This is a genomic window from Nocardioides hankookensis (assembly GCF_042658885.1).
GTDB lineage: Bacteria > Actinomycetota > Actinomycetes > Propionibacteriales > Nocardioidaceae > Nocardioides > Nocardioides hankookensis.
The window spans coordinates 283924-393334 of record NZ_JBHSRJ010000004.1; the positions used below are offsets into that span (position 1 = coordinate 283924).

114 protein-coding genes (1 of these 114 cut by a window edge) are annotated in these 109411 nt (G+C 71.9%); 76 read left to right on the forward strand and 38 right to left on the reverse strand.

What is annotated here, in order from left to right; all coding sequences use genetic code 11:
• The 8 genes from ACFPYL_RS07730 to ACFPYL_RS07760 form a co-directional block, all read left to right on the forward strand.
• Window positions 1-417, forward strand: partial view of a methyl-accepting chemotaxis protein gene (locus ACFPYL_RS07730; RefSeq protein WP_379152619.1) — the final stretch only. 1302 nt of this gene lie to the left of the window's left edge; 417 of the gene's 1719 nt are visible here — the last part of the coding sequence; its start codon lies beyond the left edge, outside the window; its stop codon occupies window positions 415-417.
• Window position 418: 1 nt separating this feature from the next.
• Window positions 419-1897: a chemotaxis protein CheW gene (locus ACFPYL_RS07735; RefSeq protein ID WP_379152623.1), complete on the forward strand. Its 1479-nt coding sequence runs from the start codon at window positions 419-421 to the stop codon at window positions 1895-1897.
• Window positions 1898-1923: 26 nt separating this feature from the next.
• Entirely contained in the window at window positions 1924-2805 is an 882-nt protein-coding gene (locus ACFPYL_RS07740) for a GAF domain-containing protein (RefSeq protein WP_379152625.1), read from the forward strand.
• Between the two features lie 32 nt (window positions 2806-2837).
• The gene (locus tag ACFPYL_RS07745) at window positions 2838-4022 is read left to right on the forward strand and encodes an acyl-CoA dehydrogenase family protein (RefSeq protein WP_379152627.1); all 1185 of its coding nucleotides are present in this window, start codon (window positions 2838-2840) and stop codon (window positions 4020-4022) included.
• 66 nt (window positions 4023-4088) lie between these two features.
• On the forward strand, window positions 4089-5486 hold the full coding sequence (locus ACFPYL_RS07750) for an OFA family MFS transporter (protein WP_379152631.1): 1398 nt from the start codon (window positions 4089-4091) through the stop codon (window positions 5484-5486).
• Entirely contained in the window at window positions 5483-5584 is a 102-nt protein-coding gene (locus ACFPYL_RS24310) for an MFS transporter small subunit (protein WP_414813207.1), read from the forward strand. Before ACFPYL_RS07750 ends, ACFPYL_RS24310 begins: the two co-directional genes overlap by 4 nt.
• Window positions 5585-5632: 48 nt before the next feature.
• A complete protein-coding gene (locus tag ACFPYL_RS07755; protein ID WP_379152633.1) occupies window positions 5633-6301 on the forward strand; it encodes an NADPH-dependent F420 reductase in 669 nt (222 codons plus the stop codon).
• A gap of 26 nt (window positions 6302-6327) precedes the next feature.
• Window positions 6328-6918, forward strand: coding sequence for a GtrA family protein (locus ACFPYL_RS07760; RefSeq protein ID WP_379152635.1), 591 nt, complete (start codon window positions 6328-6330; stop codon window positions 6916-6918).
• Here ACFPYL_RS07760 and ACFPYL_RS07765 read toward each other — a convergent pair.
• Both ACFPYL_RS07765 and ACFPYL_RS07770 read right to left on the reverse strand, forming a co-directional pair.
• A complete protein-coding gene (locus ACFPYL_RS07765; RefSeq protein WP_379152637.1) occupies window positions 6854-7462 on the reverse strand; it encodes a Maf family protein in 609 nt (202 codons plus the stop codon). The genes ACFPYL_RS07760 and ACFPYL_RS07765 overlap by 65 nt on opposite strands.
• The gene (locus ACFPYL_RS07770; RefSeq protein ID WP_379152639.1) at window positions 7459-8028 is read right to left on the reverse strand and encodes a TetR/AcrR family transcriptional regulator; all 570 of its coding nucleotides are present in this window, start codon (window positions 8026-8028) and stop codon (window positions 7459-7461) included. Before ACFPYL_RS07770 ends, ACFPYL_RS07765 begins: the two co-directional genes overlap by 4 nt.
• Before the next feature lie 113 nt (window positions 8029-8141).
• On the opposite strand from ACFPYL_RS07770, the gene ACFPYL_RS07775 reads away from it, so the two are divergent.
• From ACFPYL_RS07775 to ACFPYL_RS07785, 3 genes are read left to right on the forward strand one after another with little or no spacing between them, the layout of a single operon-like run.
• Window positions 8142-9560, forward strand: a complete 1419-nt coding sequence (locus tag ACFPYL_RS07775) for an MFS transporter (protein ID WP_379152641.1) — start codon at window positions 8142-8144, stop codon at window positions 9558-9560.
• 50 nt (window positions 9561-9610) lie between these two features.
• Complete coding sequence (locus tag ACFPYL_RS07780; RefSeq protein WP_379152643.1) at window positions 9611-10630, forward strand: glycoside hydrolase family 6 protein; 1020 nt, start codon at window positions 9611-9613, stop codon at window positions 10628-10630.
• A 49-nt stretch (window positions 10631-10679) separates the two neighbouring features.
• Complete coding sequence (locus ACFPYL_RS07785) at window positions 10680-11735, forward strand: response regulator transcription factor (RefSeq protein WP_379152644.1); 1056 nt, start codon at window positions 10680-10682, stop codon at window positions 11733-11735.
• A gap of 190 nt (window positions 11736-11925) precedes the next feature.
• On the opposite strand, the gene ACFPYL_RS07790 is transcribed toward ACFPYL_RS07785, so the two are convergent.
• From ACFPYL_RS07790 to ACFPYL_RS07805, 4 genes are all read right to left on the reverse strand, one after another.
• On the reverse strand, window positions 11926-12660 hold the full coding sequence (locus ACFPYL_RS07790) for a hypothetical protein (RefSeq protein ID WP_379152646.1): 735 nt from the start codon (window positions 12658-12660) through the stop codon (window positions 11926-11928).
• A complete protein-coding gene (locus tag ACFPYL_RS07795; RefSeq protein WP_379152648.1) occupies window positions 12657-14111 on the reverse strand; it encodes a glycosyltransferase family 2 protein in 1455 nt (484 codons plus the stop codon). Before ACFPYL_RS07795 ends, ACFPYL_RS07790 begins: the two co-directional genes overlap by 4 nt.
• A 160-nt stretch (window positions 14112-14271) precedes the next feature.
• Window positions 14272-14532, reverse strand: a complete 261-nt coding sequence (locus tag ACFPYL_RS07800; protein WP_379152650.1) for an acyl-CoA carboxylase epsilon subunit — start codon at window positions 14530-14532, stop codon at window positions 14272-14274.
• Window positions 14533-14644: 112 nt separating this feature from the next.
• Complete coding sequence (locus ACFPYL_RS07805) at window positions 14645-16264, reverse strand: acyl-CoA carboxylase subunit beta (RefSeq protein ID WP_379152652.1); 1620 nt, start codon at window positions 16262-16264, stop codon at window positions 14645-14647.
• A 69-nt stretch (window positions 16265-16333) separates the two neighbouring features.
• Between ACFPYL_RS07805 and ACFPYL_RS07810 the strand changes: the two genes are divergently transcribed.
• The 6 genes from ACFPYL_RS07810 to purE all read left to right on the forward strand — a co-directional run bounded on the left by ACFPYL_RS07810 (window position 16334) and on the right by purE (window position 20700).
• The gene (locus ACFPYL_RS07810; RefSeq protein WP_379152654.1) at window positions 16334-17125 is read left to right on the forward strand and encodes a biotin--[acetyl-CoA-carboxylase] ligase; all 792 of its coding nucleotides are present in this window, start codon (window positions 16334-16336) and stop codon (window positions 17123-17125) included.
• A 12-nt stretch (window positions 17126-17137) separates the two neighbouring features.
• Complete coding sequence (locus tag ACFPYL_RS07815; RefSeq protein ID WP_056158362.1) at window positions 17138-17644, forward strand: PH domain-containing protein; 507 nt, start codon at window positions 17138-17140, stop codon at window positions 17642-17644.
• Window positions 17628-18614: an adenylate/guanylate cyclase domain-containing protein gene (locus tag ACFPYL_RS07820; RefSeq protein ID WP_379152656.1), complete on the forward strand. Its 987-nt coding sequence runs from the start codon at window positions 17628-17630 to the stop codon at window positions 18612-18614. The genes ACFPYL_RS07815 and ACFPYL_RS07820 overlap by 17 nt, the downstream gene beginning before the upstream one ends.
• Before the next feature lie 62 nt (window positions 18615-18676).
• Window positions 18677-18994, forward strand: coding sequence for a winged helix-turn-helix domain-containing protein (locus ACFPYL_RS07825; RefSeq protein WP_379152658.1), 318 nt, complete (start codon window positions 18677-18679; stop codon window positions 18992-18994).
• A gap of 22 nt (window positions 18995-19016) precedes the next feature.
• Window positions 19017-20189 (forward strand): 5-(carboxyamino)imidazole ribonucleotide synthase, encoded by a 1173-nt coding sequence (locus ACFPYL_RS07830; protein ID WP_379152660.1) that lies wholly within the window; start codon window positions 19017-19019, stop codon window positions 20187-20189.
• Between the two features lies 1 nt (window position 20190).
• On the forward strand, window positions 20191-20700 hold the full coding sequence (gene purE / locus ACFPYL_RS07835) for a 5-(carboxyamino)imidazole ribonucleotide mutase (protein ID WP_379152662.1): 510 nt from the start codon (window positions 20191-20193) through the stop codon (window positions 20698-20700).
• 108 nt (window positions 20701-20808) lie between these two features.
• Here the strand turns inward: purE and ACFPYL_RS07840 are convergent, their stop codons facing one another.
• The gene (locus ACFPYL_RS07840) at window positions 20809-22053 is read right to left on the reverse strand and encodes an HNH endonuclease signature motif containing protein (protein ID WP_379152664.1); all 1245 of its coding nucleotides are present in this window, start codon (window positions 22051-22053) and stop codon (window positions 20809-20811) included.
• 405 nt (window positions 22054-22458) lie between these two features.
• Here ACFPYL_RS07840 and ACFPYL_RS07845 point away from each other — a divergent pair, with 405 nt between their 5' ends.
• On the forward strand, window positions 22459-23094 hold the full coding sequence (locus ACFPYL_RS07845; RefSeq protein ID WP_379152666.1) for a DUF6758 family protein: 636 nt from the start codon (window positions 22459-22461) through the stop codon (window positions 23092-23094).
• Window positions 23095-23101: 7 nt separating this feature from the next.
• Here the strand turns inward: ACFPYL_RS07845 and ACFPYL_RS07850 are convergent, their stop codons facing one another.
• Entirely contained in the window at window positions 23102-23731 is a 630-nt protein-coding gene (locus ACFPYL_RS07850) for a DUF6226 family protein (RefSeq protein WP_379152668.1), read from the reverse strand.
• Window positions 23732-23794: 63 nt separating this feature from the next.
• Between ACFPYL_RS07850 and ACFPYL_RS07855 the strand changes: the two genes are divergently transcribed.
• Complete coding sequence (locus ACFPYL_RS07855; protein ID WP_379152670.1) at window positions 23795-24691, forward strand: PHP domain-containing protein; 897 nt, start codon at window positions 23795-23797, stop codon at window positions 24689-24691.
• Here the strand turns inward: ACFPYL_RS07855 and ACFPYL_RS07860 are convergent.
• Window positions 24660-25421: an SDR family NAD(P)-dependent oxidoreductase gene (locus tag ACFPYL_RS07860; protein WP_379152672.1), complete on the reverse strand. Its 762-nt coding sequence runs from the start codon at window positions 25419-25421 to the stop codon at window positions 24660-24662. The two genes, ACFPYL_RS07855 and ACFPYL_RS07860, sit on opposite strands and share 32 nt — an antisense overlap.
• 149 nt (window positions 25422-25570) lie before the next feature.
• Between ACFPYL_RS07860 and ACFPYL_RS07865 the strand changes: the two genes are divergently transcribed.
• Together ACFPYL_RS07865 and ACFPYL_RS07870 are read left to right on the forward strand one after the other, a co-directional pair.
• Window positions 25571-26380, forward strand: a complete 810-nt coding sequence (locus tag ACFPYL_RS07865; protein ID WP_379152674.1) for a ParA family protein — start codon at window positions 25571-25573, stop codon at window positions 26378-26380.
• Complete coding sequence (locus ACFPYL_RS07870) at window positions 26377-27105, forward strand: L,D-transpeptidase (protein ID WP_379152676.1); 729 nt, start codon at window positions 26377-26379, stop codon at window positions 27103-27105. The genes ACFPYL_RS07865 and ACFPYL_RS07870 overlap by 4 nt, the downstream gene beginning before the upstream one ends.
• 15 nt (window positions 27106-27120) lie before the next feature.
• On the opposite strand, the gene ACFPYL_RS07875 is transcribed toward ACFPYL_RS07870, so the two are convergent.
• A complete protein-coding gene (locus ACFPYL_RS07875) occupies window positions 27121-28494 on the reverse strand; it encodes a DEAD/DEAH box helicase (RefSeq protein WP_379155398.1) in 1374 nt (457 codons plus the stop codon).
• Between the two features lie 255 nt (window positions 28495-28749).
• On the opposite strand from ACFPYL_RS07875, the gene ACFPYL_RS07880 reads away from it, so the two are divergent.
• Window positions 28750-29451, forward strand: coding sequence for a ferritin-like fold-containing protein (locus tag ACFPYL_RS07880; protein WP_379152678.1), 702 nt, complete (start codon window positions 28750-28752; stop codon window positions 29449-29451).
• Window positions 29452-29461: 10 nt separating this feature from the next.
• Here the strand turns inward: ACFPYL_RS07880 and ACFPYL_RS07885 are convergent, their stop codons facing one another.
• From ACFPYL_RS07885 to ACFPYL_RS07895, 3 genes are read right to left on the reverse strand one after another with little or no spacing between them, the layout of a single operon-like run.
• A complete protein-coding gene (locus tag ACFPYL_RS07885) occupies window positions 29462-29731 on the reverse strand; it encodes a hypothetical protein (RefSeq protein WP_379152680.1) in 270 nt (89 codons plus the stop codon).
• A gap of 24 nt (window positions 29732-29755) precedes the next feature.
• Window positions 29756-29977, reverse strand: coding sequence for a DUF3107 domain-containing protein (locus tag ACFPYL_RS07890; RefSeq protein WP_056158629.1), 222 nt, complete (start codon window positions 29975-29977; stop codon window positions 29756-29758).
• A 57-nt stretch (window positions 29978-30034) separates the two neighbouring features.
• Window positions 30035-30622, reverse strand: coding sequence for a TetR/AcrR family transcriptional regulator (locus ACFPYL_RS07895; RefSeq protein ID WP_379155401.1), 588 nt, complete (start codon window positions 30620-30622; stop codon window positions 30035-30037).
• Between the two features lie 178 nt (window positions 30623-30800).
• On the opposite strand from ACFPYL_RS07895, the gene moeZ reads away from it, so the two are divergent.
• The 8 genes from moeZ to ACFPYL_RS07935 are packed head-to-tail and all read left to right on the forward strand — an operon-like array spanning window position 30801 to window position 37281.
• Window positions 30801-32000, forward strand: a complete 1200-nt coding sequence (gene moeZ, locus ACFPYL_RS07900; protein ID WP_379152682.1) for an adenylyltransferase/sulfurtransferase MoeZ — start codon at window positions 30801-30803, stop codon at window positions 31998-32000.
• A 35-nt stretch (window positions 32001-32035) separates the two neighbouring features.
• Window positions 32036-32914, forward strand: coding sequence for a hypothetical protein (locus tag ACFPYL_RS07905; RefSeq protein WP_379152683.1), 879 nt, complete (start codon window positions 32036-32038; stop codon window positions 32912-32914).
• A 19-nt stretch (window positions 32915-32933) separates the two neighbouring features.
• Window positions 32934-33668: a DUF4129 domain-containing protein gene (locus ACFPYL_RS07910; protein ID WP_379152685.1), complete on the forward strand. Its 735-nt coding sequence runs from the start codon at window positions 32934-32936 to the stop codon at window positions 33666-33668.
• Window positions 33665-34135: a hypothetical protein gene (locus tag ACFPYL_RS07915; protein WP_379152686.1), complete on the forward strand. Its 471-nt coding sequence runs from the start codon at window positions 33665-33667 to the stop codon at window positions 34133-34135. The genes ACFPYL_RS07910 and ACFPYL_RS07915 overlap by 4 nt, the downstream gene beginning before the upstream one ends.
• Before the next feature lie 2 nt (window positions 34136-34137).
• Entirely contained in the window at window positions 34138-35121 is a 984-nt protein-coding gene (locus ACFPYL_RS07920) for an AAA family ATPase (RefSeq protein ID WP_379152688.1), read from the forward strand.
• Window positions 35118-36416, forward strand: coding sequence for a DUF58 domain-containing protein (locus tag ACFPYL_RS07925; protein ID WP_379152690.1), 1299 nt, complete (start codon window positions 35118-35120; stop codon window positions 36414-36416). Before ACFPYL_RS07920 ends, ACFPYL_RS07925 begins: the two co-directional genes overlap by 4 nt.
• Complete coding sequence (locus tag ACFPYL_RS07930) at window positions 36413-36955, forward strand: hypothetical protein (protein WP_379152692.1); 543 nt, start codon at window positions 36413-36415, stop codon at window positions 36953-36955. The genes ACFPYL_RS07925 and ACFPYL_RS07930 overlap by 4 nt, the downstream gene beginning before the upstream one ends.
• Window positions 36952-37281, forward strand: a complete 330-nt coding sequence (locus tag ACFPYL_RS07935; RefSeq protein ID WP_379152694.1) for an MGMT family protein — start codon at window positions 36952-36954, stop codon at window positions 37279-37281. Before ACFPYL_RS07930 ends, ACFPYL_RS07935 begins: the two co-directional genes overlap by 4 nt.
• 6 nt (window positions 37282-37287) lie before the next feature.
• On the opposite strand, the gene ACFPYL_RS07940 is transcribed toward ACFPYL_RS07935, so the two are convergent.
• Entirely contained in the window at window positions 37288-38118 is an 831-nt protein-coding gene (locus ACFPYL_RS07940) for a hypothetical protein (protein ID WP_379152696.1), read from the reverse strand.
• Between the two features lie 139 nt (window positions 38119-38257).
• Here ACFPYL_RS07940 and ACFPYL_RS07945 point away from each other — a divergent pair, with 139 nt between their 5' ends.
• Both ACFPYL_RS07945 and ACFPYL_RS07950 read left to right on the forward strand, forming a co-directional pair.
• Window positions 38258-38845, forward strand: coding sequence for a hypothetical protein (locus ACFPYL_RS07945; protein ID WP_379152698.1), 588 nt, complete (start codon window positions 38258-38260; stop codon window positions 38843-38845).
• Window positions 38846-38922: 77 nt separating this feature from the next.
• Window positions 38923-39549 (forward strand): hypothetical protein, encoded by a 627-nt coding sequence (locus ACFPYL_RS07950; RefSeq protein WP_379152700.1) that lies wholly within the window; start codon window positions 38923-38925, stop codon window positions 39547-39549.
• Here ACFPYL_RS07950 and ACFPYL_RS07955 read toward each other — a convergent pair.
• The 3 genes from ACFPYL_RS07955 to ACFPYL_RS07965 are packed head-to-tail and all read right to left on the reverse strand — an operon-like array spanning window position 39543 to window position 42978.
• Window positions 39543-40937: a YlbE family protein gene (locus tag ACFPYL_RS07955; protein WP_379152701.1), complete on the reverse strand. Its 1395-nt coding sequence runs from the start codon at window positions 40935-40937 to the stop codon at window positions 39543-39545. The genes ACFPYL_RS07950 and ACFPYL_RS07955 overlap by 7 nt on opposite strands.
• Window positions 40934-42331: an FdrA family protein gene (locus ACFPYL_RS07960; RefSeq protein ID WP_379152703.1), complete on the reverse strand. Its 1398-nt coding sequence runs from the start codon at window positions 42329-42331 to the stop codon at window positions 40934-40936. The genes ACFPYL_RS07955 and ACFPYL_RS07960 overlap by 4 nt, the downstream gene beginning before the upstream one ends.
• The gene (locus ACFPYL_RS07965) at window positions 42328-42978 is read right to left on the reverse strand and encodes a DUF2877 domain-containing protein (protein ID WP_379152705.1); all 651 of its coding nucleotides are present in this window, start codon (window positions 42976-42978) and stop codon (window positions 42328-42330) included. Before ACFPYL_RS07965 ends, ACFPYL_RS07960 begins: the two co-directional genes overlap by 4 nt.
• A gap of 75 nt (window positions 42979-43053) precedes the next feature.
• Here ACFPYL_RS07965 and ACFPYL_RS07970 point away from each other — a divergent pair, with 75 nt between their 5' ends.
• The 7 genes from ACFPYL_RS07970 (at window position 43054) to ACFPYL_RS08000 (ending at window position 51603) form a co-directional block, all read left to right on the forward strand.
• A complete protein-coding gene (locus ACFPYL_RS07970) occupies window positions 43054-44328 on the forward strand; it encodes a PucR family transcriptional regulator (protein WP_379152707.1) in 1275 nt (424 codons plus the stop codon).
• A 161-nt stretch (window positions 44329-44489) separates the two neighbouring features.
• Window positions 44490-45896 carry a uracil-xanthine permease family protein gene (locus ACFPYL_RS07975; protein ID WP_379152709.1) on the forward strand — a complete coding sequence of 469 codons (1407 nt, stop codon included), beginning with the start codon at window positions 44490-44492 and terminating at the stop codon, window positions 45894-45896.
• Window positions 45893-46705: an FAD binding domain-containing protein gene (locus ACFPYL_RS07980; protein ID WP_379152711.1), complete on the forward strand. Its 813-nt coding sequence runs from the start codon at window positions 45893-45895 to the stop codon at window positions 46703-46705. The genes ACFPYL_RS07975 and ACFPYL_RS07980 overlap by 4 nt, the downstream gene beginning before the upstream one ends.
• A complete protein-coding gene (locus tag ACFPYL_RS07985; protein ID WP_379152713.1) occupies window positions 46702-47202 on the forward strand; it encodes a (2Fe-2S)-binding protein in 501 nt (166 codons plus the stop codon). Before ACFPYL_RS07980 ends, ACFPYL_RS07985 begins: the two co-directional genes overlap by 4 nt.
• Window positions 47199-49589, forward strand: a complete 2391-nt coding sequence (gene cutA / locus ACFPYL_RS07990; protein ID WP_379152715.1) for an aerobic carbon-monoxide dehydrogenase large subunit — start codon at window positions 47199-47201, stop codon at window positions 49587-49589. Before ACFPYL_RS07985 ends, cutA begins: the two co-directional genes overlap by 4 nt.
• Window positions 49586-50233, forward strand: a complete 648-nt coding sequence (locus ACFPYL_RS07995; protein ID WP_379152717.1) for an SRPBCC family protein — start codon at window positions 49586-49588, stop codon at window positions 50231-50233. The genes cutA and ACFPYL_RS07995 overlap by 4 nt, the downstream gene beginning before the upstream one ends.
• On the forward strand, window positions 50230-51603 hold the full coding sequence (locus ACFPYL_RS08000; RefSeq protein WP_379152719.1) for an amidase: 1374 nt from the start codon (window positions 50230-50232) through the stop codon (window positions 51601-51603). Before ACFPYL_RS07995 ends, ACFPYL_RS08000 begins: the two co-directional genes overlap by 4 nt.
• Here ACFPYL_RS08000 and ACFPYL_RS08005 read toward each other — a convergent pair.
• Window positions 51600-51857 carry a hypothetical protein gene (locus ACFPYL_RS08005; protein WP_379152721.1) on the reverse strand — a complete coding sequence of 86 codons (258 nt, stop codon included), beginning with the start codon at window positions 51855-51857 and terminating at the stop codon, window positions 51600-51602. The genes ACFPYL_RS08000 and ACFPYL_RS08005 overlap by 4 nt on opposite strands.
• Before the next feature lie 955 nt (window positions 51858-52812).
• Between ACFPYL_RS08005 and ACFPYL_RS08010 the strand changes: the two genes are divergently transcribed.
• Entirely contained in the window at window positions 52813-53724 is a 912-nt protein-coding gene (locus ACFPYL_RS08010; RefSeq protein ID WP_379152723.1) for a peptidoglycan-binding domain-containing protein, read from the forward strand.
• 66 nt (window positions 53725-53790) lie between these two features.
• On the forward strand, window positions 53791-54456 hold the full coding sequence (locus ACFPYL_RS08015) for a lysophospholipid acyltransferase family protein (RefSeq protein WP_379155403.1): 666 nt from the start codon (window positions 53791-53793) through the stop codon (window positions 54454-54456).
• Here the strand turns inward: ACFPYL_RS08015 and ACFPYL_RS08020 are convergent.
• Window positions 54429-54845: a DUF5990 family protein gene (locus tag ACFPYL_RS08020; RefSeq protein ID WP_379152725.1), complete on the reverse strand. Its 417-nt coding sequence runs from the start codon at window positions 54843-54845 to the stop codon at window positions 54429-54431. The two genes, ACFPYL_RS08015 and ACFPYL_RS08020, sit on opposite strands and share 28 nt — an antisense overlap.
• A 32-nt stretch (window positions 54846-54877) precedes the next feature.
• Here ACFPYL_RS08020 and ACFPYL_RS08025 point away from each other — a divergent pair, with 32 nt between their 5' ends.
• From ACFPYL_RS08025 to ACFPYL_RS08060, 8 genes are all read left to right on the forward strand, one after another.
• Window positions 54878-55555 (forward strand): hypothetical protein, encoded by a 678-nt coding sequence (locus ACFPYL_RS08025; RefSeq protein WP_379152727.1) that lies wholly within the window; start codon window positions 54878-54880, stop codon window positions 55553-55555.
• Window positions 55556-55641: 86 nt separating this feature from the next.
• Window positions 55642-56883: an amidohydrolase family protein gene (locus ACFPYL_RS08030; RefSeq protein WP_379152729.1), complete on the forward strand. Its 1242-nt coding sequence runs from the start codon at window positions 55642-55644 to the stop codon at window positions 56881-56883.
• Window positions 56880-58967: a hydantoinase/oxoprolinase family protein gene (locus tag ACFPYL_RS08035; RefSeq protein ID WP_379152731.1), complete on the forward strand. Its 2088-nt coding sequence runs from the start codon at window positions 56880-56882 to the stop codon at window positions 58965-58967. The genes ACFPYL_RS08030 and ACFPYL_RS08035 overlap by 4 nt, the downstream gene beginning before the upstream one ends.
• Window positions 58964-60922, forward strand: a complete 1959-nt coding sequence (locus tag ACFPYL_RS08040; RefSeq protein ID WP_379152733.1) for a hydantoinase B/oxoprolinase family protein — start codon at window positions 58964-58966, stop codon at window positions 60920-60922. The genes ACFPYL_RS08035 and ACFPYL_RS08040 overlap by 4 nt, the downstream gene beginning before the upstream one ends.
• A 14-nt stretch (window positions 60923-60936) precedes the next feature.
• A complete protein-coding gene (locus ACFPYL_RS08045) occupies window positions 60937-61227 on the forward strand; it encodes a hypothetical protein (RefSeq protein ID WP_379152734.1) in 291 nt (96 codons plus the stop codon).
• A gap of 36 nt (window positions 61228-61263) precedes the next feature.
• Window positions 61264-61608 (forward strand): hypothetical protein, encoded by a 345-nt coding sequence (locus ACFPYL_RS08050; protein ID WP_379152736.1) that lies wholly within the window; start codon window positions 61264-61266, stop codon window positions 61606-61608.
• A gap of 18 nt (window positions 61609-61626) precedes the next feature.
• On the forward strand, window positions 61627-62331 hold the full coding sequence (locus ACFPYL_RS08055; protein WP_379152738.1) for a class I SAM-dependent methyltransferase: 705 nt from the start codon (window positions 61627-61629) through the stop codon (window positions 62329-62331).
• Window positions 62332-62333: 2 nt separating this feature from the next.
• Complete coding sequence (locus ACFPYL_RS08060; RefSeq protein WP_379152740.1) at window positions 62334-62999, forward strand: SDR family oxidoreductase; 666 nt, start codon at window positions 62334-62336, stop codon at window positions 62997-62999.
• Here ACFPYL_RS08060 and ACFPYL_RS08065 read toward each other — a convergent pair.
• Window positions 62996-63673 carry a TIGR00266 family protein gene (locus tag ACFPYL_RS08065; RefSeq protein WP_379152742.1) on the reverse strand — a complete coding sequence of 226 codons (678 nt, stop codon included), beginning with the start codon at window positions 63671-63673 and terminating at the stop codon, window positions 62996-62998. The two genes, ACFPYL_RS08060 and ACFPYL_RS08065, sit on opposite strands and share 4 nt — an antisense overlap.
• 39 nt (window positions 63674-63712) lie before the next feature.
• Window positions 63713-64411 (reverse strand): SDR family oxidoreductase, encoded by a 699-nt coding sequence (locus tag ACFPYL_RS08070; RefSeq protein ID WP_379152744.1) that lies wholly within the window; start codon window positions 64409-64411, stop codon window positions 63713-63715.
• 97 nt (window positions 64412-64508) lie between these two features.
• On the opposite strand from ACFPYL_RS08070, the gene ACFPYL_RS08075 reads away from it, so the two are divergent.
• Both ACFPYL_RS08075 and ACFPYL_RS08080 read left to right on the forward strand, forming a co-directional pair.
• Window positions 64509-65078 (forward strand): TetR/AcrR family transcriptional regulator, encoded by a 570-nt coding sequence (locus ACFPYL_RS08075; protein WP_379152746.1) that lies wholly within the window; start codon window positions 64509-64511, stop codon window positions 65076-65078.
• A 25-nt stretch (window positions 65079-65103) separates the two neighbouring features.
• Window positions 65104-66693, forward strand: coding sequence for an arylsulfatase (locus tag ACFPYL_RS08080; RefSeq protein WP_379152748.1), 1590 nt, complete (start codon window positions 65104-65106; stop codon window positions 66691-66693).
• A 49-nt stretch (window positions 66694-66742) separates the two neighbouring features.
• Here the strand turns inward: ACFPYL_RS08080 and ACFPYL_RS08085 are convergent, their stop codons facing one another.
• Entirely contained in the window at window positions 66743-67123 is a 381-nt protein-coding gene (locus tag ACFPYL_RS08085; protein WP_379152750.1) for a VOC family protein, read from the reverse strand.
• A gap of 54 nt (window positions 67124-67177) precedes the next feature.
• Here ACFPYL_RS08085 and ACFPYL_RS08090 point away from each other — a divergent pair, with 54 nt between their 5' ends.
• Genes ACFPYL_RS08090 through ACFPYL_RS08100 form a run of 3 tightly spaced genes read left to right on the forward strand, consistent with a single transcriptional unit; the run spans window position 67178 to window position 68672 of the window.
• Window positions 67178-67492, forward strand: a complete 315-nt coding sequence (locus ACFPYL_RS08090; RefSeq protein ID WP_379152752.1) for a hypothetical protein — start codon at window positions 67178-67180, stop codon at window positions 67490-67492.
• A gap of 53 nt (window positions 67493-67545) precedes the next feature.
• A complete protein-coding gene (locus ACFPYL_RS08095; protein ID WP_379152754.1) occupies window positions 67546-67947 on the forward strand; it encodes a cupin domain-containing protein in 402 nt (133 codons plus the stop codon).
• On the forward strand, window positions 67944-68672 hold the full coding sequence (locus tag ACFPYL_RS08100; RefSeq protein ID WP_379152756.1) for an SDR family oxidoreductase: 729 nt from the start codon (window positions 67944-67946) through the stop codon (window positions 68670-68672). Before ACFPYL_RS08095 ends, ACFPYL_RS08100 begins: the two co-directional genes overlap by 4 nt.
• On the opposite strand, the gene ACFPYL_RS08105 is transcribed toward ACFPYL_RS08100, so the two are convergent.
• Entirely contained in the window at window positions 68669-69034 is a 366-nt protein-coding gene (locus ACFPYL_RS08105; RefSeq protein WP_379152758.1) for a DUF805 domain-containing protein, read from the reverse strand. The genes ACFPYL_RS08100 and ACFPYL_RS08105 overlap by 4 nt on opposite strands.
• 127 nt (window positions 69035-69161) lie before the next feature.
• Between ACFPYL_RS08105 and ACFPYL_RS08110 the strand changes: the two genes are divergently transcribed.
• The 3 genes from ACFPYL_RS08110 to ACFPYL_RS08120 all read left to right on the forward strand — a co-directional run bounded on the left by ACFPYL_RS08110 (window position 69162) and on the right by ACFPYL_RS08120 (window position 72725).
• Entirely contained in the window at window positions 69162-70097 is a 936-nt protein-coding gene (locus tag ACFPYL_RS08110) for a carbamate kinase (RefSeq protein ID WP_379152760.1), read from the forward strand.
• A 12-nt stretch (window positions 70098-70109) separates the two neighbouring features.
• A complete protein-coding gene (locus tag ACFPYL_RS08115; RefSeq protein WP_379152762.1) occupies window positions 70110-71204 on the forward strand; it encodes a barbiturase in 1095 nt (364 codons plus the stop codon).
• A gap of 63 nt (window positions 71205-71267) precedes the next feature.
• Window positions 71268-72725: a benzaldehyde dehydrogenase gene (locus ACFPYL_RS08120; RefSeq protein WP_379152764.1), complete on the forward strand. Its 1458-nt coding sequence runs from the start codon at window positions 71268-71270 to the stop codon at window positions 72723-72725.
• 4 nt (window positions 72726-72729) lie between these two features.
• Here the strand turns inward: ACFPYL_RS08120 and ACFPYL_RS08125 are convergent, their stop codons facing one another.
• The 3 genes from ACFPYL_RS08125 to ACFPYL_RS08135 form a co-directional block, all read right to left on the reverse strand.
• Window positions 72730-73362: a class I SAM-dependent methyltransferase gene (locus ACFPYL_RS08125; protein ID WP_379152766.1), complete on the reverse strand. Its 633-nt coding sequence runs from the start codon at window positions 73360-73362 to the stop codon at window positions 72730-72732.
• 7 nt (window positions 73363-73369) lie between these two features.
• The gene (locus tag ACFPYL_RS08130; protein WP_379152768.1) at window positions 73370-74527 is read right to left on the reverse strand and encodes a CaiB/BaiF CoA transferase family protein; all 1158 of its coding nucleotides are present in this window, start codon (window positions 74525-74527) and stop codon (window positions 73370-73372) included.
• Window positions 74528-75274: 747 nt separating this feature from the next.
• A complete protein-coding gene (locus ACFPYL_RS08135; protein WP_379152770.1) occupies window positions 75275-75865 on the reverse strand; it encodes a DJ-1/PfpI family protein in 591 nt (196 codons plus the stop codon).
• A gap of 46 nt (window positions 75866-75911) precedes the next feature.
• Here ACFPYL_RS08135 and ACFPYL_RS08140 point away from each other — a divergent pair, with 46 nt between their 5' ends.
• The 3 genes from ACFPYL_RS08140 to ACFPYL_RS08150 are packed head-to-tail and all read left to right on the forward strand — an operon-like array spanning window position 75912 to window position 84257.
• Entirely contained in the window at window positions 75912-79151 is a 3240-nt protein-coding gene (locus tag ACFPYL_RS08140; RefSeq protein WP_379152772.1) for an ATP-dependent helicase, read from the forward strand.
• The gene (locus ACFPYL_RS08145) at window positions 79148-82321 is read left to right on the forward strand and encodes a UvrD-helicase domain-containing protein (RefSeq protein WP_379152774.1); all 3174 of its coding nucleotides are present in this window, start codon (window positions 79148-79150) and stop codon (window positions 82319-82321) included. The genes ACFPYL_RS08140 and ACFPYL_RS08145 overlap by 4 nt, the downstream gene beginning before the upstream one ends.
• Window positions 82322-82373: 52 nt before the next feature.
• Complete coding sequence (locus ACFPYL_RS08150; protein ID WP_379152775.1) at window positions 82374-84257, forward strand: hypothetical protein; 1884 nt, start codon at window positions 82374-82376, stop codon at window positions 84255-84257.
• Here ACFPYL_RS08150 and ACFPYL_RS08155 read toward each other — a convergent pair.
• The gene (locus ACFPYL_RS08155) at window positions 84232-85296 is read right to left on the reverse strand and encodes an FAD-dependent oxidoreductase (RefSeq protein ID WP_379152777.1); all 1065 of its coding nucleotides are present in this window, start codon (window positions 85294-85296) and stop codon (window positions 84232-84234) included. The two genes, ACFPYL_RS08150 and ACFPYL_RS08155, sit on opposite strands and share 26 nt — an antisense overlap.
• Before the next feature lie 44 nt (window positions 85297-85340).
• Here ACFPYL_RS08155 and ACFPYL_RS08160 point away from each other — a divergent pair, with 44 nt between their 5' ends.
• Window positions 85341-85925: a hypothetical protein gene (locus ACFPYL_RS08160; protein WP_379152779.1), complete on the forward strand. Its 585-nt coding sequence runs from the start codon at window positions 85341-85343 to the stop codon at window positions 85923-85925.
• Here the strand turns inward: ACFPYL_RS08160 and deoD are convergent.
• Window positions 85916-86638, reverse strand: a complete 723-nt coding sequence (deoD, locus tag ACFPYL_RS08165; protein ID WP_379152781.1) for a purine-nucleoside phosphorylase — start codon at window positions 86636-86638, stop codon at window positions 85916-85918. The genes ACFPYL_RS08160 and deoD overlap by 10 nt on opposite strands.
• A gap of 30 nt (window positions 86639-86668) precedes the next feature.
• Here deoD and nudC point away from each other — a divergent pair, with 30 nt between their 5' ends.
• Window positions 86669-87574: an NAD(+) diphosphatase gene (gene nudC / locus ACFPYL_RS08170; RefSeq protein WP_379152783.1), complete on the forward strand. Its 906-nt coding sequence runs from the start codon at window positions 86669-86671 to the stop codon at window positions 87572-87574.
• An 18-nt stretch (window positions 87575-87592) separates the two neighbouring features.
• On the opposite strand, the gene ACFPYL_RS08175 is transcribed toward nudC, so the two are convergent.
• On the reverse strand, window positions 87593-87847 hold the full coding sequence (locus ACFPYL_RS08175; protein WP_379152785.1) for a mycoredoxin: 255 nt from the start codon (window positions 87845-87847) through the stop codon (window positions 87593-87595).
• A gap of 80 nt (window positions 87848-87927) precedes the next feature.
• Here ACFPYL_RS08175 and ACFPYL_RS08180 point away from each other — a divergent pair, with 80 nt between their 5' ends.
• The 6 genes from ACFPYL_RS08180 to ACFPYL_RS08205 all read left to right on the forward strand — a co-directional run bounded on the left by ACFPYL_RS08180 (window position 87928) and on the right by ACFPYL_RS08205 (window position 91503).
• The gene (locus ACFPYL_RS08180; RefSeq protein ID WP_379152787.1) at window positions 87928-89964 is read left to right on the forward strand and encodes an ATP-dependent DNA helicase UvrD2; all 2037 of its coding nucleotides are present in this window, start codon (window positions 87928-87930) and stop codon (window positions 89962-89964) included.
• 156 nt (window positions 89965-90120) lie between these two features.
• The gene (locus ACFPYL_RS08185; RefSeq protein WP_379152789.1) at window positions 90121-90324 is read left to right on the forward strand and encodes a hypothetical protein; all 204 of its coding nucleotides are present in this window, start codon (window positions 90121-90123) and stop codon (window positions 90322-90324) included.
• Window positions 90325-90449: 125 nt separating this feature from the next.
• The gene (locus ACFPYL_RS08190) at window positions 90450-90788 is read left to right on the forward strand and encodes a WhiB family transcriptional regulator (protein ID WP_379152791.1); all 339 of its coding nucleotides are present in this window, start codon (window positions 90450-90452) and stop codon (window positions 90786-90788) included.
• A 60-nt stretch (window positions 90789-90848) separates the two neighbouring features.
• On the forward strand, window positions 90849-91013 hold the full coding sequence (locus ACFPYL_RS08195; protein WP_379152793.1) for a hypothetical protein: 165 nt from the start codon (window positions 90849-90851) through the stop codon (window positions 91011-91013).
• 26 nt (window positions 91014-91039) lie between these two features.
• A complete protein-coding gene (locus tag ACFPYL_RS08200) occupies window positions 91040-91255 on the forward strand; it encodes a hypothetical protein (RefSeq protein WP_379152795.1) in 216 nt (71 codons plus the stop codon).
• A gap of 86 nt (window positions 91256-91341) precedes the next feature.
• Window positions 91342-91503, forward strand: a complete 162-nt coding sequence (locus ACFPYL_RS08205) for a hypothetical protein (RefSeq protein WP_379152797.1) — start codon at window positions 91342-91344, stop codon at window positions 91501-91503.
• A gap of 3 nt (window positions 91504-91506) precedes the next feature.
• On the opposite strand, the gene ACFPYL_RS08210 is transcribed toward ACFPYL_RS08205, so the two are convergent.
• The 7 genes from ACFPYL_RS08210 to ACFPYL_RS08240 form a co-directional block, all read right to left on the reverse strand.
• Window positions 91507-93942, reverse strand: coding sequence for a beta-glucosidase family protein (locus ACFPYL_RS08210; RefSeq protein ID WP_379152799.1), 2436 nt, complete (start codon window positions 93940-93942; stop codon window positions 91507-91509).
• A gap of 44 nt (window positions 93943-93986) precedes the next feature.
• Window positions 93987-94853 carry a carbohydrate ABC transporter permease gene (locus ACFPYL_RS08215; RefSeq protein ID WP_379152801.1) on the reverse strand — a complete coding sequence of 289 codons (867 nt, stop codon included), beginning with the start codon at window positions 94851-94853 and terminating at the stop codon, window positions 93987-93989.
• Window positions 94850-95779, reverse strand: coding sequence for a carbohydrate ABC transporter permease (locus ACFPYL_RS08220; protein ID WP_379152803.1), 930 nt, complete (start codon window positions 95777-95779; stop codon window positions 94850-94852). Before ACFPYL_RS08220 ends, ACFPYL_RS08215 begins: the two co-directional genes overlap by 4 nt.
• Window positions 95780-95879: 100 nt before the next feature.
• Window positions 95880-97229 carry an ABC transporter substrate-binding protein gene (locus ACFPYL_RS08225; RefSeq protein ID WP_379152805.1) on the reverse strand — a complete coding sequence of 450 codons (1350 nt, stop codon included), beginning with the start codon at window positions 97227-97229 and terminating at the stop codon, window positions 95880-95882.
• Between the two features lie 190 nt (window positions 97230-97419).
• On the reverse strand, window positions 97420-98064 hold the full coding sequence (locus ACFPYL_RS08230) for a TetR/AcrR family transcriptional regulator (protein ID WP_379152807.1): 645 nt from the start codon (window positions 98062-98064) through the stop codon (window positions 97420-97422).
• Window positions 98065-98074: 10 nt separating this feature from the next.
• The gene (locus ACFPYL_RS08235) at window positions 98075-98857 is read right to left on the reverse strand and encodes a hypothetical protein (protein ID WP_379152809.1); all 783 of its coding nucleotides are present in this window, start codon (window positions 98855-98857) and stop codon (window positions 98075-98077) included.
• A 133-nt stretch (window positions 98858-98990) separates the two neighbouring features.
• Window positions 98991-99149, reverse strand: a complete 159-nt coding sequence (locus tag ACFPYL_RS08240; protein ID WP_165356914.1) for a DUF5679 domain-containing protein — start codon at window positions 99147-99149, stop codon at window positions 98991-98993.
• Window positions 99150-99351: 202 nt separating this feature from the next.
• On the opposite strand from ACFPYL_RS08240, the gene ACFPYL_RS08245 reads away from it, so the two are divergent.
• From ACFPYL_RS08245 to ACFPYL_RS08255, 3 genes are all read left to right on the forward strand, one after another.
• Complete coding sequence (locus ACFPYL_RS08245; protein WP_379152811.1) at window positions 99352-100158, forward strand: enoyl-CoA hydratase/isomerase family protein; 807 nt, start codon at window positions 99352-99354, stop codon at window positions 100156-100158.
• A 340-nt stretch (window positions 100159-100498) separates the two neighbouring features.
• A complete protein-coding gene (locus tag ACFPYL_RS08250; protein ID WP_379152813.1) occupies window positions 100499-101539 on the forward strand; it encodes a PHP domain-containing protein in 1041 nt (346 codons plus the stop codon).
• Window positions 101540-101548: 9 nt separating this feature from the next.
• Window positions 101549-102097, forward strand: a complete 549-nt coding sequence (locus ACFPYL_RS08255) for a M48 metallopeptidase family protein (protein ID WP_379152815.1) — start codon at window positions 101549-101551, stop codon at window positions 102095-102097.
• Here ACFPYL_RS08255 and ACFPYL_RS08260 read toward each other — a convergent pair.
• Window positions 102044-102598, reverse strand: a complete 555-nt coding sequence (locus tag ACFPYL_RS08260) for an NUDIX hydrolase (protein ID WP_379152817.1) — start codon at window positions 102596-102598, stop codon at window positions 102044-102046. The two genes, ACFPYL_RS08255 and ACFPYL_RS08260, sit on opposite strands and share 54 nt — an antisense overlap.
• A complete protein-coding gene (locus ACFPYL_RS08265; RefSeq protein ID WP_379152819.1) occupies window positions 102595-103899 on the reverse strand; it encodes a zinc-dependent metalloprotease in 1305 nt (434 codons plus the stop codon). The genes ACFPYL_RS08260 and ACFPYL_RS08265 overlap by 4 nt, the downstream gene beginning before the upstream one ends.
• Before the next feature lie 31 nt (window positions 103900-103930).
• Between ACFPYL_RS08265 and ACFPYL_RS08270 the strand changes: the two genes are divergently transcribed.
• Genes ACFPYL_RS08270 through ACFPYL_RS08290 form a run of 5 tightly spaced genes read left to right on the forward strand, consistent with a single transcriptional unit; the run spans window position 103931 to window position 109364 of the window.
• Window positions 103931-104353, forward strand: a complete 423-nt coding sequence (locus ACFPYL_RS08270) for a molybdenum cofactor biosynthesis protein MoaE (RefSeq protein WP_379152821.1) — start codon at window positions 103931-103933, stop codon at window positions 104351-104353.
• A 47-nt stretch (window positions 104354-104400) separates the two neighbouring features.
• Window positions 104401-104646 carry a hypothetical protein gene (locus ACFPYL_RS08275; protein WP_379152823.1) on the forward strand — a complete coding sequence of 82 codons (246 nt, stop codon included), beginning with the start codon at window positions 104401-104403 and terminating at the stop codon, window positions 104644-104646.
• A 42-nt stretch (window positions 104647-104688) separates the two neighbouring features.
• Complete coding sequence (locus tag ACFPYL_RS08280) at window positions 104689-105744, forward strand: YlbL family protein (RefSeq protein ID WP_379152825.1); 1056 nt, start codon at window positions 104689-104691, stop codon at window positions 105742-105744.
• Window positions 105741-106307, forward strand: coding sequence for a PPA1309 family protein (locus ACFPYL_RS08285; RefSeq protein WP_379152826.1), 567 nt, complete (start codon window positions 105741-105743; stop codon window positions 106305-106307). Before ACFPYL_RS08280 ends, ACFPYL_RS08285 begins: the two co-directional genes overlap by 4 nt.
• Before the next feature lie 24 nt (window positions 106308-106331).
• Window positions 106332-109364: a UPF0182 family membrane protein gene (locus ACFPYL_RS08290; protein ID WP_379152828.1), complete on the forward strand. Its 3033-nt coding sequence runs from the start codon at window positions 106332-106334 to the stop codon at window positions 109362-109364.
• The last annotated feature ends 47 nt before the right edge of the window (window positions 109365-109411 follow it).

A 109411-nucleotide genomic window follows, 5' to 3' on the forward strand; every position in this document is an offset into this window, starting at 1 on the left:
GCGATCTCGCTGATCCAGAAGTCCTCGACGGCCATCAGCGACATCGTCAAGGTGATCGGTGAGATCGCCGGGCAGACCAACCTGCTCGCGTTCAACGCCTCCATCGAGGCGGCCCGCGCCGGTGAGCACGGGGTCGGCTTCTCGATCGTCGCCGGCGAGGTCCGCAAGCTCGCCGAGCGCTCCTTCGAGGCGGCCCAGCAGATCGGGCGGCTCATCGAGGAGTCGGCCGACCGGGTCAACCAGGGCTCCGCGGTGTCGCAGCGGGCGGAGGTCGCCTTCGAGCGGATCGTGACCAGCGTGACCCGCACCAACGAGGCGATCCGCACGATCTCCGCCTCGACCCGGGTTCAGCAGGAGGCCTCGGAGCAGGTCAACAGCCTGATCGACCAGCTCGCCTCGGTGACGCAGGACGCCTGACATGACCGTCGACCCGGTCTACGGGCTCCTGCAGCTCGGCGACCTCGACCTGGCGCTCCCGCTGTCGGCGCTGCGGGAGGTCGTGGCGCGCCCCGCCACCCTCGCGGCACTGCCGGCGGCCGCCCCGGGCCTGGTCGGCGCGATGAGCCTGCGGACGACCGTGCTTCCCGTCGTCGACCTCCGCCCGCTCCTCGGGCGGGTGGACGACGCACCCGCCGACCAGGTCGTGGTGGTCGTGGCGCACGAGCACCGGGTCGTCGGCCTCGTCGTCGACCGCGTGTGCGGCGTGACCAGGGTGGCCGAGGGCGACCTGCTGCCGCTCACGACGTCGTCGGGGGTGCTGCTGGTCTCGCACGCCTTCCAGCACGACGCGGAGGCCCGGCCCGTCAGCGTGCTCGACGCGGCCCAGCTGCTCGCCCTGCCGGGCGTGCCGAGCGTGGCCGAGCAGCTCGTCGGCGAGACCACCACGACGGTCGACTCGGCGCCGGGCGAGAGCCTGACGCTCGTCCGCTGCGGCCCACAGCTGCTCGCGGTCGAGGTCGACGCCATCCACACCACCATCCCGCTCAGCGAGGTCCGGGTCGGCCTGCTCGCCGGGGGCGACTGCCGCGGCGTCACGACGTACGCCGGCCGCGAGGTCCCGGTCGTCGACCCGCTCACCCTGGTCGGCCTGCCCCCGATGGGCGACGAGGACGTCCGCGCCGGTGTGGTGCTCGACCTCGGGCGCGGCCTGGTGGTGCTCGCCGTGACGGACCTGGTGGCCCTCCGCAGCCGGGAGTCCGGTGTGCTGCGGGTGCCCACCTTCGCGAACGCGCGTCCGGAGCTGGTGCGCGGCGTCCTCGAGCTCGACGACGGCGCGTGCCTGGTGCTCGACGGCACCGGCCTGCGCCGCGACCCGGGTCTGAGCGCGCTCGCGACCGTCAACGTCGACGTCGCGGGCGCCGCGACGGACGGCGCCGAGCTGGCCGACGTGCTCGCGGGCGGCAGCACCGGCGGCCCGGCGTACGTCACCTACACCTCGGGGGCCACCTCGGGCAGCGGCTCGGGCGGCACCCTCGCGACCCCGCTGGACCAGGTGGTCGAGATCCTCCCGCTCCCACTCACCGTGACGCCGTCACCGGTCGACCTGGTCGACGGGCTCGTCGTGCACCGCGGCCGGGCCGTCCCGGTCGTGTCCCTGGCCCGCCTGCTCGGGCGCGAGCCCGCGGAGCGTCGTCCCTCGTCCTGCCTGCTCCTCGTCGAGCACGACGACGAGCAGCTGGCGTTCGCGGTCGACGGGCTGGGCGGCATCGAGGCGCTGGTGTGGATCGACCCCGACCATCGCGAGCGACCTCTCGACGACCCCGCGCGGGCCGTCCACGACGCGCCGCTGGTGCGTCTCGGAGACGACGACCGCCTCCTCCCCGCACTCGACCTGCGGGGTCTCGCGGCCTCGCTCGGGCCGACCCACGCACCTGTCGCCGCGCCTGCGGCGGCATGACCACCACGGAAGCAGGCAGGCACCCCATGACCGTCAGTTACTCGGAGCTGACCGCCGGAGCACCCGGCAGGCTGCGCAGCCACGGACTGCGGGCCCCCACCGGCGACGACCTCCGCCAGGCCCTCTGGGTCGGCACGACCGAGCCGGTCGGGCAGACCTGGGACGCGGCCCGGGAGCGGGCCGGACTCCCCGACCCGCTCGACGACCCGTCGCTCGACGAGCTCGAGCAGCTGACCGCCGCCCTGCGCTCCCTCGGTGGGCCGGCCGGGCTGGTCGGCCGGGCGATGGGCGTCCGGATCGCGACGTACCGCTCGATCGCCGCCCGCGGCACCGACGCGCACCCGCCCGCGTGGGACTGGGCGCGGGCCGCGATGGACACGCTGCTCCAGACCCGCGCGCCGAGCCGGGCCTTCATCGAGGAGGTCCTGTCGCTGGACCCGTTCGCGGACGTGGTGCGGGTCGAGCTCGACCAGGCCGCCGCCCGCGTCGCCCAGCGGCTGGGCACCGCCCTCGGCGGCGTCAGCGTCGTGCTCGGTGGCGCCCAGTGCCTCGTCGGCGCGTACGGCGGCCGCGGCAGCTGGGTCACCGAGGCACGCGGCAACCCGCTGGAGTGGTCGTTCTGCGCGACCAGCGTCCGCACCCGCGAGCCGTACGTCGTCCCGGACGTGCAGGCCGACGTGATCCACCGCTACAACCCGACCGCCGTCCACGACGGGGTCCGCAGCTACGCCGGCGCCCCGCTCCTGACCTCGCGGGGCGAGGTGCTCGGCAACTGCTGCGTCATCGACGTCGTGCCGCGCGCGTTCACCGCCGAGGACGTCGCCGTGCTCGAGGAGGAGGCGAGCGCGATCGTCGCCGAGCTCGAGCGTCGGCGGGACGCGCGGGACGGATCGGGCTCCGCAGGTTAACAACCGCTAACCAAACGGCTAGGGTGCGGCACATGAGCACTCAGTCGCCCTACGAGCTGTCCCGCGAGCACGAGGAGTTCCGCCGTACGGTGCGTGCCTTCGCCGAGGCGGAGATCGCCCCGCACGCCGCGCAGTGGGACCGCGAGCACCACTTCCCGGTCGACGTCGTGCAGAAGATGGGCGCGCTGGGTCTCTTCGGCCTCACCGCCCCGGAGGAGTACGGCGGCGCGGGGGAGGACGGCGACTTCACCAGCCTGTGCGTCGCGATCGAGGAGATCGGCCGGGTCGACCAGTCGATGGGCATCACCCTCGAGGCCGCGGTCGGGCTCGGCATCAACCCGATCCTCACCTACGGCACCGACGAGCAGAAGCAGACCTGGCTGCCCGACCTGGTCGCCGGCGAGCGGCTCGCGGGCTTCGGCCTGACCGAGCCCGGCGCGGGCTCCGACGCGGGCGCCACGCGGACCAAGGCCGTCGTCGAGAACGGCGAGTGGGTCGTCAACGGCGCCAAGCAGTTCATCACCAACTCCGGCTCCGACATCACCAGCCTGGTGACCGTCACCGCCCGCACCGGCGAGCGCGAGGGCGGCCGACCCGAGATCAGCACGATCATGGTGCCGAGCGACACGCCCGGCTTCACCGCCGAGAAGGCCTACGACAAGCTCGGCTGGCACGCCTCCGACACGCACCCGTTGACGTTCGTCGACGCCCGGGTGCCCGAGGCCAACCTGCTCGGCGAGCGCGGTCGCGGCTACGCCCAGTTCCTCGCCACCCTCGACGACGGCCGGGTGGCGATCGCCGCCCTCGCGGTCGGCTGCATCCAGGCCTGCCTCGACATGAGCCTGGAGTACGCCGGCGAGCGGCAGACCTTCGGCGGGCCGATCGGGCGCAAGCAGGGCGTCGCCTTCCAGGTCGCCGACCTCGAGGTGATGCTGCACGCGAGCCGGCTGCTGACCTACAAGGCCGCGGCGATGAAGGACGGCGGCGCTCCGATGAAGGAGTTCAAGCAGGCAGCCGCCGTCGCGAAGCTCTACGCCACGGAGTCCGCGGTGACCGCGACCCGGATCGCGACCCAGGTGTTCGGCGGCTACGGCTTCATGGAGGAGTACCCGGTCGCGCGCTTCTACCGCGACGCCAAGGTGCTCGAGATCGGCGAGGGCACCTCGGAGGTGCAGCGGATGCTGATCGGGCGGGGTCTCGGCCTGCCCGTCGAGTAGTTGAACGTGTGACGGCTGTCACTTCTGGGTACGGGTGCGTCGACCCCTACTCGGAGGAGTTGTCCCGTGGTTCCGTCGTTCCTCGCCCGCGACCGCATCGTCGCCGGGCCCGGCTACAGCCGGTGGCTGGTCCCGCCCGCGGCGCTCGCCGTGCACCTGTGCATCGGGCAGGTCTACGCGACCAGCGTCTACAAGACCGCGCTCGTCCAGCACTTCGACTCCAGCCTGACCCGCATCGGGCTGATCTTCTCCATCGCGATCGTGATGCTCGGCCTCTCGGCCGCCGTCTGCGGCACCTGGGTGGACCGCAACGGCCCGCGCGCCGCGATGTTCACGGCCGCCTGCTTCTGGGCCACCGGGTTCATGGTCGCGGCGCTCGGCATCGGAACCGACCAGCTCTGGCTCGTCTACCTCGGGTACGGCGTGATCGGCGGCATCGGTCTCGGCATCGGCTACATCTCTCCGGTCTCGACGCTGATCAAGTGGTTCCCCGACCGGCCGGGTCTCGCGACCGGACTGGCGATCATGGGCTTCGGCGGCGGCGCGCTGATCGCGAGCCCGCTGAGCGCGCGCCTGCTGGCGCTCTACGACAGCGGGTACGACGCCACCGACCCGGCGTCGGTCGCCAGCGGCCACGCCGTGATGCTGCTCTTCGTCACGCTCGGTGTCGTCTATCTCGCCTTCATGATGTTCGGCGCCCTCACCATCCGGGTGCCCGCCGACGACTGGCGGCCCGACGGCTGGGACCCGTCCCAGGTGGCGGAGAAGAAGCTGGTGACCACGGCGAGTGTGTCGGCGGCGACCTCGATCAGGACGCCGCAGTTCTGGCTGCTGTGGCTGGTCCTCTTCTGCAACGTGACGGCGGGCATCGGCATCCTCGAGCAGGCCGCGCCGATGATCCAGGACTTCTTCCGCGACGACAGCGGCACGTCCTCCGTCACCGCGACGGCGGCCGCGGGCTTCGTCGGGCTGCTCTCGCTCGCCAACATGGCCGGGCGGTTCGTCTGGTCCTCGACCTCCGACGTGGTCGGGCGCAAGCCGATCTACTTCCTCTACCTCGGCGGCGGCATGGTGCTCTACCTGTTGCTCGCCACCGTCGGCGACAGCACGGTCGCGTTGTTCGTGCTGCTCGCTGCCATCATCCTGTCCTTCTACGGCGGCGGGTTCGCGACCGTCCCGGCGTACCTCCGCGACCTCTTCGGCACCTTCCAGGTCGGCGCGATCCACGGCCGGCTGCTGACCGCGTGGTCGGCAGCGGGCGTGGCGGGGCCGCTGATCGTCAACGGCTTCCTGGACGCCGAGGGGACCCCCGGCGAGCTGACGGCCTCGGCGTACCAGCCGGCGCTGCTGACCATGGTCGGCGTGCTGGCCGTCGGCTTCGTGGCCAACTTCCTGATCCGACCGGTCGACCCCCGTCACCACGAACCCGACCGGTCCCCGGAGCTCGAGAGGAGTGCAGCATGACCGCCCGGATCGTCCTCGCCTGGACCCTCGTCGGCGTCCCGCTGGCCTATGGCCTCGTCGAGACGCTGCGCAAGGCGTCCGACCTGTTCACCGGCTGACCCGTCGCCCTTGACCTCATGCGCGCTTGAGGTCCTAGCGTCGGGGACATGAAGATCTCCGTGCTCGGCACCGGGGCGGTCGGTCGCGCCGTCGCCGGCCGCCTCGACGACCTGGGCCACGACGTCACGATGGCCACCCGCGACCCGGCGGCCACGGCCGGCCGCGCCGACCATGTGGCCTGGTCGGCGGCGCACCCCGGCGTACGCCTGGTCGCGTTCGGGGAGGCGGGGACCGACGCGGACCTCGTCGTCAACGCGCTCGGCGGCGACGTCGCGCTGGGCGTGCTCGCCGAGGTCGGCGACGACCTCGGCGGCCGGGTGCTCCTCGACCTCTCGAACCCGCTCGACCACAGCCACGGGTTCCCGCCCCGGCTGTTCGTCAAGGACGACGACTCGCTGGCCGAGCAGGTGCAGCGCGCCCACCCGGGTGCGCGGGTGGTCAAGACGCTCAACACGATGAACAACGCGGTGATGGTCGACCCCGCACGGCTGGGGGAGGGCACGACGGTCTTCGTGTCGGGCGACGACGCCCACGCCAAGGCGATCGTGACCGCGCTGCTGCGCGAGCTCGGGCACACCGACGTGATCGACCTGGGCGCCCTCGATACGGCGCGCGGGCCGGAGATGTTCCTGGCGCTCTGGGTGCGCACGGCGATGGCGCTCGGTGGCTCCGACTTCAACATCAAGGTGGTGCGGGGACCGTCGCTGCAGGCCTGAGCGGGACCAGCGGTTAGCCTTTCGGTATGGGAAGCCGCTGGCATCGGATCTTCACCGAGGCCTACCGCTTCCTGGCGGTGGGCGGTCTGGCGACCATCGTCGCCGTCCTGATCTTCAACTTCCTGGTCCACGGCTTCCACACGGGCTGGGACGCCCCGCTCTCCGGGCAGCCCTACCTGGCGTTCGTGATCGCCAACCTGGTCGGCATGGCGGTGAGCTACCGCGGCAGCCGCACCTGGGTGTTCAAGGACCGCCCGCCGCGCACCGCCGACGGCGGCCGGCTGCTCTTCGTCGTCATCAACCTCGCGACGATGCTGATCCCGATCGGGTGCCTGTGGATCAGCCGCAACGTCCTGGACCTGGACGACCCGTACTCCGACAACGTGGCCGCCAACGTGATCGGCCTGTTCCTGGGCATGGCGGCCCGGTTCTACCTCTTCCGCACGCTGGTCTTCCAGAAGCCGGTCAACCTGACCGACCTGCGGCAGCACCCGATGCAGGTCTTCGAGCTGGCCGAGCTCGACATCGAGCCGCTGGACCAGCCGGAGGACCTCAATGCGGACGGGGAGCCCACAGCTCCGTCCACGAGTGACCCAGCTCGGCGACCAGCTCCCTGAGCAGCGGCAGGCTCACGCCGACCACGTTGTGGTGGTCGCCCTCGATCCCGGTGACGAACGCGCCGCCGAGACCGTCGACGGTGAACGCACCCGCGACGTACAACGGCTCGCCGGTGGCGACGTACGCCGCGATCTCCTCGTCGCTCACGTCCGCGAAGTGCACGGTCGTCGACGCCGTGGCTGCGGCCACCTGACCGGTCGCCGTGTCGTGCAGGCAGTGTCCGGTGCGCAGCACGCCGGAGCGCCCGCGCATCGCACGCCAGCGCTGCTCGGCGTCGGCGGCGTCGTCGGGCTTGCCGAGCGCCGCGCCGTCGAGCTCGAGCACGGAGTCGCAGCCGAGCACGAGCGCACCGGCCGGTACGCCGTCGCGGGCCACCACGGCCGCGCACTTCAGCTCGGCCAGCTGGAGCGCGAGCTCGGCCGGAGGGAGGCCGTCGAGCTGCGACTCGTCGACGCCGGAGACGATCACCACCGGCTCGACCCCGGCGCTGCGCAGCGTGGCCAGGCGGGCGGGGGACTGGGACGCCAGCACGAGTTCGGTCACGCCGAGGATTCAAGCACCTCGAGCGTGTCGCCGAAGGCGCAGGCGGTGAGCGGGGCGAGCGGGTCGTCGGGCTCGAGGTGCTCCAGCGCGCGCATCGAGATCATCACGTTGAGCAGCATCCCGTAGGCGATGAAGTCGCGGACCTCCTCGTCGGTCCATCCGGTCCGACGGATCGTCGCGAAGACCTCGCCCATGCAGCGGCGCGCGGCGGCCGCGATCTCCTCGACGCCGCCCGCGGAGAAGCCGTGCATCATCACCTGGAGGAAGTCGTGGTCCTGGAGCAGCTCGGTGTAGGCGAGCCCCATCCGCTCCCGGCCGTCCTCGCTCGTGGGGTCGAACGCGTCGTCGTCGACGACCGCCGCGAAGGCGTCGCGGATCCGGCCGACCGAGCGTGCGAAGACCTCGAGGAAGAGGTCGAGCTTGGTGCCGAACATGCGGACGACGTACGGCTGCGAGACGCCGGCCTCCTTGGCCACCGCGTCGGTGCTGGTGCCGTGGTACCCGCCGTGCGCGAAAGCCCTGGTGGCGGCCTCCAGCACCAGCTCCCGCCGGTCCTCTGCGGACATCCTCGTCACTTTCTCGGCATTCATGCTTGACAGGTTATCAGTCGATTACTTAACGTTCCAACCGTAAGTAATCATTCAATGCATTCTTCGCTCACCCTCGGATGGAGACTCCGATGTCCACCACTCTCGACACCCCGCTGGTCGGCCCCGACCAGCCGACGGTCGCCCGCCGGCGCGTGCCGGTGTGGCTGGCGATCGTCGCCGCCTCGCTGCCGATGTTCATGGCCACCCTCGACAACCTGGTGATGACCAGCGCGCTGCCGGTGATCCACCTCGACCTGGACTCCTCGGTCAGCCAGCTGTCCTGGTTCATGAACGCCTACACGCTGACCTTCGCGACCTTCATGCTCCCGGCGGCCACCCTCGGCGACCGGCTCGGCCGGCGCCGGATGATGTTCGTCGGGCTGACGGTCTTCACCCTGGCCTCGATCGCGTCCGCCCTGAGCATCACCTCCGAAGCGCTGATCGCGGCGCGCGCCGTGCAGGGGCTCGGCGCCGCGGCGATCATGCCGCTCTCGCTCACGCTGCTCGCGTCGTCCGTCCCGGCGGCCCTGCGGCCGCTCGCGATCGGCATCTGGGGCGGCGTCAGCGGCCTCGGCGTCGCGCTCGGGCCGGTCATCGGCGGCGCGGTCGTCGAGGGCGTCAGCTGGCAGGCCATCTTCTGGCTGAACGTCCCGGTCGCGCTCGTGGCCGTGCCCCTCCTGCTGGTCGCGATCCCGGAGTCGAAGGGCATCTGGCAGCGCCTGGACCCGGTCGGCGTGCTGCTGCTCGGCGGTGCGGTCTTCCTGGGGATCTGGGGCATCGTGCACGGCAACGACGACGGCTGGACCGACCCGCTGGTGCTCGGCCCGCTCGTCCTCGCGGCGGTCCTGCTGCCGACGTACGCCCTCTGGGCACGCGGCCGGTCGTACGCCGTGCTTCCGCTGCGGCTCTTCGGCGTCGGCAAGTTCCGGGTCGCGAACATCGTCTACCTCTTCTTCACGCTCGGCATGTTCGGCGCGGTCTTCCTGCTGGCGCAGTACCTCCAGGTCGTCCAGGGCTACAGCCCGCTCGAGGCCGGCATCCGGACGCTCCCGTGGACCGCGGCGCCGATGGTGGCCGCGCCGATCGCCGGTGCGCTGGTGCCACGGCTCGGCTACCGGACGCTGCTCTTCACCGGTCTCGTCCTGCAGACCACCGCACTGGTGTGGTTCGCCGTGATCACCGAGAACGGCTCGGGCTACTCGTCCTTCATCGTGCCGCTGCTGATGGCGGGCATCGGGATGGGCCTGACGTTCGCCCCGGCGGCGACGATGGTGCTCGACGGGCTCCCGGACAGCGACTTCGCGGTCGCCAGCTCGGCGAACTCGACGATCCGTGAGTTCGGCGTCGCGCTCGGCATCGCCGTCCTGGTCGCGGTGTTCCTCGGCAACGGCGGACAGCTCACCCCGACGGGGTACGACGGCGCCGTCGGGCCGGCCCTGCTGACCGGTGCCGCAGCGGTGGCGGTCGCCGCCGTGGCGAGCCTCTTCGCACCCGGTCGGAAGGCCTGATCCCAGCAGGGATCCCCGGGAGGGGCACACCGCCTTGGCATGATGGCGGTGTGCCCCTCCCTCGTTCGTCGCGCGCCCTGGCCGCCGCTGCGGTCGTCGTCCTCGCCGCCCTGACCGGGTGCTCCGGCGGCTCCGCCGGCTCGGACGGCTCCGGGTCGGCCGCCCCCGAGCCGACCCGGGACGCCCGGACGGTGAACCCCTACGACGGCCACGACCAGTACGCCGACCCGGGCTCGAAGGTCGCGCAGGCGGCCGCCCAGGCCACGACCGACGGCGACACCGAGCAGGAGGACGTGTTCACCCGGCTCGCCGGGGTGCCGCAGGGCATCTGGCTGACCCCGGAGCAGTACCCGGCGGGCTCGGTCGGCCCGTTCGTCACCAAGATCGTCACCGCGGCCGACGACGCCGGTGAGGTGCCGACGTTCGTGATCTACGGGATCCCCGATCGCGACTGCACCGGCCAGCACTCCGCCGGCGGCCTGCCCGCCGACCAGTACGGTCCCTGGGTCGGCGAGATCGCGGCCGCAGCCGGCAACGGTGCCGACGTGGCGGCGGTCGTGGAGCCCGACGGGCTGGCCTCGCTCCTGGAGTGCGGCGACCGCGACCAACGGGTCGGGCTGATCGCCGACGCTGCGCAGCAGCTCTCGGACGCCGGCGTGACGACGTACCTCGACGGAGGTCACTCGCACTGGATCGAGCCCGGCAAGATCGCACCGCTGCTCGAGGACGCGGGGATCGCGGACGTCCGCGGCTTCTCGACCAACGTCTCGAACTTCCAGACCGACGACGACGAGAAGTCGTACGGCGAGGAGCTCAGCGCGCTGGTCGGGGGAACGCACTTCATCATCGACAGCGGTCGCAACGGGTTCGGCGCGACGAAGGACTGGTGCAACCCGCCCGGGCGCGCCTTCGGGACCGACCCGGGTGCCGTCACCGACGGCGGCAACCTCGACGCGTACGTGTGGGTCAAGCCGCCCGGCGAGAGCGACGGCGAGTGCAACGGCGGACCGGTCGCCGGGCAGTTCTGGCCCGAGCGGACGATGGAGCTCGCCTCAGCATCTGGATGGTGACCACCTGGACAGTGACGGCGACACCGGTGCCGTTGTTAGGCTGCGCGTCATGGAGCCGGGTAATCAGTGGGTCGCCGTCATCATCGAGGACGACCCCGACGTGCGCGATCTCATCGACATCGTCCTGACCCAGTCTGGTTTCACGACGGTCGTCACCGAGAACGGCACCGACGGCGTCGAGGCCGTGCGCAAGCACAACCCGCTGATCACGACCCTCGACGTGAACATGCCCGGCATGGACGGCTTCGCGGTCGCCAAGCGGCTGCGTGAGTTCAGCAGCACCTACCTGATCATGATCACCGCCCTCGCCGACGAGATCGACGTGGTGCAGGGCTTCGAGGCGGGGGCGGACGACTACCTGGTCAAGCCGTTCCGCCCGCGTGAGCTGCGCGCCCGTGCCGACTCGATGCTGCGCCGCCCGCGCGCTCGCATGGACAAGGCGCAGGGCTGGGCCGACGACGAGCCGGAGGCTCCCGCGGCGCCCGCCGCCGCGGCACCGTCGCAGTCCTGGGCCGCCGCCGCTGCTCGCGAGTTCGCCGAGTCCGAGCAGGCGGCACCCCCGCAGGCCCCACCGGCGCCGTCCGCCCCGCAGCCCCAGCCGGTCCAGCAGCCTCAGCCGGTCCAGCAGCCTCAGCCGGTCCAGCAGCCGGCTCCGCAGCAGCCCGCCTTCCAGCCCGCGGCGCCGCCGACGGTGCAGCCTCCGGCACCCGCGCCGGCCCCCCAGGCGCCCCAGCCGGTCGCCGCCCAGCACGGCGCCGTCACCGCCGAGGCCGGCACCGGGTGGATGCGCTTCAACGGGCTCGCGCTCAACAACGAGACCCGGATCGTCACCGTCAATGGCGGCTCGGTCGACCTGACCCGCACCGAGTTCGACCTGCTCGCCTCGCTGATGAGCACCGGTCGCCGGGTGCGCAGCAAGGCCGACCTGGTGCTGACCATGCGCGGCCAGCAGTACGTCACGTCGTACTTCGTCAACGAGGCCGACAAGCGCTCCGTCGAGGTCCACATCGCCAACCTGCGACGCAAGCTCGGCGACGACGCGGCCACGCCGCGCTACGTCGAGACGGTCCGCGGCGTCGGCTACCGCCTCGCCGAGGCCGGCTGACGCCAAGCTCGTCGGTCGAGTAGCGAGCGCGTCCTCGTTGGTCGAGTAGCGAGCGCCAGCGAGCGTATCGAGACCCCTCGTCTCACCCCTGTCTCGATACGCCGGTCGCGAGCTCCTACGTCGCTCGCGCGGCTACTCGACATGGCGCCTGATCTCGCCGCGAGCGACTTCGTCGCACCCGGCGAGGCGCTCAGTTCGCGTCGACGGGGATGTCCTGGGCCTCGGTGGCCTGGTCGGACGGGAAGATCGCGATCGGGACCCGCTGCTTGATGGTCTTGCGCTCGAACGTCCCGGAGCCGGCGCGACGCTCGGTGTAGACCGTCGCGGTGAACGTCAGGTCGATGCCGATGGTGTCCTCGGCGGTCGGCTTGATCGTCTGGTTGCGGAGCTCGAAGGCGCCCTTCGGCGACGTGATCAGCATGCCGCGCTTGGTGGAGAGCGGCTCGGGGTCGAAGGTGATCTCCTTGGCGATGGCGTTCAGCTCGTAGGGGCGCTCGTCGTTGGTGCCGGTGGACGTCTTGACCGTCGAGGTGACCTTGATCCGGTCGAGGTAGACCTCGCGCTTGGTCTTGAACGGGTCCCGGATGTCGCGGTCGAGGTCGTAGGCCTGGAACGTGAACGTGAAGTACTTGTTGCCCTTGGGGAACCACTCGTTCGTGCGCGGCGTCGCCTTGGTCGGGTAGAGCGTGTAGACGTAGTCCACCCCGTCGATCTCGATGTGCGACTGGAACGTGCCGTCGCGGGTGAACTCCGACTCGTACGGCGTCTCGCTCGCCGAGGGCGAGGCGGAGGGCGTCTCCGACGGGTCGTCGTTGCTCGTCAGGCCGTCGACCACGGAGCAGCCGCTCAGCGCGGTCAGGACGGCGACGGCGCTCAGGAGAGCGGCCGCGCCGCGCAGACGGCGTGGCTGGATACGTGCGGTCATGCCTTGAACCCCCGGTAGCGCTTCATGGCCTTGAGACACATCCAAGCAGTCTGCAGCACGGTGATGACACCGAGGATCGGCCAGCTCACCGCGAGGATGTCGGAGCGCAGCCCGATCGGCAGCTGCAGCCAGATCGCCGCGGAGACCGCGAAGATGAAGAAGAAGGCCAGGAACGGGTAGGTCCAGGCGACCCCCTTGCCGCGCTCGGCCTTCGCCTGCGCCGCCCAGTTGTCGGTCTGCTGGCGGCTGAAGAACTTCAGCCAGGCCCGGATGAAGTGGCCCATCCGGATGATCATGTAGCTCTCGGCCGGCACGATCAGCAGCGCGAACAGGTAGTCGCGCCTGTTCGCGAACTCCATCGAGCGCGCCACCCGGAAGTTCAGCCAGATCGAGGCGAACGGCGGGATCAGCCACCACGGGCTGAACACGAACGCGTGGATGTTGAGCGAGCCGGCCAGCAGCAGCACGAAGAGCACGCGGGTCGTGATGTTGATGACCATCGAGAGGTGCTCGAACCACCGCAGCCGCAGGTTGGGGTGGAACGGTTGGCCGCGGGTGTCGCCACGCTGACCCGGCCACATCAGGTCGATGGCGCCGAAGTTCCACTTGACCTGCTGGGCGTCCAGCGAGCGCAGCGTGTCCATGCCGCCGACGTGCGCGCGGGCCCGGGCGCTGATCTTGGTGAGGTAGCCGGCGCTCTTGATCTGGAGCGAGAGGAGCGAGTCCTCGACCTCGCTGTCGCTGACCCACGGGGTGCGCTGGTGGCTGTCGCGCAGGACGTCGCGCAGGGCCTGCGTCGAGAAGATCGAGAACTGGCCGCCGAGGACCGCCATGTTGCGGCCCTTGAGGAGGTTCTGCATGTTGAACGCCGAGAACTGCGCGCGCTGGCCGGCGATCAGGAACTTCGCCATCCAGCCGTCGAGGGCGCTGTCGTCGATCGAGTAGATCGCGGAGATGCCGCCGATCCGGTCGTCGCTCGAGATCTCGTCGACGAGGTGCTGGATCGCGTCCGGCTCCGGGGTGGTGTCGCCGTCGACGCCGAGCAGGAAGTCCATGTGCTCGACGAGCGAGTAGCCGTAGTTGAGCGCACCGACCTTCTTGTCGGGGTTCTTGCCGATGTCGTGGACGTAGATGATCGTGCTCTGCTCGCCGGTGGGCGTCATCCGCGTGTGCGGGCCGGCGTAGTGGCTGGCGATCTCGACGGAGTCGTCGGAGGTGTTGTTGACGATCAGGTGGATGACGTCGGGCAGGCGGGTCTGCTGGAGCAGCGAGTCGAGCACGCCGGCGATCGTCTCGGCCTCGTTGTACGCCGGGATGATGCAGCCGACGGTCGGCCGGTAGGTGGGGAGGTCGTCGACCTCGTCCTGGTACTGGTTCTCGTACGCCACCAGGTCCGGGTCGGCCACCCGCAGGTACGGGTCAGCGGGGGCTGAACCGTACTGGGTCCCCATGTCGTTGACGTCCACCGTCGTCCTCGCCTCCGTGCTGAGGGTTCCGCCCGATGCGGCTGCCCCGTGTGACTCCAGTCTGGAGACCGCGTCTCAAGCCCCCACACCGAAAACCCCAAAGATCTCCCTAAGTATGGGTCAGGAGGGTGGTCCAGGTCACGGGTCAGCGGGGCAGCGCGCTCGAGCGCCAGCCGCCCGGGCCGTGCGGCAGCGTGCGACGGACGAGCCGGTGCGGTGCGGCCCACTCCGGCGTACGACGGGGCTCCGGCGCCGCTTCGCCCTGGAGCGCGGCGAAGACGGCCACGATCGCCGCGACCTCCTCGGGGGTCGCGTCCGCGTTGACGATGCGCAGGGTGGGGGGAGCAGCCTCTGTGGTCGAGCCTGCCTCGTGGCTCTCGGTGGTCTCTGGCATCTCTTCGCTCACCCGCTCCTCTCGTCCCACTGTCTGCTTCACGCCGAGCCGGCGCCAGTTTTCATTCCCCCGCTGCGCTCCTCCTGAAAACTGGCGCCGGCTCGGCTGCCTCTGTGAGCTTCGCTCACAGAGGGATGTTCCCGTGCTTCTTGGCCGGCAGCGTCTCCCGCTTGGAGCGGAGCAGGCGCAGCGCCCGGACGACCTCGACCCGGGTCTCGTGGGGCGAGATGACCGCGTCGACGTAGCCGCGCTCGGCGGCGATGTAGGGGTTGGCGAGCGTGGTCTCGTACTCGTCGATGAGCTCGGCGCGCTTGGCCTCGACGTCGCCGCCGTCCTCCTCGACCTTCTTCAGCGTCTTGCGGTGCACGATGTTCGCGGCGCCCTGGGCGCCCATCACGGCGATCTGGGCGGTCGGCCAGGCGAGGTTGATGTCGGCGCCGAGGTGCTTGGAGCCCATCACGTCGTAGGCCCCGCCGTACGCCTTGCGGGTGATGATCGTGACCAGCGGGACCGTCGCCTCGGCGTACGCGTAGATGAGCTTGGCGCCGCGGCGGATGATGCCGTTCCACTCCTGGTCGGTGCCGGGCAGGAAGCCGGGCACGTCGACGAAGGTCAGCACCGGGATGTTGAAGGCGTCGCAGAACCGCACGAAGCGCGCGGCCTTCTCGGAGGCGTCGATGTCGAGGGTGCCGGCGAACTGCATCGGCTGGTTGGCGACGACGCCGACCGGGTGGCCCTCGACCCGGCCGAAGCCGATGACGATGTTGGGCGCGAAGAGCTCCTGGACCTCGAGGAAGTCCTCGTCGTCGACGACGGTGGTGATCACGTCGCGCATGTCGTAGGGCTGGTTCGGCGAGTCCGGGATGATGGTGTCGAGCGCCCGGTCGAGGTCCGAGATGTCCGTGTCCGCGACGTCGCCGTACGTCGGTGCCTCGTCGAGGTTGTTCTGCGGCAGGTAGGACAGCAGCGCCTTGACGTACTCGATCGCGTCGTCCTCGTCGGAGCCCATGTAGTGGGCGTTGCCGGACTTGGTGTTGTGGGTGCGCGCGCCGCCGAGGTCCTCCATCGAGACGTCCTCGCCGGTGACCGTCTTGATGACGTCGGGGCCGGTGATGAACATGTTGGACGTGCCGTCGACCATGATCGTGAAGTCGGTGACCGCGGGGGAGTAGACGTGCCCGCCGGCGCAGGAGCCCATGATCATCGAGATCTGCGGGATGACGCCCGAGGCGTGCACGTTGCGGCGGAAGATCTCGCCGTACAGGCCGAGCGAGACGACGCCCTCCTGGATGCGGGCGCCGGCGCCCTCGTTGATGCCGATGATCGGGCAGCCGGTCTTGATGGCGAGGTCCATGACCTTGGTGATCTTCTCGCCGTAGACCTCGCCGAGCGAGCCGCCGAAGATCGTGAAGTCCTGGGAGAACACGCAGACCTGGCGGCCGTCGATCGTGCCGTAGCCGGTGATCACGCCGTCGCCGTACGGGCGGTTCTTCTCGAGCCCGAACGCCGTCGAGCGGTGCCGGGCGAGCTCGTCGAGCTCCACGAACGAGCCCTCGTCGAAGAGCAGCTCGATCCGCTCGCGGGCCGTCTTGCGGCCCTTGGCGTGCTGCTTCTCGACGGCCTTCGCGGACCCGGCGTGGACGGCCTCGTCGAGGCGTCGGTCGAGGTCGGCCAGCTTGCCGGCGGTCGTGTGGAGGTCGATGTCCTCGGGAACGTCGGTTCCCTCGCCGGGCTGGGCGCTCATCGTCATTGGCTCCTCGTTGGCGTGCGGTTGGGACCGTGGGTCAATCTAGTGCCCGTGACCGCAGACGCCATGAGACGCCCATCACTCGACGCCCGGCGACTGGCGTCGCTCGCCCCCGCACTGGACGTCGAGGTGCTGGAGGAGGCGACCTCCACGAACGCCGTCGCCGCCGACCGTGCGCGGTCGGGCGCCGCCGAGGGCCTCGTCGTCGTCGCCGAGAGCCAGAGTGCCGGTCGTGGCCGCCTGGACCGCACCTGGCACACGCCGCCGCGGGCCGCCCTGCTCTTCTCCGTGGTCCTGCGCCCGACCGTGCCCGCCGCCGACTGGCCGTGGCTGCCGCTGCTCACCGGCCTCTCCGTCTCGCGGGCGCTCCAGGGCCTGGGGTACGACGCGGGCGTGAAGTGGCCCAACGACGTGCTCATCGCCGACCGCAAGCTGGTCGGCATCCTGGTCGAGCGGGTCGAGACGCCGGACGGGCCGGCAGCGGTGGTCGGCGTCGGCATCAACGTCTCGCTGACGGCCGAGGAGCTGCCGGTCCCGACCGCGACGTCCCTGGCGATCGAGGGCGGCGCCGAGCCCGACCGCACCGCGGTGCTGGGGGCGGTCCTGAGCACGCTCGTCGAGGCGTACGACGCGTGGCAGGCGGGTGGCGCGGAGGCGCACCGCCGGCTCGCCACGTCGTACGCCGCAGCGTGCGTGACCGTGGGCCGCGACGTACGGGTGGAGATGCCGTCGGGGCAGCCGCTGCTCGGTCGGGCGACCGAGGTGGACTCCGGCGGCCGCCTCGTGGTGTCTGGACCGGACGGCGAGACGGCGGTCGGTGCGGGTGACGTAGTCCACGTGCGCGCCGTCGATCGGTGACATGATCGCCCCGTGGCCATCTCACCGAAGCTCCTGAACGAGGGCGAGAAAGTCGTCGTCGACACGCGCACGCACGTCAAGGCACTGATCTTCCCGATCTTCATGCTGGTCCTCTTCCTGGCGATCGGGACGTTCGTCCAGGTCAAGGTCGACCAGGGCATCCTGACGAACGGCGTGTGGATCCTGGTCGCCGTCGGTGTCATCTGGTTCGTGCTCCGGCCGCTGATCATCTGGGCGACCGCGACGTACACGTTCACCGACCGCCGGCTGATCACCCGCACCGGCGTGATCGTGCGGCGCGGGCACGACATGCCGCTGGCCCGGATCAGCGACATCGCCTACGAGTTCGGCCCGATCGACCGGCTGCTCGGCTGCGGCACGCTGCTGATCTCCGACGCGAGCACGCACGGCACGATCAAGCTGCACGACATCCCGCGGGTCGAGGAGACCCAGCGCCAGCTCAACCAGATGCTCCAGCGGATCCACGACCCCGCGGCAGGACATGACGACGGAGCCTGACCAGCCCGGCCCCGACGACCTCGAGCGCGCGATCCTCGGGGAGACGCCGGAGCTCAACGCCCAGGAGGTCGCCGAGGCCACCGGCGTGACCCTCGAGGAGGCCCGCCGGCTCTGGCGTGCCCTGGGCTTCCCCGAGCACGGCCTCGAGAACGCCTACACCGACGCGGACACCGAGGCGCTGTCCACGATGATCAGCGCCGTCCGCGGCGGCCTGATCGACTTCGACCTCGCGGTCAACCTGACCCGCGCCGTCGGCCAGACCATGGCCCGGCTGGCGGACTGGGAGGTCTCGACGCTGGTGTCGCGGGTCGACGAGCTCGCCGCCGACCCGGGGACCGACGAGGGGCGCACCGGTTCTGCGCTGCGCCTGATCGAGCAGATCAAGGACCCCTTCGAGGAGTTGCTCGTCTACGTCTGGCGCCGCCACCTCGCCGCCGCTGTCGCCCGGGTCGAGGCCCTGCGGGCCAACGAGGAGGACCTCAACACGGTCCAGCTCACGGTGGGCTTCGCCGACATCGTCAGCTTCACCGCCCTCTCCAACCGGCTCACCGAGGAGCGGATCGGCGACCTGGTCGAGATCTTCGAGTCCCGGTGCGCCGACGTCGTCACCACCCAGGGTGGTCGGGTCATCAAGAGCATCGGGGACTCGGTGCTGTTCGTGAGCGACGACCCTGTCCGGGCCTACGACATCGCCGAGGGCATCATCAACGTCGTCGGCCGTGACGCCCGGATGCCCGACATCCGCCTCGGCCTGGCCAGCGGGGCGGTCGTGATGCGGCTCGGTGACGTCTTCGGACCGCCGGTCAACCTGGCGGCCCGGCTGACCGCGGTCGCCCGGCGCAACCGCATCATCATCGACGCGACCACCGCCGACCTGCTGCCGGAGGACGAGTTCGAGACCCGGCGGCTGCCGGCCCGGCCGGTCCGCGGCTTCGGCATCGTCGAACCGTTGACCGTCCGTCGCGCCTAGGCAACCCCAGGAAATTCCGCCATTTGCCCACGTGACACGTGTCACCTTCTTACGGTGGGCGGATGATCGAGGTCCAGGAGATCAAGCTCGATCCCGAGGCACGCCGTACGTGGCGCGGGAGCGAGGAGATCGTGCTGTCGCGCAAGGAGTTCGACCTCGTGCACGCCCTGATGACCCGGGCCGGTGACATCGTCAGCCGCGAGGACCTGATGCGCGAGGTCTGGCACACGACGTTCTGGACGTCCTCGAAGACGATCGACGTGCACCTGGGGTGGGTACGCCGCAAGCTCGGTGACGACAGCCGCCAGCCGCACCTGATCACCACGATCCGCGGCCGCGGGCTCCGGTTCGAGACCGAGGACCTGCGCAACGGGTCCTGACGCCGACCTCTAGGCTGGGCGCGTGCCTGCGCCGGACCCCACCCACGCGCCCACGCTCGCCGTGATCGGTGGCGGCCAGCTGGCCCGGATGATGGCGGAGCCCGCGGCCGCGCTCGGCCTGCCGCTGCGGCTGCTCGCCGAGGCCGAGGGCGTCTCCGCCGCGCAGGTGATCCCGGACCACCGGGTCGGCGACTACCACGACCTCGCGACGCTGCGGGAGGTCACCAGCGGCTGCCCGGTCGTGACCTTCGACCACGAGCACGTCCCGACCGAGCACCTGCACGCGCTCGAGGCCGACGGCGTCGCCGTACGACCCGGGCCGGAGGCGCTCGTGCACGCCCAGGACAAGGGCGTGATGCGCGAGCGGCTCGCCGAGCTCGGCGTGCCGTGCCCGCGCAACGCGATCGTGGCTGACGTCGCGGACGTGGAGTCGTTCGGCTTCCCGTGCGTGCTCAAGACGACGCGGGGCGGGTACGACGGCAAGGGCGTGTGGTTCGTCCGCTCGGCCGACGACTGTGCCGACGCGTTCGCCGCGGCCGAGGCCGCCGGCGTGCGGATCCTCGCCGAGGAGCTGGTCGACTTCCGGCGCGAGCTGTCGGCGCTGGTCGCCCGCTCGCCGAGCGGCCAGGCGGCGTCGTACCCCGTCGTCGCCTCGACCCAGCTCGACGGCATCTGCCACGAGGTGGTCGCGCCCGCGCCCGACCTCGACCCGGAGCTGGCCGGGCAGGCGCAGGAGGTCGCGCTGCGGATCGCCGGCGCGCTCGGCGTCACGGGCGTCCTGGCCGTCGAGCTGTTCGAGACCAACGACGGCCGGATCCTCGTCAACGAGCTCGCGATGCGCCCGCACAACACCGGGCACTGGACCCAGGACGGCGCGGTGACCTCGCAGTTCGAGAACCACCTGCGCGCCGTGCTCGACCTGCCGCTCGGCTCCCCGGCCCCGCGGGCGCGGTGGACGGTGATGGTCAACATCCTCGGTGGTCCTGATGCGTCGGTCGGGCGCCTCTACGACGGCTACCCGCACGCGCTCGCGCGCGACCCGCACCTGCGGGTGCACCTCTACGGCAAGGACCTCCGTCCGGGACGCAAGGTCGGGCACGTCAACGCCTACGGCGACGACCTCGACGAGTGTCTCGAGCGGGCCCGGCACGCGGCCGCGTGGTTCCGGGGCGACCTGGGAAACGAGAGTGAATGAGATGGCATCCGTCGGCATCGTGATGGGCTCCGACTCCGACTGGCCGGTGATGCGGCTGGCCGGCGAGGCGCTGGCCGAGTTCGACATCGCCTACGAGGCCGACGTCGTCTCCGCACACCGGATGCCGGAGGAGATGCTGTCCTACGGTCGTGACGCGGCCTCGCGCGGGCTCTCGGTGATCATCGCCGGCGCCGGGGGAGCGGCCCACCTGCCGGGCATGCTCGCCGCGGTCACGCCGCTGCCCGTGATCGGCGTACCGGTCCCACTGAAGTACCTCGACGGCATGGACTCGCTGCTCTCGATCGTGCAGATGCCCGCTGGCGTCCCTGTCGCCACCGTCGCCGTCGGCGGCGCCCGCAACGCCGGCCTGCTCGCCGTGCGCATCCTCGCCGCCACCTCACCGGAGCTGCAGGAGAAGATGTCGGCCTTCCAGGCCGAGCTGAAGAAGTCCGCCCAGGAGAAGGGCGCGGTCGTCCGCAACGACTCCGGGCCTCGACGGGTGGGTTTCTAGCTCGGCACCCTCGATGGTTGAGGTGCGAGCGCAGCGAGCCTCGAAACCACCCACCGGCCGCAGTGGGCGTGGGAGTGGCCCCACCGGCGGTGGCCGGTGGGGTGGTGGTCAGCGGGTTCGTCGCCGTCGGTGGTCGTCGAAGTCGACGGGGTGGGTGCGGCCCTTCGGGGTGGTCCACAGGAAGCCGGTGCGGGAGGTGCGGTGGTAGGTCCAGCCGCCGAACGTCTTGACCCGGTGGTGGTAGCGGCACAGTGGCGCCAGGTTCGAGCTGGTGGTCTTCCCGCCCTGGTTGTAGGGCTGGATGTGGTCGAGGTCGCAACCCCGGGCTTCCTTGTTGCAGTGCGGGAACACGCACGTCGGCGTGATCAGGATGGCCTGCTCCCGCTGTCGGTCCGAGGGGGTGTACCGGTCGACGGTGATCTCCTCGGACAGATCCAACACCGGTCGGATGCTGACCCGGGTGCCTTGCTGGGTGCACCACTCAGACAGCTGCTCGATGGTCGCGTAGGGCAGGTGGGCGCCCTCAACACTCACGATGCCGTGGGCCTCGTCGGGCTGGTGGTGGGCGTAGATCACCACCTCACGCGGCACAGCAGCATCGCCACCGAGCTGGCCGGCGGCCATCGCGCGGCGGATGTCGAGGTCGAGCTCGGGGTGGTCGGCGAGGAGGGCGTGGGCGCCGGCCTTGATCTGGGCCTCCAACGCGAGGGCGTCGGTGTAGTCCAGAAGCCCGGACACGGGGACGAGGCCGTCGTTGAGGTGGGTGACGGTGAGACCGATGTCGAGGTGCTGGTCGCGGGACCTATCCAGCCGGATGCCTTCGGCGTGCTCGGGGTCTGCTTCGGCAGCGGCGGTCTCGACGGCGTTCTCGACCTTGACCCACGAGCACGAGCCCAGCAAGGGTGCGAGGTCACCGTCCACGCTGGCGGCGGCGATGGGGTCGAGACGGCGGGTGCGGTCGGTGACCCGGCGGACCTTCCACACCGCGACCTCCCCGGTCATCGCGCGCGCCCAGATCTGCGGGAGCCGGTACTTCGCTTCCAGGGCTGCACCGAGGTACGCCCGACCTTGGTGAGCGGTCATCCCGACTGCGGCGGCGAACTCCGCGACCGCGAACTCACTCATCCCCGGTGCACCCTCGCCGGCGAGGGCGATCGGCTGGTCGCCGAACATCACCAGCTCACCCAGCTCGTCGACCACCGCGTCCTCGACGGGTGCCGGGTGCGCTTCGGCCCACCGGGCCGCGAGCTCGAACTTCTTCGCGGCGGCGAGTCGTTCGGCGAGGTCGGCCTCGGTCGCGCACGCCAACAGGTCCCGCAGCTGCGGGACCTGGGTCCGGGTGCGTCGAGCCATGCTCGATCCTACCACGATTCGAACAGATGTGCGAATGAGGTTGTGAAGAAGTTTCGACGAGATCTACCAGTAGCGGGGTGGTGGTTTCGAGGCTCGCTGCGCTCGCACCTCAACCACCGTGTGCCGGGAGGCGGCCCCGGCCACGAGCCCGCCGTGCCCGTGTAGGAAGCCTGTCGGCGCGCGGGGGCGGTGGTGTCGAGGCTCGCTGCGCTCGCACCTCAACCACCGCGCACCACCCTGCTATGCCCGGGCCACGACGGTCGACCCGCGCGGACCCGCAGGCCGACAAGTGGCCGGAAGTCGCCCGCGCAACCACAGCGAGCGGCGACCATCACGAACCGCGGCGCTGCCGGCAGCTCCGCAGGCACCCTTGACGGCCGCGGCGCCGATCCGCACCGTTGTCCCATGCTGACGGCGAGCTGCGTGCGCTGCCCGGCTCCCGTGGCGGAGACGACGGACGGCGGCTGGTCGTGCCCGGACCACGGAGTGACGAGTCCGCTGTGGCGCGCGGAGGAGGCGTCGTACGACGGGTTCGCGGAGCACCTGCGCACGGCGGACGGCTTCCCGACGTACGTGCCGTGGCCGCTGAGCCCGGGGTGGACGCTGACGGACTTCGCCGCCGTCGCGCCGGCACCGGGGCGGGCGACGGCGGCGCTGACCTGTGCGTCCGGGACCAGCGAGCTCGACGGTCCGGTCGACGTGCTCGTCGTGGCCGAGGAGGCCGGCACCGGGCTGGGGGCGCGGTGCGCGGGGACGCGCTACACCGACCCGGGATCGGAGATCGGCGAGCGGCCGCCGTCGGCGCGGGTGCGGATCGGCAGCCAGTCGGTCAACCTGTGGGACATCTCGACGAGCAGCGCGGACGGCGAGTGGGACCGGTCCGTGCTGGCGGGCGAGGCGGCGGGCCGCTGGCTGTGGATCGTGATGCGGCCGGCGTCGGCGCTGCTGCTCTTCCGCGACGACTGGATCCTGCGCGACGTGTCGGGCGCCGGGCCGCAGCTGGTCGAGCTGCCCTTCGGGGGACACCGCCCCGGCTGGTGAGGTCGGGTCAGAGCCAGGGCCGGCCGGCCCAGCGGCGTACGTCGTCGGGAGGTGGCCGGGCGCCGTCGAGCCAGCGCTCGTCGATCTGGCCGGTGCCCTGCCACCCGTCCAGCATCCGGGTCACCGACCCGCCCGGGCCCTGCGCGTGGACGACGCCGCCACGCGCGACGGTGAGCACCCAGCCGTCGAGGACCTCCAGGAGGTCCGCCGAGCCGGAGTCGCAGGCGTCGCAGCCGCAGTCGGGCAGGAGGTCGATCCGCGCCGCGCCTCCGGCTCCGTCGGGCAGGCCCAGGTCCAGGCCGTACGGCGCGCCGTCGACCTCCGTCGTGAGGGCGACCAGTGTCAGCGCGCCCGGTCGCGTCGGGACCAACGAGCGGCGCAGGCCCTCCCGCTCCTCAGCCGCCACGTCGCGCTCGTCGAGCACCCGTGCCCAGGCGTCGAGCCGGGTGCCGAGGATGCGGTACTTGCCCGGGTCCAGGACCCGGGAGTACTCCTCCTCGAGGGGGTGCCGGTCCGGGTGCGGGTCGGGCCAGCCCGGCGTCGTCGCCCCGGTCTCCACGAAGGCGCGCCCCACCTCAGCGAGCAGGTCGTCCGCCCAGGGCGGGCGCGGCGGCGGCGGCGGTGTGAAGTCGTGCACCCGGCGAGTGTGGGAGCCGGTGCCGACCGTCGCAACCGAGTTCCCACCGCCTAGGGTTGGCCCGTGCGCATCGACCTGCACACGCACTCCCGCGCCAGCGACGGGACCGACACCCCGGCCGAGCTGGTGCGCGCAGCGGCGCGGGCCGGGCTCGACGTCGTGGCGATCACCGACCACGACACGGCCGACGGCTGGGTGGAGGCGTCGGCGGCCGCCGACGAGGTCGGCATCACCCTGGTCCCGGGCATGGAGATCAGCACCGGCCACCACGGTCGCAGCGTGCACCTGCTCGCATACCTCCCCGACCCCACGAGCCCCGCGCTGGCCGACGAGCTGGCCCGCGTGCTGACCGGTCGCGAGTCCCGGGTGCCCGACATGGTGCAGCGGCTGCGCGGCCTCGGCATCGAGATCACCGTCGACGACGTACGCGCGGCCGCGCACGGTGCCGCAGCCACCGGACGACCGCACATCGCCGACGCGCTCGTCACCCTGGGCGTCGTCGGTGACCGCACCGAGGCGTTCGACCGCTACCTCGGCGCCGGCAAGGTCGCGTTCGTGAACCGGTACGCCGCTCCGCTGGAAGCGACGATCCGCGCGGTGACCGAGGCCGGCGGGGTGTCCGTGATCGCGCACCCGTGGGGGAGGGGCGGCCTGGGTCGGCCCGACGAGGCCACGCTGGCGCGGCTGCGCGCCGGCGGGCTCGCGGGGATCGAGGTCGACCACCAGGACCACGACGCTGCCACCCGCGAGCGGCTACGGGCGATGGCGCGCGACCTGGGCCTGGTCGCCACGGGGTCGAGCGACTACCACGGCGTCGGCAAGATCGACCACGACCTGGGCTGCAACACCACGGCCCCGGAGGAGTACGAGCGGCTGATGGCGATGGCCGCCGAGGCGGCCGCCCGCAGCGATCGGGCGACGCCGGTCATCACTTCCGGCCGAGGCCCTGGAACCGCTTGAGCAACGGCGTCGGGACCATCCGGGCCGCGCGCGTGATCACCTTGTACTGAGCGCCGGGGATCGAGAAGACCTTGCCCTTGGCGTGGTCCGCGAGAGCATCGGCGACCAGCTCGTCGGCGTCGAGCCACATGAACTCGGGCGCCGAGCCGCGCGAGACGTCCATCCGCTCGTGGAACTCGGTCTTGGTGAAGCCCGGGCACAGGCAGGTGATCGTGACGCCCTGGTCGCGGTACTCGTACGCCGCCCACTCCGAGAAGGAGTTCACCCACGCCTTCGCGGCGCTGTAGCTGCCGCGGGGCAGGAAGGACGCGACGCTCGAGACGTTGATGATGCCGCCACTGCCACGCTCGGTCATCGGTCCGAGGGCGGCGTGGCTGAGCCGCATCACGGCGGTGACCAGCACCTCGAGCATCGCCTGCTCGGCGTCGACGGAGTTGTCGAGGAAGCGCCGCTTCAGCCCGAAGCCCGCGTTGTTGACCAGCAGGTCGACCGGGCGGTCCCGGTCGGCGAGCCGCGCCTCGACCGCGGCGAGCTCCTCGCGGTCGACGAGGTCGGCCGGCAGCACCTCGACGGCGACGGCGTACGACGCGGTCAGCTCGGCCGCCTCGGCCTCCAGCCGGGCTCGGTCGCGGGCGACCAGGACCAGGTCGTAGCCCTGGGCGGCGAGCTGGTGGGCGAAGGACCGACCGATACCTGCGGTGGGTCCGGTCACGAGCGCAGTCTTCGACATGTGCCCGAGTAAATCAGGCGTCAGCTCAAGCAGGTGCCTGCGGGATCTGTGCGCACCGGTCCGGCATGATGGGCAGCGATGAGCACCCCACGACGTTCTCCGCTTCCTCCGCTGCGCTCCCCCAGCGGACAACGCCGCAGGGACCCCGCATGACCACCACGCTCGCGATCGCCAACCAAAAGGGCGGCGTCGCCAAGACCACGACCGTCGCCTCGGTCGGCGCCGCTCTGGCGGAGCTCGGGCACTCCGTGCTGCTGGTCGACCTCGACGCGCAGGCGTGCCTGACCTTCTCGCTGGGCATCGACCCCGAGGACCTCGAGCTCTCCGTGCACCACGTGCTCACCAAGGGCGTCGACCCGAGCGAGGTCATCATCGCGACCGACGACGGCGTCGACCTGCTGCCGGCCACGATCGAGCTGGCGCGCGCGGAGGCCGAGCTGCTGACCCGCACCGGCCGCGAGCACGTCGTGAAGACGATGGTCGAGACGCTCGCCGAGGAGGGCACCGAGTACGACTGGGTGCTCCTCGACTGCCCGCCCTCGCTCGGCGTGATGACGGTCGCGGCGCTCACCGCCGCCGACGGGGTGCTGATCCCGCTCCAGTGCGAGACGCTCTCGCACCGCGGCGTCGGCCAGCTGCTCGACACCGTCCACGACGTACGCCGCTTCACCAACCGCAAGCTCGAGGTCTGGGGCGTGCTGCCGACGCTGTACGACGGGCGCACCAACCACGCGCGCACCGTGCTCGAGACGATCTCGGACACCTACGACCTCGACGTGATCGAGCCGCCGATCCCGAAGACGATCAAGTTCGCCGAGGCGCCCGCCGCCGGGCGGTCGATCCTCGCCACCAGCCGCAGCAGCAAGGGTGCCCGCGCCTACCGCGAGGCGACGGAGAACCTCGTCGCCCGGTCGAAGCGACCGAAGGCCAAGAAGAAGAAGGCGGGACGGGCGTCATGACCGAGTCCCGCGGCGCCCACCGGGCAGCGCCGGTCCGGCCCCGCTACGGCCGGCTCAGCGCTCTGGGGGTCTCGCTCGCGGTGACGGCGATCGCGGTGCTCGGCTCGTTCGGCGCGCTGCCGTTCTCGGACGGCGACGGCGCCGAGGCGCAGCAGCAACCAGCCAACCAGTCCGGCCAGGCCAGCCCGGCCGCCGCCGACATCGGGGCGGCGGTGCAGTCGTCGGACGACACCACGCCGTCCGGCACCGCGCCCGACGAGTCGACGTCGACCACGTCGGCGGACAGCACCGAGTCGGCCACCGACCCCGCTCGCGACACCGCACTTCCGGCCGACTCCGGCACCGGCAAGCGGGTCGTCTTCAGCCAGAGCCGGCAGCGGGTCTGGCTGGTCGACGCGGACACGGGCGTCCGGCGTACCTACCTGGTGTCCGGCAGCACCCTCGACAACCTCGAGCCCGGCACCTACGACGTCTACAGCAAGTCGCGCTGGGCGGTCGGCATCGACGACTCCGGGGTGATGGAGTACTTCGTGCGCTTCGCCCAGGGTCCGAGCGGCGCCGCGATCGGCTTCCACACGATCCCCACCAAGGACGGCGTGCCGCTGCAGACCAAGGCGCAGCTCGGCACCCCGCAGTCGCACGGCTGCATCCGGCAGAAGACCCCCGACGCGGTCGCGCTGTGGAACTTCGCGCCGGTCGGGGGCACCGTCGTCGTCACCGCCTAGCGGCGGACGCCGAGGTCACTCGGCAGCGGGAGCCTTGTCGCCGCCCGAGCCGCCGGAGCGGCGCCGACGGTTGCGGTTGCGGTTGCGGCTCGCACCGGCGGGGGCGTCGCCGCCACCCTCGGTGCTCGCGGCCGGCGCGCCGGTCGTGGCGGCCTCGCCGGAGCGGGTGCGGGTCCGGTTGCGGTTCCGGTTGCGCGCCGGGCGGTCGCCGCCACGCTCACCGGAGCGCTCGCCCCGGTCCTCGCGCGGCTTGCGCTCCACCGGCGCCGGGTCGACGATGCGGCCCTTGGTGCCGGGGGCGATGCCCTGGTCGTGGAAGAGGTGCTCGGACGTCGAGTAGGTCTCCTGCGGCTCGTCGAACGGCAGGTCCAGCGTCTTGTTGATCATCTTCCAGCGGTGCAGGTCCGCCCAGTCGACGAAGGTGATCGCGATGCCGGAGGCACCTGCGCGGCCGGTGCGGCCGATCCGGTGGACGTAGGTCTTGTCGTCCTCGGGGCAGGTGTAGTTGATGACGTGCGAGACGCCGCGGACGTCGATGCCGCGGGCGGCGACGTCGGTCGCGACCAGGACCTGGATCTTGTCCTCGCGGAACTTCGTGAGCGCCTTCTCGCGCGCCACCTGCGCCATGTCGCCGTGCAGGGGGCTGGCCTTGAAGCCGCGCTCGGTCAGGTCGTCGGCGACGCGCTGCGCCTGCCGCTTGGTGCGGGTGAAGACGATGATCTTCTCGACGTCCTCGGCCTGCAGGATGCGGCCGATGATCTCGGGCTTGTCCAGGTCGTGGGCCTGGTAGATGAACTGCGCGGTGGCGGGCACCGTCGCGTTCTCGTACGACGACTCGGCGCGGATGTTCATCGGGTGCCGCATGTGCATCCGGGCCAGCGACACGATCGCCGAGGGCATGGTCGCGGAGAAGAGCATCGTCTGCCGGGTCTCCGGGGTCATCCGGAGCAGCTTCTCGACGTCGGGCAGGAAGCCCAGGTCGAGCATCTCGTCGGCCTCGTCGAGCACGAGCGCGTGCACGTGCGAGAGGTCGAGGGCGCGGCGGTTGGCCAGGTCGATGAGGCGGCCCGGGGTGCCGACGACGACGTCGACGCCGGACTCGAGCGCGTCGACCTGGGTGTCGTAGCCGACCCCGCCGTACACGGTCAGGACCCGGAGGCCGAGGTCGGCGCTGGCCAGCGCGAGGTCGCTGGAGACCTGGAGCGCGAGCTCACGGGTCGGGGCGACGATCAGCGCCTGCGGCTTGCCCTGCGGCATGTCGGCGTACGCCGGGTCGGTCGGCGTGACGCTGCGCTGCAGCACCGGGATGCCGAACGCGAGGGTCTTGCCGGTGCCGGTGCGGGCCTGGCCGATCAGGTCGGTGCCCAGCAGCGCGACGGAGAGGGTCATCTCCTGGATGGCGAAGGGGGTGGTGATGTTGGCGCGCTCGAGCGCGTCGCAAATCTCGGGGAGCACCCCGAGCTCTCGGAACGTGGTCAGTGTCTTCTGCTTTCGTGAGTCAGCCGGGTGTCAACCGAGTGAATGTCGGATGCGGCGGACTCCGTCACAGACAACGGGCAGGTCTGCCGCGCACATGCGGGAGGTCGCTGCCGACGAACAGCTGGGCGACCTCGGTCACGTCCACTGTATCTGTAGGGTGCGCACGTGCCCCCATCGACGCCGGACGACACCCCGGTCGCGTTCCAGGACCCGCAGTACCGCGAGGCCGTGATCGACCTGCTCGCCGCGATCGCGTACGGCGAGATCTCGGCCTTCGAGCGCCTCGCCGAGGACGCCAAGCTGGCGCCGTCGCTGGAGGACAAGGTCGCGATCGCCTCGATGGCGTCGGCGGAGCTCGGCCACGTCGCTTCGCTGCGCGCACGGCTCGCCGAGCTGGGGGCCGACCCGTTCGCGGCGATGGCGCCCTTCCGCCGCCCGATCGACAAGTTCCACGAGCACACGGCGCCCGCCGACTGGTACGAGGGCCTGATCAAGGCCTATGTCGGCGACGGCATGGCCAACGACTTCTACCGCGAGATCGCGGCCTACCTCGACCCCGACACCCGCGACCTGATCGTGGCCTCGCTCGAGGACACCGGGCACTCGGAGTTCGTCGTCGGACGCGTGCGCGCGGCGATCGCCGCGGACCCGCGGCTCGGGGGCCGGCTGGCGCTGTGGGGCCGCCGGCTGATGGGCGAGGCGCTCACCCAGGCGCAGCGGGTGGCCGCCGACCGGGACGCGCTCACCGCGCTGCTCGCCGGCGGCATCGACCGGCCCGGGCTCGACCTGGCCGCGCTCGGCCGGATGTTCGCCCGGATCACCGAGCGGCACGCCGAGCGGATGGCCGAGCTCGGCCTGGACTCCTAGAGCCGGACAGCTAGACGCGTCGGCGGCCGGTCAGCGTCGCCGCGATGGTGACGAGCACGGCCGCGACGACGACCTGCCAGCCGTGGCGCCACCAGTCGACGCCGAACGTCTGCGGGTCGAAGAACAGGCCGTAGAGGTAGTCACCGACGAGGCAGCCGCCGATCCCGCAGAGGATCGTCAGCCACAGCGGCACGTCGTCGCTGTCGCCGGGCGCGACCAGCTTGCCGAGCAGGCCGATCACGGTGCCACCGATCACGGCCCAGAGGAGGGCGGAGATCATCCCCGGATCATGCTCCTAGAACCGTCAGCTGCGGAAGCCGACCTGGCCGGCGACGCCGTGACCGAGCTCGACGTACGCCAGCTTCGCGACGGGGACGATCAGGCGACGGCCCTTGGCGTCCTTGAGGTTGAGCACGCCGTCGCCGGACACGGCGTCGGCGACGAGCTTCTCGACGGCCTCGGCGGTCTCGTCGACCTCGATCGTCAGCTCACGGGCGGCGTTCTGGACGCCGATCTTGACCTCCACGAGGTCCTCCTTCATCGGTGCTGTTCGGGGGGTGTTGCAGGGTGGTGCGGGGGGTGGTCAGTGGTCGTCGGTGAGCGGGTAGCCGCGGATGCCGCGCCAGGCCAGCCCCGCGACCAGCGCGGCGGCGTCCGGGCGGGGGATGTCACCGTGCTCCGCGAGCCAGAACCGCGCGCTCACCTGGGCCATTCCCACCAGGGAGACGGCCAGCAGACGGGAGGCGTCGTCGGGCAGGCCCGTGTCGTCGTGGATGACGTGCGCGATCATCGCCGCGCACTCGGTGGTGACCCGGTCGACGTGCTCGCGCACGGCGGGCTCGTTGGTCAGGTCGGACTCGAAGACGAGGCGGAACGCCCCGGTCTCGCTGGAGACGTACTCGAAGAACACGTCCATCGTCGCCGCGACCCGCTGCTTGTTGTCGTGCGTCGAGGCGAGCGCGTGGCGCGTGTTGTCGATGATCGTGTCGCAGGAGCGGTCCAGCAGTGCGAGGTAGAGGTCGAGCTTGCCGGGGAAGTGCTGGTAGAGCACGGGCTTGGAGACGCCCGCGCGCTCGGCGATGTCGTCCATCGCGGCTGCGTGGTAGCCCTGGGCCACGAACACCTCGAGGGCGGACTCCATCAGCTGGGCGCGTCGCTCCCGCCGGGGCATCCGGCCGCCGCGGGGTCGCGCCGGTGCGTCGTACTGCTCTGCCGTCACGCGCCGAACACTACCGGGCAGTCATCAGCGTCCGGATGACGGGACGCGGCGATCCGGGCTGCTTCTCGGCGGGGAACATGGCAGGACCGGAAGTTGTCGGCCCGGCAACCGATCGAACTAGGAGTACGCCGTGTCCTTTCCCGCGCTCGTGGAGCCCGCGGACGAGCTGACCATCGACGAGGTGCGTCGCTACAGCCGCCACCTGATCATCCCCGACGTCGGGATGACCGGTCAGAAGCGCCTCAAGAACGCCAAGGTGCTGGTCATCGGCGCCGGCGGTCTGGGCAGCCCGGCCCTGCTCTACCTCGCGGCGGCCGGCGTGCACACGCTCGGCATCGCGGAGTTCGACGAGGTCGACGAGTCCAACCTGCAGCGCCAGATCATCCACGGCCAGTCGGACATCGGGAAGTCGAAGGCGGTCTCGGCCAAGGAGTCGATCGCCGAGACCAACCCCTACGTCAACGTGATCGTGCACGAGACGCGTCTCGACAACGACAACGTCATGGAGATCTTCCGGGGCTACGACCTCATCGTCGACGGCACCGACAACTTCGCGACGCGCTACATGGTCAACGACGCGGCGTACTTCCTCGGCATCCCGTACGTCTGGGGCTCGATCTACCGCTTCGACGGCCAGGCCTCGGTCTTCGCGCCGACGCTCTCCGACGACGCGCCCTGCTACCGCTGCCTCTACCCGGAGCCCCCGCCGCCGGGCATGGTCCCGAGCTGCGCGGAGGGTGGCGTGCTCGGCGTGCTCTGCGCGTCGATCGGCTCGATCCAGGTCAACGAGGCCATCAAGCTGCTGACCGGCATCGGCGAGCCGCTGGTCGGCAAGCTGATGATCTACGACGCCCTCGAGATGGAGTACCGCAAGCTGAAGGTCCGCAAGGACCCGAACTGCGCGCTCTGCGGCGAGAACCCGACCGTCACCGGCCTCATCGACTACGACGCCTTCTGCGGTGCGATCTCCGACGACGCCGCCGAGGCGGCCGCCGGCTCGACGATCTCGGTCACCACGCTCGAGCACATGCTCAAGGAGCGCGCCGAGGGCACCCGCGACTTCGTCCTCGTCGACGTGCGCGAGCCGAACGAGTACGAGATCAACAAGATCCCCGGCTCCGTGCTGATCCCGAAGGGCGACTTCCTCAACGGCTCGGCCCTCGAGAAGCTGCCGGCCGACAAGCAGATCGTCATGCACTGCAAGTCGGGCGTCCGCTCGGCCGAGACGCTCGCCATCGTGAAGGGCGCCGGGTACGCCGACGCCGTGCACGTCGGCGGCGGTGTGGTCGCCTGGGTCAACCAGATCGACCCCTCGCAGCCCAGCTACTGACGTAACCGCGCTCACACCCGCTCGTTGGAGTGGGCATGAGCCTCTCCCGTTCCCAGCTGGCCGCCGTGTTCGCGGCCGTGACGATCACGATCCTGACCGCCGCGCTGCTGACGCTCACCCCGTCGCGCGCCGACAGCGCCCCGACGTGGGCGCCTGCCGACACGGCCGAGATCCACCCCGGCACGATGATGTACACGGCGGGTGCCCAGTGCACCGCCAACTTCGTCTACACCGACGGCGCCGGCAACGTGTACGTCGGCTACGCCGCCCACTGCGCCGGCCAGGGTGAGGCCACCGACACCAACGGCTGCAACGTCGAGTCGCTGCCGCTCGGCACGCCGGTCACCTTCAACGAGGGCGGCAGCGTGGTCGACGAGGGCACCCAGGTCGGCTCGGGCACGCTCGTCTACTCCTCGTGGCTGACCGAGAAGCAGCTCGGCACCACGGACCCCAACACCTGCGCCTACAACGACCTCGCCCTGGTGAAGGTCAGCGCCGCGGACATCGGCAAGGTCAACCCGTCGATCCCGTTCTGGGGCGGCCCGACCGGCATCGACACCGACGGCACCGCCGCGGGCGACCGGGTCTACACCTACGGCAACTCCAGCCTGCGCGCCGGCCTCGCCCCGCTCTCGCCGCACACCGGCATCAGCCTCGGCGACGACGCGGCGGACGGCGGTTGGTCACACCCGCTCTACACGGTCGGCCCCGGCATCCCCGGTGACTCCGGCTCGGCGTTCGTCTCGGCCGACGGCAAGGCGATCGGCGTCCTCTCGACGCTCGGCCTGGCCCCGCTGCCGCTGTCGAACAACATCGGCGACCTGGCCAAGGAGCTCGCGTTCGCCCAGCAGCACTCCGGCATCTCCGGTCTGCAGCTGGTCAACGGCACGGAGCCGTTCTCGCCCATCCTCTGATCCGGGTAGGTTGCCGGGCATGACCGCCCGGCGACCCGCTTCTCGGTGGGGAGCCCTGGCCGCGGCACTCGTCGCGGCCGGGGTTCTCCTCGTCGTCCTGCTGGTCACCTGGGCGGCGTCGATCGGCCCCAGTGGCGTGCTGCGCGGCGACGGACCCGGCGCCGCGCAACCCACCACGGCCCAGACCCGCGCCACGCCCACCGCTGCGCCGAAGCCGAAGCCGAAGCCGGCCGAGGACGAGCAGGACGGCGGCGGGGTGCTGTGGATCTTCGCGCTCCTCATCAACGTCGCGACCGCCGTGCTCGCGCTCGCGCTGCTCGTCTGGCTGGCCCGCTGGCTCACCGGCGTCCGTCGCGCACGTCGTGCCCGCCGTCGCCGCGAGGCCGCCGTGGACGCCGCGGACATCGACGTGCTGTCGCCGGGCGCGGCCGTCGCCCGCGGGCTCCTGGCCGACGTCGACGCCCAGCGGGCCGCGCTCTCGGGCGGTGCGCCGCGCAACGGCATCGTCGAGTGCTGGCACCGGTTCGAGGTCTCCGCGGCCGCGGCCGGGATCGAACGACGTGCGTGGGAGACGTCGTCGGAGCACACGCTCCGCGTCCTCGACCTCGTCGACGCCGACCCGACGGCCGTCTCCCGCCTCGCCGCGCTCTACCGCGAGGCGCGCTTCTCCGAGCACGAGCTCACCGAGGACGACCGGGCCGCTGCGGTCGCGGCGCTCGACCGGATCCACCACACGATCGGGGCTCCGGCGTGAAGGGGCGGTGGTGGCCCCGGGTCGCGGGCGGGTTCGCGGCGTACGTCGGCTTCGAGGTGCTGCTGACCCTGCTCGAGGCCGACCCCGACCCGGTGCGGCTCGCCCTGCTCGTCGCCACCTGCACGGCGATCCTCGGCCTGGTCGTCGACGCCCTCAACGGTGGTGAGCCGTCCTGGCAGGTCGACGTCGAGCGCCCGTCGGTGCGCGACAGCGGTGACCCGCGGCTGGTCCGCTACGTCGGGCTCATCGAGGCCCACCAGTCCTCGAGGACCCCGGACCACACCCTGCGCGACCGGCTCGCCGTGCTCACCGACCAGGTGCTCCGGCAGCGGCACGGCATCAGCCGCGCCGACGCGGGCGCCGACGTGGTGCTCGGACCCGAGCTGACCGACCTGCTCACCGGCCCGCCGCGACGCCTCAGCAACGCCCAGATCGACCGTTACCTGACCATCATCGAGGAGCTCTGAGCATGACCACATCGCCGCAGGCGACCCTGTCCGTCGCGGAGGCGGCCGAGCTGGCGTCCCGGGTCGTCACCGAGGTGGAGAAGGCCGTCGTCGGCAAGCGCGAGGCGCTGCTGCAGGTGCTGGCGGCGATCCTCGCGAAGGGCCACGTGCTGCTCGAGGACTACCCCGGACTGGGCAAGACCCTCGCGGCCCGCTCGTTCGCGCAGTCGCTCGGCCTGGACTTCCGGCGCGCGCAGTTCACGCCCGACCTGCTGCCGGCCGACCTCACCGGGTCGTTCGTCTACGACCAGCGCGAGGCCCGCTTCGACTTCCGGCCCGGACCGATCTTCACCGGGCTGCTGCTCGCCGACGAGATCAACCGCACGCCCCCCAAGACGCAGTCGGCGCTGCTGGAGGCGATGCAGGAGCGGCAGGTCACCGTCGAGGGCGAGACGTTCCCGCTGGCGGCCCCCTTCCACGTGCTGGCCACCGCCAACCCGATCGAGTACGAGGGCACCTACCCGCTGCCGGAGGCGCAGCTCGACCGCTTCCTGCTGCGGGTCAGCTTCGGCTACCCCTCGGCCGGGGAGGAGTACGACGTGCTCGCCCGGCGCCTGGAGCGACGCCAGGAGGAGGTCGAGCTCGAGCCGGTCACCGATGCCGCCGGGCTGCTCGCGATGCAGGCCGCGGTCGAGACCGTGGTCGTCGGCGAGGACGTCGGCCGCTACTGCGTCGACCTGGCCACCGCCACCCGCACGCACACCGACGTGCTCACCGGCGCGTCGCCGCGCGGCTCGCTCGGCCTGGTGCTGGCCGCCCGGGCGTTCGCGCTGATCCGGGGTCGCGACTACGTGATCCCGGAGGACGTCAAGGCGGTCGCCCGGCCCGTGCTCGCGCACCGCATCACCGTGCGCCCCGAGCTCTGGATGACGGAGGCGAGCGGCCGTGGCGTCGTCGACTCGGTCCTCGCCAAGGTGCCGACGCCGAGCACCCTCGAGCGCCGATGACCGAGTGGCGCCCGACGGCGGCGCTCGGCCGGGCGGTCTTCACCGCGGCGGTCGCGGTCGCCGGGGCACTGCTGGTCGGCGAGCCGGCGCTCGTCGTGCTCGCGGTGCCGTTCGTCGCGCTCGCGGCGCTGGGCCTGCTGCACCGGCCGAGGCAGGCGCCGCAGCTCACGACGTACCTCGACCACACCTCGTTGCACGAGGGCCAGGGCACGACCTCGCGGCTGACGGTCACGGACGCCAGCGACGCGGAGTACCTCACCCGCGCGTCCGGGCAGCCGGCGTACGTCGCGATGCGCCCGCACGGCGGGCAGGTCGGCGCACTGCTGTCCGGTCCGGACGCGGTCGGGCCGCCGGTCGAGATCAGCCCGCGCCGGTGGGGCCGTCGGTACCTCGGCGAGGAGAAGGTCGCGCTGATGTCACCGTGGGCGGGCTTCCGGTTCGGGCCGGTGTCGCTCGGTGGCCAGCACCTGCGGGTGCTGCCGATGGCGGCCGTCTACGACTCGCGCGCCGACGCACCGCAGCCGGTCGGCCTGGTCGGTGCGCACCGGTCGCAGCGGCCCGGCTCCGGCACGGAGCTCGCGGGCATCCGCCCGTTCGCGCCGGGGGACCGGCTGCGGCGGGTCAACTGGCGGGTCTCGCTGCGCAGCCGCGAGCTGCACGTCGTCAGCACCCGGGCCGAGGAGGACACCGCCGTGCTCCTGGTCGTCGACGCCCTCGCCGACCACGGCGCGTCCGACGGCGTCGACGGGGCAGCGAGCAGCCTGGACCTGTCGGTGCGCGCTGCCTCGGCCGTCGCCGAGCACCACGTCCGCTCGGGCGACCGGGTCGGGCTGCGGGTGGTCGGCCGCGGGCGTGAGCTGGTCGGCTACGGCACCGGCGCCCGGCACCTGCGGCAGATCCAGCACACCCTCGCCGGCATCCGGACCGGCGAGGTCGCCGAGGCCGAGGCCGGTGTCCTCCAGCTCGGCGTCACCGGGGGCACCGTGGTCGTCGTGCTCTCCCCGATGCTGGCCGAGTCGATCGGAGCGGTGGCCGCGGCGCTCACCCGTCGCGGTGTGCCGATCCTGGTCGTCGACACGCTGCCCGGCGACGTACGCCCCGGTGTCGCGCCGGGCACCGACCCCGACCTGGCCTCGCTCGCCTGGCGGATGCGCAGCCTCGAGCGGACCGTCGTGCTCCAGCGCCTGGCCGCGCTGGGCTGCCCGGTGGTGCCGTGGCGGGGACCGGGCACCATCGACGACGTCCTGCGGCGGCTCGCGCGGCGGGCCGCACAGCCGCGGGTGGTGGCGCGATGAACAACGTCTTCGGTGCGGTGGCCGAGCTGTCCCGCAGCCAGCTGGTGCTCCGGGTGCTGATCTTCATCGGCCCGGTCGTGGCCGTCCTCGCCGCCGGTCCCGCGGGACGCTGGCCGACCTGGTGGGTGGCGCTCGGGATCGTCGTGCTCTCTGGTGCTTTCGCGGCGATGCCCGAGACAGCCGTCGGCGCCGCCGTGATGCTCGCGGTGCTGGCCTGGTGGGCGGGCGCGCTCGACGACGGGCTGCACCCCGCGGTCCTGGTGGCGGCGACCGGGCTGCTGGTCTCCCACCTGGCCGCGCTGCTCGCCGGCTACGGGCCCGACCGGATGCCCGTGGACCCGGCGCTGGTCCGGCTGTGGGTGCGCCGCGGGGCGCTGGTGCTGCTCGGCGTACCTCTCGTGTGGGGGCTGGCACTCGCGCTCCGCGGCCAGCCGGAGCAGCCCGGCATCTGGGTGATCGGCGTCGCGGCCGGCCTCGTGGGGACCGTCGCGGCAGCCGTGGCGCTGACGGCCGGACGGCCGCAGGAGGAGACGTCGTGAGCCTGGACTTCGAGGAGTACGTCGAGCTCGTGCTGCGCTGCGTCGAGACGGTGCCGCGCGGCCGGGTGACGACGTACGGCGCGATCGCGGAGGTCGTCGGCGCCGTGGTCGGCGGCGGTGGCCCCCGGCTGGTCGGCAACGTGATGGCGACCCACGGCAGCGGCATGCCGTGGTGGCGGGTCGTGCGCGCCGACGGCTCGCTGCCCCCGAGCCACCAGGACGAGGCCCGCCAGGCCTACCTGGAGGAGGGCACGCCGCTGCGCCCGTCGGGCAACGTCGACATCAAGGTCGCGCTCTGGCGACCGCCGACACCCAGCCGGACCTGACCCGGGTCAGTAGTTGTTGGCGTAGAACCGTGTGGAGTCCGCGAGCAGGCTCTTGTCGCCACAGAGCCAGGCCTTCTTCCGGATGCTCGTGAACGAGACGCCCCGCGACTGGCTGGTCGTGCTGCTGAAGCTGGCGGAGACGCCGATCCCCTTGAGCGACGCGGTCGCCGTGTAGCCCTCGCTCCAGTTGGCGCTCACCCACTGGCCTCGACGGAGGAAGACCTTGTGGTCGGGCTCAGAACCGCGGTGGCGGCAGCCCACGATCGTGCTCGGACCGGCGATCTTGTACTTCGCGCGGCCGCTCCACCCGAGCGGGAGGTAGCGGTACTTCGGTGACGCGGCGTAGCTGATGAGGCCGGTCCGCGGGTCCTTGGTGCCGCAGTAGAGCCGGTACTTCTGGTAGTCGTAGCGCGACACGACCTGCCGGTGCTGGTCGGGGCCGAGCGTCTTGAGGCTGATCGACAGCGTGTAGGACTTCGTGTAGCCGAGGCTGGCGCCGACCGACCAGTTCTTGCCCGCGTCGACGGTGACACCGCCGGCGAGCGCGGTGCTGACCCCGGTCCCGGTGACGAACTTGCCCTTCGTGTTGCTGCCGGTGTGGAGCTCGCCGATGGCGACCCACTCGTGCGTCTTCTTCCCGACGCGCTGGTACTTCGGATAGCCACCCGCGTTGCGCACGTAGTGGCAGTAGTAACCGTCCTCGGTCTCGAAGCCCCGGGCCGCGACCTGGGGTGACGACACCGCGTCGGGGGCGGCGCCGACGGCGGGAAGTCCGGGAAGGAGGGCTGTCGCGAGCGCGGCCGCGAGGAGGGCGGCACAGGTCCGAGTGAGTCGCATGCGTGGCCGATACCCGACCCACGGACCGGTCTAACCCGGTTGCAGCATCCTGCAACCGGTCGGACCGATGACCTGAACGGGCTATGTCCTCCGCCTTCGGGGCGGGTGACGATGCCGGGGTACCTACTCGGAGGTGGGCATGGGAACCAGCGGACGCCGGCTCAGTGGCCGGCAGGTCACCGTGATGTTCGTGGCGGGCTGCCTGACGCTCGTGCTGCTGCCGTGGGGCGCCTTCGCCGCGGGCAAGCAGATCGTCACCATCACCGGCAAGGGCGGGCACAAGGTCGCGGTGACCAAGTCCAACGCCCTCAAGGTGAGTGACGGCAAGGGCGCGATGACCGTCGACGGCAAGGTCACGGTGCAGGGCCCGGTGACGACGACCCAGGCCGGTACGCCTTTCCAGGTGGTCGGCAGCGGCGGGGGCGCCATCGTCGTCGGGCAGGGCAAGGTCGCCCTCACCGACCTGGTGATGAGCCAGACCAACACCGCGGTGACCCGGCTCAACGTGAGCATGCGGTTGCAGGCCGGCAACGCCGACTGCTCCACGACGAGCGGGCCGGTGCTCGGCCGGCTGATCGAGTACAGCTTCCTCCAGCCGGAGGAGATCCTGCCGGTCACGTTCACGACACCCGTCGTGGTCGAGGCCGACACGGTCTGCCTGGTGCCCTCGATCGGCAGCAACCCGGGGCTGTTCTTCAACTACACGGTCAACGGCTACACGTTGTAGGTCCGCCGCCGTACCCGCCGGCCGTTGTGTCAGCGGGCAGACAGAAGCCGGGCCGGCGCCGCGCCTACGGTCCCGGCATGACGACACCCACGAAGGCCGCGACCGCCGCCGTCCTCACGCTCATCTGCTGCCTGTCCGCCCTCCTGCTCCCGGCGGCGAGCGCGAGCGCCAACGACGAGGCCGTGGCGGGCGGCGGGTCCTGGCACCAGGTGCACTGGCACATCAACGCCTACCGGCAGACCGCCGGCGGCCAGGAGATCAGTGGCGTCAGCGGGAGGTGCTACGGCTCGTGGCGCGACCCGTCCGGTCAGTGCTTCGGCTACGGGGAGCGCAAGACCTGGCACGACTCCTTCCCGTTCCGGGGCTACACGCACATCGAGTGGAGCTCGCACCCGGCGGGGTGCCCGGACGTCCCGGGCGGTCGCGACCCGGCCGTCTGGGTGCACCAGGTCAAGATCAAGACCGGCTACCAGGGCACCGGCGAGGACAGCTTCCTGTGCGGCTGGGTCGACCGCGGCTGGAACACGATGGTCGTGACCGGGGGCAAGATCCGCGGGTACGACGGCTACCTGCACGACGTGCAGCCGAGCAACGGTCGGCTCGCCGAGCGCGAGCACGTGCAGGGCGGACCGCTCTACGTCTTCCTCGACGCCAGCCGCGACCAGGGTGCCGTCATCGGCCTCCGCGGGTGGATCCGCTACTGACGCGACCTGGTCAGGTCGGCCAGCCGCGCCAGGGCCTTCGGGAAGATCTCCGCGGGCGGGTTGACGAGCCCGGCGCCGACCTGACCGACACCGGCGACCTTGCCGGCCATGCCGGTGTTGATCTGCGGCAGGATCCCCGTGCGGCACACCTTCGTCACGTCGATGCCGGTCGGGGTGCCCTGGAACTCCAGCACCGGCACGGTCCAGCGCGGGTTCTCGCCGAGGGTGATCTCGTGCATCCGGCGGGTGGTGGCGAGCGCGTCCGGGACGGAGCCGCCGACCAGCCGGACGATCGCGGGTGCGGTCGCCATCGCGAAGCCGCCGATGCCGGCGGTCTCGGTGATCGCCGAGTCGCCGATGTCGGGGTTGGCGTCGTCGGGTCCGTAGGAGCCCAGGAAGAGCCCGTCGGCGAGCTGCGCCGGGCCGGTGAACCACTCGTCGCCGGTGCCCGCGACCTGGATGCCGAAGTCGGTGCCGTTGCGGGCCATCGCCACGACCATCGTCGACCCCTCGATGCCGCGCGCGGCGTCGAGCGCGAGCTTGCAGGCGGGCATCGCGAGATTGAGGAAGAAGTGGTCGTTGCTGCCCACGAAGCGCAGCGCCTCGGCGATGTCCGCGGGAGCCGCGCCGGACGTGACCATCGCCGGGGAGAGGTCGCGCAGCAGCATCAGGGTGCCGGCCCGGTTGCGGTTGTGGGCCTCGTCGCCCATCTGCAGCATCTGGGTGAGGATGCCGGTGACGTCGACCGGTCCGGCGCCGCGCACACCGGCGCGCAGCAGCGGACCGAGCACGTCGCGCATCCAGCGCAGGCGGGTCAGCACCTCGGGCCCGTAGGCGCCGTACCGCAGCACCTTGCCGAGCCCCTCGTTGAGCGAGCAGTGGGTACGCCGGCCGGTGGCCGCGTCCTCGAGCACGAACATCCACATGCTCGACGTGACGACGCCGGCCATCGGACCGACGGTCGAGCGGTGGTGGCACGGCTCGAGCGACACGTTGCTGCCGGACTCGAAGAGCGCGACCGCGTCCTCCGGGTCGTCCACGAGACCCTCGAGAGCGGCGCCGGCCATCAGGCCGCCGCGCAGCGGGCCGGACGCGCGGTCCCACGTGATCGGCGGGCCGGCGTGCAGGAACTCGCCGGGCTGGAGGCCGAGCACCTCCGACGCCGGAGCCACGTCGACCAGGGTCGCCGTGACGTCGAGCATCGCGGCGAGGGCTCGCTCGTTCGCCGTACGGCGGAGCGGGTCGGCGGCCACGGTCGCGAGATCGGCCTCGGTACCGGTCATCGGGGGGCGCCAGTCGACCCGGGTCACCGGGACGGCCTGGTCGGCGACGGCGTCGGCGAGCAGGTCGGCGCCGACGTTGACGACGGCCTCGGGGGTGGTGCTCACGAGGTGGCTCCGATCAGCTCGAGGGCGCGGCGGGTGGCGCCGGCGTTGGACAGGTGCACCTCGGCGCCGGCCTCGACGAGGGCGCGGACCTGGCGGTCCCGGCCCTGCGGGTCGGCGCCGGTGCCGACGACCGCGATCACCACCGGCTGCTCGACGGCCGCCACGGCGGGCGCGAGCAGTGCGGCCGGGTCAGGCTCGGCACCGTGGCCGAGCACGACGTCGAGAAGCAGCACTCCGGTCGCGGGGTCGGCGGCGGCGCGGGCGAGGTGCTCGAGGCGCAGGCTCGGGTCGATCATCGGGTGCGCGCGACCCGAGGTGTACTCGTCGTCGCCGAAGTCGACGAAGGTGTGCGGGCCGTCCCCGGCGATCAGCGCGGCCTCGGTCTTCAGGGTGCCGCCGACGAAGAGCCCGCGGATCGCTCCCGTCGCGGGGCTGGCCTCGCCGGCCACCGGCCACGTGGGCACGTCGCGGCCGAGGCGGCGCAGTACCGACTCGGCCGCGGCCGTCAGGTCGGGCCGTCCGGCACCGAGGAGCGCGAACTCGACGGGCGTCGAGAGGCTCGCGGCGTACGCCTCGATCTCGGTGGCGACGTCGGCGGCCGGAGGCTTGGAGACCACCACGATCAGCTCGATCGCCGGGTCGGCGTCGAGGCGGCGCATCGCCTCGCGGGTCGAGGCGCCGCGAACCTCCGAGGAGAGGTCGCGTCCGCCGACACCGAGCGCCGAGCCGACGCCGACCCCGGCGTGGTCGAGCAGGGCGAGCAGCTGCTGGCAGCCGGTGCCGGACGCGGCGACGATGCCGACCGGTCCGGGGGAGACGACGTTGGCGAAGCCGAGCCCGAGCCCGCCGACGACGGCGGTGCCGCAGTCGGGTCCCATGACGAGCACGCCGCGCTCGGCGGCCGCGCGCTTGAGCGCGACCTCCTGCTCGACGGGCACGTTGTCGCTGAAGACCAGCACGTCGCGGCCCGCGTCGACGGCGTCCATCGCCTCGACCAGCGCGCTCGGGCCGGGGACGGAGACGACGGCGATCGCGTCCTGGCCCTGGGATCCAGCAGAGCGACGCAACGCGGCGGTGGTGGTGCGGGGCGGGGCGATCTCGGACGGCCCGGCGTCGCGGCGGTTCGCGTCGCGCAGGGCCTGGTCGACGCCCGCGAGCGCCGCGGCCAGCGCGCCCTCGTCGGCGAGGCGCAGCGCGACGACCATGTCGTTGGTGGTCGCCTCGGCGGGCACCTCGAAGCCCATCTCGGTCAGCACCTCGATGTTGAGCGCCGTCGCCATCGCGACCTGGGCGGCGACCACCCCGTCGAGGCCCTGCACGGAGCGGCTGACCTGGAGCAGGGTGACCGAGTCGGCGTACGCCCCGGGTCGGAGCTCGACGTGGGTCTGCGTCATGCGGCACCTCTCATCTCGTGCAGGGCTAGCTGGGCTCCCTGGAGCAGGCCGCGCCCCGAGGTGTGCCCGACGGTCGCGAGGGTCGCGGTCCGGTCGGGGTCGTCGGGTGCGGCCAGCCAGGCCGCGAACTCGGGGATGACCTCGCCGTGCATCGCGCACTCCAGCAGCGTCGCGGAGAGCAGCGTCGTGCGCGGCAGGCAGGCCCGGACGGCGGCGTCGACGTCGGGCGTCTCGACACCGGCGGCCCGGTGGACCGCCAGCCAGCCGCACAGCACGTCGTCGTCGTACGGCGTCAGGCCGTCGCCCCGGCCGACCATCGCGGTGACGTCGCCGGGCGGCGGTGCCGCGACGCGGGCGCGGGGGAGGCGCGGCACGGAGACGTCGACGAGCCGGCCGACGGGCAGCGCCTCGTCGTCGAGGTGCAGCACGCCGTCGTGCAGCCGGGCGGTGACGACGTCGGGCAGGTACGTCGCCCCGGTGCGCAGCGCGCAGGGCACCGCGGTCGCCCGCGTCGACACGACGCCGACGCACCGGCCGGCGACCTCGACGTAGACGGCGTCCCGGCCGCGGTGCACCAGCGGCACCGGTCCGTCGGGTGTGGATCGCAGCAGGTCGCGCACGCGCGGAGGTGCGCTGACGGGGATCACTGCACCGACGCTATCCGGGGCGGTTACGGTTTGGGGATGTGAGGTTGTGCCAACGCCTACGCCGAGGGAGTGCAAGTGTTGATAACCGGTGACCGCGAGGAGCTCGCGAGCGCTGCGCTCGCGCGCATCGACGCGCTGCACAGCGGGCTCACCCAGATCGCCCTCGAGGGCGGCAACCTCGACGGCATCGCGGCCGAGGTGAGCCGGGTGCTCGGGCTCGGCGTGGCCTTCACGTCCACCGACGGCCGGGTCCGCGCCGAGGCACTCACCGACGACGACCGGTCGACCCTGGAGACCCACCACCTGCTCGACCCGACCGGCCGGATCCGGGTGGAGCGGATCGGCGGCGTCCCGGCGTACACGACCCGGGTCGCGGCCGGCGGCGTCGACCTGGCCCGCCTGGTCGCGGTGCGGGCCGACGAGCCGATCCCGGACGACGACGTGCACGCGCTCGAGCGCGCGGCCGCGATCGCGGCGCTGCTGATCACCCGTGAGGCCGCGGTCTCGGCGGTGGAGAACAAGTACCAGGGCGACTTTCTCCGCGACCTGCTGCTGCGCCGCAACGTCGACGCGGCGTACGTCGCCGAGCACGCCTCGACCTTCGGCTGGGACCTGGACCGGCCGGTCGTCGTGGTCACCGCCGAGATCGACCCTGCCCCCGACACGGCACCGGACGAGGAGCCGGTCTCGAGCACCCAGCGGCGTCAGTGGCAGGAGCGCTTCTCCGCCGCCTGGCGCCAGGTCGGCGACACCCTCGCCTCCGGCATCCCGTCCGCCGACTTCTCCTCCGAGGTCGTGGTCCTGCTGCCGCTGCTCGAGGGGGACGGTGAGCCGGTCGACGGCCACGGCGTCGTCCGCCGGGCGGTGACCGCGGTGGCTGGCGACAAGGGCGGCGGCCGGCGGCCGTTCTCCGTCGGGGTCAGCCGGGTCGCGCACTCCCTCGACGACCTGCCGGGTGCCTACGCCCAGGCCCGACGCGCGGTCGAGGTCGGGCGCCGGGTCAGTGGCGGCGGCTCGACGACGTTCTTCGACCAGCTCGGCCTGCACCGGCTGATCGCGCTGATCCCCGAGGGCCCGCAGGGCGATGCGGAGCTGCGCTCCTTCGTGCACGACGTCCTCGGCTCGCTGGCCGAGGCGACCACCGAGGCCGCTGACCTCCGCGAGACCCTGCAGGTGCTGCTGGACACGAACTTCAACGTCGCCGAGGCCGCCCGTCTCCAGTTCTTCCACTACAACACGATGCGCTACCGGGTCTCCAAGCTGGAGCGCCTGCTCGGTCCGCTGTCGACCGATCCGCACCTCCGCCTGGACGTCGCCGTGGCGTTGCGGGTCCTGGAGATCACCGGCTGATCACGCCTCGGTTACGCGCCATCAGCGCCCGCGGCGCGCCCACAACTGGTGCCATCACCAGCGGCGTTCCTTCGGCATTTGTCGCCGTCGTGGGTGTGTCATGGCTCTCACTAGGTTGAGCGGGACTCGGGGCCTGTCCTGACACCGAAAGGGTGTGCGCAATGTCGATGTTCAAGTGGGACGTAGTCGATCCCGCGCCGGGTGAGGCCGTAGCGCCGCACCAGCGGTTGGCGTGGGGCAAGACGGTGGGCCTCGGTGCCCAGCACGTCGTGGCGATGTTCGGGGCGACGTTCGTCTTCCCGATCATCATGGGCCTGAACGCCAACCTCGCGATCATGATGAGCGGTATCGCGACGATCTGCTTCCTGCTGATCGTGAAGGGCAAGGTCCCGAGCTACCTCGGCACCTCGGCCTCGTTCGTCGGTGGCGCCGCTGCGATCTACGCCCAGAACGGTGGCCCCGAGGACGTCACCGGCGCGATCCTGGTCTCGGGTGTCGTCCTCGCCCTCGTGGGCGTGGCGATCCACTTCGCCGGCCCCGGCGTGGTCAACGCCGTGCTCCCGCCGGTCGTCACTGGTGGCGTGGTCATGGTGATCGGGTTCAACCTGGCCGGCGTCGCCACCACCACCTACCTGCCCGCCGACCGGTGGATGGGCCTGATCGTGATGACCGCCGTCATCCTGATGGCCGTCGGCCTGCGTGGCTTCTTCGGCCGGATCGCGATCTTCCTCGGCCTGCTCCTCGGCTACGTGCTCTCCTGGATCTTCGACGTCATCGGCGTCGGCGGGGTCGAGGGCGACCGCGTGAACTGGGACGGGGTCAAGAACGCGGACTGGTTCGGGTTCCCGTCGCACACCGTGTCGGGCCTGGTCGGCAACCAGTCGCCCTTCGGCGGCGCCAACAACATGGACCAGGTCGGCTGGCACTGGCCGTCGTTCTCCATCACCTTCACCCTGCTCGCGCTGCCGGCCGTGATCGCGCTCGTCGCCGAGAACATGGGCCACGTGAAGGCCGTGTCCGACATGACGGGCACGAACCTCGACCCCGAGATGGGCCGGGCCGTCGCCGCCGACGGCGTCGGCACCGTGATCGCGACCGCCGTCGGCGGCTCGCCGACCACGACGTACGCCGAGAACATCGGTGTCATGGCCGCCACCCGCGTCTACTCGACGGCTGCCTACTTCGTCGCGGCGATCGTGGCGATCCTGCTCGGCTTCATCCCGAAGTTCGGCCAGATCGTCTACGCGACGCCCAGCGGCGTCATCGGCGGCATCACCCTGGTCCTCTACGGGATGATCGGCCTGCTCGGCGCCAAGATCTGGGTTGAGAACCGCATCGACTTCGGCAACCCCGTCAACCTGGTGCCGCTGGCGGCCGGCCTGATCTTCGGCATCGGCTACGGGACCACCGGGTTCTTCGCGATCACCGACGACTTCACGCTCGGCGGCATCGCCATGGGCACGATCGTGATCGTCGTCGGCTACCACCTCGCCCGGTGGGTCGCGCCGAAGGGCGCCGATGGGACCATGCTGTCCGTGGGTCACCCCGGAGCGCACGAGAAGCCGTGAAGCCAGCACCGTTCGCGTACCGCCGGCCGGGGACCATCGCCGAAGCTGTCGAGGCCCTGGCCGGCGAGCCGAACGCCAAGGTGCTGGCCGGTGGGCAGAGCCTGGTCCCGCTGCTGTCGATGCGGCTCGCGGCTCCCGCGATGCTCGTCGACATCAACGGGCTCCCGGGCCTGGACACCATCGTTGTGGAGGACGGCGGCGTCCGGGTGGGTGCGCTCGCCCGGCACGCCGCCGTCCTCGCCTCCGACGACGTACGACGCGTGCAGCCGCTCGTCCCGCTGGCGTTGTCGCACGTCGCGCACGCCACGATCCGCAACCGGGGGACCACCGTCGGCTCGCTCGTGCACGCCGACGCGGCGGCCGAGATGCCCGTCGTGCTGACGTTGCTCGGCGGCTCCGTCGAGGTCGAGGGGCCGGCGGGGCGCCGTGCGATCCCGGCCTCCGAGCTGTACGTCGGGCCGCTCGAGTCGTCGTTGCACCACGACGAGATCGCGGTCTCGGCGTTCTTCCCGGCGCTCGCGCCGGGCGCCGGCGTCGCGTTCGAGGAGATCGCCCGCCGCCACGGCGACTACGCGCTGGTCGGCGCGGCGGCCCTCGTCGAGGGTGACTCGGTGAAGGTGGGCTACCTGTCGGTGAGCGACGTGCCGACCGTCGTCGACCTCAGCGGGGTGGCCGACGACGACCTGGGGGAGGCCGCGCTCGCGCAGCTCGACCCCGCGGAGGACATCCACGCCAGCGCCGCCTACCGCGCGCAGCTGGTGCGGGTGCTGACCAAGCGCGTGGTTCTATCGGCTCGGGAGGGCATGTGAGCGAGGAGCTGCACGACGTACGGCTGAGCGTCAACGGCAACACCCACGAGATCCGGGTGCCCGCACGACGGCTGCTCTCCGACGCCCTGCGCCACGACCTCCGGCTCACCGGCACGCACGTCGGCTGCGAGCACGGGGTGTGCGGCGCCTGCACGATCCTCGTCGACGGCGCCCCGATGCGGGCCTGCCTGATGTTCGCGGTCTCCGCGCAGGGCAGCGAGATCACCACGGTCGAGGGGCTGACCAACCCGGACGGCTCGCTCGGGCCTGTGCAGCAGGCCTTCATGGAGTGCCACGGCCTGCAGTGCGGCTTCTGCACGCCCGGCTTCCTGACCACGATCACCGCCGGCCTGCGCGACAACCCCACGCCCACGCACGAGGAGGCCCGCGACATGGTCGCCGGCAACCTCTGCCGCTGCACCGGCTACCAGAACATCGTGAAGGCCGTGGAGAGGGCGGCCGCCCTTCGACAGGCTCAGGAACCGGAAGCCGTATGACCACCAAGCTGATGGGCCAGAAGGTCCAGCGCGTCGAGGACCAGCGCTTCCTGCGCGGCCTGGGGCGGTACGTCGACGACGTCGCGATCGAACAGGACGCGCTCCACTGCGCCGTGCTCCGCTCGCCGCACGCCCACGCCCGGATCGTCGACATCGACGTCGAGGCCGTGCTGGACGTCGAGGGCGTGCACGCCGTTTTCACCTGGGAGGACCTGGCGTCCTGCACGCCGCAGATGGCCGAGCCGCTGCCGCTGCTGATCCCGCACCCGGCGCTCACCCACGGTCGCACGCAGTACGCGCTCGCCAAGGACGAGGTCAACTACGTCGGCGAGGCGATCGCCTTCGTCGTGGCCGACGACCGCTACATCGCGGAGGACGCGGTCGGCCGGATCCGCGTCGACTACGAGTTCCTGCCCGCCGTCGTCGGGGTCGAGGCGGCGCGTGCCGCGACATCGCTGGTGCACGACGACGTGCCCGGCAACGTCGGCGCCCGGCTCGAGCAGCACGTCGGCGACGCGCCCGCAGCGATCGCGACGGCGCCGCACCGGCTCGAGCTCGACCTCACCGTCGAGCGCAGCGCCTGCATGCCGATGGAGGGTCGCGGCACGGTCGCGCGCTGGGACCCCGACCTCAACCGGCTGCAGGTGTGGACGTCGACCCAGAGCTCGACCGGCGTCCGCGCGGCGGTCGCCGTGAAGATGGGTCTCGACCTCGGCCAGGTCGACGTGGTGACCCCCGACGTCGGCGGCGGCTTCGGGGTGAAGATCAACCACCCGTGGCCCGAGGAGCTGCTCGTCCCGATGGCGGCGAAGGTGCTCGGCCGCACGGTGAAGTTCACCGAGGACCGGCGCGAGCACTTCATCTCCTCCGCGCACGAGCGCGGCCAGGTGCAGCACATCGAGGTCGGCTTCGACGACGACGGCCGGCTGCTCGGGCTCGACGTGGAGTTCTGGCACGACCACGGCGCGTACACGCCGTACGGCCTGATCGTCCCGATCATCACCTCGACCCAGCTGCTCGGCCCCTACAAGCCGCAGAACTACAAGGTCGTCTTCGAGTCGCTCTACACCAACACGGTGATGGTCACGCCGTACCGCGGTGCCGGTCGGCCGCAGGGCTGCTACGCGATGGAGCGGACGATGGACGCGATCGCGGCGTACCTCGGCAAGGACCGCGCCGCGGTGCGGGCGGTGAACTTCATCCAGCCCGACGAGTTCCCCTACGACCAGGGGCTGATCTTCCAGGACGGCCGCGAGCTGGAGTACGACTCGGGCGACTACCCGGCGATGCTGGAGAAGACCAAGGCGCTGGTGGGCTGGGACGAGTTCCCGGCGTTCAAGGCGGAGATGGCGGCCGAGGGACGGCAGGTCGGCATCGGCCTTGCCTGCTACGTCGAGGGCACCGGCGTCGGCCCCTATGAGGGCGCGCACGTGCACATCGAGACCAGCGGCAAGGTCAAGGTCGCGACCGGCCTGACCACCCAGGGCCAGGGCCACGCGACGGTCTTCGCGCAGCTGGTCGCCGACGAGCTCGGCGTGAAGTTCGAGGACGTCGAGGTCGTCACCGGCGACACGCGCCGGATGCCGTACGCCGTCGGCACCTTCGCGTCGCGCGCGGCCGTGATGAGCGGCTCGGCGATCCACCTGGCCGCCAAGCGGGCCAAGGAGAAGGCGCTCAAGATCGCCGCCGAGGCCCTGGAGGCCGACGAGAAGGACCTGCAGATCATCGACGGCGTCGTGTCGGTGAAGGGCTCGCCGGGCACCTCGATCGACCTCGGCACGGTGTCCGTGCTGTCCAACCCGCTGCGGTACGCCTTCGACGAGGCGTCCAAGGCCGCGACCCAGTTCTCCGTCGGCGACCCGGGCAAGCCGCCGGTGGCCGAGGACGAGGAGCCGGGGCTCGAGGGCAAGGACTTCTACTCGCCGGAGCGCGCGACCTTCGCGTCCGGCATGCACGCCGTCATCGTCGAGACGGACCCGGAGACGGCCGAGATCACGATCCTCAAGTACGCCGTCGTCCACGACTGCGGCCACCTGATCAACCCGATGATCGTCGAGGGCCAGATCCACGGCGGCGTCGCGCAGGGCGTCGGGGGAGCGCTCTACGAGCGGATGGCGTACGACGAGTCGGGGCAGCTGCTCAACGCGTCGTTCATGGACTTCCTGATGCCCTACGTCACCGAGGTCCCCGACGGCATCGACATCGACCATCTCGAGACGCCGTCGCCCCTCAACCCCCTCGGCATCAAGGGCGCGGGCGAGGCCGGCGTGATCCCGTCCGCCGCCGTGTTCGCCGCCGCCATCGAGGACGCCGAGGGCCTGACCATCACGGCGATGCCGATCTCCCCGTCCGAGCTGTTCACCCTGCGCCAGGAGCACACCCGATGAAGATCAGCGGATCCAACGTCATCCCCTTCCCGGTCGAGATGGCCTGGGACGCGCTGCTCGACCCACGCGTGCTGGTCGCGACCATCCCGGGCTGCGAGCAGCTCGCCGCGACGGGTGAGAACGCCTACGACATGACGGTCACCGCCGGCGTCGCCGCGATCAAGGGCACCTACCAGGGCTCGTGCACGCTGTCCGACCTCAAGGAGCACGAGTCCCTGGTGATGCGGCTCTCCGGTGCCGGCGCGCCCGGCACCATCGACGCCACCGTGCAGGTCTACTTCGGCGAGGCCGAGCCGGGCGTCACCAAGGTCGACTACGAGGCCGACGCGGTCGTCGGCGGCATGGTCGGCGGCGTCGGCCAGCGGATGCTCACGAGCGTCTCGAAGCGGATGGCGGGCGAGTTCTTCGGCAACGTCGCCACGGCGATCGCCCAAGGGCCTGCTCCGGCTCCGGCGGCCGGGGCCGTCGAGACCCCCGCGGGCGCCGGCCCGGCCGACGCGCCCGGTGTGGTCTTCGCGCGTCCTGGGGTCTCGACGAGCTCGACCAGCGGCGGCGGAGACTTCCTCAAGGGCATCGTCGTCGGTGCTGGGCTGGTGGTGCTCGGCGTCGTGGTCGGCGGGCTCTTCGGTCGCCGGCGCCGATGAGCATCTCCGTCGGGTCGACGGCGCGCGAGCAGGCGGACGCCGTACGCCGGCGCGAGATCTCCGCGCGCGAGCTGCTCGACCTGCACCTGGACCGGATCCGGGAGCGCAACCCCGAGCTGAACGCGATCGTCTCGCTCGACGAGGACCGCGCGCGGGCCGGGGCGGCCGAGGCCGACGAGGCGCTGGCCGCCGGCGCCGAGGTGGGGCCGCTGCACGGGCTGCCGTTCGCGTTCAAGGACACCCACGAGGTGGCCGGCTGGCGCACGACGTACGGCTCCCCGCTCTTCGCCGACCACGTCCCCGACGCCGACGAGCTGATCGTCGAGCGCGTACGCCGCGCCGGCGTCGTCGTGATCGGGCGGACCAACGTGCCGGAGTTCGCCGCCGGCTCGCACACGTTCAACAAGGTCTTCGGCACCACCCTCAACCCGGTTGACCCGACCCGGTCGGCGGGCGGCTCGTCCGGGGGAGCGGCGTGCGCGCTCGCGTCCGGGATGGTGCCGCTGGCGGACGGGTCCGACATGGGTGGCTCGCTGCGCAACCCCGCGTCGTTCTGCGGGGTCGTCGGCCTCCGGCCGTCGCTGGGCCGGGTGCCGGAGTGGCCCCACGCCAACCAGTGGGAGACCACGTCGGTCGGCGGCCCGATGGCCCGCAACGTCGGGGACCTCGCGCTGCTGCTCTCGGTGATGGCCGGGCCGGACCCGCGGGCGCCGCAGGCACTCGGCGACCCCGGCGTCACCTTCGCGCTGCCGCTCGCCGGCTCGCTCTCCGGGCTCCGGGTCGCCCTCTCGACCGACCTCGGCGGCGCGATCGAGGTCGACCACGACGTGGCCTCGATCGTCGAGTCGGCGGGCTCGGTCTTCGGATCCGTCACCGCCGCGGCGCCGTTGCTCACCGAGGCCGACGACACCTTCCGCACCCTGCGCGCCTGGCACTTCCAGGCTCGCTTCGGCGCCCTGCTCGCCGGGCACCCAGACTCGTTCAAGCCGTCGCTCGCCGACAACATCCGCGCCGGTGAGTCGCTGACCGGCGCCGACGTCGCCCGCGCGTACGAACAGCGCACCACCCTCTCCGAGCGGATGCGCGAGTTCTTCACGGCGTACGACGTGCTCGTGCTGCCGGTCTCCCAGGTGCCGCCGTTCCCGGCCGACCAGGAGTTCCCGACCGAGATCAACGGCCGCCCCATGGAGACCTACCTCGACTGGATGCGGGCGGCCTACTTCATCACCGTCACCGGCTGCCCCGCGATCTCGGTGCCCTTCGGCACCACCGCCGACGGCCTCCCCGTCGGCATCCAGATCGTCGCCGCGCACGGACGCGACCGGTTCCTGCTCGAGGTCGCTGCGGCGTTCGAGGCGGCGTTGGCCTAGGGATCCCTGCGGGTCCGGCGCCCCAGCGCGAAGCCCGTTCCGGCCGCCAGCACGATGAGCGCCAGCGCCGTCGCCGCCCAGGCGGCAACCCGTGTCCGGGACATCAGCACGATGTCGCGTCCGAGGTCGATCTCGCCGGAGCCCGGGGCGTAGGCGAACCAGCCGTAGTCCCCGTCATCGGTCGACATCGCGAACAGCACGACGCTGAGCACGAGCAGCACCAGGACGGTGATCGCCCAGAGGTATCGACGCATGCGGGTATTCAACCGCCCGACCTGGGTGCTGGAGGTGTACGCCCCGATGGTTTGCCACGCACGTGCGTTCATAGTGAACGCACGTGCGTGCAAGAAATCAGGTCACCGTGCGACCCCCGAGCGAGAGGTCCGTCCTGCGGATCTCATCCACAGGACCGGTGGAAAACCTGTGGATTCTTTGCCGGGAAGTGTGGAGAAACGACCCCGGACCTGTGGAGCAACCGGGCAGTCCGGTGGAACCGAAGGAATGTTGGCGAAAGCTCTTGCGCGGCCCGTTCCGGAGGGCATAGAACTTCTCCCACGCCCTCCGGCAACGGGGAGCGGGACAGCTCGAAGGTGAGGGTCCGTACGACGAAGAGCCGGCTTGCCGGGGACGCGTCGCGGCGACTGGATGACGAAGTCGTTGGGGCCGGAATCGACGAGAGGTCGATCGGGAGCGTCATCAGTACCGGTCACCTGGAAGGCCCTTGCGACTCATACTCGCAAGGGCCTTTCTTCATTTCCTGGGTGGTTTCGAGGCTTGCTCCGCTCGCACCTCAACCACCGTCGATCCCGCTCAACTGTGGGGATCTGAGCGTTTTCTGTGGACAACCGGGGCCACTTCTGTGGACGAAGACGCCCATTTCGGTGGAACCAGAAGAATGTTCCGGAAAGCTCTTGCGCAGCCCGTTCCCGAGGGCATAGAACTTCTCCCACGCCCTCCGGCAACGGGAGGCGGGACAGCTCGGAGACGAGGGTCCAGACGAGAACGAACCGGCTTGCCGGGGAGTGATCGCGGCGGCGAGATGACGACGACGCCGGGGCCGGAAGAGAAGAGCAGTCGATCGGGAGCGTCATCGGTACCGGTCAACCGAAGGGCCCTTGGAACTCATACTTCCGAGGGCCCTTCACCTATTTCCGGGCACGAGGGTTATCCCGCTAGCCGGTCGATCACCGTCCGTGTTGCGGTGGAGGCATGACTCGGGTCTCTCGCATCGCCGTCGTCCTGCTCCTGGCCGTCCTCAGCCTCGCGCTGACGCGGCCGGCGTACGCCGCCACCTACCCGACGCTCAGCACCGGCGCGACCGGGGCCAACGTCACCAGCCTCCAGCACCTGCTCACCTCGCGCGGCTACTCCACGGCCGCCGACGGCGACTTCGGCAGTGGCACGAAGGCCGCCGTCCAGGCGTTCCAGTCGGGCGCCGGCCTGGGCGCCGACGGCATCGCCGGCCCGGCGACGTTCGGCGCGCTGGTCAGCACCCTCCGGCAGGGCGACAGCGGCCCGGCGGTGCAGGCGCTCCAGGTGCAGCTGGTCAAGCACGGCGCGTCGGTCACCGCGGACGGGGCGTTCGGTCCCGCCACCGACAGTGCGGTCCGCAGCTTCCAGTCCTCGGCCGGCCTCGGCGTCGACGGTGTGGTGGGGCCGGCGACCTGGCAGGAGCTGCTCGGCACCGGGGGCGGCGGCTCGACCCCGGGCACGACGTACGACTCGCTCTCCGAGGAGCAGAAGCAGAACGCGCGCACGATCATCGGCGTCGGCCAGCAGGCCGGCGTGCCGGAGTACGGCTGGGTGGTCGCGCTCGCGACGGCGATGCAGGAGTCCACGTTGATCAACGTCGACTACGGCGACCGCGACTCCCTCGGCCTCTTCCAGCAGCGCACCAGCCAGGGCTGGGGGACCGACGCGCAGATCCTGGACCCGGTGCTCGCGAGCAAGGCGTTCTACGGCGTCGCGACGCACACCTCCAACCCCGGCCTGACCGACATCAGCGGCTGGCAGTCGATGACCGTCACCCAGGCCGCGCAGGCGGTGCAGCGCTCGGCGTACCCCGACGCCTACGCGAAGTGGGAGAGCCTGGCGCGCGACATCGTCGCCCACGAGACGTGAGACGCCCACCTCCCAAGACGCGGAGTCGGCTGACCGACCGGTAACCGCAAGACTGGTCGGGTGGTCATGTACTCGGTCCTCCACGCGGTCGTCCCGCCGGTCGCGAAGCTGGTGTGGCGCCCGACGGTGACCGGTCTCGACAACGTGCCGCGCACCGGGGCCGTGCTGCTGGCCAGCAACCACCTGAGCTTCGCGGACTCGCTCGTCATCCCGATCGTGGCGCCGCGCAAGGTGCACTTCCTGGCCAAGTCCGACTACTTCCGCGGCGGCGGGATCAAGGGCCGGCTGCAGAAGGCGTGGTTCGAGGGGATGGGGATGCTGCCCGTCGACCGCGACGACCCGCGCGCCGCGATCGCCAGCCTCGACACCGCGCTCGAGGTGCTCGGCCGCGGCGACGCGTTCGGCCTCTACCCCGAGGGCACCCGCTCCCGCGACGGCCGCCTCTACCGCGGCCGCACCGGCGTCGCCCACCTGGCCCTCACGGCGGGCGTGCCTGTCGTCCCGGTCGGCATCACCGGCACCGAGAAGCTCCAGCCCGTCGACGCCCGCTTCCCGCGCGTCGTACCGGTCTCCATCAGCTTCGGTGAGCCGATCCAGGTCGTCGGTCGGTACGACGGCGTGCCGCTCGGCAAGGCCCGCCGGCAGATCACCGACGAGATCATGACCGCCATCCAGGCCCTCACCAGCCAGGAGGAGGCGGGCATCTACAACGAGCGGGCGCCCGACGCCTGAACGTCCCACGAGATCGCTGGCGGGTGCACCCGCGCGCACCGCGGAGCACCCTGCTCGTCGGTGAGCGACACGGTCGCCACCAGGGTGTCGTCGTCCCCGGCCGACGGTGCGCCGGCGAGCATCAGCTTCGCCCGCCGGAACATGCCCCAGTCGTCGCCGACGGGGGAGCCCCAGGTCAGGTAGAGGAACCGCTCGCCGCGCTTGCCGTGGACGGCCGGGCCACGGACGTCGCCGTCGACCACCCGGACCTCGGTCTCCCAGCGCGCCGACTGCGCGTCGCCCGGCACCGGGTCGACCGGGTCGGCCCGCACCTGCAGCGCGACGTGCACGTCGGCGTACGACGCGAACGCGCGGCCGGGCAGGTCCCGGCCCTCGATGACGATCCGCATCCTCCGAGTGTGCCGTGCGGTAGAAAGGGTCGGTGCCCCGGCGAGCGGTCCTCTGCGTGCTCGTCGTGCTGGTGGTCGCCGGATCCGTCGCCGGCTGCTCGTCCGACGACGACCTCCAGGGCGAGTGCGCTGCGCGGATCCTGGTCGGCGGGGAGGTCTTCCGCCCGGTCAACGGGATGAACGTCCCGCGTCGTGGCACCGCCCGCGACGAGGGCGCCTGGGTGGGCTGCGACGGGTCGGAGCAGCCGTCGATGGGGACGGTGGACGTCTACGAGGTCGAGGGCGCCGACCCCGGCGACGTGCTGCTCGCGGCGGAGGAGGGCGGTGACTACGTCTACATGCGGGAGTCGATCCCGTGGGCGGAGCGGCCACAGCTGGTCGTCGACCGCGCCCGCTACGTGCCGTGCACCGGGCCGGCGACACTGACCGGTCGGTGGCTCTGGATCGACCCGGAGGACGTCCCCGACCAGGAGGACCTGGCCGCCGTGCACCCGCCGTACACCGCGGCCCTGCAGGCGCGCGAGGGCACCGGCATCGGACTCGACCGCTGGGCCGAGGTGATGGTGCCGGTCGAGATCACCGCGGCCACCCGGCCGGCGCCCGACGAGACGTTGCTGCGCCAGGTCCTCGAGGACGACGTGCCCGTCACCGTGCGGCTCGCCTGCCGTGGCACGGACTTCGAGGCCGTGCGGATCGCACCCGCGCGCTGACCCTGGCAGACGTTGCCGGAGCGACGCCTGGCCGTCGGCAAGGTCTGCCGTGGTCCGTCGCCACCGGGGCCCGGTTGAATCGACCCGTGCCCACCCACCAGCTCCTGATCGCCGACGCCAGGCTCCGCGGCCGCGAGGGGCGGTGGCAGGTCGGCATGGACGACGGCCGGATCACCGCCGTCACCCAGGACAGGCTCAGCGCGACCCGGGAGATCGACGCCGCCGGCGGCCTCGTCACCGAGAGCTTCGCGAACGGCCACATGCACCTCGACAAGGTGCACACCCTGGACCGGATCGGCGACGCCGCGCTCACGGCGTACACCTCCGGCGACATGGGCTCCGCCCTCACCTCCATCGAGCTCGCGTCCGCCGTGAAGGCGGGCTACGACCGCAGCTGGATCGAGCCCAACGCACGGCGCGCGGTCCTCCAGGCCGTGCGGTACGGCGTCCGGCACGTGCTCGCCTTCGCCGACGTCGACACCAAGGCGCGGCTGGAGGGCGTGATCCCGCTGCTCGCCCTGCGCGAGGAGCTCCGCGGGGTGGTCGACCTCCAGGTCGTGGCGTTCCCGCAGGACGGCCTGCTCTGCGACCCGGGCGCCGAGGAGCTGGTCCGCGAGGCCGTCGACCTCGGCGCCGACGTCGTCGGCGGGATCCCGTGGATCGAGCACACCGACGCCGAGGCCCGCGAGCACGTGCGCCGGATGTGCGTGCTGGCCGCCGCCCACGGACGCCGGGTCGCGATGCTCGTCGACGACGCCGGCGACCCGCACCTGCGGACGACCGAGATGCTCGCCGCCGCGATGATCGAGCACGGCCTGGTCGGTCGTGGCGTCGCCAACCACGCCCGCGCGATCGGCCTCTACCCGCGCCCCAGCCTCGAGCGACTCGCCGGCATCGCCCGCCGCGCCGGGCTCGGCTTCGTCAGCGACCCGCACACCGGTCCGCTGCACCTGCCGGTGCGCGAGCTGACCGCGATGGGGTTGCCCGTCGCGCTCGGCCAGGACGACATCGAGGACGCGTACTACCCGTTCGGCCGCCACAACATGGTCGAGGTCGCGTTCCTCGCCGCCCACGCGCTCGAGGCCGTCGACACGGCCGGCATCGACCTCGTCTACGACGCCGTCACCACGACCGCGGCGCGGGTCCTCGGCGTCGAGGGCCATCGTCTCGAGGAGGGCGGCAACGCCGACCTCGTCGTGCACCACCACCCGACGCTGCGCGCCGTGCTCACCCACCACGACGCGCCGGCGTACGTCGTCGCGTCGGGCAGGCTGGTGGCCAGCTCGACCACGACCACCGACTTCTACCTCGAAGGGGACCAGCGATGACCCGGCGGATCCGGATCGGCATCGACACCGGAGGCACGTTCACCGACGTCGTCGCCTTCGACGAGGACTCCGGCGAGCTGGTGACCACCAAGACGCCGTCGACGCCGAGCAACCCGGCCGACGGCTTCCTCGCCGGCATCGACAAGGTGCTCGGCCTGCTCGGCGCGACCGGCGCCGACATCGACGCGGTCAGCCACGGCACCACGGTCGCGACCAACCAGCTGCTCGAGGGCAAGGTCGACCGGCTCGGCTTCATCACCAACACCGGCTACGAGGCGATGCTCGAGATCGCCCGACAGTCCGTCCCCGACGGCTACGGCAACTCCTACTTCTGGGTGAAGCCCGACCGGATCGTGCCCCGCGACCTGGTCAAGGGCGTCGAGGGCCGTCTCGACGTGAACGGCGAGGAGGTCCGGCCCTTCGACGAGGACGGCGCCCGCGCCGTCGCCCGCTGGTACCGCGCCCAGGGCATCACCACCCTCGGCGTCTGCTTCCTGCACGCCTACGCCAACCCGGTCCACGAGGAGCGGATGCGCGCGATCCTCGCCGAGGAGCACCCCGACGCGATCGTCTCGCTGTCGAGCCAGGTGCTCCGCGAGTACCGCGAGTACGAGCGCGCGATGACCACCCTCGTCGACGCCGCCGTCAAGCCGCGGCTCTCGGCGTACGTCCGCAACATCGCGAGCCGCCTCGCCCAATACACACAGCAGGGCCTCGACGACCGGACCATCCCGTTCTACGTGATGAAGTCCAACGGCGGCGTGCTCTCCGCCGACGAGGTCGTGCACCAGCCGATCACGACCGTGCTGTCCGGGCCGGCGGCCGGTGCGCTCGGCGCCGCGCTGATCGCCAAGGTCGCCGGCTTCGACAAGGTGCTGACCTCCGACGGCGGCGGTACGTCGACCGACGTGTCCGTGGTGATCGACGGCGAGCCGACGCTGACGACGGAGGGCTCCGTCGGCGCCTTCCCGTCCAAGATCCCGATGATCGACGTGGTCACCGTCGGCGCCGGCGGCGGCTCGATCGCCTGGCTCTCGCCCGAGGGCACGCTCAAGGTCGGCCCGCAGTCGGCCGGCGCCGACCCCGGCCCGATCTGCTACGGCAAGGGCGGCAGCGAGGTCACCATCACCGACGCCCACGTCTTCCTCGGCCGGATCCCTCCGCACCTGCTCGGCGGGGAGATCCCCCTCGACGTCGACGCCGCGCGCGCCGGCATCGAGGCGCTCGCCGCCCGGCTCGGCATGACGCCCGAGGCGTGCGCCGCCGGCGTCCTGGAGATCTCGGCGTGGAACCAGGCCAACGCACTGCGCCAGGTCACCGTCAAGCGCGGCCTCGACGTCCGCGACTTCACGCTGACCACCTTCGGCGGCTCCGGCTCGCTGCTGCTCTGCCGGCTGATGGACGTGCTCGGCATCCCGACCGTCCTGGTGGCGCCGAACCCCGGCAACGTCTCGGCGTTCGGGCTGCTCACCGTCGACGTGAAGAACGACTACGTGCAGACCCACGTCACCCTCGCCGACCAGCTCGACCCGGCCGTCGTGACAGGCGTGTACGACGCGCTCGCCGCGCAGGCCGCCGAGGCGCTGACCAAGGAGGGCTTCGACCCGGAGGAGCACCAGTTCGTGCGGACCGCGGACCTCCGCTACTTCGGTCAGGCCTTCGAGGTGCGCGTGACGGTCCCGGCGGGCGAGCTCGACCCAGCCGCGGTCGCCGACGCGTTCCACGCCGAGCACAAGGCGCTCTACGGCTACGACTTCTCCGGGGATCCGACCCAGCAGGTCGAGTGGGTCAACCTCCGCGTCTCCGGGATCGGCCCGATCCAGCGCCCCGACATCAAGCGCCACGGTCTCGATACGCCGGCTCCTTCGTCGCCGGCTACTCGACCAACGAGAAGCGTCTGCTTCGAACCCGCGGACGGCTACGTCGAGACGCCCGTGCTCTGGCGACCGGACCTGCTGCCGGGCACCCGCATCGAGGGCCCGGTCATCATCGAGGAGTTCGGCTCGACGGTCCCCGTGCACCCCGGCTTCGACGTACGCGTCGACGAGTACCTGAACCTGATCGTGACGAGGAGCCAGGCATGAGCCGGCGCGCACCCACCGACTTCCCGTTCGGCCACCTCACCGACGACGCCGGCGCGAGCGCCGACCCGGTGCTGGTCGAGATCGTCCAGGGCTCCCTGGCCTCCGTCGAGATGGAGGTCGAGACCGCGATCGGGCGCACCAGCCGCAGCCCGATGATCCGCGACGCCCACGACTTCCGCGCCGGCATCCACGACCGGTTGCTGCGCAAGCTCACCGGCCGCTCGTACTCCGCGCTCGTGCACCCGGTCGCCCGCGACTTCCCGATCGAGGAGATGCAGGAGGGCGACGTCTTCTTCCACAACGACGTCTACCGCTCCGAGGGCGGCATCGGGCACCTGCCCGACCTGTGCGTGACGGTCCCGGTCTTCAGCGGTGGCAAGGTCGTCGCGTTCGTCCAGGCCTTCGGCCACCACGACGACATCGGCGGCGCCGTACCCGGCTCCATGCCGTCCAACGCCACCAGCGTCTTCGAGGAGGGTCTGATGGTCCCCCCGATCCGGCTCTGGGACGCGGGCGTCCCCAACCGCGCCGCGCTGTCGATCATGACCCGCAACTCGCGGATGCCGGAGTCGCTGGCGGCCGACCTCGACGCGGAGTGCTCGGCCTGCCTGATGGGCGCGCGCCGGCTCGGCGAGCTCTTCGACCGGTACGGCGTGGACACGGTCGAGTCGTGCTTCGACGCGATCATCAGCCGCACCACCGAGACCTACCGTCGCGAGATCCTGAGCCAGATCCCGGTCGGCTCCTGGGTCTGGGAGGACTACGCCGAGCACGACGGCGTCGACGAGCCGATGCTGCACACCCAGCGCATCACGCTGACCCGCACCCCCGCCGACGATCCCGGAACTGATGGGCACCGTGGTGAGCGGCTGATCCTCGACTTCGACGGCACGTCGCCCCAGGCGAAGGGGCCGATCAACCACTGCGGCGACTACAGCGACGGCGTCTTCCTCAAGAAGTGGCTCGCGCCGATCCTGCGCAACCTCGCCGAGAACCCCGAGCGGATGGCCGAGCTCGACGTCAACGAGGGCATCGTGCCGCTCATCGAGATGCGCTTCCCCGAGCCGGGCACCCTGCTCACACCGGTCTTCCCGGCGCCGACCAACGCGCGCACGTTCGTGATCCTGCGGTTGCTCGGCGTGCTCGCGGGCGTCGTCGCCAAGGCGGTCGACGGCCGGATGCCGGCCGACCAGGAGACGATCCGCTACACCGGCGTGTACGGCGACGACCTCGACGGCCGGCCCTACCTCATGCGCGAGGTGCTCGGCGGCGGCTCCGGCGGTCGCTACTACGCCGACGGCGAGGACACGATCCACGTCGTGCCGGACTCGCGGAACCTGCCGTCCGAGTTCACCGAGGCGCGCTTCCCCTTCCGGGTCGAGTCGCTGTCGTTGGCGATGGACAGCGGGGGAGCGGGCCAGTTCCGAGGCGGCCTCGGCTACGAGAAGCACATCCGGATGCTCAAGGACGGCCACTTCATGTCCATCGCGGACCGCTCGATCCTGGCCTGCTGGGGCGTGAAGGGCGGGCTCGCCGGCAAGCCGTTCGAGGTCGTCATCGACGCCGGCGGGCCGAACGAGCGCGAGGTCGACGCCCTCGCCGACGCCGAGCCGGTCGCCGCCGGCGAGGTGATCCGGATCCGCACCACCGGTGGTGGCGGCTGGGGCAACCCGCTCGACCGCGACCCCGCCCTCGTCGTCCGCGACGTGGTCTGGCGCAAGGTCTCGCCCGAGGCCGCGCTCGCGTCGTACGGCGTGGTGCTCACCGGCTCGCTCGACGACGACTCGTTGGCGTACGACGAGGCCGCGACGGTCGCCGAGCGGTCCGCCCGCCCGGCCGCGTCCGAGGCGTTCTTCGACCGCGGCCCGGGCTACGCGCAGCTCGCCGAGGGGGCGGCGTACGCCGAGGTGGACCTGGTCCAGCAACAGGCGCACCATGGAGGGCACGGCGCCTGAGGAAGGTGATGCCGATGGGCACGACCGATGTCCTCCGCAGCTCGATCCAGCACAGCCAGGGGCGGCTCTCCGACCGGCTCGGCGAAGCGCGGTCGATGGAGGCCGCCCGGGACCGGCCACGCGACGGCCACGAGCGGATCGACGCGTTCCTCGCGCTGACGAGCATGCACCTGCACGCGGTCGACGCCGTGCTGCTGCCGCCGGCCCGGCGCAAGGTCGCCGACGGGGGCGAGCTCGTGCACGACTACCTGCGCTCCAGCAAGGCGCTCGAGGTCGAGCTCGCGCACGTGAAGGCGCACGAGTAGGGCTCGGTCTACGAGACGTCGTACGGCTGGGGCGACGTGTGGGCCGACGTCGAGGTCGCGACGACCGACCACCAGCGCCACGAGGAGGTGCTCGGTGACCGGCTGAGCGACACGCTCGCCGACGACGACCTCGACCTGCTGGCGCGGCGCCTCTTCGCCGCTGAGCTGGCGGCGCCGAGCCGGCCGCACCCCTACACGCCGCACACCGGACCGCTGGGCCTGGTCGCCCGCCGGGTGATGCACGCCGTCGACCTCTTCTGGGACACCGCCGAGGGACGCATGGTCCCGGAGCCCGCCCGCGAGCCGAAGAAGCGGCCGGGGCTGGTGGCGCAGTACTTCCTGGCTGACCCGCGTTTCGACGAGGAGCAGCGCGGACGGTAGGTCGCTACGCTCCGACGGGTGAGCACCGACAACCCGCTCGAGAAGTACTTCCGCGCCAACGACAAGCGCCTGATCCACAAGTGGATGCACTTCTTCGAGATCTACCACCGCCACTTCGAGCGCTTCCGCGGCAAGCCGGTGACCGTCCTCGAGTTCGGGGTCAGCCACGGTGGCTCGCTGCAGATGTGGCGCGACTACTTCGGCCGCAAGGCGACGATCTACGGCGTCGACATCGACCCGCGGTGCGCCAAGCTCGGCGGCCGGCGCACCAAGGTCTTCATCGGCGACCAGGAGGACCGCGACTTCCTGCGCTCCATCGCCGACGAGATCGGCCCGATCGACGTGCTCATCGAGGACGGCGGCCACACGATGGGCCAGCAGATCGCCACGTTCGAGGAGCTCTACCAGCGGATGGCGCCCGACGGCGTCTTCCTGATCGAGGACCTGCACACCAGCTACTGGGAGCGGTACGGCGGCGGCTACCGGCTGCCCGGCACCTTCATCGAGTACGCCAAGGGGCTGACCGACCAGCTCAACGCCTGGCACTCGCGCGAGGAGGGCTTCGTCGTCGACGAGTTCACCCGCACCACGAAGTCGATGCACTGGTACGACAGCATCATCGTCTTCGAGCGCGGCCCGGTCTCCCCGCCGCACGCCGAGCGCACCGGCCGCTGGAGCTTCGGCAAGAACAAGGGCACCGTCGCGACGTACGACGAGGAGTAGTGGTGCGCGTCGCTGTGCTCGGCGGTCACGGCAAGACCGGCCACGCCGTCTGCGCCGCCCTCGCCGACCGGGGTGCCGACGCCGTCCCGCTGGGCCGCGCCGACTGGCCCGACCTCCCCGGTGCGCTCGCCGGCTGCGCCGCGGCGTACGTCGTCGCGCCCAACCTGCACCCCGACGAGCCCGCCTACGTCGAGGAGGCCCTGGCGGCGGCCCGGGACGCCCATGTGGAACGAGTGGTCTACCACTCCGTCGCGTCGCCGTACGTCCCCGCGATGCCGCACCACCTCGGCAAGGCGCGCGCCGAGGACCTGGTGCGCCGCTCCGGGATGCGGTGGACGATCCTCCAGCCCGGCGCCTACCTGCAGAACCTCGACCTCTCTGGCCCGGTGCGGGTGCCGTACGCCGTGACCGCGCCGTTCGGCCTCCTGGACCTGGCCGACCTCGGCGCCGCCGCCGCGACGGTGCTGCTCGACGACGGTCACGACGGCGCGACGTACGAGCTGGCGACGCGGACGACGACGGTGGCCGAGCTCGCCGCGGAGGCCGGGGTCGACGCCGAGCGGGTCGACGACCCCGGCACCCATCCGTGGCTGAGCGCGATGTTCGCCTACTACGACCGCCACGGGCTGCCGGTCGGCACGCTCCCGCTGCGGGCGCTGCTGGGCTAGTTGCTGTTGTTCTGCGGCAGCTGGGGGATCAGCCAGCCGAGGAAGGCGTCCTGGCTGCGGGTCTGGAGGTAGATCCGGCCGGGGCCGGTGAGGTCGCAGACCAGGCCCTCGCCCGAGAAGAACGTCGACTTCCAGTTGCCGACCTTGCGGACGTTGTACTGGATGCCGTCGGTCCAGGCGACCATGTGGCCGGTGTCGACCGTGTAGGTCTGGCCCGCCTGGAGGTCGATCGAGTGGATCGCGCCGTAGCTCGACAGCACCAGGTCGCCCTGACCCGCGACCCGCAGCATGAAGAGTCCCTCGCTGGAGAAGAACGTCTTGCCGCCGCCCCACTTCGTGTCGACCTCGAGCCCGGCCGACGACGCGAGGTAGGAGCCCGACTGCACGAAGAGCGTGCCGTTGAGCGGCCAGTGCACGATGTCGCCGGACAGGGTGGGGGCGAGGTAGAGCTCGGCGCCGTCCGTCTGGGCGGTGTAGGTGTTCATGAAGAACGACTCACCGCCGAGCAGGGAGCGCTTGAGGCCCTTCATGATGCCGCCCTGGGTGGTGGTCTCCATCGCGATGCCCGGCGACATGGCGAGCATCGCACCGGACTCGGCGCGGACCACCTCCCCGACGGTCATGGTGAGCTTGGCGGCGGCGTACGCCGGGCTGTAGAGGATCTCGGTCTGCATGGATCCGAGACTAGGTCGTGGCGACGTCGCCGCGGCGGATCACAGGACGAGGTGCGCAGGTGGTCCGGACAGGACCGACTTGGCGAAGCGGCTGGTGTCGTCGCCGAGCACCTCCTCCTCGCCCTTCTCCAGCGCCTCGAGCACCTGGGTGACGAGGTCGGCAGGGTCGGACTTCGGTGCGGTGACGTCCGCGGTCATGTCGGTGTCCATGTAGCCGACGTGCACGCCCACGACCAGCGTGCCCTGCTCGCGCAGCTCGCCGCGGGCGGCGTTCGTCAGCGACCAGAGCGCCGCCTTCGTCGCGGAGTAGCCGGCGACCTGCGGGCTCGTGAACCACGACAGCGCCGAGTGGATGTTGACGACCGCGCCGCCGCCGTTCGCGGCCAGGACCGGTGCGAACGCGCGGGTGACGTGCAACGGCCCGATCACGTTGGTCTCGAGCTCCTCGCGGAAGCCGTCGAGGGACTCGCCGGTCAGCAGCGAGCCGCTCCGGCCGATGCCGGCGTTGTTGACCACGACGGTGACGTCGGTCAGCCCGGCCGCGACGGCCGCGACGGACTCGGGGTCGGTGACGTCGAGGCGTACGGCGGTGACGCCGGGCGTCGTCACGGACTGCGGGTCGCGCGCTCCGGCGTACACCGTGGCGCCGGCGGCGACGAGCGCCCCGGCGAACGCCTTGCCGAGGCCGCGGTTGGCGCCGGTCACGAGGACGGTGGACTGGTCGAGGGAGATGCTCATCGCGGGGATCCTCTGCTGGTTGGGTTTTTGCGGACCGATCGGTCCGTCATGAGGGCAGCGACGACGTGCCGCCGTTCATTCCCGTTAGCATCGTGGGGTGCCCCGCCCCGCCGATCCCGCCGCCCGCGAGCGCATCCTCGACGCGGCCGGCAAGCTGTTCTACACGCGCGGGATCCGGGCTGTGGGCATGGCCGAGATCGTGGCCGCGGCCGGCTGCGGCAAGAACGTCCTCTACCGGCACTTCCCGAGCAAGGACGAGCTGGTGCTCGCCTACCTGCACCGCGCGGCCGAGCAGCTCGACGGCTCCATGGACGCGGCGGTCGCCGGCCTCGACGAGATCCCGCGGGCGGCCCTGGTCGCCGTGGTGCGTGAGGTCGCCGACCGGGTCACCGCCCGGGGCTACCGCGGCTGCCCGTTCCGCAACTACCTGCGCGAGATGCGCGACCCGACCGACCTGCCCGGCCGGTTCGCGATGACCGAGGTCCGGGGCCTCCGCAAGCGGGTCGACCGCCTGGTCGCCGAGCTCGACGTCGACGAGCCCGACCTGCTGGCCGACCGGGTCTGGCTGCTGGTCGAGGGGCTCTACGCCAGCGCGCCGTACGGCGACCGCAAGGAGGCCGCCACCACCGCCGTCGGTCTCGTCCAGGAGCTGCTGGCCGCGGCATAGTGGAGTACGTCGCTAGGGTTACTGCGTGACTGTGCGCCCGAACGTGATCCTGGTCCTGGCCGACGACCTCGGCTACTCCGACATCGGCTGCTACGGCGGCGAGATCCGGACCCCGAACCTCGACCGGCTGGCCGCCGACGGCGTCCGGCTGGCGCAGTTCTACAACACCGCGCGGTGCAGCCCGTCGCGGGCGTCGCTGCTGACGGGGCTGCACCCGCACCAGACGGGCATCGGGATCCTGACCAACGACGACGGGCCGCGCGGCTACCCGGGCACGCTGCGTCCCGAGGCGACCACGGTCGCGGAGGTGCTCGGCGGTGCGGGCTACGACACGGCGATGTTCGGCAAGTGGCACCTGACCGGTCAGATCGACGAGCCCGACGACTCGTGGCCGACGCGGCGCGGCTTCGACACCTTCTTCGGGACGCTGAGCGGCTGCGGCAGCTACTACTGGCCCTCGACCCTGCATGACGGCGAGAAGCCGGTCGGCGACCTGCCGGTCGTCCAGCGCGACTTCTTCTACACCGACGAGATCTCCCAGCGGGCGTGCGACTACCTCGACGGCCGCGACGGCGCCACGCCGTTCCTGATGTACGTCGCCTACACCGCGCCGCACTGGCCGCTGCACGCGAAGCCCGAGGACGTGGCGGCGTACGACGGTGCCTTCGCCGACGGCTGGGACACGCTCCGTGAGCGCCGGCTCGAGCGGCTGCACGCCAGCGGCCTGCTGCAGCAGGGGACCGGTCTGTCCGAGCGCGACCCGTCGCAGCCGGCGTGGGAGGACGTGGCGGACCTGGAGTGGCAGCAGCGCCGGATGGAGGTCTACGCCGCCCAGGTCGAGGTGATGGACCGCGGCATCGGCCGGATCCTCGACCACCTCGACGCCACCGGCCTGGCCGACGACACGATCGTCGTCTTCCTGGCCGACAACGGGGCGTGCGCCGAGGAGCTGCCGTTCGGCGACCCGGAGGTCTTCCGGGCGCGCCGCTCCATCGTGCCGGCGTCGACGCGCGACGGTGCGCCGCTGGCCCTTGGCAACACCCCCGACGTGGTTCCGGGGCCGGAGGAGACCTACGCCAGCTACGGCCAGGCCTGGGCCAACCTCTCGAACACGCCGTTCCGGCTCTACAAGCGCTGGGTCCACGAGGGCGGCATCGCGACGCCGTTCGTGGTGCGCTGGCCGGCGGGCGGCCTGGCGGACGGCCAGGTCGTGCACACGCCGTTCCAGCTCACCCACGTGCTGCCGACCCTGCTCGACGCCGCCGGCGTAGCGCACCCCGCCGCACCCGCCCCGAGCATGCTGCCGGCCTGGCGCGGCGGCGAGGTCGACCCCGGCATGCTCTGCTGGGAGCACCTCGGCAACAGCGCCGTCCGCCGGGGTGGGTGGAAGCTGGTGCGCGAGCACGGCGACCCGTGGGAGCTGTACGACGTCGGCACCGACCGGTCCGAGACCGACGACCTGGCCGCGCAGCACCCCGAGCTGGTCGCCGAGCTCGAGGCGGCGTACGACGCCTGGGCGGAGCGGGTCGGCGTCGTGCCGCGCCAGCAGATCGTCGACCTCTACGACGAGCTGCACCGGCGCCGGGTCGTCGTCGAGGGCGGGGTCGACGGCTAGGTGCGTTGACCACGTCCATCATGAACGCACGTGCGTGCAAGAAATCTGATCACCCCGTGAAGCTCGGGATCACGATCTGCTGCAGCGCCCAGCGATTGCCGTCAGGGTCGGCGAAGTAGACGAAGCGGCCCCAGGGCAGGTCCTCGACGCCCTGGCACTCGACGCCGCGCTCCTGCAGGTGGGCGAGCGCGGCGTCGGCGTCCTCGACCACGACCTGGATGTACTGCGACGAGCCGGTCGGCATCATGTCGATGCCGGTGCCGAAGCAGATCGAGCAGGCCGACCCGGGTGGGGTCACCTGCACGAAGCGCAGCTCGGGGGAGACCGTGCGGTCGTGGTCGACGGACCAGCCGATGGTCTCCCCGTAGAACCGCACCGAGCGGTCGACGTCGGACACGGCCAGCGGGATGAGCTCGATCTTGAAGTCCATGACACCAGCCTGTCGGCCCATCAGGTCAGTTCCTGACCGCTTTCCGAATCGATCGTGCCGGACGTACCCTCGACCATGGTCCGGATCGCCTCGTTCGTGCTGGCCGTCGTCCTCGGGACGTGCGCGGTCCTGCTGGTCACCAGCAACCCGGACGTCCGCGTCGCGGGCGAGACGGTGTCGTGCCCCGGGATCATCGTCAGCGGCGAGACCTCCCCGAAGCCGCACGGCGCGGTCGCCGACGCCTGCGCGGACAAGCGACGCGACTGGGCGGTGCTGGCCGGCCTCGCCGTCCTAGCCTGCGCGGCCTGCGGCGCCATCTTCCACCTGCGCGGTGCGGACGCACCGTCCCGCGAGGCCGCGCTGACCTGACCGCGACACCGGCCGCGACACCGGCCGCGACACTGGCCGCGATACTGGGTGGCATGAGGCCACCCGTCGCCGAGGCGCTCGACCTGCAACCGCACCCCGAGGGCGGGTGGTACCGCCAGACCTGGCGCTCCCCGGTCGAGGTGATGCTGCCCGACGGGCGGGTGCGGCCGACCGCGACGCTCATCTACTTCCTGCTGCCCGCGGGGGAGTCGTCCGCCTGGCACAAGGTCGCCTCCGACGAGCTCTGGATGGCGCACGACGGCGCGGTCACCCTCGAGCTCGGCGGGACCGGCGCGGCCCCGGCGTACGACGCCAGCCACACGGTCGACGCGACCACGCCGCAGGCGCACGTGCCGGCGGGCGTCTGGCAGCGCACCGTCGCGACGGACGCGGACGCGCTGGTCAGCTGCCTGGTCTCGCCGGGCTTCGACTTCGACGACTTCGAGCTGGCATGAGGACCCTCGTCACCGGCGGCACCCGAGGGATCGGCGCCGCGGTCGCGCTGCGGCTCGCGCGCGACGGGCACGACCTGGTGCTCGGCTACGCCAGCGACGACCGGGCGGCCGAGGAGACCCGGCTGGCGGTCGAGGACACCGGCGTCTCCTGCCACGTCGTCCGGGCGGACCTCACGGAGCCCGAGTCCGTCGACCGGCTGTTCGCCGAGGCGGGTGCCCTCACCGGCGTCGTCAACAACGCCGGCGCGACGCTCCACCTCGGCCCGCTCGCGCAGACGCCGCCCGAGGTGATCGCGGCGACCGTCGACCTCAACCTCACCGCGGCCCTGCTGGTCGCCCGCGCGGCGGTCCGCGCGCTCGGCACGTCGTACGGCGGAGGTGGCGGCGTGCTCGTCAACATCAGCTCGGGTGCGGCGACGCTGGGCTCGCCGGGGGAGTACGTCCAGTACGCCGCGGCGAAGGCCGGCGTCGACGCGATGACCCTCGGGCTCGCCCAGGAGGTCGCCGGCGACGGCGTCCGGGTGGTCGGGGTCGCTCCCGGCATCGTGCGCACGACCATCCACGCCGACGCCGGCGAGCCGGGTCGCGTCGACCGGGTCGGGCCGCTGGTCCCGCTCGGCCGCGCCGGCGAGCCGCACGAGGTCGCCGACGCGGTCGCGTGGCTGATGAGCGACGAGGCGTCGTACGTCACCGGCACGACGCTGCGGGTGGCGGGCGGTCGCTAGGCGGGAGCAGGCCCGAAGCGGTTGTCGCCGGCGCTGCCGTGGCGGATCCACATGAACAGCAGCCCGATGACGCCCAGGAGCGGGATCAGCGCGAGCAGGAGCCACCACCCGGACAGGTCGGCGTCGTGCAACCGACGAGCGCCGACGGCGAGCAGGGGCAGCAGGAGCGCCAGTCGGACCACGAGGCTGATCGGCCCGACCTGGTCGCTCCAGGTCAGTCCGAGCGCGGAGTCCAGGACCAGCGCCGCCGTCGCCACGACCGCGTTGAAGACCACGAACCACCAGAACTCCGACCGCGACGCGCGGCCCGAGAACGTGGCGTACTTCTGCAGGCAGGTGCGGACGGAGTCACCGAAGCTCACACGTTCCTCCTCGGAGGGCGTCGGAGCACGCAGGATGCCAGCCCCTGGCAACTCTTGCCAGCGAACCCGCGGTTCTGTCGTCGGCGTCTACGGTGATCGGCGACCACGGGGTCGTTAGGTTCGACCCATGAGGGTCCTGGTCGCGCTCGGCGGTAACGCCATGACGAGTGCCGACGGCCGGGCCCGGCCCGAGGACCAGATCGCCGCGGCCGGTGTCGCGATGGCAGCGGTCGCCGACCTGCTCCAGCGCGAGGTCGAGGTCGTCGTCACCCACGGCAACGGGCCGCAGGTGGGCAACCTGCTCGTGAAGAACGAGATCGCCGCCGCCGTCGTGCCCCCGGTCCCGCTCGACTGGTGCGGCGCGCAGACCCAGGCGACGCTGGGCTTCGTGCTGATGGACGCGCTCGAGGCCGAGCTCGCGCGACGCTCGGTCGACCGTCGTACGGCGACCGTCGTGACGCGCACCCTGGTCGCCTCCGACGACGCCGGCTTCACCCGCCCGACCAAGCCGATCGGGCGCTACCTGCCCGCCGACGAGGCCGCCCTGCTCGTCGAGCACGGGGAGACCTGGGAGGACCGCGGCGAGAAGGGCTGGCGCCGGGTCGTCGCCTCGCCGGAGCCGCTGCGGATCGTCGATGCGCCCGCCGTCCAGGCGCTGGTCGGCGCCGGCTTCGTGGTGATCGCGAACGGCGGCGGTGGCATCCCCGTCGTCGCTGACGAGGACGGCACCCTGCGCGGGGTCGAGGCCGTCATCGACAAGGACCTGGGCGCCGCGCTGCTGGCCCGCTCCGTCGACGCCGACGTGCTCGTCATCGGCACCGACGTGCCCCACGCCGTGCTCCACTACGGCACCCCCGAGGCGCGCGACGTCGGCGTGGTGACCGCCGCCGAGATGCGCGCGTACGCCGCCGAGGGCCACTTCGCCAGCGGCTCGATGGGCCCGAAGGTCGACGCGGCCTGCCGGTTCGTCGAGGCCGGCGGAGCCCGGGCCGTGATCACCGACCTCGCCCACCTGTCCGACGCCGTCACCGGTACGTCGGGCACCGTCGTCGTACCCAACTAGTGAAGGAAAGTCATGCCTGACGCCATCGAAGTACGCAAGGTCCCGATCCACTCCGTCGCCGACGCCAGCGAGCTCGCCAAGCTGATCGACGACGGCGTGATGGAGGCGTCCCGCGTCATCGCGATCATCGGCAAGACCGAGGGCAACGGCGGCGTCAACGACTACACCCGGATCATCTCCGACCGGGCGTTCCGCGAGGTGCTGGTCGAGAAGGGTGCGCCCGCCGACCAGGTCAAGCAGATCCCGATCGTCTGGTCCGGTGGCACCGACGGCGTGATCAGCCCGCACGCGACGATCTTCGCGACCACCGACGCCGAGCCGACCGACGAGCCGCGGCTGACCGTGGGCTTCGCGATGAGCGAGGTGCTGCTGCCCGAGGACATCGGCCGGGTCGCGATGGTGGAGAAGGTCGCCGACGCCGTGAAGGTCGCGATGGAGCGGGCGGGCATCACCGACGTCGCCGACGTCCACTACGTGCAGACCAAGACGCCGCTGCTGACCGTGCACACGATCCGCGACGCCAAGTCGCGCGGCAAGACGGTGTGGACCGAGCACACCCACGAGTCGATGGACCTCTCCAACGGCACCACCGCGCTCGGCATCGCCGTCGCCCTCGGCGAGATCGAGATGCCGACCGACGAGGACGTGATGCACAACCGCGAGCTGTTCTCCGCGGTGGCATCGTGCTCGTCGGGCGTCGAGCTCGACCAGGCGCAGGTCGTCGTGGTCGGCAACGCGACCGGCGTCGGCGGCCGCTACCGGATCGGCCACTCCGTGATGAAAGACGCCCTCGACGCCGACGGCATCTGGGCCGCCATCAAGGACGCCGGCCTCGACCTCCCCGACCGCCCGCACACCTCGGACCTCGACGGTCGCCTCGTCAACGTGTTCCTCAAGTGTGAGGTCTCGCAGGACGGCGTCGTCCGCGGTCGCCGCAACGCGATGCTCGACGACTCCGACGTGCACTGGCACCGCCAGATCAAGTCGGCCGTCGGCGGTGTCACCGCCGCCGTCACCGGCGACCCCGCCGTCTTCGTGTCGGTCTCCGCGGCCCACCAGGGACCCGACGGCGGCGGCCCGGTGGCCGCGATCGTCGACCTGGGCTGAGGCGTTCCGACCAGCGGAAGATCCGGCCTACCGCCGTCCGGTCCGGCGAGCAACACTCTGCTCATGACACTCCTCGACGCTGCCACCTGGACCGGCAAGATCTTCATCGGCGGCTGGATCGACGGTGGCGGAGGCACCGCCAGCGCCACCGAGCCGGCGACGGGCGAGTCGCTGGGTGAGTACGGCGTGGCCTCGTCCGACGACGTGAGTCGGGCTGCGACCCGCGCCGCCGAGGCGCAGCTCGAGTGGGCGGCCCGCAAGCCCGAGGAGCGTGCCGCCGTGCTGCGCCGGGCCGGGCAGCTCTTCGAGGAGCACGCCGGCGAGATCGAGGACTGGATCGTCCGGGAGGCCGGCAGCATCCCGCCCAAGGCCGGGCTCGAGACGCACATCGCGGGCGGCGAGTGCTACGAGGCGTCCGCGCTCCCGGGGCACCCGGCGGGGGAGGTGCTGACCAGCAACGAGGAGCGCTGGTCCTTCGCGCGGCGGCGCCCGGTCGGCGTGGTGAGCGTGATCGCCCCATTCAACTTCCCGCTGATCCTCAGCATCCGCGCGGTGGCCCCGGCGCTGGCGCTGGGCAACGCGGTCCTGCTCAAGCCGGACCCGCGCACCGCCGTCTGCGGTGGCGTCGCGCTGGTCCGGGTCTTCCAGGAGGCCGGCCTGCCCGACGGGCTGCTGTCGCTGGTCCCCGGCGACGGCGAGATCGGTGCCGCGGTCGTCGAGGCGCCCGAGGTCGCCGTCGTCGCGTTCACCGGCTCGACCGCGGCCGGCCGCAAGGTCGGCGAGGCCGCCGCCCGCGGCCTCAAGCGCGCCCACCTCGAGCTCGGCGGCAACAACGCCCTGGTCGTGCTGCCCGGCACCGACGTCGCGGCGGCCGCCAGCGCCGGCGCCTTCGGCTCGTTCATGCACCAGGGCCAGATCTGCATGACCTCGGGACGGCACATCGTGCACGAGAGCCTCTACGACGAGTACGTCGCAGCGCTGGCCGAGAAGGCCGCGCACCTGCCCGTGGGCGACCCGACGTCCGGCACCGTCGCGCTTGGCCCGCTCATCGACGAGAAGCAGCTCAAGCGTGTCGACGGCATCGTCCAGGACGCCGTCCAGCACGGCGCCCGGTTGCTCGCGGGCGGCACCAACGACGGGCCGTACTACCAGCCGACGGTGCTCGCCGACGTCGCCCAGGACAACCCCGCCTGGACCGAGGAGATCTTCGGCCCGGTCGCGCCCGTGGTGTCGTTCTCGACCACCGACGAGGCGGTCGCCCTCATCGAGGGCAACGACTACGGGCTGTCGGTCGGCATCCTCGGCGACGTGGGTGAGGCGATGCGGATCGCGGACCGGGTCACCTCCGGCAAGGTCCACATCAACGAGCAGACCGTCTCCGACGAGGCGAACGCGCCGTTCGGCGGGGCGAAGTCGTCGGGCAACGGCTCACGCATCGGCGGCGCCCAGGCCAACATCGAGTCGTTCACCGAGGTCCAGTGGCTGACCGTGCGGCCCGACGTGGCGCCGTACCCCTTCTGAGGCGTCAGACGAAGTCGAACGTCTGTACGTCGGGCGGCGGCGTGCCCGTCGGGCCCGGCCACCGGTGCACGCCCACTCGGAACCCGGCGGCGTCGTCCGCGACGTAGGCGACCTCCTCGAAGCCGGCGTCCGCGAAGAGCCCGCGCACCAGCTCGGCCGGGTCGCCCTGGTGGGAGGTCGGGTCGAGCGGCACGTTGTTGCCGCGCGTCCAGACGACCTGCCCGCCGGAGGTGAGCAGCAACGGCAGGGTCGCCACCGTGCGGGCGATGTCGGCGTCGGTGACGTTGCCGAAGACCCCGCAGGCCAGGAACACGTCGGCCGGGCAGGCGTCGGCGTACGACGCGGTCGTGCCGGCGTCGGCGGTGCGGACCTCGATGCCGGCAGGCGCCGCCGACCGGGCGCGCTCGGCGAGCTCGGGGTCCAGCTCGACCAGCACGCCGCTGACCGTGGCGTCCGACGAGTCGAGCACCGGGATCGTGTCGCGGCCGTCGCCCGCGCAGATGCTGACCAGCCGCACCGGCGCCGACGCCGCGTCGAGGAGGCCCTGCAGCGCGCCGCGGACGACCACCAGCCGCCGCGACAACCCGGACTCCGGGTCGTCGTAGTGGCGGTGCCACTCGTGCCAGTCCCTGGTCATGAGGGGCTCAGGACTCCAGCCACTCGCGGATCGACGCGTTGTGCTGGCCCAGCGTCGGGGGAGCGACGTGCTCGGACCGGCCGCCGCTGAACGGCTGCTCGTCGAAGCGGATCGGCGAGCCGGGCAGCTTCAGCGAGCCCTGGGTGGCGTGGTCGACGGAGAGCAGGAGCCCCTGCGAGAGCACCTGGTCCCAGCCGTAGACGTCGTCCATCTGCCGCACCTTGCCGGACGGCACCCCCGCGTCGGACAGCAGCGACAGCCAGTGCTCGGCGGGCTGGTCGGCGAAGAGCGTCTCGATCCGCGCCACGAGCGCGTCCCGGTTCGTCACCCGTAGCGCGTTGGTCGCGAACTCCGCCTCGGTCGGGTCCCAGCCGAAGGCCCCGCACAGCGCGCGCCACAGGCCCTCGGACCCGCAGGCGATCTGCACCGGCGCCGTACCCGTCGCGAACATGCCGTACGGCGAGATCGACGGGTGGTGGTCGCCCGCGAGACCGGGGACCTCGCCGCCGACGGTCCAGCGCGTGCCCTGGTAGGCGTGCACACCGACCATCCCGGCCAGCAGCGAGGTGCGCACGACGCGACCGAGCCCGGTCTGCGACCGCTCGTGGAGGGCGGCCAGCACGCCGTACGCGCCGTACATCCCGGCGATCAGGTCGGCGATCGGCACGCCGACCTTGGTCGGCTGCTCGGTGCCGGTGATCGACATCAGGCCGCCCTCGCCCTGCGCGATCTGGTCGTAGCCGGACCGCATCGCCTCCGGCCCGTCGTGGCCGAAGCCGGTGATCGACAGGACGATCAGCCGCGGGTTCAGCTCGTGCAACCGCGCGACCGGGAAGCCGAGACGGTCCAGCACGCCGGTCCGGAAGTTCTCCATCAGCACGTCGGCGCGCTCGACCAGCCGCGCGAGCACGTCGCGGTCCTCCTCGGACTTCAGGTCGAGGACCAGCGACTCCTTGTTGCGGTTGGCCGACATGAAGTACGTCGACTCGCGCTCGTCGTCCTCGCCGACGAACGGCGGCCCCCAGCCGCGGCTGTCGTCGCCCGTCGGCGACTCGACCTTGATCACCCGCGCGCCCATGTCGCCGAGCATCATCGCGGCGTGCGGGCCGGCGAGGGCGCGGGTCAGGTCGAGGACGAGCAGGTCGGCGAGGGGTCCGTCGGTCATGGCCCCGACGCTACCCAGCGGCGTACGACGCTCCTACGGCGAGAGGTGACAACCGGGCACCTGCTCGATGGTCGAGTAGCGAGCGCCAGCGAGCGATTCTTCGTTGGTCGAGTAGCGAGCGCCAGCGAGCGATTCTTCGTTGGTCGAGTAGCGAGCGCCAGCGAGCGATTCTTCGTTGGTCGAGTAGCGAGCGCCAGCGAGCGTATCGAGACCCCTCGGTCGGTCTCGATACGCCGGTCGCGGCCTCGTGCCTCGGCCGCGCAGCCACTCGACCACCTGCTCGTTGGTCGAGTACCGAGCGCCAGCGAGCGTATCGAGACCCCTCGGTCGGTCTCGATACGCCGGTCGGCCTCGTGCCTCGGCCGCGCAGCTACTCGACCACCTGCTCGTTGGTCGAGTAGCGAGCGCCAGCGAGCGTATCGAGACCCCTCGGTCGGTCTCGATACGCCGGTCGCGGCCTCGTGCCTCGGCCGCGCAGCCACTCGACCAGCTGCTCGTTGGTCGAGTAGCGAGCGCCAGCGAGCGTATCGAGACCCCTCGGTCGGTCTCGATACGCCGGTCGCGGCCTCGTGCCTCGGCCGCGCAGCCACTCGACCACCTGCTCGTTGGTCGAGTAGCGAGCGCCAGCGAGCGTATCGAGACCCCTCGGTCGGTCTCGATACGCCGGTCGCGGCCTCGTGCCTCGGCCGCGCAGCCACTCGACCTGGCTGCTGCGTCCGAGCCTTCGCAGGCTCAGGCTCGGGCAGCTCAGGACTGCCACATCCACTCCATCTCGGTCACGGCCCGATCGCGGGTCTCGGCGTCGGTGAGCAACTGCACGACGTACAGGCTCGCGTCGACGCCGGCCGAGACACCGGCGGACGTGACGACCCGCTCGCTGGATCGCACGAAGCGCTGGCCGCGCACGACGGTCGTGGTCGGCGACAGCGCAGCGAGCTCGTCGAACGCGTCGTGGTGGGTCGTCGCCGACTGGTGCTCCAGCAGTCCGGCGGCGCCGAGCAGCAGCGCGCCGGTGCAGACCGAGAGCAGCAGCTCGACCTCACCCGCGCGGTCGCGCAGCCAGGCGAGCAGCCGCTCGTCCTCGAGCAGCGGACGGGTCCCGGCGCCGCCCGGGACCACCAGCAGGTCCGCCGGCGGCGCGTCGTCGAGGGAGTACGTCGGCTGCACGGTGAACCCGCCGCGGCCGACCGCCGCGCCTCCGGTCAGCCCGACGGAGAAGACCGAGAACGGCGCACCCTCGCCCAGCTCCCCGGCCACGTTGAAGACCTCGTAGGGCCCGGCGTAGTCCAGCACCTCCATGTCGTCGAAGGCGAGGATGGCAACGGTTCTCTGACTCACCGCCCCATTGTCGGGCGCTGTCGGTGCCAGGTGGTCGAATAATCACATGACGACCACCCCGATCTCCTACCGCCTCGTGCGGCCGGAGGCGGCGGTCGACGTCCCCACCCTCGACGAGCACCAGCAGCGCGTCGTCGACCACCCGGGCGGGCCGCTGCTCGTGCTCGCCGGACCGGGCACCGGCAAGACCACCACGCTGGTCGAGGCGATCGTGGACCGCATCGAGCACCGCGGCGCCCGACCCGACGAGGTGCTGGCCCTGACCTTCTCGCGCAAGGCCGCCGAGCAGCTGCGCGACCGGGTCACCGCCCGGCTCGGCCGCACCATGTCGACCACGCTGAGCTCGACGTTCCACTCCTTCGCCTACGCGCTGATCCGCCGCTACGCGCCCGCGGAGCTCTACGAGGCGCCGCTTCGGCTGCTCAGCGCCCCCGAGCAGGACGTCGTGCTCCGCGAGCTCCTGACCGACCACCCGGAGTCGGTCCGGTGGCCGGACTCGCTGGCCCGCGCGCTCGGCACCCGGGGCTTCGCCCGCGAGGTCCACACCGTCCTGTCCCGCGCGCGCGAGAAGGGCCTCGACGGTCAGGACCTGCGCCTGCTCGGCGAGTCCGAGGGCCTGCCCGAGCTCGTCGCCGCCGGGCTCTTCCTCGACCAGTACCTCGACAGCCTCGACAGCCAGGGCGCCATCGACTACGCCGACCTCATCCGGCGCGCGACCATCGAGGCCGAGGCACACCGCGACGAGCTGCGCGCCAAGCTGCGCCACGTCTTCGTGGACGAGTACCAGGACACCGACCCCGGCCAGGTGGCCCTGCTCCGCGCCCTCGCCGGCGACGGCCGCGACCTCACGGTCGTGGGCGACCCGCACCAGTCGATCTACGGCTTCCGCGGCGCCGAGGTGCGCGGCATCCTCGACTTCCCGACCGAGTTCCCGCGCGCCGACGGCGCCCCCGCCGACGTGGTCGCGCTGCGCACGACGCGCCGCTTCGGGCCGCGCCTGCTGGTCGCGTCGCAACGCGTCGCACACCGGCTCGCGCTGCCCGGCTCGATCCCGCTCGAGGCACGCGAGGCGTTCCTCGCGCCCGAGGCGCAGCACGGCCCGGCCGGCGACGGACGCGTCGTCGTGCGCACCTTCGACACCGAGCGCGCCGAGGCCGAGCACCTCGCCGACCTGCTCCGACGCGCCCACCTCGAGGACGGCATCGCCTGGGACGACATGGCGGTCCTGGTCCGGTCCGGGCGCACCTCGATCCCGCCGCTGCGCCGTGCCCTCGGTGCCGCCGGCGTCCCCGTCGAGGTCGCCAGCGACGAGGTGCCGCTGGTCCGCGACCCGGCGGTGCTGCCGCTGATCGATGGCCTGCGCGCGGTCGTCAACCTGGACAACACCGACGTGGAGCACGTCGACTTCCTCGACCCGGCCCGCGCAGAAGCGCTGCTGCTCGGACCGCTCGGCGGTCTCGACGCCGGCGACGTACGCCGCCTCGCGCGCCAGCTGCGCGCCCGCGAGAAGGAGCAGAGCAAGGCCGAGGAGCGGGTGCCGCGCACCTCGCGCGAGCTGGTCCGGGCGGCCGTCGTGCAGTCGGGGACGCTCGACGGGCTCGAGGGCCCGGAGGTCACGCGTGTGCGGGCACTCGCCCAGCTGCTCGTCGACGCGCGCGACGACCTGGCCGGCGGCGCCTCCGCGGAGGAGATCCTGTGGACGCTCTGGTCGCGCACCGGCTGGCCGGCCCGCCTGCGCCGCTCCGTCGACCTGGGTGGCGGGGCCGCGCGCCGCGCCCACCGTGACCTCGACTCGGTCTGCGCGCTCTTCGAGGTCGCCGCCCGCGCCGAGGAGCAGCGCGACCACGTCGGCGTCCGGGCCTTCCTCGCCACCCTGGTCCAGCAGCAGATCCCGGCCGACACACTTGCCGACCGGGGCGCCCGCGGCGCCGCCGTGCGCCTGCTGACGGCGCACCGGTCCAAGGGCCTGGAGTGGCGGCTGGTCGTCGTCGCCCACGTCCAGCAGGAGGGGTGGCCCGACCTCCGGCGCCGCTCGACCCTGCTCCAGGCCGACCGGATCGGTGAGGACGGCATCGTCCCGCCCGTCTCCGCGCGCGAGCTGCTGATGGAGGAGCGCCGGCTCTTCTACGTCGCGTGCACGCGCGCGCGGCAGCGGCTCGTCGTCACCGCCGTCGCGTCGGCCGAGGACGAGGGCGAGCAGCCGTCGCGCTTCCTCGACGAGCTCGGCGTCACCGTCGACAAGGTCGTCGGCCGTCCGGTGCGACCGCTGTCGATGGCCGGCCTCGTCAGCGAGCTGCGCCGCACCCTCGCCGACCCGACCACCAGCGAGCCGCTGCGCGACGCGGCCGCGCGCCGCCTCGCCCGTCTGGCAGGGGAGTCGGTCGGCCAGCGGGCGCTGGTCCCGAGCGCCGATCCCTCGACCTGGTGGGGCACCCGCGCGGCGAGCCGCTCGGTGCAGCCGGTGCGCGACCCCGACCAGCCGGTGCCGGTGTCGGCCAGCGTGCTCGAGTCGTTGATGGTGTGCCCGACCCAGTGGTTCCTCGAGCGCGAGGCCGGCGGCGTCGCCCGCGCCCACCAGTCGGCCAACCTCGGCGAGCTGATGCACGCCCTCGCCCAGCGGGTCGCCGACGGCGAGGTCGAGCCCGCCGTCGACGTGCTGATGGAGCACGTCGACGCGGTCTGGGACCGGCTCGACTTCCGCACGCCGTGGTCGAAGGCCCGCGAGCACGAGCGCGTCCGCGCCGCGCTCGGCAGGTTCCTCCAGTGGCACCTCGACAACCCGCGCCGGCTGCTCGAGACCGAGGCCAGGTTCGCCACCGTCGTCGAGCTCGACAACGGCGAGCAGGTCCAGCTCACCGGCTACGCCGACCGGCTCGAGCTCGACGCCGACGGCAACGTCGTCGTGGTCGACCTCAAGACCGGCCGCACCAAGCCGAGCAACAAGGCCGTCGAGTCCCACGTGCAGCTCGGGCTCTATCAGTACGCCGTCGACCACGGGGCTGTCGACGACCGCATCGATGGCCCGGAGTCGGCGCCGGCGCATGCCGGCGGCGCCGAGCTGATCCAGCTCGGCATCCTCGACGACAGCACCACCGCCGTCGTGCAGGCGCAGGACGTGCAGCCCGAGGACGGCCCCGACCGCACCCTGCTCCGCGAGCGCCTGCGGCACACGGCGTCGCTGCTGCGTGCCGAGGAGTTCCCGGCCGTCTCCGGCCAGCACTGCCGCGACTGCTCGTTCGTGCCGATCTGCCCGATCAAGGGCGCCGGGTCGGTGACGTCGCAATGATCGCTGACATCGCGACCCCCGAGGACCTCGCCCGGGTGATGAGGACCGACTACGCGCCCAGCGACCAGCAGTGGGCCGCCATCTCGGCCCCGCTCAGCCCCGCCGTCGTGATCGCCGGCGCGGGCTCCGGCAAGACCACGCTGATGGCCGCCCGTGTGGTCTACCTCGTCGTCACCGGCCAGGTGCGCCCCGACGAGGTGCTCGGCCTCACCTTCACCACCAAGGCGGCCAGCGAGCTCCGCCACCGGATCCGCGCCGCCCTCACGACCGCCGGCGCGCTGGAGGAGACCGACGACGAGGGGGACGTGCTCGAGCCGACGGTCGCGACCTACAACGCCTACGCCTCGACCCTGCTGACCGACCACGGCCTGCGCATCGGGCACGAGCCCGACACCCGGGTGATCACCGACGCGGCGCGCTACCAGCTCGGGGCGCGGGCGGTCGACCGCTTCACCGGCGAGGTCCGCCACCTCACCGACCACCCGGCGACGGCGATCCAGAACCTCCTGGCGCTCGACAGTGCGATGAGCGAGCACCTCGTCACGCCTGCCGACGTCCGCGCCCTCGACGCCGACGCGCGCACCGGGTTCGAGCGGGCGCTCTTCGAGGAGGTCGCCGGCAAGGCGCGGACGACCTACCGCGAGCCGGTCGAGAAGGCGATCTCCGCGATCGACCGGCGCGGCGAGCTGCTCGGCCTGGTCGAGGCCTACCGCCGGCTCAAGCGCGACCTCGGGCTGATGGACTTCTCCGACCAGATCGAGCTCGGCGCGCGTCTCGCCAGCGAGCAGCCCGACGTCGGTGCGCTGGAGCGCTCGCGGTTCAAGGTGGTGCTGCTGGACGAGTACCAGGACACCTCGGTCGCGCAGGCGACGATGCTGTCCCGGCTGTTCGGCGAGGGGCACGCGGTCACCGCGGTCGGCGACCCCAACCAGGCGATCTACGGATGGCGCGGTGCGTCCGTCTCCAACATCCTCAACTTCGCCGACACCTTCCCGGCGGTGACCGGCGAGGTCCCGACGTACCCGCTCACCGTCAACCGTCGCTCCGACGCGCGCATCCTCGAGGTCGCCAACCGGCTCGCGGCGCCGCTCTACGAGAAGTACGGCCAGGTCGAGCCGCTGGTCGCCAAGCCGGGTGCCGAGGTCGGCTCCGTGACGCTCGGCGTCTTCGAGACCCACGGCGACGAGCTCGACCACCTGGTCACGGCCGTGCAGGAGGCGCACGCCGGGTCATGGGCCGCGATCGGGGTCCTCACCCGCGACAACGCGCACGCCGAGGACGTCTTCGACGCGCTCACCTCCGCGGGCGTCCCGGTCGAGATCGTCGGGCTCTCCGGGCTGCTCCGGCTGCCCGAGGTCGCCGAGATCGTCGCGACCCTCCACCTGCTGCACGACGTCACCGCGAACGCGTCGCTGCTGACCCTGCTCACCGGTCCGCGCTGGGCGATCGGGCCGCGTGACCTGCGCCTGCTCAGCCGACGGGCGCTGGAGATCGCCGGTCGTCAGGGCCGTGGCGGCGAGCCCGCCTCGATCACCGACCACCTGCTCGAGATCGCCGACGGCATCGACCCCGCCGAGATCCCGTCGCTCGACGACGCGCTCGCCGACCCCGGTGACGCGCTGTACTCCGCCGAGGCGCTGGAGCGGTTCGCCCTGCTGTCGGCGGAGCTGCGGATGCTGCGCACGTACGTCGGGGAGCCGCTGCTCGACATCGTCCGGCGGATCATCGACACCAGCGGCACCGATGTCGAGCTCGCGTCCGCGGTGAGCCCGGCTGCCGGTGCGCGCCGCGACAACCTCGACCTCTTCGTCAAGGCGGTGGCGGAGTTCCAGGCGGTCGACGGCGACGTCACGCTGCCGGCGCTGCTGGCCTACCTGACGGCCGAGGACGACCAGGGCAACGGCCTGGACGTCGCCACTCCCACCGAGGCCGACTCGGTCAAGCTGCTGACGGTGCACCGCTCCAAGGGACTCGAGTGGGACTCGGTCTTCCTGGTCGGGGTCTGCGAGACACGCTTCCCGTCCAACCGCTCCCGCACGCTGTGGACCTCCTCGCCCTCCATCCTCCCGGCGCCGCTGCGCGGCGACGCCCGCGACCTGCCGCAGCTCCAGGGCTGGGACAAGGCCGCCCTCGACGCCTACCGCCAGGACACCCGCGCCCACGACGCGGAGGAGGAGCTGCGGCTCGGCTACGTCGCCTTCACCCGCGCCGCCCACCACCTCTCCGTCACGTCGTACCTCTGGAGCACCCGGGCCACGCCGTTCGGGCCGTCCGCCTACCAGGCGACCGTGCGCGACCAGCTCGAGGCGTGGGGAGAGCCGACCGACGGCTGGCTCGACAAGCCGGTGAAGGGCGACCCCAACCCCTATGACGCCGTCGACCCGTCGCGTCCCTGGCCGCCGACCGGGGTCGGGCGCGAGGCGGCGCTGCGCATCGAGGCCGCCGGTCGGGTCCGCTCGGTCGACGTCGCGTCGGTCGACCACGGGCTCGACATGATCGAGGCCGCCCGGGTCGCCGAGTGGGACGCCGAGCTGGACCGGCTGCTCGTCGAAGCCCGGCGCGACCGCAGCACCGACATCGCCGTACCCCTCCCGAGCAGCCTGTCCGCCACCGCGCTGGGCCGGCTCCACGACGACCCCGAGACGTTCGCGCGCGAGCTGGCCCGGCCGATGCCGCGCCCGCCGTCCTCGGCCGCGCGGTTCGGCACCCGTTTCCACGCCTGGGTCGAGGCCCGGTTCGGGCAGCAGGACCTCTTCGACTACGGCGACCTCCCGGGGCGCGGTGACGCCGGCATCGACGACGACGCCGACCTCAAGGACCTGATCGCGACGTTCGAGACCGGGCCGTTCGCGACCCGTACGCCGCACCAGGTCGAGGCGCCGTTCGCCCTCGTGCTGGCCGGCCAGGTGGTCCGAGGCCGGATCGACGCCGTCTACGCCGACGGCGACCGCTACCTGCTCGTCGACTGGAAGACCAACCGGTCGGCGAGCGCCGACCCGCTGCAGCTCGCGATCTACCGGCTCGCCTGGGCGGAGCTGCACGGGCTGGCGCCCGAGCAGGTGCGGGCCGCCTTCTACTACGTGCGCACCGGCCAGCTGGTCGAGCCCGACGACCTGCCGGGCCGTGTCGAGCTGGAGGCCCTGCTGGGTGCCCCGAACGGGCCATCGTGAACGCCGGCTGACTCGGTCACACTGACCCCTACCCAGCGATCTCGGAGGCACCATGGGTACGACGCAGCGCCCGGAGCAGCAGTGCGACCTCGTCATGAAGGGGGGCATCACCTCGGGAGTGATCTACCCGGCGGCGCTGGTCCGGCTGGCGGAGAGCTACCGCTTCCGCGGGCTCGGCGGCACCTCGGCCGGCGCGATCGGCGCGGCCGTCGGCGCGGCGGCCGAACTGGGCCGCGAGCGCGGCGGCTTCGACGCGGTGGCCAAGCTGCCCGCCACCCTCGGTGACGGCGCGCTGGGCGAGCTCTTCCAGGCCCAGCCGCGCACCGCCGGGCTGCTGCGCCTGCTCTTCGCCTACCTGCGTTCGGGCTGGGCGGCACTGCTGCCCGCCGTGCTGCGCACCTTCCCCCTGACCTCGGTCGCCGGGCTGCTCCCCGGCGTCGCACTGGTCGTCGTCGGAGTCCTGGACGGTGACGTCGCCGGGATCCTGCTCGCGGTCGCCGGTGTCCTGCTCGCGGTGGTCGGCTGGCTGGTCGCGGTCGGCCTCCGGCTCGTCCGGATCGCCACCGTCGACGTACCGACCAACCTCTTCGGCATCTGCCGGGGTCTGGGCACGAACGGCACGCCGGGCTTCACGGAGTGGCTCTCCGACGCCATCGACGACGCGGCGGTCCTCACCGATGCGCAGCGCCCCCTGCTCTTCGGTGACCTGTGGGCCGGCGAGGTGGCGCGACCGGTCGCCGGGTTCGGGACGCCGATGCCGGCGCACCCGGAGATCGACCTCCGGATGATCACGACCTGCCTGAGCTTCGGCCGGCCCTACGAGCTCCCGATGGAGGTCCGCACCTTCTTCTACGAGGAGTCGGTGTGGGAGACGCTCTTCCCGCCGCACGTGATGGCGGCGCTGCGCGCAGGCAGCGACCCGGTGCCGGCCGACGTGGACGACGTCACGACGGAGACCGGCTGGCTCGACCTGGTCGCCAGCCGGCGCGGCCTGCGCCGGCTGCCGCCGGCGAGGTCGCTCCCGGTCATCGTCGCCACCCGGCTCTCCCTGAGCTTCCCGGCGCTGATCTCCGCGGTGCCGATGTGGGACGTCGACTTCGGCGCCGAGGACACGCCGATGTCGGTGGCGGCGGTGCGGGCCGCGCTCCGCGACGAGCGACCGACGCCGATCTCCGCGGTCAGCTTCCGCCGGCTCTGGTTCTCCGACGGCGGGCTGTGCAGCAACTTCCCGGTGCAGTTCTTCGACGGCGCGCTGCCGACCCGGCCGACGTTCGCGATCAACCTCGGCTCGTTCCCCGACGACCGGGCCCCGGACCCCGACCAGAGCCGCAACATCGAGTACGCCCGGACCAACGACGTCATCCCGGCGACGTACTCCGACCTCCCGACCTCCGGGATCGGCGCCCTGACCGGGTTCGCCGGACTGGCGTTCGGCACCGCCCGCAACTGGAACGACTCGTCGCACCTGCAGTTCCCGGGCTACCGCGACCGGATCGTGAAGGTCTTCCAGACCGACCGCGAGGGCGGGCTCAACCTCGACATGGAGCGCGACGTCATCGACGGCCTGGGCGCTCGCGGTGCGGCCGCCGCAGCGGCGATGGTCGAGCAGTTCGGCAGCGACCACTACCGCGAGCCGCACGCGACCGGGTGGGACAACCACCGCTGGGTCCGCTACCGGGCGCTGCTCGCGTGCATGCCGGCGTTCCTGGGCTCGTACGCCGCAGGACGCGCGGCGCTTGGCCTCGAGCTGGGCATCGAGAAGGACCCGCCGTCGTACCCCTTCACGCGCGCCGCCACCCGCGACCTGGCGGCCGAGCTGTCGGAGGCGCTCGACCGCGCCGCCGCGGTGGTCGGCGCCGCCGACCCGGAGACGATCGCGGACCTGAGCGGCGTGCCCAACCCCGAGGGCGTCATCCGGCGCGTGCCGCGGACCTGACGTCCTCCAACCAGCGGGCCACCCCGCGCGCGGCGGAGCGGCCGGCCCGGTTGGCGCCGATGGTGCTCGCGGACGGGCCGTAGCCGACCAGCTGCACCCGCGGGTCGGCGACGGCGGTCGTCCCGGCCCGGTCGAGCTGGATGCCGCCGTGCTCCGAGCGCAGGTGCAGGGGAGCGAGGTGCGCGATCGCGGGCCGGAAGCCGGTCGCCCAGAGGATCACGTCGGCCGGCCAGAGCCCGCCGTCCGGCAGGCGTACGCCGCCGGGCTCGATGCGCTCGAACATCGGGTGCCGCTCGTACGCCCCGAGCCGCTCGGCCTCGCGCTCCTGCTCGCGCAGCGCCAGGCCCGTCACGCTGACCACGCTCGCGGGTGGCAGGCCACGGCGTACCCGCTCCTCGACCAGCGCCACCGCCTGGCGGCCCCGGTCGGGGTTGAACTCGTCGGTGCGCCACACCGGCTCGCGGCGCGTGACCCAGAGCGTGTCGGCCGCGACCGGCGCGACCTCGCCGAGCAGCTGCACCGCCGAGGCGCCGCCCCCGACCACGACGACCCGCTTGTCCCGGAAGTGTTCGGGGCCGGGGTAGGACACCGTGTGCAGCTGCTCGCCGCGGAAGTCGGCGATGCCGGGGTAGTAGGGCAGGTGCGGCTGGGTCCAGGTGCCGGTGGCGTTGACGATCGTCCGGGTCCGCCAGGTGCGGTCGCCGGCGTGCACGACGAGCAGCTCGCCCTCGTCGGTCACGCGGTCGACCCGCACCGGTCGCAGCACCGGCAGGTGGTGGGTGCGCTCGTAGTCGCCGAAGTACGCCGGCACCACGGTGTTGGCGCGGCCCTCCGGCGTGCCCGGCGATGCCGAGTCGGGGAGCGCTGCGATGCCGTGCACGTCGTGCATCGTCAGCGAGTCCCACCGGTGCTGCCACGCGCCGCCGGGTGAGTCGTCGGCGTCGAGGACGACGTGGGAGAGCCCGCGGCGCTTGAGGTGGTACGACGCCGACAGGCCGGCCTGGCCGGCCCCGATCACCACCGCGTCGTACGTCTCCACGCTGGGTGAACACCCGCCCGGTCCCGGATGTTTCACCCGGCGACGTGGCCGGGCACACCCCCGGCATGGTGACGACCGACCCCCAGGGCGTGGCGTGGTCCGTCGAGCTGCGCAGCTCGGGCCGGGTCTGCGCCGACGTGCGACGCGGGCGGAGCCTCGTCTACGTCGTCGTCGCCGTCTGGTTGGGCCTCATCGCTGTGGGGCTGCTCGCCTTCACCGGGCTCGGCGGCCGGGTCGTCGGCGCACTGTTGCTGCTGCTCGCGGTGCCGATGCTCGTCATGACGGTCAAGCAGGTGGCGCGGGTCGGGAGCTGGCGCTCGCCGCAGGTGGTGGTCGACGCCGACGGCATCACGGTCCGCCACGGCTACCTGCGGGTGCCGTGGTCGGAGCTGGGCGGAGCGTTCGGCTACACGGCCAACCACAACCGGTGGGTCGCGCTCGTCCTGAGCGTGGAGTGCTACGAGGCCTGGCGGGCTCGACGTCCCTGGCTGGTGCGGGTCCTGGCTCGCCGCTGGCGGCGCCGGCGTCATGGCACCGTCAACCTGCCGCCCAACCTCGGTGTCGACAACGTGGCGTTCGCCGGGTGGCTGACGCACGAGGCCCGGGACCGCCGACTCAGTCAGCTCTGAGCGGTGCCCGCCTCGAGCGCGATCTCGACCATCGCGCCGAAGGTCTGCTCGCGCTCCTGCGAGGTCGTCTCCTCGCCGGTGACGAGGTGGTCGGAGACGGTGCAGATCGCCAGCGCTCGGCGGCCGTGCTTGGCCGCCAGCGTGTAGAGCGCGCTCGCCTCCATCTCCACCGCGAGCACGGCGTAGTCGACCATCCGCGCGGACAGCTCGGGCCGCGCCGGGTAGAAGGAGTCGCTGCTGTAGATCAGCCCGACGTGCGCCGTTCCGTTGGTCGAGCCCGTCGAGACCCCGGCAGCCTCCGCCGCCGCGCGCAGCAGCCCGAAGTCGGCGACCGGCGCGTAGTCGAGGCCCTCGAACGCGATCCGGTTCATCGACGAGTCGGTGCAGGCGCCGGAGGCGATGACGATGTCGCGCACGGCGACCCGCTCGGTCATCGCGCCGCACGAGCCGACCCGGATGACCGACTGCACGTCGTACTCCCGGAAGAGCTCGTTGGCGTAGATCGCCAGCGAGGGCTGGCCCATGCCGGAGCCCTGGACCGAGACGCGGTGGCCGCGCCAGGTGCCGGTGAAGCCGTACATGCCGCGCACCTCGGTGTAGCAGCGGGCGTCCTCGAGGAACGTCTCCGCGATCCACTTCGCGCGCAGCGGGTCGCCCGGCATCAGGACGAGGGGGGCGATGTCTCCGGCCTGGGCGCCGATGTGGGTGCTCACCTGCTGGAGCCTATGACTAGCCTCGACCGGGTGACGTATCAGCACGAGCGCCTCTCCGCCGGCGCGCACGACCGGGCCGGGGTGCACCGCGCCGACGACGCGTGGCTCGAGGAGAAGTGGGCCGACCCGGAGAGCCGGGTCCTGGTCGTCTCCGGCACCCGCGTCAAGCCGCATGAGGGCAGCCTCGACTGGGTGGCGCCCGCCGAGGCGCCCGAGGGCCTGCGGGTGCTTCTCGGCGAGCACGACGGGCGCACCTGGTTCGCGGTCATCGTGGACGCCGAGGTCTCGAGGACCGACGGCGGCTGGGCGCCGCTGCGCGGCCTGCTGCCCTTCCTCGCCGACGACACGCTCGCCGGGGCGCCCCTGGTCTTCCACGCGCTCGGCCTCGCCGAGTGGCTGTGGGTCACCCGCTTCTGCCCGCGCTGCGGCGAGCCGCTCCAGCCGCGCTCGTCGGCCCACGAGCTCGTCTGCGCCAACGGGCACACCCAGTTCCCGCGCACCGACCCGGCGGTGATCATGGTGGTCACGTCCGGCGAGCCCGGCTCCGAGGACGAGCGCTGCCTGCTCGGCCGCGGCGCGACCTGGCCCGAGGGCCGCTACTCCACGCTGGCGGGCTTCTGCGAGCCGGGGGAGACCCTCGAGGACGCCGTACGACGTGAGGTGCGGGAGGAGTCCGGCATCGAGGTGGGCGCGGTCGAGTACTTCGGCAACCAGCCGTGGCCGCTGCCGGCCAGCCTGATGCTCGGCTTCATCGGCCGGGCCGTCTCGACCGACATCGAGGTCGACCACCACGAGCTGGAGGACGCGCGCTGGTTCACCCGCGCGGAGATGAAGTCGCTCGCCGAGGCGGGCACCCTGCTGCTGCCGCGCGGTGTCTCGATCAGCCGGTCGCTGGTCGAGCACTGGTACGGCGGGGAGCTGCCCGGCCAGTGGTGAGGCCTCAGTGGTGAGGCCTCAGGCGGAGGCGAGCTCCTCGAGCTTGGCCTTCACCTGGATCAGCGACGGGTTCGTCTGCGCGGTGCCGTCGGAGTAGACCAGCGTCGGGACCGTCTGGTTGCCGTTGTTGGCCGACTCGACGATCTGCGCGGCCGACGGGTCCTGCTCGATGTCGACGATGTCGAAGGGGATGCCCTCACGGTCGAGCTGGCTCTTCAGCCGGTGGCAGTAGCCGCACCAGGGGGTGGTGTACATGGTGAAGGAGCTGCTCATCTGGGACTGTCGCCTCCGACGTCTAGGGTGTGGATCGTCCACCGGATCCAACCATCGCAGCCCAGGAGTTGTTCCCGCAGATGCCCGACCTCCTCGACGCCCTCGACCCCGAGCAGCGCCAGGTCGCCGAGGCGCTGCGCGGTCCGGTCCGGGTGCTGGCAGGTGCCGGCACCGGCAAGACCCGGGCGATCACGCACCGCATCGCCCACGGGGTCGCGACCGGCGTCTACGCGCCGACCGAGGTCCTCGCGGTCACGTTCACGACCCGGGCCGCCGGTGAGATGCGTGGACGGCTGCGTGCTCTGGGCGCCGGTGGGGTCCAGGCGAGGACGTTCCACTCCGCCGCGCTGCGCCAGCTGCGCTACTTCTGGCCGCGGGTCCAGGGCACCGAGCTGCCGACGCTCATCGAGTCCAAGATCGGCCTGCTCGCCTCCGCCGCCCGTCGGCAGCGGCTGAACGCCGACCAGGCGCTGCTGCGCGACCTCGCCTCCGAGATCGAGTGGGCCAAGGTCAGCAACGTCCACCCCGACGACTACGCCCGGGTCGCCCGCACCCGCGGCCGGTCGGTCTCCGGCCAGGACCACGACACCGTCGCGCGGGTCTTCGCGGCCTACGAGGACGTCAAGCGCGGCCAGGGCCGGATGGACATGGAGGACGTCCTGCTGCTCACGGCGGGGCTCCTCGACGAGGACGAGCGCGTCGCCGCCCAGGTCCGCAGCCAGTACAAGTGGTTCGTCGTCGACGAGTTCCAGGACGTCTCGCCCCTGCAGTGGGCCCTGCTGCGGCTCTGGCTCGGCGGCCGCGACGAGCTGTGCGTGGTCGGCGACCCCGCCCAGACGATCTACTCGTTCGCGGGCGCCGACGCGCGCTACCTGCGCGACTTCCGCACCGAGTACCCCTCGGCCGCCTCCATCGAGCTGGTCCGCAACTACCGCTCGACCCCCGAGGTGGTCGACGCGGCCAACACGCTGCTCGCCGCCTCGAGCAGCCGCGGGGTCGACCTGCGCGCGCAGCGGCCCTCGGGCCCGTCGGTCAGCTACACCCCGCGGCCCGACGAGGTCGCCGAGGCCGACGCGGTCGCCGCCCAGATCGCGCGGCTGCGCGACGCCGGCCGCTCGCTCGGCGAGGTCGCCGTGCTCTTCCGCATCAACGCCCAGTCCGAGTCGTTCGAGGAGGCGCTCTCCGCTCGCGGCATCCCTTACGTCGTCCGCGGCGCCGCCCGCTTCTTCGACCGCGCCGAGGTGCGCGAGGCCGTGACCCGGCTCCGCGGTGCTGCCCGGTCGGGCGAGGGCGCCGACGACGGCGTCGTCGCCGCCGTCACCGGCATCCTCGGCGGCATGGGCTGGAAGGCCGAGCCGCCCACCGGCCGCGGCCAGACCCGCGACCGCTGGGAGTCCTGGCAGGCGCTGGTCGACCAGGCCACGGAGTTCGCCGCGACGCCCGTCGAGGGCCGGAGCGCCGACCTGAACGCCTTCGTCGACGACCTCGACCGCCGCGCCTCGGAGCAGCACGCCCCGGTCGCCGACGGCGTCACCCTCGCGACGTTCCACGCGGCCAAGGGACTCGAGTGGGACTCGGTCTTCCTGTGCGGGCTCCAGGACGGCACCCTCCCGATCACCTACGCCGAGTCTCCGGCCGCGATCGAGGAGGAGCGCCGGCTGCTCTACGTCGGCATGACCCGGGCTCGCGTCGACCTGTCGCTGTCGTGGTCGCTGGCCCGCAACCCCGGCGGCCGCGCGTCGCGCAAGCCGTCGAGGTTCCTCGACCCGCTGCTGCCCGAGTCGGCGCGCACCACCGGTGAGCAGCCGCGCAGCCGCAAGGTGGCCAGCTGCCGGGAGTGCGGCCGGCCGCTGTCGACGGGCGCGGAGAAGAAGGTCGGCCGCTGTGCGGACTGCCCGGCGTCGTACGACGAGGCGCTCTTCGAGAAGCTGCGCGAGTGGCGCCGCGAGCGCGCCGGCGAGGAGGGCAAGCCGGCGTTCGTGGTCTTCACCGACGCGACCCTGCAGCTGATCGCCGAGCACAAGCCGCGGACCAACGAGGCGCTGCTCAAGATCAGCGGGATCGGCCGTTCCAAGGTCGAGAAGTACGGCGAGGACGTCCTCACGCTGGTCGACTGAGCCTCCCCCCGAGGGGTGGCAGAAACTTTTTGAGAAATGGTCAGTAAATCGTTTGCCCCTTACCTGTATGTACCGATAGTTTTCTCTCACTTGACCAGCAGCGCATCTCGGTCCTGGCACGACCGGCGCACTACGCATCGAAGGAGGTGGCTCCACATGAACAGCAACAAGCTCTGGATGACGGCTCAGATCCCGTCCGGCTTCGGCATGCCCATGGGCAGCCACGTCTCCTGCGCGACGACCGTCGTGCGCGAGCGAGTGGCAGCGATTGCCGGCACCACGGATGCCGCCAAGGCGGGCCTGGGTCTCACCCAGTCCTACTTCCCGGGGACCTCTGCCTGGAGACCACCGACCTGTTGACACCCAACAGCCATCGGCAGCCTCCAGGCCGCGAATCCCGAACCGGGATTCGCGGCCTTTCTGTTTTCCGAACGACCACCAGCACCGCACACCCCAGCGATCAGGTCAGAAGAAGGAGGTGAAACATGACCATCAGTGAACTCGTCCGCACCGATGGGACTGCCGAGGTGTCGGCCCAGGAGATCAGCCTGGGCCAGCTCCACGACCAGGCCAACCGGGTCGACGAAGAGCTGCTGCCCTGCCGGGTCAACAACCCGGAGCTCTGGTTCGCCGAGTCGCCCAGCGACGTGGAGTTCGCCAAGGAGCTCTGCCTGGACTGCCCGGTCCGGACCCTCTGCCTCGACGGCGCCCTCGAGCGTCGCGAGCCGTGGGGAGTCTGGGGAGGCCAGCTCTTCCTCCAGGGCGTGGTGATCCCGCGCAAGCGTCCGCGCGGCCGTCCCCGCAAGAACGAAGTCGCCGCCTAGGCAGCGTCCCGCAGCACCCGCCAGCACCACCCTCCGACAACGACGTCAAAGGACACCGAGATGAACTTCAGCACCGAGGACCTGGCTCGCGCTCAGGTGAGCACGCGACTCGTCGAGGCGCAGCACTGCCGACAGGGCCGCCGTCTGGCCCGTGTGATCCGCTCCGGCCGCCGGGCCGAGCAGGTCGCCCAGCAGGCCCGTCTCGCCATCGCCCGCACGCTCTGAGCACGCCGCAGATCTAGAAAGTCGACATGACTCCGATGAACACCTCCACGAACACGAACCCGAACGGACTCACCGAGATGAATCTTCTTCACGAAAATCTGGCCCGAGCGCAAATGTCCGAGCGCCTGGGAGAGGCGCACCAGCTCCAGCTGGGTTTCCAGCTGGCCCGTGCCCGTCGACTCAGCCGCAAGGCCGAGCAGGCGGCACAGCAGGCGCGTCTGGCCCTCGCTCGCGCGCTCTAGGACCACCGACACCGACCCCGAGAGCCGGTCCCGACGTACGACGTCGGGGCCGGCTCTCGGCCGTCGGAGGGGCGTACGTTGGACCGGTGACGACCTGCGACTTCTGCGGCAAGCAGGAGAGCGACGAGGCGAAGACGCTCACCTGGACCACGGCGACCGAGCGGGGACGCCAGCGCGTCTACTGCGACGAGTGCTCCCGCACCCACCTGCGTGCGATGGAGGGCAAGCTCGACAGCGAGTGGTGGTGACGCTCAGACCTCGACGCTCAGCACGATGTCGCCGGCTGACCGGCCGACCTCGACCGTGAAGGCGCCCGGCTCACGCACCCAGCCGCCGTCGGCCCAGTGCTCGAAGGCCCGCGCCGGTACGCCGATCCGCGCGGTCGCGCTGGCGTTCGGCTCCGCCTCGACCCAGGCGTGCCCGACCAGCCAGCGCACGGGCCGCTCGACCGCGCTGTCGGGCCGCGCGAGGTAGACCTGCACGAGCTCGCGCCCGGCCCGGTCGCCCGTGTTGGTCACGGTGACCGCCACCTCGGTGCCGCTGGTCGTGAGGTCGTCGTACGACCAGGTCGTGTAGCCGAGGCCGTGCCCGAACCAGTACGCCGGCTCGACGCCGTCGCGCAGGAACCGGCGGTAGCCGATGTGCAGGCCCTCGGTGTAGTCGAGGCGGCCGTCGACCGGGGTGGTCGAGGGCATCGCCGCGTCCTCCGACGCTGGCCAGGTGGTGGGCAGCCGGCCGCCGGGCTCGACCCGGCCGAGCAGCACGTCGGCGAGAGCGCCGCCGAACTCCTGGCCGGGGAACCAGGCGAGCAGGGTCGCGGCGACCTCGTCCCGCCAGGGCATCAGCACCGGTGCACCGGCGTTGACGACCACGACGGTCTCGGGGCGGGCCGCCGCGACCCGGTGCACCAGCTCGTCCTGACGACCCGGGAGCGCCAGGCTGGTGCGGTCGAAGCCCTCGCTCTCGACCTCCTCGCTGGTGCCGACCACGACGACCGCGAGATCCGCGGCAGCCGCGTCGGCGACGGCGTGGGCGAGCGAGGCGTCGTCGTCCTCGACGGTGCAGTCCACGGCGAGCTGCATCGACACGAGCAGGTCCTCATCGGCCGTGTGGTCCTTGACGACGTGCACGAGCGAGACCCGGACGGCCTGGCCCGCGGTCAGCGCCACGGTCGCCCACTCCTGCGGCGGGCGCATCAGCCCCTCGACCGGGTCGGCACCGGGCGGCAGCTCGAGCAGCTCGTCGAAAGCGGGCTGGTCGTCGAGGCGCAGCCGGTAGCGACCGACGCCGGAGGCGCCGATCCGGTAGTCGCCGGTCTGGTCGGCGGTGACGACCGCGTCCAGCGCGATCTCGGTGATCAGGGCGGGGTCGACACCCTCGAAGGCGTTGTTCCAGTTGAACGCCGAGCCCAGGCGGCGGTCCACGCCGAGGACCTCGCCGCCGGAGCCGCGGAACTCGACCCGGATGCCCGGCTCGCCGTCCGGGGTCGTCAGCAGCGCGGGGTCCGCGGCCGAGACCCGTTCGTGGCCGCGGGCGCCGAGGCAGTAGGTCACCTCGACGTCGGGTCCGAGCGCGGCGACCAGCCCGGCGAGCGGGGAGACGGTTGCGGGCGGGAAGACCAGGGCGCTGCCGCCGCCGAGGAAGCGGGCCTCGCGAGCGTTGGGGCCGATCACAGCCACCCGCTTGATACCGGGTCGCACGGGCAGCACCGGGGTCCCACCGACGGGAGCGTTGCGCACGAGGACGAAGCCGGCGGCGGCGGCCCGCTGGACCAGGGCGTCGCTCTCGGCGTCGGTCCAGGGCTCGACGGCCCGGGACCCCGGGCCGTCGGCGAGGGCACCCACGCGGGTGGCGAGCAGCAGCAACCGCAGGACCTTGGCGTCGACGTCGGTCTCGTCGACCCGCCCGTCGCGGACGGCGTCGACGAGCGCCTCACGCCACGGCCCGGTCGGCCCGGGCATGATCAGGTCGAGCCCGCCACGCGCCGCCGCCTCGGTCGAGCGGCCGGCGTACCAGTCGGTCATGGTGACGCCGTCGAAGCCCCACTCCTCGTGCAGGATCGCCCGCAGCATCGGGCTCTCGGTCATCGTCGAGCCGTTGACGGAGTTGTACGCCGCCATCACCGACCACACGCCGGCGTCGCGGACGATCGTCTCGAACGGCGCCAGGTAGAGCTCGCGCAGCGTGCGGTCGTCGACCTGCGCGTCGTAGGTGAGCCGGTCGGTCTCGGAGTCGTTGGCGACGAAGTGCTTGACGGTCGCGGCGACGCCCTGCGACTGCAGCCCCTCGACGAGCGCGGCGCCGATCGAGCCGGTCAGCACCGGGTCCTCACTGAGGCACTCGAAGTGCCGGCCGCCGTACGGCGAGCGGTGCAGGTTGACGGTGGGTGCCAGCACGACGTCGACGCCCTTGCGACGGGCCTCGTGCGCGAGCAGCTGGCCGAGGGTCGCGGTCAGCTCGGGGTCCCAGCTCGCCGCGATGGCCGTGGGCGAGGGGATGTTGGTCGACGGGTCGCGCTCGTCCCAGAGCTCGCCGCGCACGCCGGCGGGACCGTCGGAGGTCACCATCCGGCGCAGCCCGATCGCGGGCTCGTCGTACAACGCCCAGAAGTCGGCGCCGGTCAGCAGCCGCACCTTCTGCTCGAGGGTGAGGCGGGCGACCAGGGCAGGCAGGTCGAGGGAAGGCATCGAGGAGGACTCCAGGTCGAGAAGTGGATGGTGGGGGAGCGGGGCTAGGACTTCACGCCGCCCTCGCTGAGGCCGCTCTGCCAGAAGCGCTGGAGGGCCAGGAACGCGATCATCAGCGGGATGATCGACAGCAGCGCGCCGACGACGACGTACAGCTGGAGGTTGCCGGCGATCGCCTTCTGGCTGTTCCAGGTCGCGAGCCCGAGCGTGACCGGGTAGAGCTTGGTGTTCTGGAGCATCACCAGCGGCAGCAGGTAGTTGTTCCAGATGGTGACGAACTGGAAGAGGAAGATCGTGACCAGCGCGGGCGCCATCAGCCGCGACGAGATCGTGAAGAACGCCCGGAACTCGCCGGCCCCGTCGAGGCGCGCCGACTCGAGCAGCTCGTCGGGCACCGAGGCGGCGGCGTAGATCCGCGCCAGGTAGACGCCGAACGGCGACACGATGCTCGGCAGCAGCACCGCCCAGAACGTGTCGGTCAGGTCGAGCTTGCTGAAGAGCAGGAAGAGCGGCAGCGCCAGCGCGGTCGCGGGCACCAGGACGCCGGCGAGGATCACGTTGAAGACCACCTCGCGGCCGGGGAAGACGTACTTCGCCAGCCCGTAGCCCGCCATCGCGGCGAAGAGGGTGCCGATCGTGGCGCCGAGCGTCGCGTAGACGATGCTGTTGAGGACCCAGCGCACGTAGATGTGGTCCTGGTAGGTGACGACGTTCTTGATGTTGGTCCACAGCTCGAACTCGCCGTGGAACCACAGGCTGGTGTCGGTCAGGCCGCCGCGGGTGGTGCTGGAGGCGACGACCATCCACCACAGCGGCAGCAGGAAGTACGCCGTGCACACGACCATGAAGAGCGTGGCCGCGAGGACGGGGACCGGGCGGTCGCGGAAGCGGGTCCTGTCGACGGTGCTCACTGGAATGCCCTCCGCTGGGTGACCTTGAGGAACGTGAAGGAGAGCGCGCAGGTGATCACGGCGAGCACGACGGAGTAGGCCGCCGCCAGGTGGTAGTTGGGGATGCTCGAGGTCGCGTAGACGACCATGTTGGGCGTGTAGGTGCTGCTCACGGCGCTCGAGATGGTGCGGAAGATCTGCGGCTCGTTGAAGAGCTGGAGGGTGCCGATGATCGAGAAGACGCCGGTCAGCACGAGCGCCGGGGTGACGTGCGGGATCTTGATCGACCAGGCGATCCGCACCTGTCCGGCGCCGTCGACGGTCGCCGCCTCGATGACCTCCGACGGGATCGCCTTGAGGGCCGAGTAGATGATCAGCATGTTGTAGCCGGTGTAGATCCAGTTGACGACACTGGCGATCGAGAACATCACCAGGTCGGGCCCGAGCAGGTCGAAGCGGTCGGCGAAGGCCGGGATCGGCGTGGTGCCGGGGGAGAAGAGGAAGCCCCACATCAGCGCGGCGATCACGCCGGGCACGGCGTACGGCGCGAAGAGCGCCAGCCGGAAGAACCGGTGCCCGCGCAGCACCGGCGAGTCCAGCAGCAGCGCGAAGACCAGGGCGAGGCCGAGCTGGATCGGGATCGAGATCACGAAGAACTGGGCGACGCGGACCAGGCTGTGCCAGAACTCCGAGTCGGAGAAGACCTCGGTGTACTGGCTGAGCCCGCCGAACACGTCGTGGGCGACCCCGAAGGTGCCCTGGCGCTCGATCTTGAAGAAGGACTGGTAGACGGCGTACGCGATCGGCAGCACGTAGAACAGCGCGAACGAGAGCAGGAACGGCGTCAGGAAGCCGATCGCGGCCCGCCGGTGCCGCCGGCCGCCGGAGGGAGCCGCCGGCCGCCTGGTCCTCGTCGGAGCCGTCGTCGTGGGGGGCAGTGCCGTCATCGGGTCGGTGTCCTCCAGGTCCTCGGTGGGTGACGGGTGGTGCGTGCGGCCGGCCGGGAGAGGTCGACGGCCGGCCGGCCGCACGTCGGGGTGGTGGCGGTCAGTCCGCGACCGTCAGGGACTGCGACTTCATCGTCTCGACGGTCTTGTCCTGCGCGGACGTGAGCGCCTCGTCGAGGGTCCCCTGGCCGTTGACCGCCTTGCCCAGGCCGTCGGCGAGCGCGGCGTAGGTGTCGGTCATCGTCGGACCCCACTGGAAGCTCGGGTCGACCCCGGCCGAGGCCTGGGCGAACACCTCCCAGACCTTCTGGTCGCCGTAGTAGGGGAGTCCCTCGGTGAGCGCCGGCAGCTGCTCCTGACCCTCGGTGGTGGCCGGGTACTGGCCGCCGTTCTTGTTGTTGAGGGTGAGCGCGTCCAGGTTGCTGAACGCCCAGGTCGCGAACTTCGAGGCCTCGTAGGGGTACTTCGAGTTCTTGAAGACGACGGCGGTCGAGCCGCCCCAGTTGCCGGCCTTGTTGTCACCGGCGGTCCACTGCGGCATCGGCGCGACGGCCCACTTGCCGGCGGTCTTGGGTGCCGAGCTCTCGAGCAGCTTGGTGGTCCAGGCGGCGCCGATGATCGACCACTCCTTGCCCGAGTCCAGCGCCTTCCACTGCGGGTCGCCGAGGCCGGGCACGCTGTCGACGAGCTTCTCGTCGATCAGCTTCTGCCAGTAGTCGGCCACCTGCTTGGTCGCGTCGTCGTCGAGGGAGACGGTCCAGGTGTCGTCGTCGACCGAGAACCACTTCGCGCCGTTCTGCCAGGCCAGCGAGGTGAACCAGGCCGGCTGGTCGGGCGGGAAGTCGCCGATCGTGGCGCCCTGGGCGGCGATCTTCTTCGCGGCGTCGTAGTACTCGTCCCACGTCGTCGGCACCGGGATGCCGGCCTTGTCGAAGAGGTCCTTGCGGTAGTAGAGCGCCATCGGGCCGATGTCCATCGGGATGCCGTAGACGGCGTCCTTCTCACCGAAGCCGGTCTGGTCGATCGCCCAGGAGACGTACTTGTCCTTGGCCTCCTGGACCGGCTCGCAGGCGCCCACGTTGGTGAGGCCGTCCTGGAGGCGGAACGACGGGAGGTTGTCGAACTCGATCATGCCGATGTCGGGGGTCTTCCCGGCCTTGATCTGGTTCGAGTACGCCTGGTAGGTGCCCTGGTTGCCGCCGACGACCTCCTTGTAGTCGACCTGGATGTCGGGGTTGTCCTTGTTCCAGAGGTCGACGGTCTCCTGCATGCCGGGGACCCACGAGGTGAAGGTCAGCGTGACCTTCTTCCCGGCGGGCTTGCACGAGCCGGAGTCGGCGGAGGTGCCGTCCCCGTCGGAGTCGCTGCTGCCGCACGCGGCGGTGAGCAGCAGTGCCGCCGCGGCGAGGGCGGCTGCCGCTCCGGTGCGGCGCCTACGAGCTGTGCGCATCTGGCTGTCCCTTCCCTGTCCGGCCGGAGGCCGGGTGCGATGTCGAGATTCGTGTTCACGAGGGGGCGGCCGTCTCTGCGACGGGCTTGTGATGGCAGTCACAGCGGGTGGCCGGGGCGATCTAAGCACACTTGCTGACAGGTAAGTAAGTAGTGAGGGCGAAATTGTTACCTGCCGAGACCGGGGCGGCTCAACCGGCGGCGACCGCGGTGCGCTCCGCGCTGCCCCATCGCTCCAGGATCGCGTCGATCACGAGCGCGACGGTGGCCGGCATCTGGATCTCCTCGGGCGCCAGCAGCCACTGCACCTGGAGGCCGTCCATCACCGCGATGATCGCGCACGCGGCGGACTCGATCTCGTCCGAGGCCGGGTGCTCCTCGGCGGGCAGCGACGCCTCCAGGGCGGCGACGATCAGGCCGCGGAGCACGGCGAACCGCTCGCGGAACGACTCCTGGGCGGGGTGGCCCTCGGTCACCGACTCGGCCGAGAGCACGACGTACGCCTGGACGAGGCCGACGCGGCCGGTGTTGACGACCGCGGTGTGCACGAGGTGGCGCAGCAGGTCGGGGCCGCGCGGCGGCTCGTGGTTCTCGAAGCCGGCGACGTCCAGGCGCTCGCGGTGCGCGAGGGCCTCGACGAACAGCTGCTCCTTGGAGCCGAAGTGGTGCAGGATCCCCTGGTGGGTGATCCCGACCCGCTCGGCGATCTCGCCCAGGGACGCCTTGTGGAAGCCGCGCCCGCCGAAGACGTCGACCGCGGCGACCAGGATCTCGCCGCGGCGCTGCTCCGCCGAGACCCGGGGAGCACGTTGGCGAGCGGGTCCGGAAGTCGTCATGCGGCGCAGCCTACTCGCCACTTACCGCTCGGTCAGTTGGCGCGAGGGCGTCCCACGCGCAGCCGCAGTGGGGATGTCGCGACCACGACCGCCGCTGCGGGTCCAGGTCGACGTCCAGGTCGACGCTCGCCGACCACGTCGAGGGCGTCGCGCCCGCGAGGTAGCGGATCATGTCGCGCACCGCCCAGCCGGCGGCAAGGCTCTCGAGGACCGGGTCGTCCGGCGCTGCCGGTCGTCCGGCGAGCTGCTCCACGACCACGCCGCGACGCGGGTCGAGCTCGGCGAGGTGGGCGTCCACGCAGCGCAGGCAGGCCGTCGCGCCCGGCGCCACGAACGGGCCGACCCGGTATCCCCGGGGGCCGGCGCCGACCACCAGGTGCGGCTGCCCCGCCCGGACCCGGTCGTCGACGAGGTCGCGCGGCGGCTCACCCGCGGCGACCACGACCGCCAGGTCCGCGCCGTCCGCGCGGTCGGCCGGCACCGGAACGACGTCGGCCGCGCGCAGCAGCCGGACCACCTCGGTCGCCGGCCGCGCGTCGCCGACCACGGCCACCCGACCTGACCGCGGCGGGCTCGTTGCGGGGACGAGCATGCCGGCGGTGCGCAGCTCGCGCAGCGCCCGGTGCCCGGCGTGGGTGGCGGGGGAGGGCGCACGGCCCGCGGCGAGGTCGTCGAGCACCGCCTGCACGTCGGGTTCGTCGGGCACGACGACCCGCCACGGCGGGTCGAGGCCGATCTGGAGGTGGCGGTCGTCTCGGCGTACGACGTGCAGGCCCGGGCGCAGGAGGTCCATGCGGTCCTCCTTCCCCGGATCCGGGGCTCCGGACGGCTGTCCACAGGGCAGTCGCACCGAAATGCGACAGCGGCGCCGCCCCGGTGAGGGGCGGCGCCGCTGTGGAACTCGTGGGGCGCTGAGCGCGGGTGCGTCAGGCCTTGCCGAGGATCCGGTTGAGGTTCGTGCCACACACGGGGCAGACGCCCTTGGCCATCTTCGTGCCCTTGTCGTTGACGCGAATCTCGCCCTCGGCCTCGCGCTTCTCCTTGCACTTCACGCAGTAGAACTCGCCGCTCCAGGTCTCCGCCATGACGGCCTCCTTGCTTGTATTCATTTCACGGTCGTCGCGACGGGGATGAAGGGGAAGACCCGTCGGAGTCCAGCGGGGTGCCGCCGGACCGTCTCAGACCCTACGACACGCGTGGCTGAGCGTGCGACAGGCTCCCGGCGCGCCGTGGATGAGCGCGATTTCGCTCACGGCGCGCTCGGAGCCGGGTGGGTACCTTGAGCGCATGTCCCACGACCCCCTCAGCCTCAGCCACCTGCGCCTCGAGAAGCCCCGCGACGGCGTCGCCCTGCTCACCCTCGACAACCCCGACCAGCGCAACGCGATGTCCGACGAGATGACCTCCTCGTGGGTCGCGGCGGTCGACGAGCTGGCCGCCGACCGCTCCGTGCGCGCGGTCGTGGTGACCGGCGAGGGCTCGGCGTTCTGCTCCGGTGGGAACACCTCCTGGATCGCGAGCGAGCCGGACGCGTCGGTCGACCACCTGCGCACCCGGATGATCGCGTTCTACCGAGCCTGGCTGTCGATCCGCCGCCTCGAGGTCCCGACCATCGCGGCCGTCAACGGCGCGGCGATCGGCGCCGGCCTGTGCCTGGCGCTCGCCTGCGACGTCCGGTACGCCGCGGCCGGGGCGAAGCTCGGCGCGCCGTTCGTGAAGCTCGGGATGCACCCCGGCATGGCGGCGACGTACCTGCTCCCGAACGTCGTCGGTGAGGCGCACGCCCGCGAGCTGCTGCTCACCGGCCGCGTCGTGGACGCCGACGAGGCGCTGCGGCTCGGCCTGGTCTCGCGGGTCGACGAGCCCGCGTCGTTCCTCGACGGCGTGCTCGACACGGCCGCCGGGATCGCCGCGACCGCGCCGATCGCGAGCAAGCTGACCAAGCTCGCGCTGCGCGACGGCGGCCACGCGGACGTCGAGGCCTGCCTGCAGTGGGAGGCGATGGCCCAGCCGATCACGCTCGCGACCGCGGACCTCCAGGAGGGCATCCGGGCGGCGCAGGAGAAGCGGGCTCCAGAATTCACGGGCAGCTGAGCAGCGCAGCCCGGCCCACGAAGAAGAGGCCCCCGCTCCGCCAGCCGGACACTTGCCTTCCCCTTGCGAGTGTCCCTCGGCGGCCCGGAGGCCTCATCTGGGGACGACGCTAGGAGCAGGGCGGAGCGCGGGTCAACGCGCCGCCGCCCCAGCCTGTGGACAACGTTGTGGACAAACCTGTGGAAGAGCGGCCGCGCCGGTGGAGGACGCGGCCTGTCGGTGGGAGACGGCTGTGGACGACGCGCCGCGCGGGGACCGCCACGCGGCGCTGACCAGCGACAATGGCTCTCCACCGGGTGTGGAGGAAAGAAACCCGGGACTGATTTCGGGAGGAGACGGCGTGTCGGACGACGGGACCTACGACGGGGGGCCGGTCGCGGCCCTGCGCCGGATCGCGTTCCTGCTGGAGCGCGCCCGCGAGGACACCTACAAGGTCAAGGCGTTCCGCGGCGCGGCCGCCACGATCCTGCCGATGCCGGCCGACGACGTCGCCCGCGCCGTCGAGGACGGCACCCTCACCAAGCTGCCGGGCGTGGGGGCCAGCTCCGCCAAGGTGATCGAGCAGGCCGTCCGCGGCGAGGTGCCCGAGCGGCTGGCCGCGCTCGAGCGCGACCACGGCGGACCGCTCACCGCGGGCGGCGCCGAGTTGCGGGCGGCGTTGCGCGGCGACCTGCACTCCCACTCGGACTGGTCCGACGGTGGCTCGCCGATCGAGGAGATGGCGTTCACCGCCATCGAGCTCGGCCACGACTACCTGGTGCTCACGGACCACTCGCCGCGGCTGACGGTCGCGCACGGGCTCAGTCCCGAGCGGCTGACCCGCCAGCTCGGCGTCGTCGACGCCGTCAACACCCACCTCGGCGGCGGCTTCACCCTCCTCAAGGGGATCGAGGTCGACATCCTCGACGACGGCTCGCTCGACCAGGAGGACGAGCTGCTGGCGCGGCTCGACGTCCGGGTCGCGAGCGTGCACTCGAAGCTGAAGATGGACGCCCCGGCGATGACCAAGCGGATGATCGGCGCCGTGCGCAACCCGCGCACCAACGTGCTCGGGCACTGCACCGGCCGGATGGTGATGGGCAACCGGGGGACCCGGGCCGAGTCGCAGTTCGACGCGAAGGCGGTCTTCGAGGCCTGCGTCGAGCACGACGTCGCGGTCGAGATCAACTCCCGTCCCGAGCGCCGGGACCCGCCGACACGCCTCCTGGAGCTGGCCCGCGACGTCGGCTGCCTCTTCTCGATCGACAGCGACGCGCACGCTCCGGGGCAGCTCGACTTCCAGGTCTACGGCTGCGAGCGGGCCGAGGAGGCCGGCATCGACGCCGACCGGATCGTCAACACGTGGCCGCGGGAGCGCCTGTTGACCTGGGCGAACGGCTAGTTTCAGGTCATGTCGTCTGCGGGGGAGACCAGGCCCGAGGTGGAGGTACGTCGCTCGAAGCGCCGCCGCCGTACGGTCTCCGCCTACCGCGACGGCGACCGGGTCATCGTGCTGATCCCGGCCTCCCTCTCGCGCAAGGAGGAGGCGGAGTGGGTCGAGACGATGATCGCCCGCCTCGAGCGCTCCGAGCGCAAGCGCAAGCCCAGCGACGAGGACCTGATGAAGCGGGCGAAGTCGCTCAGCGACCGCTACCTCGGCGGCCTGGCGCTCCCGGAGTCGGTGCGCTGGGTCGACAACCAGGAGGCGCGCTGGGGCTCGTGCACGCCGGGTGACCGGTCGATCCGCCTCTCGGCGCGGCTCCAGGGGATGCCGTCCTGGGTGATCGACTACGTGCTGATGCACGAGCTGGCCCACCTCTTCGAGGCCAGCCACAACGCGCGGTTCTGGGGGTGGGTGGACCGCTACCCGCAGGCCGAGCGCGCGAAGGGCTTCCTGGCCGGCTGGTCAGCCGCGGCCCGGCTGGACCCGCCCCCGGGCGAGGGCGACGAGGTCGACTAGGTCGGGTTGCGGGTCGGGCAGCGCGTCGGCCGGCCACCAGCGCACGTCGAGCGACTCCTCGCTGACGGCGTGCTCGTCGCCGGCGGGCGCGACGGCGACGAACCGCACGTCGAGGTGGTGCACGTCGCGCGTCGGGCCGCAGAACGGTACGGCGTGCTCGCTCAGCTGGACCGGCACCGGGTCCAGCCGCAGCCCGGTCAGCCCGGACTCCTCGGTGGCCTCGCGCAGCGCGGCGCCGGCCAGCGTCTCGTCGCCGGGCTCGCAGTGCCCGCCGAGCTGGAACCACCGCCGCGCCTTGGCGTGCAGGGTCAGCAGCACCTCGGTGCCGTCGGGGCTGAGAACCACCGTGCTCGCGGTGACGTGGTCCGGCCGGCACTCACGCGTCAGGCCGTCCGGGTGCTCGCGCAGGTGTACGACGTACCGCTCCCGGAGCGCCTCCTGGGCGGCGTTCGGTGCCCGCCAGCCGGTCAGCACGGCGAGCGCGTCGGCGTGGAGGCTCACTCCTCGGGCTCGTCGAGCAGCTTCTTCAGCTCGGCGTCGAAGTCCTCGTCGCTCAGCGTGGCCGGCGCCGACGCGTCCTCGCGGAAGCCGAGCGGGTCGTCGAGGTCGGCCGGCGTCGGCAGCAGGTCGGGGTGCATCCACACGCCGTCGCGGGCCTCGGTGCCCTGGCGGGTGCGCAGCGAGCCCCACAGGGTGGAGGCGTCGCGCAGCCGCCGCGGGCGCAGCTCGAGCCCGACCAGCGTCGCGAAGGTCTGCTCCGCCGGACCACCCGCGGCGCGGCGGCGACGGAAGGTCTCCTGGAGCTTGCCGGCGGTCGGCATCCGTTCGGCCGTCGCCTGGCCGACGACGTCGTCGACCCAGCCCTCGACCAGTGCGAGCGCGACCTCGAGCCGCTGCAGCGCGGCCTCCTGGGCAGGGGAGCGCTCGAGCTCGAACATGCCGCCGTCCAGCAGCTCCTGCATGGACTCGGGGTTGGCCGGGTCGATGCCGCGCATCTGCTCCTCGATGCGCGACTGGATGCCCTCGGCGTTGATCTCGATGCCGCGGGCGTAGTCGGTGACGGCGCCGATCAGGTAGTCGCCCAGCCACGGCACGTGGGCGAAGAGCCGCTGGTGGGCGGCCTCGCGGAGCGCGACGTACAGCAGCACGTCGTCCGCGCTGACGTCGAGGTCGGCGGCGAAGGCGTCGAGGTTGGTGGTCACGATCGCGGCGCGGCCGGCCGCGGCCAGCGGCAGCCCGATGTCGGAGACGCTGAGGACCTCGGACGCGAGCGCGCCCAGGCCGGAGCCGATCTGGCCGGCGAGCATGCCGCCGACGGCCTTGCCCAGGATCCCGAGCAGCGGGCCGGACATCTCCCGGGCCTCCGGCGGCAGCGCGCCGCCGAGTGCCTGCACGGACGACTCCGCGATCGGCTCGACGAGCACCTTCCAGACGTCGGTGGTGCCGACGACCCACTCCGCGCGGCTCCACGCCGCCGGGGTGGTCACGCCGGACGGGAACGCGGTCGTCTCGTCGAGCCAGTGGTCGGCGAGTCGGATCGCGTCGGCGACCGCGTCGCTCTGCCGCGAGCTGGGAGTCGGGTCGGGCGACTGGGCGACGGTCTTGCGGGCCAGGTCGAGCGCGAACTCCCAGTTGATGGGGCCGTCGTGCGGCTGCAGGAGGTTCTGGAGCTGGCCGAAGAGCTGGCTCAGGTCGGGCATCGCGCCGCTACCGGCGGCACCGCCGAAGAGCTGCTCGAACGGCGTGCCCTTGAACGGGTTGTCCGCGCCGTCATCCGGGTTGTCACCGGGCTTGTCACTCATGCCTCCACGGTACGCGGATACTGTCTGCCCCGTGTCCGCCATCCGTCTCGTCGACCTGCGCGAGGAACCCCTCGACGTCACCGAGGTCGTTGACGCCCTCGACGACGACGCGTCGGGCGGGCTGACCCTCTTCGTCGGCCGGGTCCGCGACCACGACCACGGCAAGGGCGTGGTGGGCCTCGACTACACCGCGCACCCCACCGCCCTCGACCGGCTCAACGACGTCTGCGCCCGGATCGCGGAGGAGTACGACGTGCAGGGCCTGGCCGCGGTGCACCGGGTCGGGAGCCTCGACATCGGCGACATCGCGGTCGTCGTCGCGACCGCGTCGGCCCACCGCGGGGAGGCGTTCGCGGCCTCGCGGGCCCTGATCGACACCCTCAAGGCGGAGGTGCCGATCTGGAAGCACCAGCGCTTCGGCGACGGCACCGAGGAGTGGGTCGGGACGCCCTAGTGGCGAGCCTCCCCGCCGCGGGGCACCGCAGTGCCTAGCCTCGACCCGTGGAGATCCTGCTCTGGCTGGTGCCGTCGGTCGTCGTCGCCGTCGTGGCCATGCTCTGGGTCGCCTGGCTCGGCCGCGAGGGCCGCGGCGAGGTCGACCGCGACGTCGCCGTACGCCGGCTCGGGGACGCGCTGGAGGGTGACCGGCGCCGCCGTCGCCGGCCGGCGCCCGGCTACGCGGCTCCACAGCCCGAGGTCGACCGCAGCACCGGCATCGCGGTGCGCCCGTCGCGCCGCGCGTCCTGACCTCTCGCACGCGCGTTGGGTGGGTCTGACAGTCTTGGCGCCATGACGCAGCGGACCCTTGCCGGCCTCCTGGCCGTGCCGCTGCTCCTCGCCCTGTGGGTGGCCGCCGCCTTCGAGGCGCTGCCGTACGTCACCTACAGCCCCGGACTGACCGTCAACGTGCTCGGCGACAACGACCAGGGCAAGCCGATCATCCAGATCGACGGCAAGCCGACGTACGCCGACGACGGCCAGCTGCGGATGACCACCGTCTACGTCTCCCAGCGCGACGCGCACAACCACCTCTTCGAGCTGATGCACGACTGGATCAGCCGCTCGGACGCCGTCTACCCGAAGGCAGCCATCTACCCCGAGGGTGGCACCGTCGAGCAGGACAAGCAGGAGGGGCAGCAGGAGATGACGTCCTCCCAGGACGCCGCGACCGCAGCCGCGCTGACGCAGCTGGGGTACGACGTGACCGAGGCCGTCGTCTCCGGCGTCGAGAAGGGCTCGCCGGCGGACGGGCAGCTGGAGAGCGGCGACGTGATCCTCACCGTCGACGGCACCAAGACGCTCGACTCCGACGACGTCGTGTCGGCCGTGACCGCTGCCGAGGCGGGGAAGCCGATCGCGTTCGAGGTACGCCGCAAGGGCAGGACCGTCCAGGTCTCCGTCACCCCGCGCCAGGTCGACGGGCACCCCCAGGTCGGCATCCAGGTCGGCACCAAGACCACCGACTTCCCGGTCGACGTGACCATCGCGATCGACCCCTCGATCGGCGGCCCGAGCGCCGGCCTGATGTTCAGCCTCGGCATCTACGACAGCCTCACCAAGGGCTCGCTGACCGACGGCCGCACCATCGCCGGCACCGGCACCATCGACGCGGCCGGCAACGTCGGCCCGATCGGCGGCATCCAGCAGAAGATCGTCGGGGCCCGCAACGACGGCGCCGAGCTCTTCCTCGTGCCCCCGGACAACTGCGACGAGGCCGTCGGCGCCCAGAACGGCGACATGCGCCTGGTCGAGGCGCCGAGCACCGAGAGTGCGATCGACTCGATCAAGAAGTGGGTCGCCGACCCGGACGCCAAGCTCCCGACGTGTGGGGATGACGCAGCATGAGCGAGTACGACTCCGAGCTCCCCGGCTTCGACAACGTCGACCCCGCGCTGGCCGCGGCGGTCCTCGAGATCGAGGAGCACATCGCCGCCGACGGTTGGGACCAGCCGTCGCGGCTCTACGCGCTGGTCGACACCGCCGACCTGGTGGCCAAGGAGCCCGCGCTCGCCGCGGCGATGGGGCTGGACGACTCGTCCGCGGCCGGGTCGCTGACGCCGGTCGAGCAGGAGCTCCTGGCTCCGGGCCGCACGCTGGAGGAGGCGCTCGGCTCGATCAGCTGGCCGCCCGGCGTGACCGGGTGCGCGGCCGTCGTGGAGCGGCTGGTGCTGCCGCCCGACGCCGACGCCCAGATCCCCGACGACCCGAAGTCGGCCGAGGAGTTCGCGCGTGAACACCCCGACCGCCAGGAGGTCCGCATCGTCGCCGGTGCGACCCGCGCGGGCGCGACGTACTGCGCCCTGCGGCTGAAGGCCCATGACGACGACCAGTCCGTGGTCGGGGGCGCCGACCTGGTGCCCGGACTGCTGGAGCTGCTGATCGCCACGCTCGAGGACGAGCCCGAGTAGGGCCGGAAGAGGAAGAGACCACGCATGAGTGAGCTGTTCGACGAGGAGCCCCAGGCGGAGCCGCCCCGCGGGTCGCGGCGTTCGCGCGCGCTGATCATCACCGCGGTGGTGCTCGTGCTCGCGTTCCTCGGGCTGTCCACCGTCGCGTCGCTCTACACCGACCGGCTCTGGTACCAGGACGGCGGCTACTCCGGCGTCTTCAGCACGCTCTTCTGGACCAAGACCGGCCTCTTCCTCGCCTTCGGCGCGGTGATGGGCCTCGTGGTCGGCGTGAACATCTACCTCGCCTACCGGTTCCGCCCGTTCTTCCGGCCGAACTCGCCCGAGCAGAACGGCCTGGACCGCTACCGCGACGCCGTCACCCCGATCCGCACCTGGCTGCTCATCGGCATCCCGGTCGTGCTGGGCGCCTTCGCCGGCAGCTCGGCGATCGGCGAGTGGCGCGACTACATGCTCTGGCGCAACGGCGTGCCCTTCGGCGAGACCGACCCGTGGTTCGACAAGGACATCGGGTTCTACGTCTTCACGCTGCCCTGGCTGCACTACCTCGTCGACTTCACGATGGCGGTCCTCGTCGTCGCGCTGATCGCGGCCGTCGTCGTGCACTACCTGTACGGCGGGATCCGCCTGCAGGCCACCCGGGACCGGCTCTCCGGCGCCGCCCAGGTGCAGATCTCGGTGCTGCTCGGACTCTTCGTGCTGGCCAAGGCCGTGGACTACTACCTCGACCGTTTCGACCTGGTGCACAAGTCGGGCTCGCTGATCACCGGCATGGACTACACGGCCGACAACGCGATCCTCCCGGCCAAGAACATCCTGCTCGGCATCGCCGTCATCTGCGCGATCCTCTTCTTCGTCAACGTCTGGCGCCGCACCTGGCTGCTGCCCTCGGTCGGGCTCGCGCTGCTCGCCGTCTCGGCGATCCTGCTCGGCCTGATCTGGCCCGGCATCGTGCAGCAGTTCCAGGTGAAGCCGTCCGAGGCCGACAAGCAGGCGCCGTACATCCAGAGGAACATCGACGCCACCCGCGCGGCCTACGACGTGGGCGAGGACAAGGTCGAGGTCGAGGACTTCACCGACTCGCAGGTCGTCGAGCCGCCGCTGGCGCTGAACGCGAAGACGTCGTCGATCCCGCTGGTCGACCCGAAGCTGGTGCGCCAGACCTTCGAGCAGAACCAGCAGGAGCGCGCCTACTACTCGGTGGCCGACGTCCTCGACGTCGACCGCTACAAGATCGACGGCACCGACCGGGCGCTCGTCCTCGGCGTGCGGGAGATGGACCAGAGCGGCATCGACCCCAACGACCGCAACTGGTCCAACCTGCACACCGTCTACACGCACGGCTCCGGCGTCATCGCGGCGTACGCCAACCAGCGCAGCGAGGCCAACCTCGTGCCGTCGGTCAGCGACGACGACAAGACGCAGTGGGCCGAGGGCGAGGGCCCGGGGGAGGACGCCCTGACGAAGGCCACCGGCGGCTACAAGGAGCAGGTCTACTTCGGTGAGCTCAGCCCCGACTACTCGGTGGTCGGCAAGGCCAGCGACGACTCCAAGAGCGTCGAGCTCGACCTCGGCTCCTCCGACGCCAACGGCTCGGCGACCGACGAGACCACGACGTACGAGGGCAAGGGCGGCGTGCCGATCGGCAGCACCTTCCGCCAGCTCATGTACGCCGTGAAGTTCGGCGAGCCGAACTTCCTGCTCTCCGGCCGGGTCAACAGCAACAGCGAGGTCATCTACAACCGCGACCCCGCGACCCGGGTCGAGAAGTTCGCGCCGTGGCTGAGTGTCGACAGCGACCCCTACCCGACGATCGTCGACGGTCGCATCGTGTGGGTGCTCGACGGCTACACGACGACCAACAACTACCCGGGCTCCGAGCGCGAGTCGTTCAAGAAGATGACCGACGACTCGCTGCAGGACCAGAGCGAGCTGCGCACGCTGCCCACCGACGAGATCAACTACATGCGCAACGCCGTCAAGGCCACGGTCGACGCGTACGACGGCACCGTGACGCTCTACGAGTGGGACGAGAGCGACCCGATCCTCAAGACGTGGGAGAAGGCGTTCCCGGGCACCGTGCAGCCGAAGTCGGACATCCCGGAGCAGCTGATGGAGCACATCCGCTACCCCGAGGACATGTTCAAGGTGCAGCGCTACCAATACGCGCGCTACCACGTCACCGACCCGGTGCGCTGGTACAGCGGCAACAACCGCTGGGCCGTCCCGGAGGACCCGAACTCCTCGGGCCGCCTGCAGCCGCCGTACCGCGTCTTCGTGGACGAGCCGGAGAGCAGCACGGGCGACCAGGGCACCTTCTCCCTGACGTCGACGTTCGTGCCCTACAACAAGAGCAACCTCGCGGCCTTCGTCTCCGTCGACTCCGACGCCACCTCGCCGGACTACGGCAAGATCCAGGTCCAGCAGCTCACGAACCAGAGCGCCAAGGGGCCCGGGCAGATCGCCAACGACTTCATCTCCGACACGAACGTCGCCGACAAGCTGGCGCAGTTCAACCGCAGTGGTGGGCAGGTGATCTACGGCAACCTGCTGACGCTGCCCATCGACGACGGGCTGATCTACGTCGAGCCGGTGTACGCCGTACGCCCCGGGTCGACCGCGAGCTACCCGAGCCTCGCCTACGTGCTCGTCTCCTTCAACGGTGAGGTCGGCATCGGCACGTCGCTGCCCCTCGCCCTCGCCGACGCCATCGGCGTGGACGACGTCGGTGGTGGCACGGGCGGCGGCACGGGCGGCGACACCGGTGGTGACACCGGCGGCGACAACCAGCCGACCGGCACGCTCGCCCAGCAGATCCGGGCCAAGCTGCTCGCCGCCGACCAGGCCTTCCGCGATGCCGACACGGCCCAGCGCAACGGCCAGTCGGTGAAGTGGGCGCGGCTGGTGGAGAAGGGCGAGGCCCTGGTCGCCCAGGCGGTCAAGCTGGCCCAGCAGCAGCCGGCCACGCCGTCCGACAACCCGTCGAGCAGCCCGTCCGCCAGCCCGTCGGACGGGGCGAGCCCGTCCTCGAGCCCGAGCGCGAGCCCGTCGTCCTGACCCCGATTTGGCCCGCCCGACACCGGTCTGTAAGGTTGGTTTCACCG

What these genes read in the sequence shown, in the direction of transcription:
- ACFPYL_RS07885 (WP_379152680.1), bottom strand. Translation starts at nt 29,731, where the DNA reads ATGATCTCCGCCCTCCTCTGGGCCGTGATCGGTGGCACCGTGATCGGC.
- ACFPYL_RS08290 (WP_379152828.1), top strand. Translation starts at nt 106,332, where the DNA reads ATGAGTGAGCTGTTCGACGAGGAGCCCCAGGCGGAGCCGCCCCGCGGG.
- ACFPYL_RS07735 (WP_379152623.1), top strand. Translation starts at nt 419, where the DNA reads ATGACCGTCGACCCGGTCTACGGGCTCCTGCAGCTCGGCGACCTCGAC.
- ACFPYL_RS08130 (WP_379152768.1), bottom strand. Translation starts at nt 74,527, where the DNA reads ATGACCGACGGACCCCTCGCCGACCTGCTCGTCCTCGACCTGACCCGC.
- ACFPYL_RS08240 (WP_165356914.1), bottom strand. Translation starts at nt 99,149, where the DNA reads ATGGCGGAGACCTGGAGCGGCGAGTTCTACTGCGTGAAGTGCAAGGAG.
- ACFPYL_RS08005 (WP_379152721.1), bottom strand. Translation starts at nt 51,857, where the DNA reads ATGCGTCGATACCTCTGGGCGATCACCGTCCTGGTGCTGCTCGTGCTC.
- ACFPYL_RS08245 (WP_379152811.1), top strand. Translation starts at nt 99,352, where the DNA reads ATGTCCCACGACCCCCTCAGCCTCAGCCACCTGCGCCTCGAGAAGCCC.
- ACFPYL_RS07895 (WP_379155401.1), bottom strand. Translation starts at nt 30,622, where the DNA reads ATGCCCCGGCGGGAGCGACGCGCCCAGCTGATGGAGTCCGCCCTCGAG.
- ACFPYL_RS07930 (WP_379152692.1), top strand. Translation starts at nt 36,413, where the DNA reads ATGAACAACGTCTTCGGTGCGGTGGCCGAGCTGTCCCGCAGCCAGCTG.
- ACFPYL_RS08220 (WP_379152803.1), bottom strand. Translation starts at nt 95,779, where the DNA reads ATGACGGCACTGCCCCCCACGACGACGGCTCCGACGAGGACCAGGCGG.
- ACFPYL_RS08120 (WP_379152764.1), top strand. Translation starts at nt 71,268, where the DNA reads ATGACACTCCTCGACGCTGCCACCTGGACCGGCAAGATCTTCATCGGC.
- ACFPYL_RS08235 (WP_379152809.1), bottom strand. Translation starts at nt 98,857, where the DNA reads ATGGACCTCCTGCGCCCGGGCCTGCACGTCGTACGCCGAGACGACCGC.
- ACFPYL_RS07760 (WP_379152635.1), top strand. Translation starts at nt 6,328, where the DNA reads ATGGGAAGCCGCTGGCATCGGATCTTCACCGAGGCCTACCGCTTCCTG.
- ACFPYL_RS08285 (WP_379152826.1), top strand. Translation starts at nt 105,741, where the DNA reads ATGAGCGAGTACGACTCCGAGCTCCCCGGCTTCGACAACGTCGACCCC.
- cutA (WP_379152715.1), top strand. Translation starts at nt 47,199, where the DNA reads ATGACCACCAAGCTGATGGGCCAGAAGGTCCAGCGCGTCGAGGACCAG.
- ACFPYL_RS07905 (WP_379152683.1), top strand. Translation starts at nt 32,036, where the DNA reads ATGAGCCTCTCCCGTTCCCAGCTGGCCGCCGTGTTCGCGGCCGTGACG.
- ACFPYL_RS07775 (WP_379152641.1), top strand. Translation starts at nt 8,142, where the DNA reads ATGTCCACCACTCTCGACACCCCGCTGGTCGGCCCCGACCAGCCGACG.
- ACFPYL_RS07870 (WP_379152676.1), top strand. Translation starts at nt 26,377, where the DNA reads ATGACCGAGTCCCGCGGCGCCCACCGGGCAGCGCCGGTCCGGCCCCGC.
- ACFPYL_RS24310 (WP_414813207.1), top strand. Translation starts at nt 5,483, where the DNA reads ATGACCGCCCGGATCGTCCTCGCCTGGACCCTCGTCGGCGTCCCGCTG.
- ACFPYL_RS08100 (WP_379152756.1), top strand. Translation starts at nt 67,944, where the DNA reads ATGAGGACCCTCGTCACCGGCGGCACCCGAGGGATCGGCGCCGCGGTC.
- ACFPYL_RS08280 (WP_379152825.1), top strand. Translation starts at nt 104,689, where the DNA reads ATGACGCAGCGGACCCTTGCCGGCCTCCTGGCCGTGCCGCTGCTCCTC.
- ACFPYL_RS07825 (WP_379152658.1), top strand. Translation starts at nt 18,677, where the DNA reads ATGATCGAGGTCCAGGAGATCAAGCTCGATCCCGAGGCACGCCGTACG.
- ACFPYL_RS08140 (WP_379152772.1), top strand. Translation starts at nt 75,912, where the DNA reads ATGACGACCACCCCGATCTCCTACCGCCTCGTGCGGCCGGAGGCGGCG.
- ACFPYL_RS07805 (WP_379152652.1), bottom strand. Translation starts at nt 16,264, where the DNA reads ATGAGCGCCCAGCCCGGCGAGGGAACCGACGTTCCCGAGGACATCGAC.
- ACFPYL_RS07790 (WP_379152646.1), bottom strand. Translation starts at nt 12,660, where the DNA reads ATGACCGCACGTATCCAGCCACGCCGTCTGCGCGGCGCGGCCGCTCTC.
- ACFPYL_RS07755 (WP_379152633.1), top strand. Translation starts at nt 5,633, where the DNA reads ATGAAGATCTCCGTGCTCGGCACCGGGGCGGTCGGTCGCGCCGTCGCC.
- ACFPYL_RS07810 (WP_379152654.1), top strand. Translation starts at nt 16,334, where the DNA reads ATGAGACGCCCATCACTCGACGCCCGGCGACTGGCGTCGCTCGCCCCC.
- ACFPYL_RS08020 (WP_379152725.1), bottom strand. Translation starts at nt 54,845, where the DNA reads ATGCGGATCGTCATCGAGGGCCGGGACCTGCCCGGCCGCGCGTTCGCG.
- ACFPYL_RS08010 (WP_379152723.1), top strand. Translation starts at nt 52,813, where the DNA reads ATGACTCGGGTCTCTCGCATCGCCGTCGTCCTGCTCCTGGCCGTCCTC.
- ACFPYL_RS07875 (WP_379155398.1), bottom strand. Translation starts at nt 28,494, where the DNA reads ATGACCCTCTCCGTCGCGCTGCTGGGCACCGACCTGATCGGCCAGGCC.
- ACFPYL_RS08145 (WP_379152774.1), top strand. Translation starts at nt 79,148, where the DNA reads ATGATCGCTGACATCGCGACCCCCGAGGACCTCGCCCGGGTGATGAGG.
- ACFPYL_RS08115 (WP_379152762.1), top strand. Translation starts at nt 70,110, where the DNA reads ATGCCTGACGCCATCGAAGTACGCAAGGTCCCGATCCACTCCGTCGCC.
- ACFPYL_RS08150 (WP_379152775.1), top strand. Translation starts at nt 82,374, where the DNA reads ATGGGTACGACGCAGCGCCCGGAGCAGCAGTGCGACCTCGTCATGAAG.
- ACFPYL_RS07975 (WP_379152709.1), top strand. Translation starts at nt 44,490, where the DNA reads ATGTCGATGTTCAAGTGGGACGTAGTCGATCCCGCGCCGGGTGAGGCC.
- ACFPYL_RS07925 (WP_379152690.1), top strand. Translation starts at nt 35,118, where the DNA reads ATGACCGAGTGGCGCCCGACGGCGGCGCTCGGCCGGGCGGTCTTCACC.
- ACFPYL_RS08015 (WP_379155403.1), top strand. Translation starts at nt 53,791, where the DNA reads ATGTACTCGGTCCTCCACGCGGTCGTCCCGCCGGTCGCGAAGCTGGTG.
- ACFPYL_RS08190 (WP_379152791.1), top strand. Translation starts at nt 90,450, where the DNA reads ATGACCATCAGTGAACTCGTCCGCACCGATGGGACTGCCGAGGTGTCG.
- ACFPYL_RS07945 (WP_379152698.1), top strand. Translation starts at nt 38,258, where the DNA reads ATGGGAACCAGCGGACGCCGGCTCAGTGGCCGGCAGGTCACCGTGATG.
- ACFPYL_RS08230 (WP_379152807.1), bottom strand. Translation starts at nt 98,064, where the DNA reads ATGACGACTTCCGGACCCGCTCGCCAACGTGCTCCCCGGGTCTCGGCG.
- ACFPYL_RS08045 (WP_379152734.1), top strand. Translation starts at nt 60,937, where the DNA reads ATGGGCACGACCGATGTCCTCCGCAGCTCGATCCAGCACAGCCAGGGG.
- ACFPYL_RS08070 (WP_379152744.1), bottom strand. Translation starts at nt 64,411, where the DNA reads ATGAGCATCTCCCTCGACCAGTCCACCGTCCTCGTGACCGGCGCCAAC.
- ACFPYL_RS08000 (WP_379152719.1), top strand. Translation starts at nt 50,230, where the DNA reads ATGAGCATCTCCGTCGGGTCGACGGCGCGCGAGCAGGCGGACGCCGTA.
- ACFPYL_RS08065 (WP_379152742.1), bottom strand. Translation starts at nt 63,673, where the DNA reads ATGCAGACCGAGATCCTCTACAGCCCGGCGTACGCCGCCGCCAAGCTC.
- ACFPYL_RS07840 (WP_379152664.1), bottom strand. Translation starts at nt 22,053, where the DNA reads ATGGCTCGACGCACCCGGACCCAGGTCCCGCAGCTGCGGGACCTGTTG.
- ACFPYL_RS07860 (WP_379152672.1), bottom strand. Translation starts at nt 25,421, where the DNA reads ATGTCGAAGACTGCGCTCGTGACCGGACCCACCGCAGGTATCGGTCGG.
- ACFPYL_RS08265 (WP_379152819.1), bottom strand. Translation starts at nt 103,899, where the DNA reads ATGAGTGACAAGCCCGGTGACAACCCGGATGACGGCGCGGACAACCCG.
- ACFPYL_RS07920 (WP_379152688.1), top strand. Translation starts at nt 34,138, where the DNA reads ATGACCACATCGCCGCAGGCGACCCTGTCCGTCGCGGAGGCGGCCGAG.
- ACFPYL_RS07820 (WP_379152656.1), top strand. Translation starts at nt 17,628, where the DNA reads ATGACGACGGAGCCTGACCAGCCCGGCCCCGACGACCTCGAGCGCGCG.
- ACFPYL_RS08110 (WP_379152760.1), top strand. Translation starts at nt 69,162, where the DNA reads ATGAGGGTCCTGGTCGCGCTCGGCGGTAACGCCATGACGAGTGCCGAC.
- ACFPYL_RS07910 (WP_379152685.1), top strand. Translation starts at nt 32,934, where the DNA reads ATGACCGCCCGGCGACCCGCTTCTCGGTGGGGAGCCCTGGCCGCGGCA.
- ACFPYL_RS07960 (WP_379152703.1), bottom strand. Translation starts at nt 42,331, where the DNA reads ATGACGCAGACCCACGTCGAGCTCCGACCCGGGGCGTACGCCGACTCG.
- ACFPYL_RS07785 (WP_379152644.1), top strand. Translation starts at nt 10,680, where the DNA reads ATGGAGCCGGGTAATCAGTGGGTCGCCGTCATCATCGAGGACGACCCC.
- ACFPYL_RS07740 (WP_379152625.1), top strand. Translation starts at nt 1,924, where the DNA reads ATGACCGTCAGTTACTCGGAGCTGACCGCCGGAGCACCCGGCAGGCTG.
- ACFPYL_RS08040 (WP_379152733.1), top strand. Translation starts at nt 58,964, where the DNA reads ATGAGCCGGCGCGCACCCACCGACTTCCCGTTCGGCCACCTCACCGAC.
- ACFPYL_RS08185 (WP_379152789.1), top strand. Translation starts at nt 90,121, where the DNA reads ATGAACAGCAACAAGCTCTGGATGACGGCTCAGATCCCGTCCGGCTTC.
- ACFPYL_RS07770 (WP_379152639.1), bottom strand. Translation starts at nt 8,028, where the DNA reads ATGTCCGCAGAGGACCGGCGGGAGCTGGTGCTGGAGGCCGCCACCAGG.
- ACFPYL_RS07995 (WP_379152717.1), top strand. Translation starts at nt 49,586, where the DNA reads ATGAAGATCAGCGGATCCAACGTCATCCCCTTCCCGGTCGAGATGGCC.
- ACFPYL_RS08255 (WP_379152815.1), top strand. Translation starts at nt 101,549, where the DNA reads ATGTCGTCTGCGGGGGAGACCAGGCCCGAGGTGGAGGTACGTCGCTCG.
- ACFPYL_RS08085 (WP_379152750.1), bottom strand. Translation starts at nt 67,123, where the DNA reads ATGGACTTCAAGATCGAGCTCATCCCGCTGGCCGTGTCCGACGTCGAC.
- ACFPYL_RS08035 (WP_379152731.1), top strand. Translation starts at nt 56,880, where the DNA reads ATGACCCGGCGGATCCGGATCGGCATCGACACCGGAGGCACGTTCACC.
- ACFPYL_RS07865 (WP_379152674.1), top strand. Translation starts at nt 25,571, where the DNA reads ATGACCACCACGCTCGCGATCGCCAACCAAAAGGGCGGCGTCGCCAAG.
- ACFPYL_RS08225 (WP_379152805.1), bottom strand. Translation starts at nt 97,229, where the DNA reads ATGCGCACAGCTCGTAGGCGCCGCACCGGAGCGGCAGCCGCCCTCGCC.
- ACFPYL_RS08200 (WP_379152795.1), top strand. Translation starts at nt 91,040, where the DNA reads ATGACTCCGATGAACACCTCCACGAACACGAACCCGAACGGACTCACC.
- ACFPYL_RS08180 (WP_379152787.1), top strand. Translation starts at nt 87,928, where the DNA reads ATGCCCGACCTCCTCGACGCCCTCGACCCCGAGCAGCGCCAGGTCGCC.
- ACFPYL_RS07950 (WP_379152700.1), top strand. Translation starts at nt 38,923, where the DNA reads ATGACGACACCCACGAAGGCCGCGACCGCCGCCGTCCTCACGCTCATC.
- ACFPYL_RS08210 (WP_379152799.1), bottom strand. Translation starts at nt 93,942, where the DNA reads ATGCCTTCCCTCGACCTGCCTGCCCTGGTCGCCCGCCTCACCCTCGAG.
- ACFPYL_RS07795 (WP_379152648.1), bottom strand. Translation starts at nt 14,111, where the DNA reads ATGGGGACCCAGTACGGTTCAGCCCCCGCTGACCCGTACCTGCGGGTG.
- purE (WP_379152662.1), top strand. Translation starts at nt 20,191, where the DNA reads ATGGCATCCGTCGGCATCGTGATGGGCTCCGACTCCGACTGGCCGGTG.
- ACFPYL_RS08175 (WP_379152785.1), bottom strand. Translation starts at nt 87,847, where the DNA reads ATGAGCAGCTCCTTCACCATGTACACCACCCCCTGGTGCGGCTACTGC.
- ACFPYL_RS07845 (WP_379152666.1), top strand. Translation starts at nt 22,459, where the DNA reads ATGCTGACGGCGAGCTGCGTGCGCTGCCCGGCTCCCGTGGCGGAGACG.
- ACFPYL_RS08125 (WP_379152766.1), bottom strand. Translation starts at nt 73,362, where the DNA reads ATGACCAGGGACTGGCACGAGTGGCACCGCCACTACGACGACCCGGAG.
- ACFPYL_RS08095 (WP_379152754.1), top strand. Translation starts at nt 67,546, where the DNA reads ATGAGGCCACCCGTCGCCGAGGCGCTCGACCTGCAACCGCACCCCGAG.
- ACFPYL_RS08195 (WP_379152793.1), top strand. Translation starts at nt 90,849, where the DNA reads ATGAACTTCAGCACCGAGGACCTGGCTCGCGCTCAGGTGAGCACGCGA.
- ACFPYL_RS07940 (WP_379152696.1), bottom strand. Translation starts at nt 38,118, where the DNA reads ATGCGACTCACTCGGACCTGTGCCGCCCTCCTCGCGGCCGCGCTCGCG.
- ACFPYL_RS07745 (WP_379152627.1), top strand. Translation starts at nt 2,838, where the DNA reads ATGAGCACTCAGTCGCCCTACGAGCTGTCCCGCGAGCACGAGGAGTTC.